We start from the raw sequence: 112,916 nt of genomic DNA, 5'->3' as shown, positions 1-112,916 counted from the left end.
CGATGGCGAGACCAGGAGAGCCCACCCAAAGAACAGTCTCAGGATTGGGGATGCTGGCGACCTGCCGGTTCAGTACGTCCTGGCTGTCGGCGTCGAGGATCAGAATGGATGCGTTCGTCGCCGCATCGCCGGAACTGTTTGCTGCGAGAATGATCGGTATCCCTAGGGACGGGTCGACCAGATCGGCAATGTCCGACGTGCCTGCGGGATGGACTGGATCACGGCCGTAGACGGTTTGACTCACAGGGATGCCGTTCACCGTCTGGATCCCGCCGACGGTGAGCCGCCCCGATTCGGGAAAGGCTGGAGCGATGACAAGCCTGCTCCGGCCGCTGGCGCGAAAGGCGGCGGCGACTTCCTCGCGGATATGGCCGCGCAGGGTCGAATCGATCGTTTTGAACAGAAGGCGGGCATTCGAGAGGGCCGACACAGCGTAGGCGATAGCCCTTGTCGCCTGCCAGATGTCGGAGGCGCGGCTGTTGGTATCGATCGAAGCGATCGCTCCATTCTCCGCGCCGTCGACCTGTCGCTTGATCACAGGTGCAAAGCCTCTCGCGAGAAAGGCGGCCGCGCCGTCGGTAGCACTGGTCAGATCGTCGGCGACTATCCCGACGAGGAGAGATGTGGTCTGCTTCATGTCGGTGAGAATAGCAGAACGGTCGGAACCGAATATCGATATGATCTGACGATTTATGGTGATATGAAATCACCAATGAAGCGCTCTGAAGTACCTTCACTCGACGATCTGCGTGCCTTCCAAACAGTGGCGCGTCTGGGGTCTGTGCGTACTGCGGCGGCCGAACTCGCTCTGACGCATGGTGCAGTCAGCCGTCGCGTCTCCAAACTCTCCGCCGATCTTGGCTTGCGCTTGCTCGAAGCGGACGGGCGCGGGGTGCGTCTGACCTCCGATGGCGCGAAGCTGGCGGAGGCGACCGGCAAGGCGTTCCATTTAATCACTGATGCCTTGGCAGAGATCAGATCCAGCTCGACGCCCATTCCGATCATCTTGTCCTGCGAGCGCTCGCTGGCGATGCGCTGGCTGATCCCGCGCCTGTCTGGGTTTCAGGATCGATACCCGGATGTCGAGGTGCATCTGTCGACCGGCGGCGGAGGGCTCGACTTCGCGCGTGACCGGGTGACGCTTGCGATCCGCCGTCTCGATTTTCCGGTGGACCCGGAATGGACCATCATCAGGCTGATGCCCGAGCGCGTCGGTCCGGTCATGCTGCCATCCCTGCGCAAGCGGTTCGAGAGTGGCGACTATGTGGCGCTCGGATCACGGACGCGACCGGATGCTTGGGAAGCGTGGCTCGACGCGCACATGGACGCGCCGCGTCCTCGAACGACCCGATTGCTGGATCATCATTTCCTGATGGCAGAAGCGGCCCTGGGTGGTCTTGGCGTTGCTCTTGCCCCCCAGGCGATTGCAACGGATGACGTCGCGAATGGGCGATTGGAAGCACCACTCGGCTTTGATTGCGACGGGACGGACTACGGCCTGATCCATCCGAAGTCGATCATTGTTTCAACCGGCCTCTCCGCATTGCGCGATTGGCTGACCGCAGAGTCCGAGACATCGTTCAAGCGGCAGGTGCTTGAGAACAGCTAAACTAAGAAAATAAGGTCGCCTTTGCGCCCGTATCGGCTCAGGCGGGGCGAAAGAGACAGCGCTGCGAAAGGGCGTGCTGGTTTGGCGGTCGACCGGAGGGCCTTGTGCTGAATGACCATGCATTGCCGCACATTCTGCCGGACGCCTGCGATTATGCTCGGCTGATAGGGCAGATTGACAGGAACCAAGGACATGGATTGCTTCCGGCCGAAATACGTGACGTTTGATTGCCACGGCACGCTCATCAATTTCCAAATGGCGGAAGCCGCCAGGCACCTGTTCGGTCATCTTCTGGATGGGCCGCGCATGGACGAATTCATCAGAAACTTCCAGGGCTACCGCCTCGACGAGGTGCTGCAGGACTGGAAGCCGTATGCAGATGTCGTTCACAACGCACTGGAACGCACCTGCCGCCGCAACAGCGTCGCATTCCGTGCCGAAGACGCCGAAACGATCTACAACCGCATCCCGACTTGGGGGCCGCATCCGGACGTTCCCGAGGGATTGGCCAAACTGGCCAAGGAAATTCCGTTGGTCACCCTGACGAACTCCATGGTGGCCCAGATTCCGTCGAACGTGGCAAAGCTCGGTGCGCCCTTTCATGCCGTCTTGACCGCTGAAGAGGCGGGTGCCTACAAGCCGCACTTCAAGGCGTTCGAATACATGTTCGACATGCTGGGCTGCGGCCCGGAGGATATCACGCATGTGTCCTCGTCTTTCCGCCACGACCTGATGTCCGCCTATGATCTGGGGATCAAGAGCAAGGTCTGGGTCAATCGCAGCCACGAGCCGGCCAACCCCTTTTACGAATACACCGAAATCCGTGACGTGACGCAGCTACCGGGCGTTTTCGGACTCTGAGGGCGAGGATAGGCCGGAGACCCGCAGAGCACTGCGTCCATTTCGAGGGCGGCCAGCGATGCAGTCTGACATACCGCGAGAAATGGAACTGCGGGGCGTCATCGCTGGAGCGCTCCATCTGTCGAAGCATGAAGAACAACCGTCCCCAACAGGCGAGGATCTTTCGAATTGGGCGCTTATGGTGATCTGGTCCCCGATGAGGAAGCTGGTCAACTCGATGGCTCCATGACGGCAGGATGCGACCATCTGCCTTACGCGGCAGCTTCAACCGAAGCCTATTTTCGCGCTGCCGCCGCAAGCCTGGCGATGCGGCCGGGCGCTTCCGAACCGGACATGTCGGCGGCACTGCTGAAGCGCCATTACGGATTGACGGGATCGATCGCGACATTGTCCTCCGAGGTTGAGCGCACCATTGAGGTCAACCTGTCGGACGGCCGCCGGTTGATCCTGAAGACGTCGGCAACAGCGGAGGCGGTCGACAGCTTTCGTTTTCAAACCGCCGCCATGGCCGGATTGCAAGGGTTCACGGGCTTCGTTGCACCCGAAGTGCTCCGCACGACCAGCGGCGCGTTGATGTTTGAGCAAGAGGGGATGTTCGAGCAAGAGGGGACATGCGGGTACTTGCAGACCCGGATCGAGGGCATTCCGCTGCACCAGGCGACGCCAACTCCCGACCTGCTTTTTCGAACCGGCAGCGCTCTCGCCCGGCTGGACCTGGCTCTTGAGCTGGTCAGTGTGCCCGCGGCTCACCGTCCCGTTCTTTGGCATGTCGGTTGCTGGTCGAGGTTGATGGAACTGGAGCAATACCTGCCATCCGGGAGCATTGCCGAGAGCGTACGCGTCGCGATGGCGGAGTATGCGGAGTTCGTTGAGCCACAAATCTCTGATGTGGCGTGGCAGGTAACGCATAATGATCCCAGCCCATTCAACATGATGGTGACTGGCCAGGGAATGGGTTTTATCGATTTCGGCGATGGCTGCTGGAGCCCCAGGATCCAGGACCTGGCGATCGCAGCAAGTCACGTCGTAGGGGATTCGACACTTCCTTTGGGTGGAGCCGAGCATCTTATTGCCGGCTATGCCTCTGTCATTGCACTTTCGGCACTGGAAGCAAAATTGCTCGTCGGACTGATGCGGGCGCGACAAAGCGCGTTGATCCTGGTCAACTACTGGCGGTCCCACCTTTTTCCGGCCGATGCCCAATACATCAAAAAGAATGTCTCGCGTGCCGAGCACGGACTTTCCATCCTGGCGCCTCTTGGTGTCGCATCGGGCGAGGCAGCCGTCCTGGCGGCAATGTCGTCGTTTCAGCCGTAACGCATCTCGGTTCGCTCGACCGGCACGGTAGCCAAAAGACGAACCGCGAATTGATCAAGGTACTCTTTCAGATAGGCAGCAGCACATGTCCACAGATCTCATGCCTAATCGCTACAGGCCCGGCGAATCCGATCTTCCGAGGCGCGAGTCCGAGCTCATTGCTCGCCGTGACGAAGTACTTGGGGCCTCCTATCGGCTTCAGTACCGCCGGCCCGTGCACTTCGTTCGCGGCGAAGGCATGTGGCTCTACGACCCTGACGGGCGTGCCTATCTTGATTTCTACAACAACGTGCCGTCGCTCGGCCATTGCCACCCAGAAGTAAACGCCGCAATGGCTGAACAGGCGGGCCGGATAAGCGCCAACACGCGCTATCTCGAGCCAAAACTTATCGACTATGCCGAGCGACTGGTCGACACTTTCCCAAGCGAGCTCGACCGGGTGGTTTTTACCTGCACGGGGAGTGAATCCAACGATCTGGCCCTGCGTATCGCGCGATTTGCGAGCGGCAATGAAGGCGTGATCGTCTCGACCTACGCCTATCACGGCACCAGCGCGGCTGTCGCTGCGGTTTCCCCGAACCTGGGCGACGCCGTCAAGCTCAGCCCATTCGTGCGCATGGTCTCCCTGCCGGGGCCGGAGGGTGTGCCGGAAGCCCAGGCTGCGGACTTTTTCGAGGCGCAAGTACGCGCGGCCATCGTAGATCTGAACCGTCGTGGCATCGGCGTTGCGGCCCTGCTCATCGACAGTGTTTTTTCCAGCGATGGCGTATGGGTCGATCCCCCCGGCTTCATCGCCGGTGGAGTTGCGGCGGTGCGGGAGGCAGGTGGTCTCGTCATCGCCGACGAAGTTCAGCCGGGTTTTGGGCGAACCGGCGCTCATATGTGGGGCTTTGAACGGCACGGGATCGTTCCCAATCTCGCTACCCTCGGCAAGCCGATGGGCAACGGATTTCCAATTGGCGCGGTCGTTGGTCGCAAAGCACCGATGGAGCAATTTGGCGCAACCGCTCGCTACTCCAACACGTTCGCCGGAAATACGGTTGGCATAGCGACCGCCGACGCCGTGCTGGCGATCCTGCAGCGCGACCAGATCCCCCAGAAAGCGCTTGCCATGAGCCAGCGCCTCCGAGCCGGGCTGGAGAAAATCGCACAGCAGCCATATGGAGTTCGCGCTATCCGAAACGCCGGTCTGTTCTTTGGCATCGACATCGGGCGTGAGGGTGCCCCGGCGGCAAGCCGGCGGGCAATGGCGCTGGATGTCGTGAACGCACTGCGCGACGACGGCGTCCTTGTCAGCACGACAGGGGCCAACGAGGATTCGCTCAAAGTGCGCCCGCCGCTCGTTTGCCAGGCCGAGCATGTCGACCTCTTCCTTGCAGCCATGGAGCGGGCGCTCATCAAGGTCGCAGGCTAGACCGCATGCCTGCGACCAGGTGGCCAGGTCCTGGTTCCCAGCTGCGGTAACCGACCGGGATCGTCACGCCAAGATCGGCGAGGCTTCCGCGTTCTTAACTCGAACGCTGTCGATCTCAACGCAGCCGATAGCGAGAGCGATCGACACGGCGATGACGGCTGCAATTGCAAGATTGCGTCTCATGCGCTCGCTCCGTCCGCGTTCAGAACTTGTCGACATCGATGATGGCCGTGGCGAAGGCATCAGGCGCCTCCTGCGGCAGGTCATGCCCGATGCCGCCGGTGATCAGCCGATGCTCGTACTTGCCGGAGAATTTCTTCGCATAGGCGTCGGGATCGGGATGTGGAGCACCATTCGCGTCGCCCTCCAGCGTGATCGTTGGCACGTCGATCTCCGGGCGCTTGGCAAGCTTTTCCTCCAGTTCGTCATAGCGGCGCTCGCCTTCAGCAAGGCCGAGCCGCCAACGGTAGTTGTGGACGACGATGTCGACGTGGTCGGGGTTTTTGAACGCAGCGGCGCTTCTGGCGAAGGTCGCGTCGTCGAAGTTCCAGCGCGGCGAGGCGAGCCGCCAGATCAGTTTGGCGAAGTCGTCCGTGTATTGCGCATAGCCGGCACGGCCACGATCGGTCGCGAAATAGAACTGATACCACCATTGCAGTTCGGCTTGTGGCGGTAGCGGCGCCTTGTTGGCCGCCTGGCTGCCGATTAGATAGCCGCTGACCGAAACCATGGCCTTGCAGCGCTCCGGCCAGAGCGCGGCAAGGATATTTGCCGTCCTCGCGCCCCAGTCGTAGCCGGCGACGATCGCTTTTTCGACGCCCAGGGCATCCATCAGGTCGATGATATCGACCGCCAGCGCAGCCTGCTGGCCGTTGCGAAGAGTGGCATCCGATAGGAACCGCGTCGTGCCGTAGCCGCGCAGATAGGGCATGATGACCCGATAGCCGGCTCCTGCAAGCAGCGGCGCGACATCGACATAGCTGTAGATGTCGTAGGGCCAGCCGTGCAGCAGTATGACGGGTGGCCCATCCGCCGGGCCGTCCTCGGCATACCCGACGGTGAGCAGACCAGCCTCGATCTGCTTCAGCGATGCGAATGAGTTTCGCGATCCTGTCCCGCCGGCTAATGTCGTCTGCGTCCCGCCCTGAGCAGTGGAGGTTCGGACCGCTCCTAACTGAGCCAACGCCACGGTCGCGGTCGCGATGCCGAACAGGCGTCGGCGATGATGGTCGACGACTTCCGGAATTTTGATTGCGTTCATGGGACTACTACCTTGTTCATGTTTCCAGGGCAGTCGCGGCAGTGCCGAAACCGAGGGACTAGATCAGGTTGATTTCGACTTCGATGTTGCCGCGCGTGGCCTTCGAGTAGGGACAGGTCTGATGAGCAGCATCGACAACGGCCCGGGCGTCGTTGCGATCCATCCCTGGCAGGCTCACATTGAGCCGGGCGCTGAGAAAGAAGGCGCCGTCGCCGCTGTTGAGATCAACCTCCGCATCGATCGAAAGGTCTGCTGGCAGCACGACGTTCATTTTGCGCGCGGCGATCGCCATCGCGCCCTCGAAACATGCCGACCAACCGGCAGCAAAAAGCTGTTCGGGATTGGTGCCGCTGCCCGCGCCGCCGGGCGTCGAGAGCCTGATGTCCAGCCTGCCGTCGGAACTGCGTGAGCCGCCCTCCCGGCCGCCCGTTGTGTGCACCTTCGCTGTGTAGAGTCGTTTTGCTTGGGTAGTCATGGCATGCATCCTGTATGACATCGGATCTTCGATCAGCGCAGCGATCTGAAAGCGGCACGGACCTCCTGCGTGAAGATTTCCGGCTGTTCCCAGGCAGCGAAATGCCCGCCGGCCTTGGCCTCATGGAAATAGATGAGGTTGTGGTAGCAGCGCTCGGCCCAGCTTCGCGGCGCGCAGTAGATTTCGCCGGGGAATACCGTCACGGCGACCGGAAGATCGGCAATGTCCACGGCATTGAAATTGTTGGAGTGGTCTTCCCAGTAGATCTGCGCCGCGGAGGTTCCGGATTCAGTGAGCCAGTAGAGCGAGATGTCGTCGAGCATCTCGTCCTTGGTCAGAACCCGCTCGGGGTCGCCACCGCTATAGGTCCACTGCGCGAACTTTTCGTAGATCCAGGCGGCAAGACCCACAGGTGAATCCACCAGGGAGTAGCCGATGGTCTGTGGCCGCGTCACCATCATGGCGGCATACCCGGAACTGTCCTTGCAGAAGGTGTCGAGCGCATCGAATGCCGCACTTTCCTTCTCGGTCAGTCCGCTCGGCGTCGGCCCGCCGGCCGCCAGCACCGATGCAATTTCCGGCGGCACGGTCCCCGGCATGTTGACGTGTATGCCAATGAGCCCAGGCACCTTCTGCAGCGCCATGCGATGGGAGATGACCGAACCGCAGTCGCCACCCTGCGAGACGTAGCGGTCGTAACCCAGCCGCCTCATCAGCACGCCCCAGGCACGGCCGATATGGTCTGAGCCCCAGCCAGCCTCCGTCGGTTTCCCGGAGAAGCCGAAGCCAGGTATCGACGGTACGACGAGATGGAATGCGTCTTCCGCCGCGCCGCCATGGGCCGTGGGATCTGTCAGCGGACCGACGACCTTCATGAATTCCAAGATCGAGCCGGGCCAGCCATGCGTCATGATCATCGGCATACCATTCTCATGGCGGGACCGGACGTGGATGAAGTGGATAGCGAGGCCGTCGATTTCGGTGACGAACATAGGCAGAGCGTTGAGCTTCGCCTGGACCTTCCGCCAGTTGTAATCGGTCATCCAGTATCGAAGGAGATCCTGGAGCTTTGCGAGCTGCACGCCTTGGGACTGATCCGTAACTGTTTCCCGCAAGGGCCAGCGCGTCGTTGCCAGACGTCGGCGGAGATCGACGATTGCCTCCTCCGGAATGCCGGCGCGGAAGGGACGGACGGCTTCACTATCGACGCTCGCGCGCGCCATTGCTGGAAGCAGGCTCAAGGCGCCTGTGGCCGCTGATGCGGCAAGCAGGCTTCGTCGCGTGAGCGATGGCGATGATGCGGGCATGGTCGTTTTCCTTGGGTCCGTCGGCAGAGAGGTTCTTGCTGCTTTCGACACATAGAAGGAGATCGCCCGAAGCGCCCGTTATGCATTATGATGCAACGTTAGCGCTCGTCGGCGAATGCAGGCTTGCAGCGAAGCCCCCACTTTTGTTGTTCTCATAGGTGAGTGGTCGCCTGCATGAGCAGGCTGCGAAGGGAGTGTCATGACAGGGCCTGCAACCGACACGATATCATTTGGTCCCTTTACGCTTGCCGTCCGCGAACGGCTGCTCTTGCGGCAAGGCACCACCGTCGATCTGGGCGGGCGCGCTTTCGATATCCTGGCTACTTTGGCTGCCCGCTCCAACGAGGTGATCAGCAAGAGGGATTTATTGGCGAACGTCTGGCCCGACGTCACCGTCGAGGAGGGTAGTCTGCGGTTTCACATGGCCAATCTCAGAAAGGCGTTGGGCGACGGCAAGGACGGCGCGCGCTACATCGCTACCTTGAAGGGCCGGGGCTATTGCTTCGTGGCGCCGGTCTCGCGATCGGGTGGTCGCAACGATGCGCGAAGCGAGGCTGCCGCCAGCTACCCGCAGGCCAACCTCCCGAGCCGACTAGCTCGCATGGTTGGGCGAACCGATGACACGGCCGCGCTTTCCGCGGAGCTGGCGGCCGCGCGCTTCGTTACGATCGTCGGCACGGGTGGGGTCGGCAAGACCACCGTTGCAGTGGCGGCCGGGCATCACGTCGTCGATGCGTTTGCCGGCGCTGTGCATTTCGTCGATCTTGGCGCGCTGAATGATCCCAACCTGGTTGCGCCGACTGTAGCCTCGATGCTGGGCCTGTCGCTTCAGTCTGACGACGCCACGTCCGCTCTCATCACATACCTGGCTGACAAGAGAATCCTCCTGATCCTGGATACCTGCGAGCATGTCATAGACGCGGCGGCAGACCTGGCCGCCCGTATCTTCGCTTCCGCGCCGCAGGCCCACATCCTGGCGACGAGCCGGGAGGCTCTCCAGGTCGAAGGCGAGCACGTCTACAAGCTGGCGCCGCTTGCTTACCCGCCGGACGATCTGGAACCCACCGCGGCAGTCGCGCAGGCGTTCCCTGCGACCGAGCTGTTCTTGGAGCGCGCAGCAGCGAGCGGTTCTCGTCTTGACCTCGACGATTCGGATGCGGGGGTCGTGGCGCACATCTGCCGGAAGCTTGATGGCGTACCACTTGCCATCGAACTGGCAGCAGGACGGGTTGCGAGCTACGGCCTGCAGAAGACCGCGATACTTCTCGATGAACGCCTGGCCCTCATGTGGCCGGGGCAGCGCAGCGCACCGCCGCGCCAGAAGACACTTCAGGCTACTCTGGACTGGAGCTTCGGGCTTCTGTCCGAATTCGAGCGCCTGGTGCTTCGCCGGCTTGCCGTTTTCGTCGGTCATTTTTCGATCGATGCCGCGCTGACAATAGTAACGAGCCCGACCGTGGACGATGCGCTCGTATTCAGCGCCATCGATAGCCTCGTGGCGAAGTCGATGGTCGCGGCGAGGCCAGCCGGTGCAACGATGCGCTATCGACTGCTCGATACGACGCGGGCTTATGCCCTTCAGTTCGAGGTCCAGGATGCGGAACTCACGGAACTGGCCGCCCGGCACGCGACGTACTGTCTGCGATGGCTGGAGGATACGGGGAATGAGTGGCCTACGTTGTCGAGCGCGTCGCAACGATCACTGCACCTCGCGGGCCTTGCCAATGTGCGTGGGGCTCTGGATTGGTGTTTCGGATCCAACGGGGATGCCAGGCTCGGCATTCGTCTTGCCGCCGCCGCTGCTCCGCTTTTCCTGTCGATGTCCTTGCTCACCGAGTGCCATCGCTGGAGCTCCCGGGCAATTTTCGCTCTCGACGACTCCATGCGCAGCGGACGCGAGGAGATGCACCTTCAGGCGGCCCTTGGAGTTTCCCTGATGTTCACGCACGGGGGAAGGGACGCAGCGCGCGTGGCGCTGAACAGAAGCTTCTCCATTGCCGAGCAGCGCAGCGATGCGCTCGACCAGATTCAGGTTCTCGGGCCGCTGCAGATGTTCCATTTGCGTACGGGAGATTTCAGGACCGCGCTCCGCTACGCGGAGCGTTGCACCGTCATTGCCGACGCGCTGGAAGACTCCGTCTCCACGACATTGGCGCATTCGTTGATGGGAATATCGCTTCACCTCAATGGAGAACTAGCTCGCGCCCAGACCTCGCTTGCGGCAGCATTGCGATACGGGCCGCGTTCCGGTCGGACCACGACCAACTATCTCGGCTTCGACGGGAAAATCCTGGCCGGCGCGATCCTGGCAAGAACGCTTTGGCTGCAAGGCCATCCGGATCGGGCGGTGGAACGCGCGCTGCTGACGATCAAGGACGCCGAGATCCTGAACCATCCGCTGACGCTTTCGATCGCTCTTGTCTGGGCCGTTTCCGTGTTCCTTTGGGTCGGCGATCTCGACCGCGCGGACGAGCATATAGACCGTCTCTGCTTGCGTGCGGAACCCCACTCGCTCGGACCGTATCTGGCGCTAGGACGAGGCTTCAAGGGAGAACTGGCCATTCGTCGAGGCGATGCGGAAAAGGGAATCGAGAGCCTGCAAGGCAGTCTCGCGGAGCTCCACGCAGCACCCTACGAACTGCTCACCACTCCGCTCAACGTCGCGCTCGTTCAAGGCCTTGCCGCCACGGGCCGGCTCGCGGAGGCCCTCGCACTGCTCGACGACACGATCCTGTCGGTCGAGGCAAACGGAGATCTCTGCTATATGCCGGAGTTGCTGCGCGTGAAGGGCTGCCTTGTTTTGGCGTCAGTGCAATCTGGCGACGAGGCTGAAACCTACTTCAGCCGGTCACTCGAAATGAGCCAGGGTTGGGGCGCGTGGGGGTGGGAGCTGCGCGCCGCGGTCGACCTGGCTACCCTTCTGATCGATCGCAGACAACACGAAACCGCCCGGGCGCATCTCCAGCCGCGGTTCGAGCGCTTCGTTGAGGGTTTGGATACTGCTGATCTGAAGTCAGCTGCACGTCTGCTCGCGACGCACAGTAGTCTGGCTCGGCAATCGCGACGGACCTCATCGAGCGGAATGGCGGCCCTACCATTATATTGTGTCATGAGCAGAAAAGCGGTGTGAAGTGACATTGATGGTTACGCTTTGAAAAAAGAATGAAATGAGTCACATATCATAGAGGCCGGCAGTGTCAGTCCGTCCAATCTCGTGGTTTAAAATCTGTGTGTAAATGATTGAAAAATATAGAAAATTCGCCATAGCGCCGATGATGGACTGGACGGACCGGCATTGCCGGTTCCTGCATCGCCAGTTGACGCGCCGGGCCTTGCTCTACACCGAGATGGTCGTCGCCGACGCGGTCATCCATGGCAAGCGCGAGCGCTTGCTCGGCTTCGATGGTACGGAACATCCGGTCGCGTTGCAGCTCGGCGGCTCCGATCCGCAGAAGCTTGCCGAGGCGGCCCGCATCGGCGAAGTCTTCGGCTATGACGAGATCAACCTCAATGTCGGCTGCCCGTCCGATCGCGTCCAGTCGGGTACGTTCGGCGCCTGCCTGATGAAGGCGCCTGACCTGGTCGCCGATTGTGTCGCGGCGATGAAGGCGTCTGTCGGCATTCCCGTCACAGTCAAATGCCGCATCGGCGTCGACGAGCAGGATCCCGAGCCGGCGCTCGATGCGCTGGCGGACGGGGTTTTCGCGGCCGGCGCCGACGCGCTGTGGGTGCATGCCCGCAAGGCGTGGCTGGAAGGGCTGAGCCCGAAGGAAAACCGCGACATCCCGCCGCTCGACTACAACAGGGTGTATCGGCTAAAAACCAAAAAACCAAACAAATTCATCGGCATCAACGGCGGAATTCAATCCCTTGAAGAGGCGCTTGACCACATTGATCATGTCGACGGCGCCATGCTCGGCCGCGCCGCCTATCATACGCCGGGCATTCTGGCAGGCGTCGATGCGGCGTTTTACGGCGACAGGTCCAAAACGTTCGATTTTGCCGCGCTGATCGATGCGATGGCGGATTATGCGGCACGCCATATCGAGCGGGGCGGGCGGCTTGGCCATGTCACCCGTCACATGGTCGGCCTGTTCCACGGCCTGCCTGGCGCGCGCCGCTACCGGCAGATCCTTTCGACCGATGCGACAAGGCCCGGCGCCGGACCGGATGTGCTGAAGGCGGCTTTCGCTGCAGTCGATTTTAGCGGGACGGACGCCGAAGCAGCCTGACTGTCCAGTCGCGCAAGATCATGTGGAGGGCGTCGCGTTGAAGGTACGCCAAACAACGCTGAGCGAGAACAAATGACGATTCTGTTGGGCGTTCGTTTCGAAAGACTGCCCAAGGTCGCTCGCAATCAACCTGTAGCGGCCACCTGAACGGGCAAGTAGCGCCAGAAACGGACATTAGCGAAAGCGATTCCAGGGCAGCTTTGGAAGAGCGGACATTGGACGTCCTCATGTCCATTCATCAGCTTCGGCTCCGAGAATACCCATGTGCGATCTAAAATTTGCGTGCGGGGTGATAGAGGCGGACCCAGCAACTCCAGCCATGTGTATTCGAAATACAGGTTGGCAATCTTTCCGTCGCAGCCAACGAACTGGATATCGACCGATCCACCCGCCCCGGGCGAGGGCCCAAGTCCACGCGGGAGCAAGCGAGAGGACACGAGTCCGACCGTGCGCTGCCGGAGGTTCCTCGTTAGCTCGGGAATGCCTGTTGTGCTATCGTCCTAAAGTCTCTCGGGCCGCCGAGGGTCTCGCATGATCTTCCCGTTCGAGGGAGAGAGCATCTGTGACGGAATTTGCAACGAAACTGAAGTTGGCCGCCAAGCTTGCCGCGAAAGGCAGCGTTTCGCGTCGCGACTTTGTTCAGCTGGCGTTCGCCGCCGGCCTTACCGCCACGGCCGCCAATGCGATGTTCGTCCAGGCGGTGCGCGCCGAGCCCAAGAAGGGCGGCACCTTGAAGATCGGAATCGGCGATGCCGCCGCCACCGATTCACTGGACCCGGGTAGTACCAGCGTCAACCCGTTCACCGGCACCGCGCTATTCGGAACCTTGTCGAATGGCCTAACCGAGATCGATTCCAAGGGCAACGTGGTCCCCGACCTCGCCGAGAGCTTTGAGCCGTCAGACGGCGCCAAGAAGTGGGTGTTCAAACTGAGGAAAGGAGCCACCTTTCACAATGGCAAGACGGTTACCGCCGACGATGTCGTGGCCTCTGTCAGGCACCATAACGTCAAGGGCACGAAATCGGTGATGAAATCGCTCTTGGCTTCGGTCAAGAATGTCGTCGCCGACGGTGCCGAGACGGTGGTGTTCGAACTCGACGGCGGCAATGCCGACTTCCCCTACATCATGTCGGACATCCCGGTCATGCCGGCGAAAGAGGGCGGCGTCGACTGGGAGTCGGGCATCCGCACCGGCCCCTACATGCTCGAGAAATTCGAGCCCGGCGTCATCGCCACCTTCAACAAGAACCCGAGCTACTTCAAATCCGACAAGGGCTGGTTCGACCGTGTCGAATGCCTGGCGATCAACGATGTGAAGGCGCGCACCAACGCGCTCAACACCGGCGAGGTCCACTACATGGATCGCTGCGATCTGAAGACGCTCGACATCCTGAGGCAGAACCCCGATCTCGTGATCTCGGAGACGACGGGCTACGGCCACTACGTTTATGTCATGAACGTCCAGAAGGCGCCCTTCGACAATCCCGATGTGCGCAATGCGATCAAGTACTCGCTCAATCGCGACGAGATCGTGCGGAAGGTGTTTCTCGGCCACGGCGCCGTCGGCAACGACAATCCGGTCGCACCGACCGTCAAGTTCGCGATCGATCCGCAGCCGAAGCATGTCTACGACCCCGATATAGTCAAGAGCCTTCTCAAGAAGGCGGGGGCCGAGAACACCCAGTTCGACCTGTCGGTCGCGGATGCCGGGTTCACGGGTGCGACCGACTCGGCTCTCCTGTGGCAGGAGCATGCCCGGGCGGCCGGGCTCAACCTGAATGTGATCAGGGAGCCCAATGAAGGCTACTGGGACAATGTCTGGTTCAAGAAGCCGTTCTACGCCTCTTACTGGGCCGGCCGGCCGACGTGCGACTGGATGTTCACCATCGCCTATGCGGCGGAAGCGGTGTGGAACGAAACGTCTTGGAAAAATCCGCGCTTTAATGAGCTGCTCGTCGCCGCCCGCTCGGAGACCGACGATACCAAGCGTGCCGGCATGTATGCCGAAATGCAGCAATTGCTGCATGACGACGGCGGGCTCATTAATGTCGTCTTCAACTCCTATGTCGATGCCCACACCAAGGCTCTCGCCCATGGCGAGGTGGCGTCGAACTGGCCGATGGACGGGCTTAAGATCGCCGAACGCTGGTGGTTCGCCTAGGCCGTCTACTCATAAACTGGGATGGCGGACTGGACGCGTCTAATGTCTCCTTGCCCCCACCAGCGGCTCCCGAGCGGACATCGCAGCAGGTCCGCGTTGGACCACAAGCGGAAATCCCGGGCGCGCGTCCAGGGTCGATCAATTGCCTCTGATTTTGGACAGTGCGTCCTTTGCGTGAATGCCAATTAGAGCTTCATTCTGGAGTGCCACGAGCGCAGGTATCGCAGCTCGTGCCGGAGGCCCGATCTTTCCCAGCGCCTCGATGGCATCCCGGCGGAGATATTCAACCTTAAGCGCTTCAACCAGAGCCGGAACGGCTTGTGCTGCCGCTGGTCCAAACCAGCCCAGTCGCTCTGCCGCATATTGCTGGGAAAAGGGATTGCCGGTCTCAAGCTCTGTTTCCAGGCTCGTAACGGTGATGGCCAGCGGCAGCGCAGCGATACGGAGACCATCATACAGGCGCTCCCGCACGCCTGCGTGTTCATAATCCCATTGGAACGAGAAGATATAGGTGTCGGGAAGATTTTCGAGCCCTTTCTGGTCTGCACCCGGTCGGAACTTCAGGAGCATTTGCCTGGCTTCTTCCCGGCGCCCGAGCTGCGCCAGCACGGAACTGAGTGGTAGAAAGAGCGCAGTTGCGTCTGGGTTTCGCCTGACGCCGTCTCCGAACACCTCAGCCGCTTGTTTCAGATCGCCCATTGCAAAAAGCGCCAATCCACGAGCGAGAACGTAGTGGCTTGGATAGGTCGGGTTGAGCCGCATGGCGGTCGCGACGAAATTCAGCGCCTCGGCAGGTTCGCCTGAGATCGTCAGCGCCCAAGCCATTGCGATGTGTGCTTCGGGGTCGTTGGGATCCAATGCAATCGCTCGACCGGCATTCCTGCGTGCATCTTTGGCCAGACCTTGATAAACGTTCCGCAATGCCTCGACCGTATAAGACAGTGACGTTGGATATTTCTTGGCCAGCTCTACGTAATCGTGAGCTCCCCACCAGAAATATGGTTCGTCCCTACCGAGTTCTTTACCCCAGAGTGAGTCAACGACGCGGAAGTAGGCCAGCGCCAGGGCGGCATAAGCTCGCCCATAGTCGGGATCAAGCTCGGTTGCTTTTTTCAAGGAAGTGATGGCGGCAGCTGTGTCCTTTGCGTTGTAACGGAGATAAAGGCTCCAACCCTCTTCGAAAGCTTCCTTGGCTGCGATATTGTCCGGCTTGGCGCGGGCAATTTCCGTTTTTTCGGTGGTGGTGAGATTGACCTTCAACGCTTCGACGATCTTTGCGACAAAAATGTCCTGGGCCGCAAAAATATCGGCGACGTTTCCATCGAACCTGTCCGCCCACACATGCCCGCCGGTGAGGGCATCGATGAGCTGGGCGTTGACTCGCACCTGCTCGCCGGCTCGCCGTACGCTTCCCTCGAGAACGTAACGCACGCCAAGTTCTTCGGCGACCTGGCTGATTTTTACCGGCTTGCCGCGGTAAACGAATGTCGAGTTTCGCGCGATCACGAAAAGGCCGGAAAGCTTGGAAAGGTCGGTGATCAAGTCATCGGTCATGCCGTCGGCGAAGTGCTCCTGGCCGGCGTCGCTCGAGATGTTGGTGAATGGCAATACAGCGATCGATGGCTTGTCAGGTAGCGGGAGCGCCATTCTTTCCCTGGAGGCCACCTCGACCGGCGGTCCTGAACCGTCCCCAACGACCTTCCAAAGTGCTACACCTCCGGCGATCAGGATCAGCGCCGTCGCCGCGACCGCCGGCCGGCGCCATTCGATATAGCGCTTGCGTTTTGCTGGAACTGTTCCGGATGCGGCGCGTGCCCGCGGGCCTGCCCGATACAGACGAATAGGTTTTTCGATGTTCTTGAGCTTTTGTTCACCCAAGAATTCGAACTCAAAATCCAGCTTTCTCTCGACCTGATCGAACGCCGTTCCTGAAATAAGGACGCCCCCGGGTTCGGCCAATCCTTCCAGTCTCGCTGCGACATTCACGCCGTCGCCATAGATATCCTGCCCTTCGACAATCACATCGCCAAGGTTTACGCCAATGCGGAATTCGAGTTGTTTTTCCTTCGGCAGTTCGGCGTTGCACTCCGCCATCGTCCGCTGGATTTCGACGGCGCAACCGACCGCGTCGACCACGCTGGAGAATTCTATGAGCGCGCCGTCGCCCATGAGCTTCACGATGCGCCCCTTATGAGCGGCGATCTTCGGATCGATCAGGTTCTCGCGGGTGCTCTTCAGGCGCGCGAGGGTATCCGCCTCATCGGCTTCCATAAGGCGGCTGTAGCCAACGATGTCAGCGGCAAGTATCGCCGCAAGCCTGCGCTCCATGGTAGTTTCCGGCGCTGGGCAACTGTTTCCATGATAAAAGAGTATCGCTTCGGAGCCTAGTCCTGCTCTCGTCGGCTTTGGGTCACGATTTGCCTTGAAGTTCCCAGATCGAGAGTTTGCAAAGTGTCGGAGATGCTCGCTACGCTGACCGACTGTCCCAACGAGAGCGCACTATTGGCAGCTCACTGAGCGGCGGCGCAGCCGCCTGACTTTTCAATCGCGCAAGATCATGCGGTCGCCGCGCACGTCGAAACCGGACAGTGAGCCGATGAAATTCATGCCGAGCAGGCTCTGACCGAGCATGCCGGGCGCGGCGATCATGACCGGCATGTCCTTGCGCACGATCCCGCCGATCGCCAATTCGTCGGTTCTCACGACGGCGGCGCGCGCCATGCCGTTGGCGGTGGAAACCGGGATGGTGAAATTGAGAGCGGCTGGATTGAAGCCCGCCGCTTGCGCGTCCTGCGCGGTCAGCACGGTGCTGGTTGCGCCGGTATCGACCACGGCCCGGACCGGCGTGCCGTTGACCATGATTCGTGCTTCGAAATGGCCATTGCCGGCCTTGTCCAGGGTCACCGTGGCGTGGCCGTCCTCAAGGCCCAACGCCAGCGGACTGCCGGGAACAAGGCCGGCCGTTACCCGGCTGGCGAAATCCTGCAATTCATAACGATACTGGTAGCCGGCGATCAGTGCGAGCACGATGACGGCCCAGGCGCCCATGCTGCGGGCCATCGTGCCCAAGGGTCTGCCTGATCTGAGCAGGCCGGCGGCGATGAGTGCAACCAGTGCGCCAAGCCAGATCAGCCGGCTGAAATCGTAATTCTCGACGCCGAATGTGCTGCCGGCGGAATCATTGAGCATGAGCAGGACAACGCCTACCCCGATCAGGATCATCAAAACCCAGAAAACCCGGTTCATATGTGGCTCACGAGAGAGCGTCGCGTTCGCGCGCGAGGCGGGTGCGGCGGGTTTCGCGGCGCGGTCTGCGTTCAACCGTTTCCAGCCGGGCCGGCAGCTCGGCCATGACGCGCCGGCGGATTTCAGGGGTCATCTCGATCCAGGCGCCGATTTCCTCGCGCGTGCGGCCGCAACCGAAGCAGAAGCCGGTTTTCATATCGATCGAACAGACCAGGACGCATGGGGATTCGATGGCCGTCATGTTTATCTCTCAGGATTCCCAAGGAATCCCTCGTCTCGCCTCCACATGGTGTAACGGCAACGCCAATGCAAGCCCTCCGGAATGCGCCGCCGGCAGCCGCGTTCGCGTCAATGCAGGCAGTTGTGCCGGCCGAGCAAGGCGGCTATGCCGCTCACCAACTCCGGGAACGATCATCGACGACATGACCAGCGCGCTGCCCTTCGACGATTTTCGCAATCTTCTGGCGACCCTGCCGCAGGCCGACGCGGCAGCCGAAGCCCGCGTCCGTGCGCTGTTTGCCACGGCCGACAAACCCAAGGGTTCGCTCGGCCGCATCGAGGACATCGCGGCCTGGCTGGCCGCCTGGAGCGGCCGCGCGCCGCCGGCAGTGAACCGGCCTCTGGTGGCGATCTTCGCCGGCAATCACGGCGTCGCTCGCCACGGCATTTCGCCACGGCCCGTCGCTGCCACGGCGAACGCCGTCGAGCTTTGCGCGGCCGGGGGTGCGGCGATCAACCAGATCTGCATCGCCAATAATCTCGGGCTGAAAGTGTTCGATCTTGCGCTGCACATTCCAACCGCCGACATCACCGAGGAGACGGCACTTGACGAACGCGGCTGTGCCGCCACCATGGCCTTCGGCATGGAGGCGATCGCCGGCGGCGCCGATCTGCTTTGCCTTGGCGACCTCGGCGTCGGCAATTCCACCGTCGCCGCGGCCTTGCTTGCCGCACTGTTCGGCGGCAGTGGCGCAGATTGGGTCGGATCCGGATCGGGCGCCGATGCATCGATGCGGGTGCGCAAGGCGGAAGTGGTCGATGCCGCGCTAGCCTTCCACGGCACAGGTCTCAGGGACCCGCTGGAAGCGTTGCGCCGGGTTGGCGGCCGTGAGTTCGCAGCGATTGCCGGCGCCATCCTCGCCGCCCGGACGCAGAAGATCCCCGTCCTGCTCGATGGGTTGGTGGCGACAGCCGCTGCGGCGGCGCTGCATGCCGCCGACGCCACTGCGCTCGATCATTGCCTGCTTGCCAGCCTGTCGCCAGAGCCTGCGCATGCTCGGGCCGCCGAGCGGCTCGGCTTGCGCCCGCTGCTTGATCTCGGCGTCAGCCACGGCGAGGGGGCAGGGGCGGCACTTGCGGCCGGCCTGGTCAAAGCCGCTGCGCTCACCGCCTCGGGCATGGCAGCGGCGCTGCATTAAAGCGCGTCGCGTTCGACCCGCCTCATGCGACGCGCTTCAGGTTGTTGTTTTGCGGCGACATGCATTAAGCGTCTATCGCCGGCGCGCAGCAACGGCCCTGGTCGGCAGCGCCGGCAATTCCTCCATCACCCGGCTCAACGGAAAGATGGCGATCGCCTCGGTGCCTTCGCGCAGTTTGGAATGGAGTTCGAACTCGCCGCCATGCATGGCGAGCAGGCTTTGGACGATCGGCAGGCCAAGCCCGGTGCCTTGCTCGGCGCTCTTGATGGCGATGGAGCCCTGGCCGAAGGCGGACAGCACGACCGGAATCTCGTCTTCCGGAATGCCGGGCCCATTGTCTTTGACGGAGAGGTATTGGCCGCCGCCCGCCGTCCAGCCGACGCGCACGCGGATCTCGCCGCCAGTTCCGGTGAACTTGATGGCGTTCGACAAAAGATTGAGCGCGATCTGGCGCACCGCGCGTTCGTCAGCGAACAGGCGCGGCAAGGCGTTTTCGAAATCCTGGACGATGCGGATGTCCTTGTTGCGCGCCTTCAGCTCCATCATGTGACAGCAATCCTCGACGACGGAAAGCAGCATCATCGGCTCTTCGTTGAGCTGGTAGCGGCCCGCTTCGATGCGCGACAGGTCGAGGATTTCGTTGATCAGGTCGAGCAGGTGCTGGCCAGAGTCATGGACGTCGCGAGCATAGTCGCGATAGGTCGGATTGCTCATCGGTCCGAGCACTTCGTTCGCCATCACCTCGGAGAAACCGAGAATGGCGTTGAGCGGCGTCCGCAACTCATGACTCATCGAGGCCAAAAACCGCGACTTTGCCAGGTTGGCGTCCTCCGCCCGTCGGCGCGCTTCGTCCGACATCGATTTCGCCGTGTCCAATTCGGCAATCAGCGCGTCCTTTTCGGAGCGGAACGAGAGCAGCATCAAGGACGAGCGATTGAGGCGGCGCGCCACATAGGCGAAGAAGGGCAGCGAGACAACCAGCAACCCGGCCATGATCAACTCGACCGGCATCCACTGCCTGGCGCCGGCATAGGCATAGGCGGCCACCGGAACGGCGAAAGTCGCCAGCAACGCACCGCGCAACGATGACGCTGTGATCGCCGTCGCCGCCATGGCAAGCAGCAGCACCACCGCCTTGATCAACTGGAACTGGTCGACCTGGCAAGCGTCGCAACCGAGCCAGGCAAACCAGGCCCAGCCCAGGCCGCAAAGGAAATGGCCTATCAGGAAATCACGGTGCGTTTGCAGCGGGTTGAGTTCGGCAGCTTCCGTTCGGTCGACGCGCCTCGCCATGAACACGACGATGGCGTAGCAGTTGAGTATAAGAAGCGCCCAGACGCCAATTGCCTTTCCGACGCCAGCGAACAGACCGGTCGCGGCGGTCGCCAGGACGAGAAGCGGAACTATGATCGCGCCGCCTATCATCGCACGGGCGTGCAGTTTCAACAGCTCGCGGTCGAAATCAGGATTTCCGGCCTGCTGCGAAAGACGGTCGCGCGTCTTGCGCACCGCGCGCGCCACATCGCTGTTGCGATGGGGTTTCCGGCGGTCCACAATAAACTTGTCCGCTGTGGTCGAACGTTGCGAGGGCATGGAGACTTCAATTTATGCGGGCAGCGCTTTCAAATTGTTAAGCTACGTTCGAATGATTAACCAACGGTTTGCCATATGAGCCGTTCGTGGTCGCGGCGGCCGGGACTGCGATACGTCCCGCCGCAGCCGCGAAGCCTTTGGCGCCGGCTGGTGGACTATGCACTGGCCGTGCTTGTCCTCGGTCTGCTGATCCTTCTGGCGGCGCGCCTTGATCGGATCGAGACGCGCAAGGCCGAGGGTGCCGCCGTCGTCAATGACGGCGATACGATCACGCTCGGTACCGAGCGCATCCGCATGCGCGGCATTGATGCGCCAGAATATTCGCAGATCTGCCGCAAGGACGGCGCCGGCTATCCCTGCGGCAAGCTGGCGCGGCAGTCGCTGGTACGTCTGATAGCAGGCAAACCCGTCTCCTGCACCGGCTGGCAGCGCGACCGATACCGCCGGCTGCTCGGCGATTGCAACGCCGGCGGCAGGGATCTCAACCGCGCCCAGGTCGAGGCTGGCTGGGCAGTTGCCTATGGCGATTTTGAAACCGAGGAGGCCGCTGCCCGATCAGGCAAGGCCGGCATCTGGGCCGGCACTTTCGACGAGCCGCACGATTGGCGCGAGAGCCACGATCACGAAGTGGTCGAAAGAAAGCACGGCCGCTTGGCTTCGATCGGCGATGGCTTGCGAGAAATTTTTCGCTTCTGGTGATGGTCAACCCTATAGTTGTTGCAACAGACCTGATCAGAGCGATGTGCGTTCATTCGGACGCACAAGGCATGCGCTGAGGTTTTTTAATCTTCGCATCGTGCGTTCCGGAAATCGATTCCGGTTGCCGGGCCGGTGCGAAAGGAGGATGGGATGAAACTCTTCGACGGCGGCCGGGCGCCCAATCCACGGCGGGTTCGCGTCTTCCTCGCTGAAAAGGGGCTTGAGGTTCCGCTGGTGCCCGTCGACATGGGCGCACTGGAGCACAGAGAGCAGCCGGTCAGTTCGCGCAACCCGCTGCAGCGCCTGCCGGTGCTCGAACTCGACGACGGCACCGTCATCACCGAATCCGTCGCCATCTGCCGCTATTTCGAGGAACTGCACCCGGAACCGGCGTTGTTCGGCCGCGGCGCGCTCGGCAAGGCGCTGGTCGAGATGTGGCAAAGACGGATGGAGCTCAACTTGCTCAACTGCGTCAGCGCCGCGTTCCGCCACGTCCATCCGGCGATGAAGGAATGGGAAATTCCGCAAATCCCCGAATGGGGCGAGGCCAACAAGCTGAAAGCCGTTGAATTCCTGAAACTCCTCGACGACGAACTGGCGAACCGCGAATTCGTCGCCGGCGACGCCTATTCGATCGCCGACATCACCGGGCTGATTGCCATCGACTTCATGAAGCCGGCGCGCATCAAGGTGCCGGAAGACTGTGTCAACGTGCTGCGCTGGCATCAGGCGATCTCCAGCCGGCCGAGCGCCGCGGCCTGAGGATGAGCCCCAGGCATGATCGAGACCTGGAAAACTTCGCGGCGAGGGTGCGCGCCTGCCGAATCTGCGTCGAAAACCCGGTCGGCCAGCCGCTGCCGCATGAGCCGCGCCCTGTGCTCAGGCCGTCGTCGAGCGCCCGTATCCTGATTGCCAGCCAGGCACCGGGCACCAAGGTGCATATGTCAGGCACGCCGTTCACCGACGCCTCCGGCGATCGGTTGCGGGACTGGCTGGGCGTCAGCAGCGAAGAATTCTACGACACGACAAAATTCGCCATCGTGCCGATGGGCTTTTGCTTTCCCGGCCAGGATGCCAAGGGCGGCGACCTGCCGCCGCGCCGCGAATGTGCAGCGGCCTGGCGTGCGCCGCTGATGGCGCTGATGCCGCATATCGACCTGGTGCTGACGATCGGCCTCTATGCGCAATCCTGGCACATGGGCGCCGCGCGCCGGCCCTCGCTGACGGAGACGGTGATGGATTGGCGCACCATCTGGGATGCGCCCACCATCCCGAAAGTGCTGCCGCTACCGCATCCGTCGTGGCGCAACACCGGCTGGCTGAAGCGCAATCCGTGGTTTGAAATGGATTTGCTGCCGTTTCTGAGATCGGAAATCCGCTATCGCCTCGGCTGACGCGTAAGCAAGAAATCACTCGCTTTTGCGCCATCTGACAGAATTTCTTTCTTGTGAATGGCCCAAATAAGAAGGACTATAGCCAATCTATTCCTGATCTATCCCCGTGGGAGCACCCAAATGGACCGCCTTGACAGAAAAATCCTCCGCCTCTTGCAGGAGGACGCGACGCTCGCGGTCGCCGATGTCGCCAAGAAAGTCGGACTGTCGACCACGCCCTGCTGGCGGCGCATCCAGAAGCTCGAGGAGGAAGGCGTCATCAAGCGGCGCGTCGCCATCCTTGATCATGAAAAGGTCAATGTGCGCGTCACCGTGTTCGTGTCGATCCGCACCAATTCGCACAGCCATGAGTGGCTGCGCCGCTTTTCGGAGGTCATCCAGGAATTTCCGGAAGTGGTCGAGTTCTACCGGATGAGCGGCGACGTCGACTATCTCTTGCGCGTGGTGGTGCCCGACATCGCTGCTTACGACGCCTTCTACAAGCGGCTGATCGCCAAGATCGAGATCCGCGACGTCTCGTCGTCGTTTGCCATGGAGCAGATCAAATACACGACCGAAATGCCGCTCGACTACATGGTCCTGGACAAGGAATCGGGCGCCAACGCGGCCTGAGGAGTTTTCGCTTAGTTCTTCTTTTTGTTGAGGAAACTCCACGGCGAGTTTGCCGGTAGCGTGATCGTGTCCGGCACGAGATCGACATCCGTCACCTCCGCCTTGCGTACGGTGTAACCCGACTGGATCACGCTGACACCGTCGAGGATGAACAGCTGACTTTTCTCCATGCCCGGCTCAAGCGCGCCGGTCACGGCAACCGGCTGATAGGCTTGCGACATTCTGTAGGGGCGGGCGGGCGTGACGAGGACGATCTGATTGGGCGGCGGCGTCGGCATGTGGCTGCACGCCCCTGTCCACGGCACCAGCAGGAACTGATAGACGAGATCGCCGTCCCGATCGAGCGGCAGCGCATATCCCGCCAGTTGGACGGCCTTGTCTCGCAAATTGAGGGACAGCGTCTCGCCACGGTCAGGCATTTTTGCCGCGACCATCGGCAATCCGACACTTTCGGCAGCGGGCTGGGTCGCCGGGCGCAGGTCCTTCCAGAATATGCGCGCGGTTTCGGCGGAAGCGCTGCCCGCCACTATGGAACTCAGCACGGCCGCCAGCGCCGCTGTCGATTTGAAACGATTGCTCACCGTGTGCTCTCCATTTGACAGGAGTAAAGCTGTCGTCGCCGACAGCGTCAACGTTCGAGCCGCATCACATGCCGGCGCGAGCCGGCCATGCCGATCTCGTGAAATCCGCGGGCCACGAACATCTCTCGAAAGCCCATGAAACGGTAACTCGGTGATGCCTGATCGACCGGATAGGCCTCGATGGTCCTGGCGCCTTTGGCGAAGGCGTGATCGATGGCCGCGTCGAGCAGGGCGCTTGCCAGTCCAAGGCCGCGCGACGCCCTCGGCACATAGAAGCAGACGATCGACCATACACCCGCCTCGCTGTCGTCCTGCGCCTGCGACAGCTTGCGATAGGTCTCGCGTGGCGCCACGGAGCACCAGCCGACGGTGTTGCCTTCGGCATGGGCAACGATACCGACCGGCGTGCCGGCTTCGATGAGCGCCATCATGGCCCGTCTCCGCTCATCGTTGGACGCGTGCTCGCGGTTTTCGAGGTGGCGCCAGGCCATGCACCAGCAATATTTCGGGCCGCCCGCCTGCTCGAACAGGTTTTCGAAATCGGCGCGCGTGGATCGCGTCACCTCAGTAAAGCGGATTTGGCTCCGGTCAGCCTTTCCTGGCGAGCCGCTCGAGCGTCTTGGCATCGGAAAGCTCCCGTGCAGCGTCCTTGCCGATCCAGCGCGCCGTCTTGCCGGTCGATCCGGCAAGCTTCTGTGCCAGGGCAAGGGCAGCGCCGTGCAAATTCATCGACCGCTTGCCGATAGAGCGAAGCGCCCAGTTCACTGCCTTCTTCACAAAATTACGGGCATCGCTGGCGTGCGCTTCGATGATCGGCAGGAAGTCGAGGAAGGTCGTCTCTGGCTCCTTCTTCCGGTGGACGACCGACCAGGCCATCATGGCAAAGGCCGTGCGTCGAACGAACTCGCGTTCGTCGGCCGCGAACTCTTCTATCAGCTCCTTCCAGCAATCCGTATCGACAAAGAGATCGGAGACGCCGTCGACGATATCCCACGAGTCGAAAGTCGCCGCCCATCGTCTTGCATCCGCAGCAGAAAACCGCTTCGGATCGGCTGTGACGGAAGCGATGAACTGCGCTTCCATGATGCCCGACTCCCATAGTTCGAAGGCACGCTCATGGTTGCGCTTGATTTTCTTGGCAATCTGCCTCTGCACGCCATGCGAGATTCCGAGCGCACGTTCGATCTTGATGCCGTAGCGCAGCATGCCAAGGCGGTTCTCCTGCGAGCCGATCGAGCGCAGATGGGCGACAATCTCCTCGGCGCTGGATTGAGGCGAAAGCTCGGCCACGACAAAACCTACTTCTCCAATCGCGCCAGCAGCGAAGACGTGTCCCAGCGTTTGCCGCCCATGCCCTGCACATCCTTGTAGAACTGGTCGACAAGTGCCGTCACCGGCAGCTTGGCGCCGTTGCGGTCGGCCTCCGCCAGGCAGATGCCGAGATCCTTGCGCATCCAGTCGACGGCGAAGCCGAAATCATATTTGCCGGCATTCATCGTCTTGTGGCGGTTCTCCATCTGCCATGAGCCGGCCGCGCCCTTGGAGATCACCTCGATGACCTTTTCGATGTCGAGCCCAGCCTTCTTTCCGAAATGAATACCTTCGGCCAGCCCTTGGACAAGGCCGGCGATGCAGATCTGGTTGATCATCTTGGTGAGTTGGCCCGAGCCGGCCGGGCCCATCAGCCCGACCATGCGGGCATAGGCATCGATGACAGGCTTCGCCTGCTCGAAGGCTTTCTGTTCGCCGCCGACCATGACGGTCAGGATGCCGTTTTCGGCGCCGGCCTGACCGCCGGAGACCGGTGCGTCGAGGAACGAGAAACCGCGAACTTGCGCCTTCTCCGCCAGTTCGCGCGCGACTTCAGCCGAGGCCGTGGTGTTGTCGATGAAGATGGCTCCCTTCTTCATCGACTGGAACGCACCCTCGGCTCCAATCGTCACCGCGCGCAAATCATCGTCATTGCCAACGCAGCAAAAGACAAAGTCCTTGCCGTCGGCGGCCTCAACCGGCGTGTTGGCAACACTGCCGCCATACTGGGCAACCCATTGCTCGGCCTTTGCTTTGGTGCGGTTGTAGACGGTAACGTCGTGGCCGCCCTTGTTCCTGAGATGTCCGGCCATTGGATAGCCCATGACGCCAAGACCGAGAAATGCCACCGATGCCATGTTTTCGAATCCCTTCAATCCTGTTTTCCGGCCTTCTTAGCGGATCAGGCAAAGCGATGGGAGTCAGCGTTGCAGATGGATCGTAATGCGCCGTTCGATCCATTCGACTACGTGGCGCAGCGTTTCGACAATGATCAGATAGATGATCGCCGCCCAGACATAGGACTGGAAGTCGAAAGTCCGCGAATAGGTGAGCTTCGTGATGCCCATCAGATCATAGACGGTGATGAGGGCTACGATGGCCGAGCCCTTGATCATCAGGATGATCTCGTTGCCGTAGGGGCGCAGCGCCACGATCAATGCCTGTGGCAGGATGATCTTGCGCAGTGTTTGCAATTTGTGCAGGCCAAGCGAGGCAGCGCCTTCCCACTGGCCCCTGGGCACGCTCTCGATTGCGCCGCGCAGGATCTCAGCCTGATAGGCTGCTGTATTGAGTGTGAACGAGAAAATGGCGCAGTACCAAGCTTCGCGAAAAAAGCCCCACAGGCCGACAGCTTCAAGTGCCGGTCGAAACGAACCCACTCCATAGTAGATAAGAAAGACTTGGGTCAAAAGCGGAGTGCCGCGGAAGAAGTAGACGTAAGCGTAGGCAAAGCTGGACAGGGTCCGGTTCCTGGACATCCGCGCGTACGCGACAGGAACTGAAAGAACGGCTCCCAATACGATCGACACAGCGACAAGCGTGAGGGTCACTCCCAGGCCAGAGATGTAGCCCGGGGCGTATTTTTGGAAGAGTTCGGAATTCCAAGCCTCGACCAAGTATACAATCATGCCGATGCCGAGCACGATCCAGAGACCGACCAACGCATATCCCAATACACGTTGCCGGGACCAGCCGCGCGGGATTGCCGGCGGTTTTTCGACCTTGGTCGCCACGTCGGCCGCTGCCGCACTCATCGTTGCACCTGTTGTCGGCCAACCCTGCGTTCAATGGCATTGATGCCGAAAGACGATATGATGGCGAGGAGCAGATAGATAAGGGCCGCAAATCCATAGAAAAGGAAGGCGTGCTTGGTCACGCGGGCAGCAACACCGGTCTGCCGCAGAATATCGGCAAGGCCAATCGCCGAAACTAACGCAGTGTCCTTGAGCAAGATAAGCCACAGATTGGCAAGACCCGGCAGGGCGATGCGGATAAGCTGCGGCAGCACCACCAGTCGCATCGTCTGCCCGCCCGACAGGCCAACCGAATAGCCGCCCTCATACTGTCCCTTCGGGATGGCGCGGAATGCCGAGAGGAAGACCTCGCTGGCGTAGGACGAGAAGACGACGCCGAGCGCGATCATGCCGGAAACAAAAGCATTCACTTCGACCGCGGCGGTCGGGTCATACAGGCGCATCAATTGCTGGATGCCGATTTGCGCGCCGTAAAAGATCATGAACAGGGTCAGCAGCTCAGGCAATCCACGAAAGATCGTGGTGTAGATATTGCCGGCCAGCCGCAGCGACGGTTCGTTGGATTGCTTGGCCAGTGCGACCAGAAAGCCGATCATCAGACCGACAGGCAGGGTCGCGGCTGCAAGCAAAACGGTGATGAAGACACCATAGGCGATGTCGTCGAGCCAGCCTTCGGGTCCCCAACTGAGCAGCGTCCAAACGCTTTGCATCCGCCTGCCTGTTCTCCTCTATGCTTTTTTTGAGAGCGCGGCGTCAGCCCTGGCGCGCCGCGCCTTGCGCAAACGGCGGGGATGTCCCGCCGTTCGCCGTCAACCCGGAAGGATCAGGACTCGCCGCCGTAGACGTCGTACTTGAAGTACTTGTCGTTGATTTCCTTGTACTTTCCGTTGGCGCGGATGGCGTCGATCGCCTTATTGAACTGATTGACCAACGCGGTATCGCCCTTGCGTACCGCGATGCCGGCGCCCGGACCATGGATCTCGATGTCGGGCGTGATCGCGCCGATCAGCTTGCAGCAGGCGCCGTCCGGCGTGGCAAGCCAGCCTTCGATGACGGTGATGTCGTCGTTGACCGCATCGACGCGGCCATTGGCGAGATCGAGCTGGTATTCCTGCGCGGTCGGGTACGGCTTGATTGTGCTGTCGGCATAAGTCTTGGTTGAATAATTGAAGTGGGTGGTGGACGCCTGCACGCCGATCGTCTTGCCGGCCAGGTCCTCTTTGGTCACGCCTTTGATATCGCTGTCCTTGGGCGCGGCGATGGCCGGCGGCGTGTTGTAGTATTTGTTGGTGAAGTCGACCTTCTCGGCACGCTCCGGCGTAATCGACATCGAGGCGACGATGGCGTCGAACTTGCCGGCCTGAAGCGCCGGGATGATGCCGTCCCAATCCTGCGCGACGAAAGTGCACGTCACCTTCATCTCGTCGCAAAGCGCCTTGGCGATATCGATGTCGAAGCCCACGAGCTGGCCATCAGCGGTCAGGTTGTTGAACGGCGGATAGGCTCCCTCCGAGCCGATCCTCAAGGTTTTCTCTTGAGCCTGGGCAACGCCCAATGTCAGCAGCGCCGCCGATGCGGCGAGCGCTATACGCAGTGCAGTACGCATGATAGTCCTCTCTGTATGTCCCCGGCCGTCGTTCCGAGCGGCTCTGTGGGCGGTTCTGTTGACCGCCCACTGGCGCGATACTCCCATTCTTTCCCAAGAAAAAGCAACTGTAAAACCGTTGCTTGCGCGTTTCGCATTGCCGGACAATGCTGACGTTGCGGCAGGTATAACAACGGGGAAACAGGGGGCGGCTGATCCTTCTTCGGCAGTACCCTCAGCGCGTCAAACCTGTCGCGCGCTCGATGAAGTCGGCTATCGATCTGGTGTCGTCGAGATCGAAGACGGGCAGGCTTTCGTCGGCTATGGTGAAGTCGGCGGCGATGGCGACGATGTGCGGATCATTTGCCGAAAGCGGTGCCTGGTCCTTGGCCTCCAGCCGCCGCGTCTCGATCTTGCTGTGCGCCTCGCGCTTGTAGCCTTCGACCAGCACGATGTCGGAGGCGCCGAGCCGCGACAGGATCGCATCCAGCGTCGGCTCCTCCTCGCCACGTAATTCGTGCATCAGCGCCCAGCGCCTGTCCGACACGATGGCGACTTCAGTGGCCCCGGCCTGCCTATGGCGAAAACTGTCCGCCCCCGGTTTGTCGATGTCGAAAGCATGATGGGCGTGTTTTACCGTCGAGACTTTCCAGCCACGCCGGACGAGTTCGGCGACCAGCTTTTCGGTCAGTGTCGTCTTGCCGGAATTCTTCCAGCCGGTGATACCGAAGACGCGTCTCATCATGGCTTCATGCTCTGCAACAGACCCTCGACACGGACAAGGTCACTCGTGGCGAATGGCAAGCCTATATGCCGTCCGGCGCCATATCAGGTCCAGCGCTTTCGGCGGCTGTCTTGCGCCGGCCGACGATCCGTTCGCGGTAAAGTGCGTAGAGGCCGGAGCAGACGATGATGCTGGCGCCGAGGATCATCGGCAGGTCAGGAACGTCGCCGAAGATGAACAGGCCAAGCAGGATCGACCAGAGCAGGGCCGTGTAGCGGAACGGCGCGATGAACGAGATGTCGCCCACCCGCATCGCCATGATGATGAACTGGTAACCGATGACCACGAGCACTGCCGCCAATGCCAGGAACGCCGTGCTTTCCCCCGTCATCGGTGTCCATCCGCCCATCGGCAAAAGCAGCGCCGCGCCGAGCACGGTCATGGCGACTGCCGTGGTGGTCGACACCAGCAATGTCGGAATGGCTTGCGGTATCCGCTTGGTGGCGAGGTCACGCACCGCACAACAGGCGACACAGGCCAGTGCCAGCAGCGAATAGATGCTGAACCCCTCGAAGCCGGGCCGCACGATGATCAGCACGCCGGCAAAGCCGATGGCGATGGCCAGCCAGCGCCGCCAGCCGACGCCTTCCTTGAACACAAGTGCTGCGCCCATCGTCACCGCCAGCGGCAGCGCCTGCAGCACGGCCGAGACATTGGCAATCGGCAGATGGGCAAGGGCGATGAGAAACGACGCGGTAGCGCCGGCTTCGCCGATCACGCGTATCGCCACCATCGGCTGCAGCATCGAGCCGGGCAGGGCAAGCGCACCGCGTTGCCAGGCAAGCAGGCCTACGAAAAGCGAAGCGAAGGCGCCGCGGATCAGCATGACCTGCGCCATGTTCATGGATTCCGACGCGACTTTGGTGATCGCGTCGTTGAGGGTGAAACCACTCATCGCCACCACCATGAACAGTGCACCGCGAAGATTTGGGGAAAAAAGCAAAGGCGTTACCACTGTGGTCCTGCATCAAGCCTCTACCAGCCGGCGGCAAGACAGCAACGTCAAAGGGCTGGTCCACGGCCTTCGGCGGCTCGTTACAACCTCCTCGCAAGAGCGGCAGGATTTATTTCGGCGGTGCGACCAGGAAGATCAGCCGCCGGTGACGCTCATGTGCCGCGATACCGACGGACGGTTGGTGCGGCGGTCGATGATGAAATCATGGCCCTTTGGCTTGCGGCCAATGGCTTCGTCGATGGCGTCGGCGACCAGTTCGTTGCCTTCGGATGCACGCAACGGTGCGCGCAGGTCGGCGGCATCTTCCTGGCCGAGGCACATATAGAGCGTGCCGGTGCAGGTCAGCCGGACGCGGTTGCAGCTTTCGCAAAAATTATGCGTCATCGGCGTGATGAAGCCGAGCCTGCCACCGGTCTCGGCGACGTGGACGTAGCGGGCCGGGCCACCGGTCTTGTAGGGGATGTCGGTCAGCGTGAACTGCCGCTCGAGTGCTGCGCGCAGCAGCGACAGCGGCAGATACTGGTCGGTGCGGTCGGCGTCGATCTCGCCCATCGGCATGGTTTCGATGACCGTCAACTCCATGCCGCGGCCGTGCGCCCAGCGCAGCATCTCGGGCATTTCGGCGTCATTGAAATCCTTCAGCGCCACCGCATTGAGCTTCACCTTCAGTCCCGCTGCCTGCGCGGCGTCAATGCCGTCCATGACCTTGTCGAGATTGCCCCAGCGGGTAATCTGGCGGAATTTTTCCGGGTCCAGCGTGTCCAGCGAGACGTTGATGCGCTTGACCCCGCAATCGGCGAGCTCAGCGGCAAAGCGCGAAAGCTGCGAGCCGTTGGTGGTCAGCGTCAATTCTTCCAGAGCGCCGCTTTCGAGATGACGCGAAATCTGACGCACAAGATGCATGATGTTCTTGCGCACCAGCGGCTCGCCGCCGGTAAGACGCAGTTTCCTGACGCCCTTTTCGATGAAAACCGTGCATAGCCGGTCGAGTTCTTCCAGGGACAGCAAATCCTTCTTGGGAAGGAAAGCCATGTCCTCGGCCATGCAATAGGTGCAGCGGAAGTCGCAGCGGTCGGTGACCGAAACGCGCAGATAGCTGATCGTGCGACCAAAAGGATCGATCATGTCCATGCTGGTGCGTTTCCCGTGGTTGCGAACGGCATCGTTATATATGGCTATGTGATACGATCCAACCTGCCATTCAAGACAAGAAGTTTCGATCCTGGGCAACATCGCGCCGACAGATCGTGTCGGAAGTTTCGAAGCGGCCTTTTCCCGCTGCGCGAAGCGGCGTAGGGAAAGGACAGATGATGCGGAACTTATCACCATGACGGCGCCGAAGGAACTCAGGGTCTCGAAGGACCGCAGGCTGCTAACCGTGACGTTCCCTGGCCATCAGCCGTTCGAGCTGCCGGCGGAGCTGCTGCGGGTGGCCTCGCCATCGGCCGAAGTGCAGGGCCATTCGCCCGAACAGCGCGTGACCGTTCCCGGCAAGCGCAAGGTTGCGATCCTGAAGATCGAACCGGTCGGCAACTATGCCGTCCGCATCACCTTCGACGATTTCCACGATACCGGCATCTTCACCTGGAACTACCTGCATACGCTGGGTCATGAGAAGGACGCACGCTGGGCCGCCTATCTCGCCGAGCTGGAAGAGAAGGGGCTAAGCCGCGATCGGTAGCTCCGGCCCGTCGTCAAAGCGTCACCGATTTGGAGTAGCGGCTGCGGATGCTCGGAGGCGAAAAAATGTCCGTCATCACCACGGTCGAACAGCTCGAAGCGCTCTATGGGCTGCCCGGCGAGACATCGCTGGTCAAGGAACTCGACCATGTCATTCCCGAATACGCCGCCTTCATCGAGGCCTCGCCTTTTGCCGCGCTCGCGACCAGCGGGCCGGAAGGGCTGGATTGCTCGCCGCGCGGCGATCTCGCCGGCTTCGTCCGCATCCATGATCCGAAAACCCTGATGATGCCGGACCGGCGCGGCAACAACCGTGCCGATTCGCTAAAAAACATCATTCGCGATCCGCGCGTCGGCCTGTTGTTCCTGGTCCCAGGCTGCGGCACCACGCTGCGCGTCAACGGCCGCGCCCACATCACCACGGATGCCGCGCTGTGTGCCTCGTTCAGCGTCGACGGCCGACCGGCGCGTTCGGTCACGGTCATCGATGTCAATTCGGTCTATTTCCAGTGCGCTCGCGCCGTCCATCGGTCGGAACTGTGGAACCCGGCGAGGCATGTCGACCCGAAGTCGCTGCCGACACCCGGAAAGATCCTGGAAATCACCAGCCGGAAAGGCATCGACGGCGAGGTTTACGACAGGGAATGGCCGGAGCGCGCGAAAAAGTCGATGTGGTGAGCGGGTCACGCTTCCTTGAGCACGTCGGCAATCTTGCGCATCTGCTCGCCGATCATGTCGCATTGCTCCGGCGTCGACTGGCTCATCGCTTTCTCGATCAGCGCCATATGGACCTTCAGCGCCTGCATCAGCAGTTCCGTGCCGGCTTCGGTCAGGGTCAGGCGCAGCACGCGCTTGTCCTTCTGATCGCCTTCGCGGCGCAGCAGGCCGCGTGTCTCGAGTTGCGGCAGCAGCATGGTGATGTTGGAGCGGCCGACCAGCAGCCGGCGGGCGAGATCGTGCTGCGACATGCCGGGATGGCGGTAAAGGTTCATCAGCACGTCGAGCTGCGCCGGCTTCAGGTCCAGCGGCGCTAGCTTCACTGCCAGCGTGCGTTCCAGCGCATGGCAGGCGCGCGCCACCGCGACCCAGTTGCGAAAACGCGGGTTGTCCCAGGGCAGCTCTTGTTTAATGTTCATGTTTGAACTATTATGTTCATGCTTGAACGAATGGATGGATTGCCACTATGGCATCATTTGGATTGAAGGTCATCCGGGGCGTGTTTGCCGCCGCCGAACATGTGGCTCCCCGCCTGACCGGTCGCGCGGCATTCGAACTGTTCTGCCGCACGCCGAACGCCAAAATCCTCAGCGACGGCGAGCGGCGCGCCGTCGACCGCGCCGCCGGCTTCATGGCCGAGGCGCGCCATCATCGGCTGAAGACCAAAAACGGCTGCGTCATGGTGCATGAATTCAGGCCAGAGCCGGGCAGGCGGGCCGCCGGCACGGTGCTCGTCATCCATGGCTGGCGTTCGCGCACCGAATATATGCGCACGCTGATCGAAGCCTATCGAGACGCCGGCTACAAGGTTGTCTCGCTCGACCTGCCGGGCCACGGCCAGTCGCAGGGCCGCCGGCTCACATTGGTCAGCGCTGTAGAGGCCGCCCGACTCGCTGGCGAATGGTTCGGCCCGTTCGTGGCGGTCGTCGGCCATTCCTTCGGCGGTGCCGTGGCCGCCAATGCCGTCGTCGGTTCGGTCAAGGACGTTCCGCCGCTGGCGGCCGAGCGGCTGGTGCTGATCGCGGCACCGAGCTCGCTGCCGGCGATCTTCAACGATTTCAGCCGCATGCTCAGTGTCGGCCCACGCTCCCAGGCCGCCATGGCCGACCGGGTCGAACGCATCGCCGGCCGGCCGCTGCACGAATTCACCGGCGACCGCCAGCTTGCCGGCACGCCGGTGCCAACGCTGGTCATCCATGCGCCGAACGACCGCGAAGTGTCCGCCGACCATGCAAGGCTCTATGCCGGCGCCGGCGACCATGTGCGGCTTTACTGGGCCGACGGGCTCGGCCACCGCCGCATCCTCGCCGACAAGGGCGTGGTCGAGCGTGCGGTCGGCTTCGTTGCCGAACACCGGGAGCCGGTATCGCTGCATTAAACAGCGACGGCTTCGACCTGCGTGTAGAGATCGACCGCTTCGAGGAAGAGCGCTTCCTTGCAGCCGAATGCTGCTTAGAGGCTGGTTGAGCTGGCTCCCATCGCCGCGGCGCCATCGCCCGACCTGAGCGCTATTTGCTGGAACCGGAGCGGACCCAATTCGCTTCGGTTGCCACCGTTGTGAAACTGTTCTGCAACAGACCTCCTGAAATTTATGAAAGCTTAACGAAATCAGTATGAATCGGTGTAGTCGCGCCCTACATCCATGATGCGGTGGGCGAGACCGTCAAGCGATGCGGAACGGAGCCGGTTGCAGCCGGAGCGGGTGATCCCATGAAATTCCTCGGAAACAAAGCAACCGTGATGCCGCTTGCGGCGGTCGCGGCAATGCTGGCCTTCGGCGTGCCGCAGGCAGACGCGCAAGGGTTTTTCGAGAGGCTCTTCGGCGGTGGTGTCAGGCATTCGCCGCGAGCTGATTTCCCCCTGCCGCCATCAAGGCAGAGGCCGAAATACAAGCCATATGCAGCAGCGCCTGCTGCCTCTCGGATCCGCGGCCCGTCCTATTACACCTACAAGAGCGATCCGCTCGTGCGCGTCGACTTCTCGACGCTGACGGCAGCGCCGGAGCCGGCAATGCCACAAGACGCCGCATTCCAGCCTTCTTCCGCCACCGGCGCGGCCTTCCGCGAAGCGATTGCCGGACTGAACGATTACGAGCTCTACGCCGAGAAAGACATCGCCAAGGCGCTCGTCGCCTATTACGCGGCCAATCCGGATTTCATCTGGGTGACGGGAGCCAATGCCAACAGCCGCGCGCAAGATGCGGTGCGGGTGCTTGGCGAGGCGACGAGCTATGGCCTCACGCCGGCCGACTATACGGTTGAAGTGCCTGCCGCCGGCGCATCGACCGGCAGCGCCGATGCGCGGTTGAAGGAACTTGTCCGCTTCGAGATGGCGCTGTCAGCGCGCGTCTTGCGCTATGTCCACGACGCGCAAAGCGGCCGCGTCGATCCCAATCGCATCACCGGCTACTATGATTTCCCGGTCAAGCCGCTCGACATGGAAGGCGTGCTGAAAACGCTGACACGCACCCAGCAAGTGCGCACCTATCTCGAATCGCGGCATCCGCAGAACGCCGAATATCAGGCGCTGCGCGTCGAACTGGAATCACTCCAGGCCAGCGCCGACGACGAGATCGTCGTCGATCCCAAGCTGTTGCTGAAGCCGGGGGAGACCAGCCCCGAACTACCGAAGCTTCTGACGAAGATAGCGCGCAATCTCGACGACGAGACGGGCGGCGCCTATGGCGAGATATTGGCCAGGCTCGCCACCAGCGAGGTCTATGCCCCGGAACTGGTGCCGGTCATCAAGGCGGTGCAGAAAAAGGCTGGCATGAAGGGCGACGGCGTCATCGGTCCGCGCACCGTCGCGGCGCTGGTCGGGACGTCCAAGGCCGACAAGATTCAAAAGGTGCATGTCGCGCTGGAAGAGTTGCGCTGGCTGCCATCCGATCTCGGCAGCCCGCGTGTCTTCATCAACCAGCCGGCCTTTACGGCGAGCTACATCGAGAATGGCGAGGAGAAGCTGAAGACCCGCGTCGTCATCGGCAAGACCACCAACCAGACTTCCTTCTTCTACGATCAGCTCGAGCAGGTCGACTTCCACCCCTATTGGGGCGTGCCGCAGTCGATCCTCGTCAACGAGATGCTGCCCCGGCTGCGCAGGGATCCCGGCTATCTCGACCGCGCCGGCTACGAAGTGGTCAACTCGCGAGGCAAACGCATTCCCTCCTCCTCGGTCAATTGGGGCGCCTATGGCGCGAAGATACCTTATGGCGTGCGCCAGCTGCCGAGCGAGGCCAATGCGCTGGGCGAACTGAAGATCCTGTTCCCCAACAAGCACGCCATCTACATGCACGACACGCCGCAAAAGACGTTTTTCGAGCGTGACATGCGCGCGCTCAGCCATGGCTGCGTTCGCCTGCAGGATCCGCGCGGCATGGCGGCGGCCGTGCTCGGCACCTCGGTCGATGACATCGCGGAGAAGCTGAAGCACGGACATGCGACGGAGAAGGTAGCGCGCAGGATCCCGGTCTATGTCGCCTATTTCACCGCCTGGCCTGATATGTCCGGCAAAGTCGAATATTTCAGCGACGTCTACGACCGCGACACGCGGCTGCAGCAGGCGCTCGACAGCACGCAAGCAGTGCGCTCGCCGGCGATCTGAGGACGCTAACGCGGGGGAGAGCGGGCGCCGGAACCCGGCCGCGCCGCCATCAGTGTCGCCGACCTGGGCACCTATTGCCTGGAGTGGCGATCTATTTGGGCTCGGCTGTTACCGGATCGTAGGTGATTTCGACCTTCGCCTTGTCGGTCGTGTAATAAGTAACGGTGTAGGCACCGCTGTCCCAGGCGACCTCGTCGACATAGCGAAAGTCGTCGCGCTGCTCGACCTTGGCGATTATTTCCGACAGTTTCCTGGCATTCTGCGGCGGCAACGGACTTCCGTCTGCGGCAAGGGCCGGTTCACCGAAAAAGAGAACTACGACGCCTGTCGCCAAAACAAGTCTGAACATGGCTTTCCCTCACTTCTCGCAAAAGTAGAAACTCGCGGCCATGCAGGTTTGTTCCGGGCAGGTTTGTTTCGGGTTCCGGAACGGACACCCGCGAAATTGGCAGACGCATCTTGTTGTCGTTGCTCATGCTAATGCGTCTGCAACTCACCTTCGTCGGGGAAGAGGTGGGCCAAGGCCGTGTCGAACGTGAGTTCCAGAGCGTCACCCGGTTCAAAGACCTTGTCTTCATTGAAGGCCGCAATGAGTTCGCTGTTATCGCGAAGGGTCAGGTCGACGACCGTCTCGCTGCCCAATCGCTCGGCATGTGCCACGATGCCATGCAGCAAGGCTTTTCCAGATTGCACCGGCCGCAGGTACTGCGGACGGACACCCAGGATGGCCTTGCCGTCTTTCCGGAAGGCGCGCCTTCTGGTCGCTACCCTGATCGGCTCCAGGGATTGGTTGCCAACCATTGCCGCCTCGCCATCGAGGGCGAGGACGTCGACGTTCAGGAAATTCATCGACGGGGCTCCCAGAAAGCCGGCTACGAACCTGTTGGCCGGTTCGTGATAGAGCTCCATCGGCGCTCCGATCTGCATGACTTGACCGTCCTTCAGCACGACGATCCTGTCAGCCAGCGTCATCGCCTCGACCTGGTCATGGGTGACGTAGATCATCGTTGTGCCCAGTTGCCTGCGCAGCCGGCCGATTTCCATGCGCATGTCCATGCGCAGCGCGGCGTCGAGGTTGGAGAGCGGCTCGTCAAACAGGAATACAGCCGGTTTCCGCGTGATTGCGCGCCCGATGGCGACGCGCTGGCGCTGGCCGCCCGAAAGCTGACTTGGCCGGCGGTCGAGCAAATGTTCCATTTGCAGGATGCGTGCGGCCTCGGCCACCTTCTGCTGCTTTTCCTGCCTGGAAGCGCCCGCGATCGTAAGACCGAACGCGATGTTCTCGCGCACGGTCATGTGCGGAAAGATGGCATAGCTCTGGAACACCATCGCAACACCGCGTTGCTTGGGCTGGAACTGGTTGACCACCCGGCCCCCGATCTCGAGGGTGCCTTCGGTTATGTCCTCGAGTCCGGCGATCATGCGCAGCAAGGTGGACTTCCCGCAGCCCGACGGTCCAACAAAGACGATGAACTCGCCATCGTTGATGTGGATATCGACGCCTTTGATGATTTCGACGCGACCGAAGGATTTCTTGACGCCCTTGAGCGAGACCTCAGCCATGAGCGATGGCTCCCGTTTCCTGATTCATGTGCCGCAATTCGGGGTCTCCGATCGATTGGTCGGCCTTGAGGAATGGGGCTGACCGGCCGTCCCAGATCCACTGGCGTTTGAGCGCGAGAGCCATTCAGTCAGCCCTTCACGCCGGTCGAGGCGATCGACGCGATGAAGGCGCGCTGCAGCAACAGGTAGAAGACCAGCACCGGAACGGTGATAAGGGTGAGATAAGCCATGACTTCGCCCCAGGCGACGTTGAGTTGAAAGAAGTAGCCGAGGCCGACCATGACCGGGCGATAGCCTTCCTGCTGCACGACGATGAGCGGCCACAGATATTGGTTGTACATGACGAGGAATTTCAGGATGGCGGCAGTCGCCAGTACCGGCCCTGAAAGCGGCATGACGACGCGATAGTAGACCTGCCACCAATTCGCGCCCTCCACCCGGCTTGCCTCGATCAGTTCGCCCGGCAGCCCTTTGAAATACTGCACGAACAGGAAGATCGTCAGTCCGTCGGCGATCCACGGGATGATCTGCACCCGGTAACTATTGAGCCAGCCCCAATGCAGCCCATCAAGCCCGATCCAGGGCAGTTTCGAGACCAGGAGCAGGAGCGGGATAGCGATGGTCTCGAAAGGGATGATCAGCGTCGCGATGACGATCGAGAGCAGGACATCGCGCCCCTTCCACCGCAGGAAAGCAAAGGAGAATGCGGCCAGCGAACAGATCAGCAGCGAGAGAAGGACGGTCACCCCGGTGACCAGAACCGAGTTCAGGACGAACAGGCCGACAGGCGCCCGCCGGAACGCTCCGAAATAGTTGTCGAGGCTGATGTCCCCGACGGGCAGGAAGGCACGCAGGCTGGAGGTGTCTGCGAGGAGTTGACTGTCCGGCTTGAAGCTCGAGTTGATCATGAACACGAGCGGAAAGATGAAGATCAGCGCGATCAGGCACAGCACCAGATAGCGGACGAACAGCCTGAGGCCGTAATTGTCGGGATCGAAGGCCATCCTAACGCTCCCGTGTCAGCCAGCGCTGGATGAGTGAGATCGCCAGCACGATCGCGAACAGGATGACCGAGATGGTCGAGCCGCCGGAGATGTCCTGCTTGCCGTAGCCGCGCTCGACCGCCTGGAAGACGAAGGTCTGGGTGCTGTCGAGCGGACCGCCATTGGTCATCACGTCGATCTGGGCGAAAAGCGCGAAGCCCTGCATGGTGATCACGACAAGCACAAGCACGGCGGTGTTGCGCAGGCCCGGCCAGGTGACATAGCGGAAGGTCTGCCATCTCGAAGCCCCCTCGATGGCGGCGGCCTCGTAGAGCGTGGGGCTGATCGTCTGCAACCCCGCCAGCCAGATGACCATATGGAAGCCGACGGCCTGCCAGATCGACATGGCCATGACTGCGGGCAGCGCCGTTGAGGGATTGCCCAGCCAATCGACGGGCTGGAAGAGGCCGAAGGTGAGGGCCTGGAGGATGCTGTTCAACAGCCCGTTCTGGCCGTCATAGATGAACCGCCAGAGGAGCGAGACCACGACGATGGAGACCACCACCGGCATGAAGTAGATCGTCCGGAACAGGTTGATGCCCCTGACCTTGTGGTTGATCAGCAAAGCAAGCATCAGCGCGAGGCTGCCCTGTACCGGCGCCACGACCAGGACGAACAGGAAGGTGTTTACCAGCGCCTTCATGAACACAACGTCGCTGGCGATGACGATCATGACGTTTTCGCCGGACTGCCAGCGAAACCACTCGCGCATGCCGCGATACTGAGGATAGTCGTCGCTACGGGTGATCTCGCGCAGGCGCGGATACTGGATTTCGCCGGCCTCGTTTCGGATCGTTTCGCCAGCATCGTTGCGCTCTGGCTCGAGGGTCACCACCGCAAGGCCCAGGAGCTGCTGATAGTTTTCCAACCCGACGAACTGGGTGGGATTCGGCGACAGCAGCCGCTGATTTGTCAATGACAGACCGATCGCGAAGAAAAACGGCAGGACGATGAATGTAAAGATGAGTGCGAAGCCCGGCAGGGCGAATGTCCAGCCCGCCCGGTTCGACAGGGTTAGTTTCGACGCCATTTGCGGTATCCGCCCAGCAAGCCACAGAGGGTGGAGTCCGCGGCTGGCGAGGACCCCGGCGCGACAGAACTAGCGGTGACCGTAGCCACCATTGCTTTCGATGTCGGCGTCGATCTCGTCGACCGCCGCGTCAAGCGTGTCGGCCACGTCGGCGCCATTGGCGATATCGGCCAGTGCCTTGGTGAAGACCTTGGCCTGGACCACGTAGCCCGGGGTGACCGGGCGCACCAGGGCTTGTGCTTTGGAGAGGTCGAAGAACACCGCGAGCGGGCCGCCATCCTTGTAGTTCTCCGTCATCTGCGCCGCCGAGGGCGTCGGCGGGATCAGGCCGATGCCGTCGGAGAAGGCGGCCAGGTACTTGTCCTGCGCGGCGAACTTGATGAACTCGGCAGCGCCTTCCGGATGTTTTGACTTGGCTGACACGCCGAATTGCCAGGATCCCGCGCCGATCTTGTTGCCGGCGCCGAAATCGGGGGCTGGAAGGAAGACAACGTCATCCACGGCTTCCATCGTTGCCACCGCGCGCCAGTTGCCGTTCCACTGGAAGGCGAACTTGCCGCCGATGAAACCGGTCTGCTGATCGGCCGGGTCCTCGCTGGTGCCAGGCGCATAGCCTCCGGTAAACAGCGCTTGCCACCACTTGCCGAACGCCTGCGCAGCCTCGCCGTTCAGCGCGCCTTCCGCGGTCTTGTAGGTCGAACGGTCGACAATGTCGCCGCCGAAGCTCTGGAGGAACGGCGAGAAGGCGTAGGAATACCACTCGGCCTGGTCGTTCATGCCGAGATCAAGGGCGAATTCATACTTGCCGGAGGCCTTGGCAGCGTCGAGCGCGGCCATGAATTCCTCGCGCGACCAAGGCTTGTCGAGGGTCGGGGTGCGCAAGCCCAATTCATCCAGCGTCGATTGGCGTGCAAAAAGCGCCACCGCCGCCTCCCACAGACCGACCGAATAGAGCTTGCCATCCCACACGCCTTTGGCGCCGGGCAGGAAGTCGGCGAACTCGCTCTCGTCGATCGGCAGCGGCTGCAGATAGCCGGCCCAGGCCCAATTGGACATGACGGGCCCGTCCACATCCAGAATGTCGGGCAGGTTGCCCGCCAGGGCCGCCGCCGCGACGGAATCATTGTAGCTCTTCTCGGGGAAGCTCTCGATGGTCACCGTCCAGTCGGACTGGCTGGTGTTGAAATCGGAAATAATCTGGTTGAGGATTCGCGACTCCACCTCATTGCCGGCGCCGTGATACCACATGGTCAACTTGGTCTGCGCCAGCGCGGGCGCACACAGACAGGTCGACGCGATCACCACACCGGCAAGGTGTTTTGTCAGTTTCATCTGATATTCCTCCCTTTTGACTTTAAGGACGCTGGCTGGATCCAAGGCGAGGCCGCCAGGACAGCGGGCCGGGAAGCCAGCGCTCAGTTTCGGGTCGGCCGCTACGGGCCCTTGATGGGGTCCAGCAATGTTCGCGGAAGCCGGACGCATTTGCAATTGCGCAGTTTCACCTGGTCGGAGCAGCAGGTCGACGGCGATTTCCCCTCGTCAGTTCTCGGGCCACTGAGATAGCAGTTCACCTAGGACGATTTTATCGTCCGTCAACTTTCTCCCGGCCGCGTTCAATGTGCAGCTTGAGCGATTCCAAGGGTAACGAGCGCCTTGTGATGTGTCCCCGGCTGCCTGGCGAGTCGTATGACCAAGTCATGGCAAACCTGGCGATGAGGCGGAAGTTCGAAGCGTAGGCGGCTCCGAAGCGGATGGTAGCTTTGTACCGGAAGCGGGTATTGGTGGGCGATGCAGGGATTGAACCTGCGACCCCACCCGTGTGAAGGGTGTGCTCTCCCGCTGAGCTAATCGCCCGCTCGTTGCCCGAAGGCCAAGCGCGCCGCGATATAAGGGAGGCCGGCCGGGGAAGTCAAGGCGATGTGCTGGCGTTCCGACGAAGACCGAATGCAACCACGCCGGGAACGGTCCGGTCGCCGTCGCGCTCAGTGCCCGGCAGCGGCAATCAGGCGTTCGGCCAGACCAAGCGTCAGCGCATCGAAATGCGAGATCACCGCCGACGGTTCGAATTCGCGCACATGGCGGTCGGTGTAGCCGAAATCCACCGCCACCACGGGAATGCCGGCCGCCTTCGCCGTATCGATGTCGGTCTGCGAATCACCGACCATCAGCGCGCGGTGCGGATCGCCGCCGGCGAGCACGATGGTTTCGGTCAGATGGCGCGGGTCGGGCTTGCGGAACGCAAACGTGTCCTGACCGCAAATCGCCGCGAAATGCTTCGCCAGGCCGAGCGCCTCGATCAGCGCCACCGAGTTGGCTTCGTATTTGTTCGTGCAGACGGCCAGGAGATAGCCAGCCGCCTCGAATCGCGCGATCGTCTCGACGACGCCGGGGTAGGGGAGCGATTTGCCCGGGATGTTGTCGGTGTAGTGATCGAGGAACAGCTTTAGCAATCGGTCGTGTTCCTCTACCACCAGCGATCTCTGCTGCGCGGCGTGCGCGCGCTCGATCATCACCCGGCCGCCATGGCCGACGAAGCGCTTGAAGCCGGCCTCGTCGACGGCTGCGAGTTCGCTGGCGGCAAGGCTGTGGTTGAGGCTGTCGAGCAGGTCCGGCGCTGTGTCGACCAGCGTCCCGTCGAGGTCGAACACGATGATCGGTCGGGTCATGGCATGTCCTGTGACGATTGCGCTGCCGGCAGGCGATAGCCGCTGCAGCCCATCCAGGCAAGCCGTGCCAACTCATCCACAGGGCGTCAATCCACAGGGCAAAGTCTTTGACCGGACGGGCAAAGATGCTAGGAGCGCCGAAACAAGCGAAATCCGGGGCAAAGCATGGATGCGAGGCAACTGAAGGTCGAGGCCGCGCGGGCGGCACTTGCCCATGTCAGCGATGGCATGCGGCTTGGCATCGGCACCGGCTCGACGGCCGACGAGTTCGTGCGGCTGCTCGCCGAAAAGGTCGCCACCGGCCTTACCATTATCGGCGTGCCGACCTCGGAGCGCACCGCTATCCTCTGCGGCGAGCTTGGCGTGCCACTGTCGACGCTGGAAGAAACGCCCGAGCTCGACCTTACCATCGACGGCGCCGACGAGATCGATCCGGAGCTGACATTGATCAAGGGCGGCGGCGGTGCGCTGCTTCGCGAAAAGATCGTGGCGGCGGCTTCCGCCCGCATGATCGTCATCGCCGACCGTTCGAAGATGGTCGAGACGCTCGGCCGTTTTCCACTGCCGATCGAGGTCAACCCGTTCGGCCTGCGTGCCACGGAAATCGCCGTCGCCGCGGCAGCCGGAAGGCTCGGCCTTTCCGGCCCCGTCACATTGAGGATGACGGGAAGCCAGCCTTTTGTTACAGACGGCGGCCATTTTATCCTCGATGCATCTTTTGGCCGCATTCCGGATACAAGAGCGCTTTCGAATGCTCTCCATGCCATTCCGGGCGTGGTCGAGCATGGTCTTTTCATCGGGCTGGCATCAGCGGCAATCATAGCCGGCGACGGCGTCCAAACCGTCCATGCCGCCCGAAAACCAGGGAGTTCTATCGATCATGATGTTGCATAACCGGGTTCGCCGTTTTTCTGCAATTCTGGCAGCTTCAGCCGTCTTTGCGTTTTCATCGCCGGCGTTCTCGCAGGACGTCAGCGAAGGGCATCTTAAGGCAGCCCGCGCCGCAGTCGCGGCGATCGACGCGACGGACCCGTTCGACAACATCCTGCCGCAGGCCGCCGCCGCGCTTCAGCAGCAGCTTATCCAAAAGAACCCGGACATGCAGGAGCTGATCGGCAGAACGGTTAGCGAAAAGGCTCTGGCGCTGGCCTCGCGCCGCGCCGATCTCGAGAAGGAAGCGGCCCTGGCCTATGCCAAGGTATTTTCCGAAAAAGAGCTTACCGAAATCGCCGCTTTCTACAATTCCGATACCGGCAAGAAACTGCTCGACAGCGGCCAGGCCGTGACGCGTGAGCTGCTCAAGGCCGCCGAGATATGGCAGAACGGCCTCGCTCGCGATCTCGCCCAGCAGGTCGGCGAAACGCTGGCCGCGGCGGCAAAGGCCACAGCACCGTCAAATGCCGCGGCTCCTGCTGATGGCACGCAGCCGGAAGCACCGAAGAACTGAGCCTGTTTCCGGCGGCGTCATCGCTGCTGGACCGGAAAGCCCGCCTCCGTTGCGCGTCCGACAGGATGCGCGGCGTCCGGGCTTTTCTTTTGGCGGTTTGCAGCCTACCTGTCTCAGACATTTTGAAGGGCAAGGAGCCGCGCCATGGCCGTCTATGACTACGATCTTTTCGTCATCGGCGGCGGCTCCGGCGGGGTGAGGGCGGCGCGCGTGGCGGCGGCACTCGGCAAGCGCGTCGGCATCGCCGAGGAATACCGCTATGGCGGCACCTGCGTCATCCGCGGCTGCGTGCCGAAAAAGCTCTATGTCTATGCCTCGCAATTTCCCGAGCACTTTGCCGACGCCGCCGGTTATGGCTGGACCGTGCCGCAGGCGAGCTTCGACTGGCAGACACTGGTTGCCAACAAGGATCGCGAGATCAGCCGGCTGGAAGCTATCTACAGGAAAAATGTCCAAGGCGCCGGCGGCGAGACGTTTCAGTCACGCGCCATGCTGGTCGATCCGCATGCGGTGCATCTTCTCGGCGAGGACCGCACCGTCACCGCCGATCAGATTCTCATCGCCACCGGCGGCCGCCCGGCACCGCACCCGGCTCTGCCCGGCCATGAGCATTGTATCTTTTCCAACGAGGCCTTCGATCTCAAGGAATTGCCTGACGCGATCATGATCGAGGGCGGCGGCTATATTGCCGTCGAATTCGCCAACATCTTTCACGGCCTCGGCGTCGACACAACGCTGGTCTATCGCGGCAAGGAGATCCTCTCTCGCTTCGACATGGATCTCAGGCGCATGCTGCACGAGACGATGGAAAAGAAGGGGATAAAAATCCTCTGCCATGCCGTGTCCGAATGGGTCAGGAAGCGTCCCGACGGGCGCCTCGACGCTGTCGTCACCGGTGGCAAGGTGCTGACGGTCGATCAGGTCATGCTCGCCATCGGCCGTCTGCCCAATACCGAAAACATGGGGATTGAGGGCGTCGGCATCGAGATGACCAGGACCGGCGCTATCCATGTGGACCAATATTCGCGCACCAGCATCGACAACATCTGGGCGATCGGCGACGTCACCAACCGCGTGCAACTGACGCCGGTGGCGATCCATGAGGCGATGTGTTTCGTCGAGACCGCCTTCAAGGGCAACCCGACCTCGCCCGACCATGAAACGATCGCCACAGCGGTGTTCTCGCAGCCCGAGATCGGCACGGTCGGCCTGTCGGAAGACGAGGCCATAAAGCGTTTTTCCGACGTTGAGGTCTACCGCGCCAGCTTCCGGCCGATGCGCAACACGCTGTCGGGCCGCGACGAAAAGATGCTGATGAAGCTGGTGGTCGACGGCGCCTCGAAAAAGGTGCTCGGCGCCCATATCCTCGGGCCTGATGCCGGCGAGATGGCGCAGCTTCTCGGCATTCCGCTGAAGGCCGGGCTGACCAAGGATGACTTCGATCGCACGATGGCCGTGCACCCGACTGCGGCGGAAGAACTCGTCACCATGTACAAGCCGACCTACCGGGTGAGGGACGGCGAGCGCGCCTGACGTTTTTCCCACACCCTCGCCAACGGAGCACTCGATGCTCGCAAGCAATGGCGCCGCACCACCCGACCACAGATCACCAATCCGATGCGACACTGTGCAACGATATTCTGTTCGCCGCTATTTCTGCCTGATGCGGCGAGGGAAGCGCAGCCATCTTTCCTCGACCGGCCTTGTTTCCTCGACTGGCCTGGGGTGCGCGAGGATGGTGGTGAGCTCGACCGGCAGGCTCGGCGCCAGCGGCTTTTTGGTCGCGACGCCGTCCGCGATGGCAACGATGCTGTGGTAGAATTCGGTGCCTGAAAGCGACCTTGGCGGCACGGCCTCGTGCATGATCGAGATCACCGTGGCATCTGGACAATTGTCCTTGATCGCTTGATGGAAAGCGATCTTCCCTTCCGGATCGAGCGCTCCGGTCGCTTCATCGAGGAACAGCAGCCCCGGCTGCTGCAGCACGATACGAGCGACAACCAGCTTCTGTTTCTGGCCGCCCGAAAGCACCTGGTCCCAGCTCATTCCGTCGCGGCTCTCATCGCCCATGTGTTCGATGAAATCGCCAAGGCCGGCTTTATGCAGGGCCGATGCAACCTGCGTGTCGGTGTGATCGCGCTCTGAACCGGGCAGGCAGACCAGTTGCTTCAGCGAGACCTGCTGCAGCTTGACCTCCTGGGCGGCATAGAAACTTTCGACCCCTTCCGGAAAGACGATGGAGCCGCGGCCATAGGGCCACAGGCCGTTGATCGCCTTGATCAGCGATGTCTTGCCGCAGCCGGATTCGCCCTTCAGGAACGTCCACTCGCCACGCCGGAAGCGCAAATTCGCGGCACTCAGGAAGGGCGTGGCGTCCTCGCCCTGATGGGTCAGCTCGAGTTTCTGGATGGTCAGGCCGAAAACCGGGTTCTGACGGTCGTAGCGGAAATCGGAACAGCCGGTGAGACTATAGAATTCCTGCGGGTGTTGGACGTTTTCGATCGCGTTGGCGAGTTCGGTCACGCGTAGGCTGTTGGCGCGCAGCGCCGCAATGGAAGGCATGACATGGATGAACCACGAACATTGATTGATGAGTGAGTTGACCATCTCGGAGCCCGTTATGTAGCCCTTGAGGTCGAAACGGTTGTGGATATAGGGCACCAGGCCCGGCGCGTAGGCGACAATGCGGGCGCCGATGAAAGTGTAGACCAGCTCGAAAGAACGATAGCTGGTGTTGACGATGTTCAGCCTTGCCCAGGTGCGGTCGATGTCGACATAAAGCCGTTCGTGCATCGTCTTTTGCACATTCTCGCCCTGGGAGGCGGCGACATGGAAACTGCGGCGCAGGAACGTGGTCAGCTCGCCGCGATAACTGCCTTCGGATTGCTGCATCCGGATGTTGATCCGTTCCAGCAACCTGCCGAGCTTCACCGCGATCCAGGTGTTCAGCGGCACGTAAATGGCGACCGCCAGGAAAGCCAGGACCGCGCTGCCATAGCTGCCGAGGAACTCCAGCCCTTTCACCTCTGCCGAGGTTTCAAGCAGTTTCCGGCCGACGAAATAAAGCGATGTGGCGACAGCCATCACCCCGATGGCGAGGCCGATGGCTCCGCCGGTCATGTCCTTGATCGATTCCTGGACACGCTGGTCGATGTTGTCGGGGGCAGCAGCGCCGGAGGAACCGTGCTGAGCATGGAAATGCGTGTGATTGGTGTCGAGAAGCGCTGCGTTGAAGCGGCTGTCCAGCCAAGCGCGCCATTTGCGATGCAGCGTCGCGGAAACAAAAGTGCGGATGCCGGTAAAGCCCGCGTCTTTGAGCACGACCAGAAGGATGAGCACGCCGGCATTGGTGAGCAGCGATGCGAGCGGCGTGGTGTTCGCGGCGTCGTGGTAGAAGGCGATCGAGTTGACCAGTTCCCCGGATGCTTCGGCGAACCAGACGCCAGCCTTGCTGGAGAGCGCGGTAAACAGGGCGATGACCAGCGTCAGCGTCCAGGCCTCCACCCAGCGGTCCGAGAACCAGTAGGCCCGCATCAGTCCCCAGAAGCTGCGCATCGAGGAAACCGGTGTCAGGAGCGGCGACCTTGCGGCACCGCGGAGCCATTTTTCCGATATTGAATGTCGCCCTGGTCTACCGACCCGAATCACAATCCCGCCCAACCCTCTTTTAGTTTTGTTACAGACAGTAACACCAATTGATCATTTTCCATTATCTTTTCTCGGGCTGTCGAGGATTGAACCCCTGGCCGTTGCCATTAAGCAACAGCGGCAACGCCTTGCGAGGTCGCCCTCGACGCAGATTATCCGTCTAATATCAATGAGTTGCTGATTCACGTGTGCAAGCGTCAGCATCTTCCCCAAGGGAAAGCTTTTGCACAGTTTTGTTATGGGAAGAGCGTGATCGATCGGCCGATTTTTATGCTGCGGAAGACGAATCGACGCAAAGCGCGCCGTCATCTTTGTTGCCATATCGACCTGGCGGCAGCCGGAAAGTGACCGGAGGGCGTTGGCCCGGAGGGCGTTGGCTGCTGTGGCGATGTCGCCAAACGCGCCTATGGAAGGACGTCTATCAGTTCGCTTTCTTCAACTCGCCCCGCGCCTTCGCCGCCGCAACCTGGCGAATGGCGTCGGTGAGCGTGTCAACGTCTTGCGCGCCCATCACCGCATACTTGCCCTCAAGCAGAAAGCACGGCACGCCCGTGATGCCCATGCTCGATGCGGTGGCGATTTCGGTGCGCACCGCCTCGACATCTGCGTCCGTCGGCAAAAGCGTCTCGACGACGGACGCATCCATACCGGCCTCGCGGGCGGCGTTGATCAGCACGACATGGTCGCCGAGATTGGCGCCTTCCTCGAAATTCAACTGGAACAGACGTCGAACCAGCCGGTTCTGCATGACCTCGCCGGCGGCACCAGCCCAACGGATGAGGCGGTGCGCGTCCAGCGTGTTGGGCGCAACCTTTATGGCGGCGAAGGCGAAATTCATGCCCTCGGCTTCGCCCAATGGCTCGATGCGGGCGTGGATCTCGCTGACGCGTTCGTCACTGCCGAATTTGGCCATCATGTATTCGCGGCGATCCTTGCCTTCGGGCGGGATGGTTGGGTCGAGCTGGAACGGCCGCCAGCGAATATGCACCTCGACCTCGTTTGCCGCGGCGATCGCCTTGTCGAGCCGCTTCTGGCCGATGAAGCACCAGGGGCAGACGACGTCGGAGACCACATCGACGGTAATCGACTTCGCGTCGCTCATCTTGATCTCCTGTTCCGAAGAGGTCACTTCGGCTTGCGCCACCATGTCGGCAGTCGATAACCGGATATGGGGGTCTTTCGCGGATGTTCCAGATAGCTCCAGTAGGCGAGCCATTGCTGCGTGTTGTGCTGCATCGGAACCATGTAGTGGCCGGAGATCAACAACCTGTCGAGGACCCGGACGGCGGCAACATAATCTTCGCGGCTGCGGGCGTCGACAATCGCCTCAAGTGCTGCATCAATCGCCGGATCGGCGACGCCGGCAAGGTTGAACGACCCTTCGGCATTGGCGGCAGCCGATCCCCAGCGCCCGAACTGCTCGATGCCCGGCGACAGCGAGTTCTCGAAGCCGCTGGCGCCGATCAGCACCTCGAAATTGAAACGTTGCTTACGTGACTGGATCTGGTCGCCGTCAAGGCTGCGGATGGTGACATCGATGCCGATCTTCGCAAGCGTGCGCTGGTAGATGGCGGCAAGGCGCTCCTCGTTCTGGGAGGCGGTCAGGATCTCGAAGCCGAAGGGTTTCTCCTCGGGATCGAGCATCACTCCATCCTGCAAGGCATAGCCCGCGCCTTTGAATCTGTCGAAGGCGGCTTTCAGCACCTTGCGGTCCTGGCCCGAGCCGTCGGTGACAGGTGGCCGCCAGGTGCCGTCCATGACATCGGCTGGCACACGACCCGGGTAGGGCGCCAGGAGCGCCTTTTCCCTGTCGTCGGCCGGATGGCCGAGTGCCGACAACTCGGAATTCTGCCAATAGCTCATGGTGCGCATGTACTTGCCGCCAAACAAGTTCTTGTTGGCCCATTCGAAGTCGTAGAGCATGCCGAGCGCGCGTCGAACCAGCGGATTGGAAAACTTCTGCAGCCGCGTGTTGAACAGGAACCCCGTCACCACTGGCGGGATGCCGGTGTCGAACGTTTCGGCGATCACGTCGCCCTTGTGGAAGGCCGGGAAGTCGAGATCGCGCTCGCGCTTGACCGGATCGCTGTCGTCAGCGATGGCGCAGATGCCTTTCTTGAAAGCTTCCAGCTTGGCGTTGGCGTTGAGGAAATATTCGATGGTGATCTGGTCGTAATTGTCGAAACCGCGCTTGGCGGGGATGTCCTTGCCCCAATAATTCGGGTTGCGCTTGAACACGATGCGCTGGCCAGGCGCCACATGCGCCACGGTGTAGGGGCCGCTGCCGATCACCGGTTTCAGCGTGGTCCTGTCGAAGGTCGCCTTGTCGAAAGCGTGCTTCGGCACGATCGGCGTCATCGCGATAACCAACGGAGTCTCGCGATTAGCCTTGTCGTTGAATGTAAAGCGCACGCTGCGGTCGCCGGTCTTTTCCAGTTTGGCGACCATGCTCATGCGGGCGCTGTAGGGTGGCCGGCCTTTCTCGGTAAAGACGTCGTAGGTGAACAGCACGTCTTCCGCAGTCACCGGTTGACCATCAGACCATTTGGCCCTCGGATCGAGGTGGAATTCGATGCTCTTGCGCTCCGGATCCATGTCGGCGGTGTCGGCAAGCAGGCCGTAAAGACTGAAGGCCTCATCGTCGTTGCGCTGCATCAACGGCTCGAAGACGAGATTGCCGAAAATCCTGTCGATCATGCCGCGTGCCGTCGTGCGCAGGCTCTTCAGGATGAACGGGTTGAGATTGTCGAAGCTGCCAACGACGCAATAGGTGATGCTGCCGCCCTTCGGCGCATCGGGATTGACGTAGTTGAAATGCGCATAGTCGGCCGGCAGCGCCGGCTCGCCCTGCATGGCGATCGCGTGTTTCGGCTCCGACAAGGCCGGCTGGGGCGAAAGGGTGATAATCGCGGCGATCAGCCAAACAAGAACGCGGCCCATGACCGTCTCCTTACCGGGTCGGCTTGATGATTCGGAGCGCACCCTAACATGAGCCGACCGCCTCCCGGCTAATCGCGAGCTCAAGAATTGCGGGTATCGGGCTGGATTCGGCACCGCTTGCAGTGTAACACGCCGTTCGAAGTCATTCTGTTGCCTCATTTCGGCAACAGTTAGCTGGACCACACGGCGCGAAGAAGCCGGTCCCGGGATCATTTGAGAGGAAGTGCACGATATGACGAGCCTGAACAGCAACGCGTACCGCCTGTCGGTCATGGCCGCTGGAGTGGTCGGCTTTTTGGGCGCACAGCTTCCCGCTGCTCTTGCGCAGCAGCAACAGCAGATTCCGCAGGGCTGGTTCAAAGCCTGCACCAAGCAGGAAGACGTCGACATCTGCAATGTCCAGAACATCACCACCGCCGGCAACGGCCAGCTCGTCACCGGCGTCAGCCTGATCGAATTGAAGGGCAAGGTAAACCGCAAGGTGTTCCAGGTGACGGTTCCGAGCGGTCGCCTGATTCCTCCCGGCATAGGCCTCCAGATCGACACCGCGAAGGCGCAGAAGCTCGACTATGTGATCTGCTTCCCCGACCGCTGCGTGGCGGAAGTGCCGCTGACCGATCAGCTCATCAGTTCCTTCAAGAAGGGTTCGAACCTGACGCTGACCTCAGTCAATTTCCAGAACCAGCCGAACCCGATCAAGGTCGCTCTGACCGGCTTCAGCGGCGCCTTCGACGGGCCGCCGCTGCAGCAGTCGGACATCGAGGATCGGCAGAAGAAGCTTCAGGATTTCGTTGCCAAGAACAACCAGGACTTCGCCAAGAAGCTCAAGGAAGAACAGGACAAGGCAAAGACCGCCAACTGATTCCTGGGGCAAACAAGACAATTTCTCAAGCCAACAAAAAGCGGGGTCATGCCCCGCTTTTTTGTTCCGTCCGGCCATTTCTTGATCCGATCCCACGAGGCCCGCAATCGCGTCAGGTCCCCGCGCTTTTCGTCAGCTCAATGTCTTGACTGGCGTCTCGGCTCGTAGCGTCCGTCCGGCCTCTTGTCGAACATCTCGCCGATCTCCGGATGCCGCACCGGTTCGCCAGACCGATCCTCGAGCAGGTTCTGCTCAGACACGTAGGCGATGTATTCCGTTTCCGAATTCTCGGCGAGCAAGTGGTAGAAGGGCTGGTCCTTGCGCGGCCGCACATCCGCCGGGATCGCCTCGTACCATTCGTCGGTGTTGGCGAATTGCGGGTCGACATCGAAAATGATGCCGCGGAACGGAAACAGCCGGTGGCGGACCACCTGTCCGATCGAAAATTTGGCTGTTTTCATCATGGTACTCACCACTAAGTCCTAGAGTGCCGCGTCCTTGGAATGCGCAAAGACTCCCTAAGACCTTGAATTTACGCGTTACGCTTCAAAAAATCGAGCCCGACTTATGGCTGATACCTGACCTATTTGACGCAGACGCCGCATGATTTCAATGCCGAACGCTTGACGCCACGCCAAGCTACGGGCCAGCCCGCCCTGTGCTAGCGCCGGATCTGTTTCCTTAAGCCGCCGGCGAGCGCTGCAAAACCACTGCCGGGCCGCAGCCCCTCGCGCATGAAAAAGGCGCGGAGCGGCGCGAATCCGCCGAGCACGCCAAGGCCAGCACTGCGCGCCATCTGTGCCGGCAGCATCTGCGAGAGCAGCGATTTGTTGAGCAGGTTGACCGCATTGCTGCGCGCCAGGATGTCGGGCCGGCGCTTGAAATCATAGGCTGCGAGGGCCTTGACGGCGCCCGGGTCGTCCCTGTTTTTGCAAGTAATTCCAATCAGATCATCGATATCCCTGATACCAAGGTTGAGACCTTGCGCGCCGATCGGCGGAAACACATGGGCGGCTTCGCTGACAAGTGCCACCCGGTTGCGCGCGAAGCACCGCGGCGTCACGCCGGAAAGCTGGTAGACCTGCCGCCCGGGTTCGACGGAAACCCGGCCCAGCATCGATTGCATCCGCTGTTCGACCCGCATCGAAAGCGCCGCGTCGTCCAGTGCGGCGAGTTCCTTCGCCGTTTCCGGCTCTACCACCCAGACAAGGCTGGACCGGTTGCCGGCCAGGGGAACCTGAGTGAACGGGCCGGTCTCGGTGTGGAACTCGGTCGACGTGAAAGAGTGGTCGCTGCGATGGCCGAAATTGAGAACCAATGCCGCCTGCGGATAGGACCGCGCCGACGTCGAGATGCCGGCAGCCTCGCGGGCCGGCGACAAACGGCCATCGGCAGCGACGGCCAGCGATGCCGTGATCTCGCTGCCGTCAGGCAGGATCGCATGCGCATGGTCGCCGTCCAGGCGCCAGGTCTCCACCATCGCTTTTCGCCATTCGATGCCGGAATGGGCGGCAACAACACTGGCAAGCGCGGGGTTGAGCGCACTATTGGGTAAATTCAGCCCGAACTGCTGCTCGCCGATTTCGCTGGCGCGGAAAATGACCACCGGGCTGCGGATCAGCCGGCTGGTTGCATCGACGATGCGCATCACCTTCAGCGGTGCGGCCTGGGACCTCACCGCATCGAGGACGCCCAACCGCTCGAGGATCTTCAGGGCCGGGTTCATCAGGGCCGTCGTGCGGCCGTCCTGGCCATTTGCCTCGGGTCCGACGAGCGTCACGGGAAAGCCGGCGTCTGCGAAACCAAGCGCTGCAATCAGCCCTGCCGGGCCACTGCCGGCCACCAGTATCCGTGCTGTTTCCCGACGGTCCAATTCGGCTTCCCGGTTGCGATGCGAGGCGGTCGGTCCGACCTGAGGAGCATATAGATCAGATCATGCGGCTTGATCAACGCGGCGATTCGGCCCATTCGACTGCCATGACCGCCGAAGACCATGATTTCAGTCATCTCGACCGTTTCGGCCGCGCAGCGGCGCGCGTCTCGCGCAATCCTCGACCGGCGGTGAACATCGTTTTGGGCGCAGCCGTCGTCCTGGCATGGCTGTTGCTTGGCGCCATGGCCATACGTGGCGCCGAAAGCCGGGTTCCGGGTGTGGATGCACCCGGCGACACGATGCTCAGGCACCTGCCGGGGCTGCCGCTGCCGGATCTTCTCGAGCGCTTCTTCAGCCTTTGTCTTGCACCTGCGCCGCTCGACGGCGGCGTCGGCGCGCAGGCCGGAGCGCTCATCGTCATGTGGTTCCTGATGGCGGTCGCCACCATGCTGCCTTCGGCGGCGCCGATGATCCGCACCTATTGCGAGATTGCCGATACCGCGCGGATCAAGGGCGAAGCGGTCGTCCATCCGCTGATCCTGGTCGCCGGTTACCTCAGCGTGTGGTTGGCTGCGTCGGCAGTGTTTGCGGCGCTGACGCTCATCGTTCACGCCTTCGCCTCATCTGTGCAGATGCTCGATCCGGTGGTCGGAGCGACAGGAGCGGCTGCGCTTCTGGTTGCTGGCCTCTATCAGTTCAGCGGCCTGAAGGAAGCCTGCCTGACAAACTGCAAAAGCCCGTTCTCGATCCTGTTTTCGAACTGGAGCGCGAGGCCCAGCCGCATTTTCCGGCTCGGCATGGAGCAGGGCGTCTGGTGCCTCGGCTGCTGCTGGGCGCTGATGCTGGTGATGTTCGCCGTCGGTGTGATGAACGTGTTCTGGTTGGCGTTGATCGGCCTGTTCACCTTGATCGAAAAACAGACGGCGGGCAGGCTGCCAACCCGGGTCGCCGGTGCGATACTGCTTGTCTGGGCAACCGCCCTGCTAGTAGTCTCGGCATAGGGAGAGAATTCTATGGCGGATCAAGGCTGGGCAATGAAAGGAGAGTTGGTGCTCTCCTGCAATTGCACGGTTTTTTGTCCTTGCGTGCTCTCTCTCGGCAGTCATCCGCCGACCGAGGGCTATTGTCAGACCTGGGCGGGGTTCCGCATCGATGCCGGCCATTTCGGCGAGGTCGAGCTGTCCGGCCTCAATCTTGGGCTGGTCATGGAAATCCCCGGCTATATGAGCCGCGGCAACTGGACCGCCGGACTGTTCATCGACAAGCGCGCCTCAGTCTACGCGGTAAAGGCGCTGACCAGGATTTTCACCGGCAAGGCTGGCGGGACCACCTCGCTGCTCTCCATCCTGGTCGGAAAGTTCCTCGGCGTCGAGCGGGCGCCGATCACCTATGAGACGCGCGACAGGACCCGAATCTTCCAGATCCCGAAGATCATCGATGGAGCCGTAACGCCGATTTCCGGCAAGGACCGCGACAAGGATACGGTGATCAGCAATTCGGAGTACTGGATCGCACCGGAAATCATCGTCGCCAGGTCCGACAAGAGCAAGATGCGGGCCTTCGGCCGCAACTGGAATTTTGCCGGCCGCTCGGCCGAAATCTGCAAGCTGGACTGGCGGGGCCCGTGAGCAAAAAAACAACGGCCAGAAAAATCACGGCCGGAAAAATCACGGCCAGGAAAATCGCCGACAAGATTCCGAGGCCGAAGAAGAAAGTCACATGGCCGCAGGCGCGCGCGTTTTCGGTGCATCTGCTGACCGCATCAGGCTCGTTCCTGGCGTTCCTGTCGCTGGTGGCGGCGAGCGAGCAGCGCTGGACGGCGATGTTCTGGTGGCTGGGGCTGGCGCTGTTCGTCGACGGCATCGACGGGCCGATCGCAAGGAAGCTCGAGGTCAAGGAAATCCTGCCGACGTGGTCGGGCGAACTCCTCGACAACATCATCGATTACGTCACCTATGTGCTGATACCGGCCTTCGCGCTTTACCAGCGCGGCTTCATGGGCGAGGGCCTGTCGTTCCTGTCGGCGGCGATCATCGTCGTGTCGAGCGCGATCTACTATGCCGACACCGGGATGAAGACCAAGGAGAATTTCTTCAAGGGGTTTCCCGTGGTCTGGAACATGGTGGTGTTCACGCTGTTCGTCATCGAGCCGGGACAATGGGTTTCCTTCGCCGTGGTCGTGGTGGCCGGCATCCTGACCTTTGTGCCGATCAATTTCATCCACCCGGTGCGGGTGGCGCGGCTGCGGCCGATCAACCTTGGCATGACGCTGCTATGGTGCGCTTTCGGAGCGCTGGCGCTGGCGCAGGCAGCTCTTGCCGCCTTCTACGACCAGATCGGCGTCCTGGGCGAGCAGGTGAGTGTCTTCACCAAAATCGGCATCACGGTCACCGGACTTTACCTCGCATGCATCGGCGGTATCATGCAGCTCTTTCCAACGCTCGGCGCCAAGAAAACCTGATCCCATAGAGTCTGGTCCCAAGAGAGCCTCATCAATGTCCAAAGCAATACGCATCCACACCCATGGCGGTCCGGAGGTCCTGACCTATGAGGACGCCGATCCGGGCCAACCCGGCTCGGGGCAAATCTTGGTCAGGCACACGGCGATCGGCCTCAATTTCATCGACGTCTATCATCGCTCCGGCCTTTACCCGCCGCCAGGCGGTTTCCCGCTGATACCCGGCGGCGAGGCGGCCGGGGTGGTGGTGGAAGTGGGCGCGGACGTCGACTGGCTGAAGCCGGGCGATCGCATCGCCTACGCCGTGACGACTGGCGCCTACGCCAAACAACGCGTGATCGCCGCCGATCGCGTCGTCAAGGTGCCGGACGGCATCAGCGACGAACAGGCGGCCGCCATGATGCTGAAAGGGATGACGGCGGAATATCTGCTGCGCCGTACCTTCGAGGTGAAGGGGGGCGACACGATCCTGTTTCACGCGGCGGCCGGCGGCGTCGGGCTGATCCTCGGCCAATGGGCCAAGCATCTCGGCGCAACCGTGATCGGCACCGCCAGCTCCGCCGACAAGATCGAGCTCGCCAAGGCGCATGGCTTCGACCACGTCATCAACTACCGCGAGCAGGACTTCGTCGCCGGCGTCCTCGCTATCACCGGCGGCAAGAAGTGCGACGTCGTCTATGATTCGGTCGGCAACGACACCTTTCCGGCTTCGCTCGACTGCCTGAAGCCGCTCGGCATGTTCGCCAGCTTCGGCCAATCGTCGGGACCGGTCCCGCCGTTCAGCATGTCCTTGCTGGCGCAGAAAGGTTCGCTGTTTGCAACCCGTCCAACACTGTTCGTCTACAACGCCAGGCGCGAAGACCTGGAGGCGTCCGCCGCCGCGCTGTTCGAAATCGTGCTCAGCGGCGCGGTCAAGATCAAGATCAATCAGCGCTACGCGCTCCAGGACGCCGGCAGGGCGCATTCCGACCTCGAAGGCCGCAGGACGACCGGGACAACCATTTTTGTCCCCTGAGCCTTGCCATCGCTTGGAGCGACCTGCGTCCACTTGGACGCACAAAAGCACGCTCTGACATTTTGAATCTGCGCATCGTGCTTTCCGAAAATCGATTTCGATTTTCGGGCCGATGCGTTAGGTTTCCGCTGAAATTCTTGAAGCTCTTTCAAGACGGGTGCCGCTTTGCGACGACAGCAGGCCACGCATACCATGCCTGCGGGAACACAGAACATATCTGGCAAACCAGATGGGAGGCACTGTGAGTGCAAATCAGGACGACGCCAACCTGCTTGAGGTTCGTGGCCTTACCAAGACGTTCGGCACACTGACAGCGTGCGACCATATCGATCTCATCGTCGCAAAAGGCGAAATCCATGCGTTGCTCGGCGAGAACGGCGCCGGCAAGTCGACGCTCGTCAAAATGCTGTTCGGAACGCTGGAGCCCAATTCGGGCGAGATTTTCTGGAACGGCCAGGCGGTCACGATCACCAATCCCGGCTTTGCGAAGAAGCTTGGTATCGGCATGGTGTTCCAGCATTTTTCGCTGTTCGAGGCACTGACGGCGGCCGAGAACATCGCGCTGTCGCTGGACGACGGTTCGCCGATCAGCACGATCGCCGCGAAGGCGAGGGCGCTTTCCTATAGCTACGGCCTGCCGCTCGATCCGCAATCGCTGGTCGGCGACCTCTCGGTCGGTGAGCGCCAGCGTATCGAGATCATCCGCTGTCTGCTGCAGACGCCGCAGCTCATCATCCTCGACGAGCCGACCTCGGTGCTGACGCCGCAGGAAGCCGACAAGCTGTTCGAGACGCTCGAACGGCTGCGCTCGGAAGGAAAGTCCATCCTCTACATTTCGCACCGGCTGGAAGAGGTCAAGCGTATCTGCGACCGCGCTACCGTGCTGCGCCACGGCAAGGTCGTTGGCCATTGCAATCCGCGCAAGGAAACCGCGGCATCGCTGGCGCGCATGATGGTCGGCAACGACGTGCAGGCCGTGGTGCGCGCGCCGGCCCAGGGTATCGAGACTGCGCAGCCGCTGCTTGAAATCCGCGCGCTCAGCCGCAAGCCCGCAACGCCGTTCTCGATCCCGCTCAGAAACATCAACCTGGCCGTACGCGCCGGCGAAGTGATCGGCATTGCAGGCGTCGCCGGCAACGGCCAGGGCGAGTTCTTCGAATCCGTTTCCGGTGAGGTGCCGCAGCAGGATGCCGCCTCGGTGCGTATCCGCGGCAAGGACGCCGGCCACCTCAGCATCACCGGCAGACGGCTGATGGGCTCTGCCTTCGTGCCGGAAGAGCGGCTCGGCCACGGTGCAGCACCGCGCATGAAGCTTTCGGAAAACCTGCTGCTGTCGCGCCATGCCACCGACGGCAAGGTTTTTGTCGGCGCCGGCGGAATGGTCAAAAGCGATGCGATCTATGCAGCTGCCCAACGCATCATCAAGGCGATGGATGTGCGCAAGAGCGCTGCGGACCCGGAGGCGGCAGCGCTTTCAGGCGGCAACCTGCAGAAATTCATCGTCGGCCGCGAACTCGACCGCAGGCCAAGCGTCATGGTCGTCAATCAGCCGACCTGGGGCGTCGACGCCGGTGCGGCCGCCCATATCAGGCAGACGCTTATCGAATTGGCGCGCAGCGGCTCGGCAGTGCTGGTCATCAGCCAGGATCTCGACGAATTGTTCGAGATATCCGACGCGATCGCGGTGATGCACAATGGCGAGTTGTCGAAGCCTTTGCCGATCGCCGAGGCGACGTTCGAAAAGATCGGACTGCTGATGGGCGGGGCCGAGCCGGGCCACGCCGAACACGCTCTGGAGACGTCATGATGCGCCTCGAACTCGTCAAACGGCCGCAGCGCTCGATGCTGTTCTCGGCGCTGTCGCCCTTCATTGCATTCGTGCTGACGATCATTGCCGGCGCCATCCTGTTCGCGCTGCTTGGCGTCAATCCCTTGAAGGCGTTCCAAATCTACTTCCTCGAGCCTGTCAGTCAGGTCTGGCAGCTGCATGAGCTGGCGATCAAGGCGGCACCGCTCATCCTGATCGGGGTCGGCCTGTCGGTTTGCTACAGAGCCAACATCTGGAACATCGGCGCGGAAGGCCAGTTCATCCTGGGCGGCATCGTCGGATCGAGCATTCCGGTGCTGTTTCCGCAGTTTGAAGGGCCGCTGGTGCTGCCGCTGATGCTGCTGTTCGGCATGGTCGGCGGTGCCGCCTACGCCGCCATTCCCGCCCTGCTCAAGGCGCGCTTCAACACCAACGAGATCCTGACCAGCCTGATGCTGGTCTATGTCGCGCAGCTGTTCCTCGACTGGCTGGTGCGCGGGCCGTGGCGCGATCCGAAGGGTTTCAATTTCCCGCAGACGATACAGTTCAACGACTCGGCGATATTGCCGGAACTGATGCCGGCCTCCGGCCGCGCCAATTGGGGTTTCGTGTTCGCGCTGGTCGCGGCGGTGCTGATCTGGATCCTGATGAGCCGCATGCTGAAAGGCTTTGAGGTCCGCGTGCTCGGCTCAAGCCCCAGGGCAGGGCGCTTCGCCGGCTTCGGCATCCACCGGATGGTGTTCTTCGCCTTCATGCTGTCGGGGGCACTGGCCGGACTTGCCGGCATCTCGGAAGTCTCCGGCGCCATCGGCCAGCTGCAGCCGGTGATTTCGCCCGGCTACGGCTTTGCCGCCATCATCGTTGCGTTCCTCGGCCGGCTCAATCCATTAGGCATTGTCGCGGCGGGCCTGGTGCTGGCGCTGACCTATCTTGGCGGCGAGGCGGTGCAAAGCGCGCTCGGCATCTCCGACAAGGTGGCGCGCGTGTTCCAGGGCATGCTCCTGTTCTTCGTGCTCGGCTGCGACACGCTCATTCACTACCGCATTCGTCTGATCGGCCTGGCTGCGCCGACGCTTGAAGCCGCGCCGAAGCTGGAGGAGGCCCGCTGATGGACATCACCGTCAACATTCTTTTGACCATCGCAACCGCGGCGACGCCTTTGCTGATCGCGGCGATCGGCGAGCTGGTGGTCGAACGTTCCGGCGTGCTCAATCTCGGCGTCGAAGGCATGATGATCATGGGGGCGGTCGGCGGTTTCGGCGCCGGCTATCTCACCGGATCGCCATGGATCGGGTTGTTGGCGGCGATCGCCCTGGGTGCGGTGTTTTCACTGCTGTTCGCCGTCATGACCTTGTCGCTGGCCACTAACCAGGTGGCGACCGGCCTGTCGCTGACACTGCTCGGCCTAGGGCTTTCCGGCATGATGGGCACCAGCTTTGTCGGCCAGCCCGGCGCGAGGCTGCCAAACCTCGACATTCCCGGCCTGACGGCGATGCCCGTCATCGGCAGGTTGTTGTTCGGCCAGGACCCGATATTCTACATCTCGATTGCATTGACCGCCGCCGTCATGTGGTTCCTGTTCAAGACCCGCACCGGGCTGACGCTGCGCTCGATCGGCGACAGCCACACATCGGCCCATGCACTTGGCATCAAGGTCATCCGCTACCGCTATCTGGCAGTGATCTTCGGCGGCGCCTGTGCGGGCCTTGCCGGGGGCCACCTGTCGCTGGTCTATACGCCGCAATGGGTGGAGAACATGACCGCCGGGCGCGGCTGGATTGCGCTGGCGCTGGTCGTGTTCGCATCATGGCGGCCATGGCGCGTGCTGGCGGGCGCCTATATCTTCGGCGCGGTCTGGATCGGCCAGCTTCATGCACAGGCTTTCGGCATTCCGGTTCCCTCGCAACTGCTTTCTTCGTTGCCCTATCTGGCAACCATCGTGGTTCTCGTTCTAATCTCGCGCAACAAGCGTTTGACGATGATGAACACACCGGCTTCCTTGGGGCAGCCATTCGTTCCGGATCGCTGACGATAAAAAAGACAAACGGGAAGCTCCAAGGCTTAACTCAGAGAGGTAACACGATGAAAAAACTGCTTATTGCGCTGATGACCGCGGCGGCGGCATTGTCGCTGGCGGCGACCGCCGAAGCGCAGGAAAAGCTGAAAGCCTGTTGGGTCTATACCGGCCCGATCGGTGATTTCGGCTATTCGTACCAGCATGACCAGGGCCGCCTGGACGTGGAGAAGGCGCTCGGCGACAAGGTCGAGACCGCTTATCTGGAGAACGTCTCCGAGGGTCCCGATGCCGATCGTGCCTTCGAGCGCCTGGCGCGCGAAGGGTGCAAGATCATTTTCGGTACGTCCTTCGGCTTCATGGACCCCGAAGTGAAGGTCGCCAAGAAATTCCCCGACGTGATGTTCGAACACGCGACCGGCTACAAGACATCAGAAAATCTCGGCATCTACAACGCACGCTTCTACGAAGGCCGCTACATCCTCGGCCAGATCGCCGCCAAGCAATCGAAGTCGGGCGTCGCCGGCTACATCGTTTCGTTCCCGATTCCCGAAGTGGTGATGGGTATCAATTCCTTCATGCTCGGCGCCCAGTCGATCAAGCCGGATTTCAAGGCGAAGATCGTCTGGATCAATTCATGGTTCGATCCGGGCAAGGAAGCCGATGCCGCCAAGGCTCTGTTCGACCAGGGCGCCGACATCATCGTCCAGCACACCGACTCGACCGCTGCCCTGCAAGTCGCCGAAGAGCGCGGACTGCAGGGCTTCGGCCAGTCTTCGGACATGATCAAGTTCGCCCCCAAGGCGCAGTTGACCTCGATCGTCGACGATTGGGGCCCGTACTATATCGGCCGGGTGAAGGCCGCGCTCGACGGCACATGGAAACCCGGCAATGTCTGGCTGGGCATCAAGGACGGCGCCGTTAAAATGGCCCCTTACACCAACATGCCCGACGACGTGAAGGCGATGGCGGAAGCCACCGAGAAGAAGATCGTCGAAGGATGGAACCCGTTCACCGGCCCGATCGCCAAGCAGGACGGCACGCCGTGGCTGAAGGAAGGCGAAGTCGCCGACGACCCGACGCTGCTCGGCATGAACTTCTACGTCAAGGGCGTCGACGACAAGCTGCCGCAGTAAGCGCAAGATGGGCCAAAATCTTGACAGGAAGGGCGCCGCGCGGCGCCCTTTCGTTTAGCAAGAGCCCGAAATAGGGATCGATTTCGGGAAGGGTCATGCGCAAAATCAGGTGTTATGTTATGCGGCGTCCTTTGCCGCCCGAAAGGACGCGGCGCCGTAGGGCGAGATGCGGTCAGACCGCTGAGCCGTAAAGATCGTAGGCGTCGGCACGGTCGATCTTGACGGTGACGACATCGCCGGCGCGCAACGGACGCCGCGACTGGATATGCACCGAGCCGTCGATTTCGGGTGCGTCGTATCTGGTGCGGCCCTTCGCCGAGGTGCCATGCGCCTCGTCGATCAGCACTGGCAGACGCTTGCCGACCTTCCTGGCGAGTTGCGTTGCCGAGATCTTCTGCTGGCGCTGCATGAAACGGTGCCAGCGCGCCTCCTTGATCTCCTGCGGTACCTGTTCGAGGCCGAGGTCGTTGGAGCGGGCGCCCCTGACCGGCTCGTATTTGAAGCAGCCGGCGCGGTCGATCCTGGCTTCGTCCAGCCAGTCGAGCAGCATCTCGAAATCGTCGTCCGTCTCGCCGGGGAAGCCGACGATGAAGGTGGAGCGGATCGCCAGATCCGGACAGATTTCGCGCCAGCCGCGAATGCGGTCGAGCGTCTTTTCGCCATGGGCGGGCCGACGCATGTTCTTCAGCACTCGCGGCGAGGCGTGCTGGAAAGGAATGTCGAGGTAGGGAAGGATCGTTCCTTCGGCCATCAGCGGGATGACATCGGCGACATGCGGGTAGGGATAGACGTAGTGCATGCGTACCCAGACGCCGAGCTTGCCGAGTTCCTCCGACAGATCGAGGAATTTGGCCCGCACTTCGCGATCGCCGAACATGCTGGTCTGGTATTTGATGTCGATGCCGTAGGCGCTGGTGTCCTGCGAGATCACCAGGATTTCCTTGACGCCGGCCTTGGCCAGTTTCTCGGCCTCGCGCAGCACGTCGGCCGCCGGCCGCGAAACGAGATCGCCGCGCAACGCCGGGATGATGCAGAACGTGCAGCGGTTGTTGCAGCCCTCCGAAATCTTGAGATAGGCATAGTGGCGCGGCGTGAGCTTGACGCCTTGCGGCGGCAACAGATCGACATAGGGATCGTGGCTCGGGGGCGCGGCCTCATGCACTGCGGCCATCACGCTCTCGTAGGCCTGCGGACCGGTGATGGCGAGAACGTTGGGATGTTTTTCGCGGATGACGTCCGGTTCGGCGCCGAGACAGCCGGTGACGATGACCCTGCCGTTCTCCGAAAGGGCGGAGCCGATGGCATTGAGCGATTCATCGCGAGCCGAATCGAGAAAGCCGCAGGTGTTGACGACGACAAGATCGGCGCCGTCATGCTTGCGCGCGATCTCATAGCCCTCGGCGCGCAGGCGGGTGATGATGCGCTCCGAGTCCACGAGGGCTTTGGGGCATCCAAGGCTGACGAAACTGACGCGAGGGGCAGACATTTGCGGTTTCCAATGGACGCGGGCCGGAAACCCTTAGGCCCGGCCCGGAAGTCTCGATGCATGTTGATCTTTTGAACTTTCGCAGAAGCTCAATTCGCACGGCGCAATAGCATAGTTCCGCAATCAGGCAAACCGAGGAATGGCTTGGCGCCTCGGGCGGGCCTGCACTGCTAAGACCGGCACTGCTCAGGTTTCAATGACCGCCCGGCCCGAACCAGGGCGCCAGGAACGCAAACTGTTCGGGCCACTGCTGCACAGCACCATCCAGAAGCATCTTCACGGCGACATAGAAAATGATCACCAGGCCGATATAGGCGATCCAGCGGTACTTATGCAGGAGGCGAGCGACAAACGAAGCGGCGAAGCCCATCAGCGCAATCGACAGCGCCAAGCCGATGATCAGGACCGTCGGATGGTCCATCGCCGCGCCGGCGACTGCAAGGACGTTGTCGAGAGACATCGAAACGTCGGCAATGACGATCTGCCAGGCTGCCTGAGCGAAGGTCTTGCGCGGCCCCTTGCCGCCAATCGTCCCGCTTTTGTCATAATCGACATTCGACAACGCTTCCGTCGCGTCATGTTCCTGCTCGTAGCTGACACGCAACTCGCGCCACATCTTCCAGCACACCCAAAGCAGCAGCAGGCCGCCGGCTATGAGGAGAATGGGGCCGATGGTGAGAAGCCACTGGGTGATCAGAGCGAAGAAGATGCGAAGCACGGTGGCCGCCGCAATGCCGACGAGAATCGCCTTCTTGCGCTGATCCGACGGCAGGCCCGCCGCAGCAAGGCCGATGACGATGGCATTGTCGCCGGCAAGCACAAGGTCGATGGCAATGACCTGGAGCAGGGCCGCGAGGCCGGCGGCGGTAAAAATTTCCATCAGCTGGAATTTCCTTGCTTGGTCGCCAATCGTTCGTGCCCGGACGCCCTAACGTGTATGGTTCCCGTGCGTCAAGGCTCCATGGCGATAAAGACGGCAAACTGCCTATCGCGGGCGACATCTCCAGCAGCCGGTGAAAGCTGCCAATCGAACGCCCCGGTCGTCAGGACGCATTGCACCGCAGACGTCCGCTCACAGTGCAGGCCTCAAACGAGGGTGGAGCGCAGAGGACAGGGTTGAAGCGCGCCGCCAGCGCAATAGATTTCGGGGACCGAAGGGTACGATGCCTAAAGCGTTCCTCACAGGAGAGGCTCGTGATGTCCGACGACAACACACCCGTCCTTTCCGGGGCGCCAATCCTTTCCGGGGCAATCGGGGAGTACCGCGAGTTCGTTCCTGCGGCCGCACTCGAAGGGCATTTCCAGTGTGCCTGGTCCAATACATTGCGAGCTGATGCGGCATTGCGACCGGACGCGGGGAGCCTGTCGGCCGTGGTCCCCGACGGCTGCGTCGACATCACCTGGATCGACGGCGATCTGGTCGTGGCGGGCCCCGACGTGGCCGTTGCCCTCTCTACTCTGACACCTGGCTCTACGGTGATCGGCGCCCGCTTCCGACCGGGTGCGGCAAGCCGATGGCTCGGCCTGCCGATGTCGGAAATCGTCGGCGGCCGGGTGGCGCTCAGCCACTTCTGGGGAGCGCTTGCGCGCGAAATCGCCGAAAAAATTGGCGAGGCGTCCTCGACGATAGAGCGGATGCGGGCGATGCAAGCGGCACTCTGCAGGCTTGCGCCGGATGTCGAGCCGCCGCCTGCGGACATGGGATTTGCCTTCAACGCGCTGAAAACCGAATCCGCCGGTCCGGGCATGGCGGTGATCCTCGACCGGCTCGACGTCAGCCCGCGAACGCTTCGCCGCCGCTGCCAGGAGGCTTTCGGCTATGGCCCGAAGACGCTCGACCGCATCCTCCGCTTCCAGCGGTTCCTGAACCTGGCGTGGCAGTCCACCGAGCCGCGCCTGGCCGGTCTGGCGTTCGAGGCGGGCTATTCCGACCAGGCGCATCTGACGCGCGAGGTGCGGCGCCTGTCGGGCTTCTCGCCGGCGACGGTTCTGCGGCAGCTCGGCGCCTGAGCTGGCCGTTTCGTTCAATACGCCACCGCCAACGCGGCCTAGTCTGCCTTCGTTGAAAGGAGGCAGATATGACGATCTACAAATCCCGCATCATCACCGTGTCCATCGACCGGGACTGGCGCGAAGTCTATGACTTCGCCTCCATCCCTGAGAATTTCCAGCGCTGGGCGGCAGGCCTCGGCAGGCGCTTCGAAAGATCGGGCGAGGAATGGACCGCGGAGGACCCCGACGGCCGGCCCATCCGCATCCGCTTCTCCCGGCCGAACGAATACGGCGTCCTCGATCACATCGTCTTTGCCGATGACAAGGAAACCCGCAATGCGGTGCGCGTGGTTCCTAACGGGACCGGCGCGGAGGTCATGTTCGTGCTGTTGAGGACGCCGGACATGACGGAGGAGATATTCGCTGCCGACGCCGAGGCCGTGCAGCGCGACCTCAACAGCCTGAAGGCAATGCTCGAGCGCTGAGCATCCAAAAACCGCGAAAGGAGAAGATCATGGCCAAATCCAGCAACGACAAGCGCATCGATTATGTCGAATTTTCCGTCGGCGACATCGCGCGCTCGCGCGACTTCTATGGAAAGGCGTTCGGCTGGTCCTTCAAGGACTACGGGCCGACCTATTGCGAGTTCAACGACGGCCGCCTGACCGGCGGCTTCGCTCTGGGTAGCCAGGGCAAGGCGGCAGGCGGACCGCTGGTGATCCTTTATGCCGACAAGCTCGACGAGACCCAGCGCCATGTCGAGGAGGCCGGCGGAAAGATCGTCAAGCCCGCCTATTCCTTCCCGGGCGGCCGCCGCTTCCATTTCTCCGATTCGGACGGCTACGAGCTGGCCGTGTGGTCGGACAAGTGAAGAAGGTGAGGGGCGCCGAGCCGAGTCCGGCGCCTCTTCGCATGGTTTGGGGGCGAATGGTTTAGGCGGGCCGCGCTCGGCGCCAGGAGCGGGGATTGAACACTGACCGGGCGAGCCACCAACGATCCGATTGCGCGGCTGGTGTCCCTGCGCTGAACCCCTTGGAGATGCCTGCCGCTGCTGTTGTAACAAATTGATCTCGCATCGTATAAGGCTGGCCCGAGGACCATCGCATACCGCACGGCGCATGACGGAACCGACACGAACGACAATACGGCAAAGGCTGTATGCTTTTTTGATTGCAGGCCTGGGCGGGCTGGCCGCATCGGCAATCTCGTTTTCAATGACGCTCTACGAAGCTGCCCATCCGCCAAAGGTGCCGGTTGTGCAGGCAGGCCAGCAAATCGATGCCGGTCGCTGGTTTGTGACCTTGCGAACGGCACGTGTCGGAACCGTGCCGCCGACAGGCGTTCCCCCATCGCGGCCCGTGCAGCTTGTGATGGTGGACATGGATGTGGTGAACCGTTCCGCCACCCCCAACAACGTGCTCCATCGCGTCGTCACGCTCAGCGCGCCGGCGCAAAAGCTGCCGATGCCAACGGGTTATCTCGATCGTGACAAGTATCTGGCGGGATATTTCAATCCCAACATGCCGGAACGCCTGACCATGGCCTGGGAGTGGCCGGCCGGTGTGCCCGTGCCCGACAAGGTGACGATCACCGTCACCGGCCAGGTCTACAAGCTGCGCGACAATGTCTACGGCGCAAGCGGGTGGTTCGACCGTGATCCGGTTGCGACGGTCGACCTGCCGGTGGAGAAGGCGCCATGATGCGCATGCTGCGTTCGGCGCTGGCGCTGCTGTTGGCTGCCGCCGTGCTCTACGGCATGCAGCACACGCGCCCGCTGTACAGCGACATTACATCGCCGATAGTCGCTTCGGGCGGCATGAACAAGCGTGTGGAGGCCCGCGCCTTCGCGCTTTCGCTGGACAGCGCCAGGGTGGCGCGTGTGCTCAACGTCGAGACCTTCGGCAAGTCAAAGACCTACACGAGTTCCGGCGTATGGGTTGTCGTCGAAGGCGAGGCCGAGGCGAAATTCAAAACCCTGGGTCTCACATCGGGCGAGTGGCTGAGCCGCAGCGGCATCCGTTATGTCCTGACCGACCGCTTGTGGGCGACGATCGAAATGATGCCGGGCGATGTCTACCAGCCCGGGCTGCCACGCCGGGTCCTTCTGGTCTTCGAAGTGCCGGAGGATGCCGTCGCCGGCGGCACCGTCGTGGTCGCACCCACAAAATTGCTGCCGCTCGACGACGAGATCCGCATCGCCACGAATGTTTCCGGCAAGGACATCGAGCCGGCTATCATCATACGCCGCAACGAAGAAAGGCCGCCATGGACAGTTCTCCCGCAAAGGTGACGTCAACGCGGCGAGGCTACTGGCTGAGCATGATGGCGCTGGTGGTCGCACTGCCTGCCGCGCTGGCCGTGCAGACGTGGGGAAGCATCAAGGACTGGCCCTCCCAACATCTGCGCCAGCCGCTATCTGCGAGCCTGAGACAGCCGATCGATTATGCCGGCGCCAGCTGGACCGTGACACGCTTCACCAGACTGGCAGGCAGCGCGGGCAGCGCCGTCGTGCTTGCCGAATTCGAAGCTCTCGCTGCTGACCCGAAAGCGCTCGGCTCGGTACCTTGCGAGGTGCGGCTTTCCGATGGCAGCAGTCGCGAATGGCGGCCAACCCTGTTTGCCGATCCGGTGGTCAGGAAGCGGTATCCGGAGGCCGAGCAACGGTCCCTGTGCGGCGGCATGGCATTCGCGACGACGGAGCCCGGCAAACCGGCACGGATGGCTGCCAGCTTTTCGATCCCACCTGCGGCGAGCAGCCTCACGCTGTCGATTGCCCTCTACTCGGCGTTGCCGAGTTATCTCAGCGTCAGCGAGCCGCGGTCCTGACGCCATTCGCTGCGCCAGCCATGGCGACCGCGGTCTCGAGCACGGCTGCAAGCAGCGCGACCCGGACCGGGTCGAGCAGGATTCCTCCGTCGAGTTCGCTTGGGCTGCCGATGAACAGGCTGATGGCATCGGCGAAGATCTGCCAGGTCCCGAGATCGTGCGCTCCGATCAGCCTCGTCAGGCCATACCATGTCCAGGCGCCGGCCCAGGAGATGGCCTGATAGGCGATGACGAAGGTGACAAGCGTGGCCAGGCCGGCACTGAGCGTCAGCTTGACGCAAGTCCAGACCGGCGAATAGCGGCTGCGGTAACCGCCAACGAAGTGAGACGCGAAATCCTTCAGCCACTTCTGCCAGGAGGTCGCTCGGGGTGGCGCAGGACCGGGAGCGGCCGGCGCGGAAAGTTCATAGCCGTTGATGATCGCCGCCATCACCAGCCAGACCATCGGCAGCAATGCGAAGAAGAAAAGACTCTGAAGCTGCTCGCCGAAGGGAAGCGGCCGGAATTCCACTGGAACGAACTGGCCGGCCGCGACCGCCTGACTTACCGGCGCAAGCAAATCGAGGCTGAGTTGTTGCAGAGCGGCGCCTGCGCCAAGCCAGCGGATGAACTGGTCCTTCCATACGCCGAGCGCGTAGAGGCCGATGAAGACCCAGGTTGCGTCCGTCGCCACGATCAGCAGCCGCCAGTAGGGGTGAGACGCCCGCGCATTCAGTCGCTTGGCGGCAAAACGCACCAGCCAGCATATGACGATCGACAGTGCCACGCCGCTCGACTGAAGAATGGCGAAGATGTCGACGCTCTTGCCGAAATCGGCCTGGGCGAGCGCCATGCGCGAATATTCGCGAACCGTATCGCCAAGAAAACCCCAGGCGGCATAATAGGCGAAGAACGGCAGGATCGCAGCGGCGGTAATCGCCAAGACCGGCTCGCGCTTTGTTTCGTCCACTCCCTTTTTGGCTTTTTGCCTCAGTGCCGCCACCGCCGGCATATGCGGCCGAAGCACCACGAACATCATGACGAGCACCGTCAGCTTGGCGAGGACCACCAGCGACAGCATGACCATTCCGCCCAGCGGGAATTGGAGGCCGATCGTCACGGCGCCCTGAAGCAGCAGACCACGAGCGATCATACCCAGGCAGCCGACAAGCAATAGCTGCGGCCAGCACTGGACAAGGAACCTCGCGGTTAAGGCAAGCGGCCGATATATGTCCCCAATTGCCGTGGTCATCGCGTCGGCTTCGTGCTCCGATCCTGGATTTTGTTTCACCAAACGGTCCGCCTTCAGACCGTCGCGATCAAATTGAAACCACCTGGGGTTGAATACGATATCCTTTGGAATCACAGGGAAATCGAACCTGGCTCCTAACCGCATCGCAGCGTTGAGTTATTGCTATGCCCCGTGCGCAGTCAATAGCTTGTGCTTTTCGAAGATCGCCAGTTTCTGCGGATAAGTGATCCGCACCTTGGCGTTGCACCCGTCGCATCTGAAGTGGGCGATCGTTTTCAGCGCAGAGCCCTTCCTTACCGCCGGATGCGAGCAATCCGGACAAGCGAATGTGAGGGCAACATCAGACAGGTTTTCGGCCAAACCCATTTCCATCTCCTTCGCAAGCGCTGTGGCTACACTCTGGCGAGACTCAAAAGGCAATTACGATGCCAATCCGGCTGTGCCAAAGCGGGACTGGAACGATTCGTCAGGGAAACCCGCCAAGCTAGCGCGCCTGTTCTGCGCCCTTTGAACGACGAAGCGACCTGACCCCCTCCAGCAGTTCGCGCTCACTAGTCGTAATGTTTCGGAAGATTGCGACAATCATCACCGCCAAGGCTTCGGCATCCCGGCTCAAAGGGTCGATGTGTTCATCTGCGCAAACCTGATCGTACACGCGTTCACAAATAGCCAGATCGTGAGGGCTGAGGCGGGTGCGATTGAAACGCCGGTGCGGCATTGCGAACCTTCGAGGCTCGCTGCCCGTGCAAAAGAAGCGGGCCTTTGCACAAACGCGAACCGTCGGGTGGTTGTTCCCGGCTGCAAGCTTCTGTTGCACCGACCACCGGCAGGATCCGCATCTCGCCTCCACGCAATTACGCAACGTGCGTCGTGGGATGGCGTATAAATCCGTCTGTGGTCGTCATTTGACGACTGTTCAAAGCGGTATCCGTTGAGCATTCTCAGCGCCAAGCGCGGGGGCGGAGATGTTTTTCAAACAGAATCCACAGAATTCAATGGATCATCTAACAGACGATCCCATTATCCGCTGCGATATCGCAGATCGGGTATTAAAGGCCGCCGAGAGCGATGGGAATCTGCCGATTGCGTGGCGCGTGTACAGATCGCCGCAAGTTGCAGAAAAAACCCGTCAAACCCGCGCGTCTCCTGGTCCAATGCATGTTGCCCAAAAGCATGCCCTCGGGGCCGGACACGAGGGTGCGCAGCCGAGCGGCCGGCGCCGCTTGGGGGGCGTGGGGTAAGGACGCTCGACGGCGCCGGCCAGGCGGATTGGGGGTCCGCCGCCGTTGGATAGTACCGATTTTGGCAAATCAAGTAATTCCGTTATCGCGGAATGTCACGAGCCGGTCGACAACGCTCAGTCCTTTGCATCGTCATCGTCTTGCACAGAGCCATCGTTTTCATCTGCCTGGCTTTCAAACCCGGCCAACTGCCGGTCGGCCACTTCTTTGGCGAGGCCCACCAGGGCGTCGACCTCTTGCATCTGGTCCACATGACCGCCATTGGCGACATGTTTGCGGATCCTCTTCAGTTGGTCGGAGGTTCGTCGCAACGTTTGCGCGATTGACAGCTTCTTGGCCACGCCTGCATCTCCTGCATCCCAACCAACCATCCAGACGAGCAAGCGTTCCGGCTGGAAGGCTTTTGCGGCAAAAAAGTCGATACTCCATCGACCGGCTCGATACAGCCCTCGCAACTGCGACAGGCGGTCGTGGCATCAAAGGTGCGCCGCAATGGGTCAACATGTCTGGCACCGCAATTGCATGGGCATTGATGGGGGGCGAGTGGGGGGCCCCGCCGCTTCGCAAATGGAGCGGCGGGGCTTTTTTGCGTTCTTCATTGGCAAGTGCTCAATGATGCAGCAACTCGCCAAAGATGATGCCTCTGGTGTGCTTGTTGGTTCTAATCCTGGAAGTCCGCGCCTTCCATTGAGCAAGTTCGAGTGGCCCGGCAGCTCTACTGGGGGACTGTCAGCAGGCCGCCGGGCCAAGACCAGCGGGCTTAAGAGGAGGCGCTGTGCTGGCAGAGCAAAATCTGCGCTCAAGACAACGCAATAGCATCATTCGAACGAACACTTCCGTCCATCCAGATCTCGTTGTTTTTGATGCCGGCTTCGACGCAGGGCAGGTGAGGGGCGGGCGCCGCTGACCTCTTAGTCGTCTGCGACGCCAAGGCCCGCTTTCCTTAGCGAGCCGAGGAAAAACTCGACATCTTGCGAACGGGCCAACCGCGCTGAAACCACCTGGCGCATGTTGTTCACCAAATCAGGTTGATTTTGGTTCAGCCATGCGACCTCGCGATCAGCCGCGATTTTGTAGCCTCCCTCGCCGAAAACGGCAGCGGCAAGCAGATGATAGATCGGATTCGACGGAAATGGCGATTTGTTGATCCACATGGCTGCCTGCGTATAATCCCCGCTGAAATACGAGCAAAGAGCCAGATCCACGTCATAGTAGCCTGACCCCGGGTTCTTCTGACGCGCCTCCGCTATCAACTGGCAACCGTCATGCCAATTTCCAGAAACCGCCAGGCGCTCCCCATATTCGCCCATAAACTCGGTGTCGTTCGGGTTGATGGTCAAAGTCTGCTTGCCCACTTTCAATGCCGCATCGATCTCCTTGTGGAAATAGAGCGCAACCATTTCCGCCTGGCGTCCCCGGATGTTGACAGGATCAAGCCCCACAGATCGCCTTGCCGCCGCCAAGGCGCGATCGAGCGCAGCGGCGGACTCTGCCGGGTCGCCTGAAAACTCGAATCGGTAGTCATCTATGTAGATCAGCGAGAGAAGACCCCAGGCGGTGGCGTAGGTCGGAAAGCGGACCACCGCCTTCTCAAGGCACGCGCGTACCGATGACCGGCTTTCTGCATCGACACCGACCCGATATGCATAGAAAGAAAGCGTGCAAGAGTAGGCGGCCCAATCGTCGGGCGGATTGACGACGTGGAGATTGGCGTCTGCCTGGAAGATGACGCCATATGCCTGGGCCAGGCTCGATGACGCATTGCGCGCGATGTCGGTCTGGACCTCCATAAGCTGCGCCACTTTCAGCCCGCCATCATAGCTTTCTGCCCACAGAACCGAGTTGTCCGCCCGGTTGAGCAGCCGGACCCGAAGCCGGAAGGCATTGGTCGACAGGTTCACGCTTCCGGCCAGGACAAATCGTGCCGGCGAGATCGATGGATCCTCCCCCTTTGCGGCCGACTCCACGACCACGATATCCTTGAACTTGGAAAGCTGGCTGACGACTTCCTGCCTCAATCCACTGGCGATCGCCCTGGAGGCTTCCGTTCCTGAAAGGTCGTCAAACGTCTCGACCAGCAGTCGCGGGATCTCAGGCGAAGTCGGGCGAACGTCGCTCCTCGCCAATCCCAATGCCAGAACAGCCAATGCCGCGACGATTGCCGCAAGAGCCACCGTCAGCCATGATGCCTTCATCCATCGAGCAGGGGGCGGGACTTTCTCTGCCCGATTGAGCGGCAAGGCCGGCTCAATGGTCTCGAGGGGCGATCGCACCGAGAACGTTGGAACGTAACCGCCTTTCGCGATCGTGATGAGAATAGGATCGTCCTGTCCGGCAGTCAGGTAGTAACGCTCGAGCCCGCGCCGGAGGTGGCCAGCCTCGATGCGGACGATCGGATCCGTCTGCGGGTCGAAAGACATATCGCGTCCGAACACTTCGACTGCGATCGAATAGGCCTTGATACGATCACCGCGACCCGCCAGCGTCTCCTCCACCACATGGCTGAGGAAGCGGCGCTCGCGACCGGTTGCATCGAAGTCCGCGCTGTTGAGGATCCGGGCAAGCTGGGCACGACAATCCTCTGGGGCGAGCCGATGCTCCCTCCCTACGGCTGGTTCGGCCCGGATCACCTTGGTTCCCTCACCTGACGTTCTGGGGGTGACCACTCCCAGTTATATTTCATTTTCGCCGGTTACCCTCGCTGCGCAATTTATATCCGCGAGCCTGTTCTTGCAATACTCCCAGTAGTCTGAACGGATAACGCTGGGACGACGGCGACGGTTCGCGCAATGCGCCGGCGGATGACGACGGATCAAAGAGTTAGGCGGCCTCGCCGGCAGCGCAGTTTGAACTTGCGATTTTACAGGCTTGGTGCCGACCAAGCTCGCTATGGATGTTGAGAAATTACCCTGTCGCCCACGTAACTTACATTCCGCAGCCGCCTCCATGCGATAGGTTACGGTGGTCCAGGGAAAACACGAATCTGCGCCATGAGGATGGACGACGAACCGGCTGATAAAAAAAGAGCGGTCTCGGCGGCGGTGCGTCGGTTCCCGCAATTTGAATTGGCGATCCATCGGCTGATGGGCCGAAGTGAGGGTTTTCAGGATATTTGCGAGGAACTTGCTGAGGCGGAACTCGCACTCTTGAGGATCGACAAGGTCCCGCCGGCATTGCGCGAGTCCAGACGAGCCGAATGGCAGGAACTGGTGGATCGGTTGGTTGGGGAGGTCGGAGCGGTGCTGCACGCGGATGCCGCCCGGAAACCGCATTTCACGCCTTGGCCGCCACGCCAGAACTAAGTTGAGGTCGGCTTGGAATCTCTGTCTGGCGATCGACCTCTACGAACTACAGCAGCCGTGTTTCCGGCCCTGTTTGTCGTCACGGTAAGCCCCGATAGCGGACCCGACGGCTTCGGATTCCGCGCGGGAAATACCCTGCTGTTCCCGAAGTATGCCCGGCACTGTCCGTCCGTGGCGTGCACGAACAAATGAACCGTCGACATGAAAACGATCGGAATCCGATATCCATTAGCAGAGCAGCGCGAATACAGATATGTTGTCACTGCGGGCGCGATCGCATCGGACATGAAGTAAAAGAAAGACGGAATTAGAGGGGACGTCGATATGGGAACCATCCGAGCTCTCGTGTTGGTTTCGGCTGGAACAGCGGCAGCGCTGTTTGCGGTGCCAGCGATCGCTGCTGACGCTGCGACGCAGCTTCCTGAGGCCGCACCCGTGCCTGCTGAAGCCGCGCCAGCCTGGACCTTCACCGCAGAGCCCTATTTCTGGATGGCAGGCATGAAGGGCAGGGTCGGCGTCAGGGGCCTGTCGCCGGTCGATATCGACGTCGATTTCGGCCAGATCTTTGACCACATCGATTGGTCTCCCCCGCCGGTCATGCTTGCCGGTGAGGCGCGCAATGGCCGCTACGCTCTGTTCACCGACTTCATCTACCTGGGCCTCGAGGCCGACGGCACGTCGCCCGGCCCGTTGGCTCTTTTTTCGGCCGAAGCGAACATGAACACGGTGGTGTGGACCTTCGGCGGCTCCTATCGGGTCTTCGACAATGGCACCGCGACCTTGGACGTTCTGGCCGGCGGACGGCTTTGGCACCTCGATGCGGATCTGACCGTTACTGGCCCTCTCGCCGTAAGAGAGGCCAGCGGCAGCCAGACCTGGGTCGACCCCATTATTGGCGTGGCCGGCGACGTTGCTCTCGGCAACGGATTCGGACTCCATGGCGAGGCCGATATCGGTGGCTTCGACCTTGGCGCCGACCTCGATTGGCAAGTGCAGGGCACGCTTCAATACCGGTACAGTGATTCGGTCACGCTGGAAGCGGGCTATCGCTACCTTGCCGTGGACTACGACGACGACGGATTTGTGTTTGACATAGCAATGCAGGGACCAATCATCGGCGCCAGATTTCGGTTCTGATTGGATCTGAGCCTGGGATGACTTCGAACGGGAGAAGAGTTTGGGAAACTGTTTCGTGAGTCTGTCCAAAGTCAGGCGGATCAGTAACGTTTTGTTGGCGTCGGCGTTGGTTGGCCTGCTGTGGGGGTGCGCCTCCCGTCCGACGAATGTGCTGCTGCCCGTGGCCGATACCTCTCCTTCCTCAAGCAAGGTGGAGATGCTGGTCACAACGACACGCAGTCGTTCCTCCAATCCGGCACAAATGTATACGGGCGAGCGCGGACTGGCCCCCTCGTTCGCGGAAATTACGGTGTCGATCCCCCCGGCGTCGGTCCGCAAGGTTGGAGAGGTCGCATGGCCCAAGAAGCTGCCATCAAACCCCGCGACTGATTTCGCAGTGGTGAAGGCCGAAGAGATAACACGGGATGGCGCGAAGGAGTGGCTCCGCGCCTCTGTCAGGAAGAGTCCAGACCACAGCGTATTGGTCTTCATCCACGGCTTCAACAACCGCTTCGAAGACTCCCTCTATCGCTTTGCGCAGATCGCCCACGATACGGGCACCGACAGCGTTCCGATCCTGGTCACATGGCCCTCCCGAGGCAGTGCGCTGGCCTATGGCTACGATCGTGAAAGCACCAACTACACGCGAAACGCGCTCGAACTGCTGTTCCAATATCTTGCACGCGATCCCGAAATAAAGGAAGTTTCGATCCTCGCCCATTCGATGGGCAACTGGCTTGCGTTGGAAGGCTTGCGCCAGATGGCCATCCGCAATGGCGGCCTTCCGGCGAAGTTCAAAAACGTCATGCTGGCCGCGCCAGACGTCGACGTCGACGTGTTTCGCACTCAGATTGCCGACATGGGCAAACAGCACCCGCAGTTCACCCTCTTTGTCTCGCAGGACGATCGCGCGCTCAAAGTTTCGCGACGGGTCTGGGGCGATATCCCGCGGCTCGGATCGATTGATCCGGAACAAGCTCCATACAAGGAAGATCTCGCCAGCAACAACATAATCGTCATCGATCTGACGAAAGTCAAATCCGGCGATCCTTTGCATCACGGCAAGTTCGCCTCGTCACCGCAGGTCGTTCAACTGATTGGGGCGCGTATGGCCGGCGGCCAGACGTTGACCGACAACAGGATAGGCCTGGGCGATACCATCATTCACGCAACGACCGGTGTGGCGGCAGCGGCGGGCAGCGCGGCAGGGTTGGTGATTGCGGCACCTGTTGCAGCGGTCGATCAAAACAGCAGGGAAAATTTGGGCAATCACATCGGCGCCTTGACGGGTTCCCAGGCCAACCAGAAATCGAGTGCTGGCAAGGAATGCGTTGGCTCCGCCACAAAAGGTTGCAAGAAGTAGGCCCTCGGTTGGCCTGCGCGGAGTAATTTCGAGGTTGGCGCACGACTCCTCAAACGCTCAGCTGCGGCTTTGTTGTTGCCCTGTTACGTGCTTGCCCACGTAAATTACATTCCGCCCCGGATTTTTGGGCCTACCATCCATGCAGAGCGAAAGAAGTAGTCGTCGAGGTATCACACTCGAAGGGCTCTGATGCGAGTTGCTGTCGTCCTGGACCGAACCATGGATGCGACGGCAGGGGGCGCAGGAAAGCGTATGATATTGCTCAGGGAGCCTCTGCTACATTTTGCTGTCATCGGTGCGATCCTGTTTGGCGGCTATTCCTGGCTGAACGACAGGCAAACCGAAGCGACAGCCGCCGAGCCGATCCGGATCGGTGAAGGCGACGTGCGCTGGCTCAAGCAGACTTGGTCGAGCCAATGGCTGCGTGAGCCAACCGCCGATGAGCTCAAGGGTCTCGTCGACGATCTGCTGAATGAGAAAGTGATGGCGCGCGAAGCGCAGGAGATAGGCCTCGACAAGGACGACACCATCATCCGCCGCCGCCTGGCGCAAAAGCTGAAATTCCTTGTTGAGGACACCGCCCAGCTTGCCGAGCCGACCGAAGCGGAACTGCGGCAGTTCCATGCGGCCAACCCTGCACCCTTCGAGACGCCCGGAAAACTCTCGTTCCGGCAGGTCTATTTCAACCCGGAGCATCGCAAGGATGCCGCGGCGGACGCGACCGCCGCGCTGGGTGCGCTGTCAGCGAATACAGAGGACGGTTCGACCGCGGGCGACCGGCTGCTGTTCGGCGACAGCTTCGCCGATACCGACGAGTTGGCACTGTCCGGAATGTTCGGTGCCGATTTTGCGCGCGCGGTGTTTGCACTCGAAGCCGGCGGATGGCAGGGGCCGATGAAATCCGGCTATGGCTTTCATCTGGTGCTCGTCACGCAGCGTACAGCGACCACCCTGAAGCCCTTCGAGACGGTCAGGGATGCGGTCCTTTCTGAGTGGCGCTCTGCGAAGCAGACCGAGGTCAGCCGCGATTATCTGATCGCGCTGCGCAACAAGTATGGCGTCGAGCTGGACGACACCACGAAAGCGGTATTGGGGCCCGAGCCCGCACCGAAAGTGGCCACGCAATGAACCCGCTGACCAAATGGTCTGCACTCGTCCGAGGTGCCCGCGCCGCGACGGGGTGCGTTCGGCTGGTCGTGCTGACAGCGGCCATCGCCATGCTGTTCTCGCAGGTTGCCTCGGCGCACGAGGTGCGCCCAGCCTACCTCAGCGTGCAGGAAGAGGCGCCGAACGAGTTCAGCGTGCTGTTCAAGACACCGATGCAGGGTGACGCGCGTCTGGCGCTGTCGGCAGCATTCTCGGGCAAAGTCGAGAACCTCACGCCGGTCGTCTCGCGCCCGACCGGCGACGCAATGGTGCAGACCTGGCAGATGCGCGCGGTCGAGCCGTTGGAAGGCCAGGTGGTATCGATTGACGGCCTGCAAAACACGATGACCGATGCGCTCGTGCGCGTTGAGTTCGCCAGCGGCGACGTGTGGATCGAGCGGCTGACGCCCGGCGCCCCGGAAGCGACGGTTCCTGCAACTCCAAGCCGCTGGTTTACGGCCGCCACCTATTTCAAACTTGGCGTCGAGCACATTCTGTCAGGCTTCGATCATCTGCTTTTCGTGCTTGCCCTGCTCATCATCACCGAGGGCTCGTGGCGGCTCGTCAAGACGGTCACCGCCTTTACCGTTGCGCACAGCATCACGCTGGCGCTGGCGACGCTCGGCTTTATTAGCGTACCCTCGCCGCCGGTCGAGGCGGTGATTGCGTTGTCGATCGCGTTCGTCGCAGTCGAGATCGTCCACGTACGGCAGGGGCGCAGAAGTTTAGCCGCTCGAGCACCCTGGCTGGTAGCATTTGCTTTCGGGCTTCTCCATGGCTTCGGTTTTGCCGGCGCCCTTAGCGAGATTGGACTGCCGGCGGGACAGATTCCCGTTGCGCTACTGTTCTTCAACCTCGGAGTGGAAGTCGGACAGCTTCTTTTTGTCGGAGCCGTACTTGCGCTTGTCACACTGATCCAGGTCCGCAGGCGATCGCTGCCGGCCTGGCTGGATCTCGTGCCGCCATACGCTATCGGCACGATTGCAATGTTCTGGGTGATCGAACGTGTGGCGACCTTTTGAGATTGTCGGGAAGGGCGGCATATGAACACCTCGCGCAGGGATCGGCGAACCGGGCTGACAAGCGCAGCACTGGCATCGCTGATGTGCATGACTGCCGCGGCGTTCCTACTGACCGCGACGCCGGCGCATGCCTGTGTGCTCTGTATGCCCTATCCCAAGGTGACGAATACCGACCAGGTCGTCGGGAGCGGCACGGCGGTCTTCGCGCGCGAGAATCCGGCAAGACCTTTCTCCTACGCAGTGCTGGAAACATTCAAGGGACGCTACGACGGCAGCGCCATCCCTCTGTTCCTCGATTCGACGACGGCCCGCGCCCTCCAGCTGTATCCGGCTCTCCAGGTTATTCTTGTCCAGAACGGCCCCGGCGGGGCCTGGAGGGCGCTTGGCATGGCGGGGCGCGAGTATCAAAGTGTAATGCGCCAGGTGGCGCAATGGGACAAGAGCTCGAAGACGCTGGCCGAACGCGCGGTGTTCTTCGCCGCTTACCTCCGGCACGAAGATCGCAGGCTCGCCGAACTGGCCTTCCTCGAGGTCGCGCGCGCGCCCTACGCAACGCTGCGCGATCTCAAAACAAGAGTTGCGCGTGACGACATCTATCGAATCGTCAACGACTTGTTTCATGTCGAATGGCATGGGCTCTACATCCTCATGCTCGGCATGTCGGACCGCCCGGAAGACATCGCCTTCGTTCGCGGAAAACTGAGGACCGCGGCGGAGTATGGGCTGACGATCAACCTCGGTGCCTACGCCACTGCACTCATCGAGATGACGGGCGCGGACGGGGTGACCCAGCTCGCGGAAGAATACTTCGTCGAGCCGGGCCGAAGTCATGCAGAGCTGCTCGAAATCGTGAGAGCATTGTCGGTGCAGGGGACGGGCGGGGCAGTCGAACTGCGATCCGCGATCATCGAAGCTTACGGTCGGCTGCTCGCGCCTCACCCCGAGCTTGCCGGGAATGTCGCAAATGACCTGTCCGATTGGAAAGTGGTTCGTTTCGTGCCCAGGCTGCGTGAAATTCTGAATGCGGGCGTTGGCCTGGACGACGCATCGCATTTCGCGATCGCTATGTACCTTTCAAGCGCTGATGAAGGCGGGAGTTCCAAGGCCGTGTTCACGCGGTCCAGTGGTCCCCGATGAGCAGTTTTCCAGGGAATGATTGGCTTGGCATGCACCAAACAGTTGGAGGAGGACTATGATGAGACCGCTCGGACTTTTGCAGTTTGTTTCAGTCGCCGTTCTTGTAGCTGCAAGCCTGACAGGCGCGCTGCCCGCTGCAGCGCAGGATACCCTGCTGGATTCCGGTTCCTTGGACAAGGGAACCGCCGACCAGCTCTATCCGGCCAAACGGGCCTATTCTCCCTGGGCTGGCCGAAACTTCCCGACGAGGCCGCTGTTCGGCGACACCCACACCCACACATCTTTCTCCTTCGATGCCGGCGCCTTCGGTGCGCGCCTCGGACCGCGCGATGCCTATCGCTTCGGCAAAGGTGAGGAGATCATGGCCTCCTCGGGACAACTCACCAAGCTGTCTCGACCGCTCGATTTCCTGGTCGTCACCGACCATTCCGACAATATGGGCTTCTTCAACGACCTGTTGGCCGGCAAGCCTGATATCGTGGCGGACCCCAAGGGACGACGGTGGTACGACATGATCCAGTCCGGCCAGGGCGCCGCTGCCGCGATCGAGCTCATCACTGCCTTCGGGGCAGGGCAACTCACCGGGCCGCTACTTTATTCGCCCGACTCCGCCCCCTATCGCTCGGCATGGCAGGAGACCATTGACGCGGCGGAGGAGGCGAACGATCCAGGCCGCTTCACTGCTGTGATCGGCTACGAATGGACCTCCAACACGAGCGGCAACAACCTGCATCGCAACGTCATTTTCCGCGACAATGGCGATCTCGCCCGCCAGATCGTACCTTTCACCGTGCTCGCACCGGGCAGCGACAATCCCCGCGACCTGTGGAAGTGGATGGCGGCCTATGAGGAGAAAACCGGCGGCGACGTGCTCGCCATCGCCCATAACGGCAACCTTTCCAATGGCCGCATGTTCCCGATCATCGAGCCGGGCGTCGACAAGCCAATAGACCGCGAATATGCGGAGACGCGCGCCAAATGGGAGCGTCTTTACGAGGCGACACAGATCAAGGGCGACGGCGAAACGCACCCCTTCCTGTCACCAAATGACGAATTCGCCAGCTTCGAGCGCTGGGACAAGGGCAATCTCGACCTGACCGTCGTAAAGACGCCCGATATGCTGGAGTTCGAGTATGCGCGCTCGGCGCTGAAGAATGGGCTCAAGCTGGAGCAGGAACTCGGGGTGAACCCCTACAAGTTCGGCATGGTCGGCTCGACCGACGCGCATACCGGCCTTGCCGCTGTCGAGGAGGACAATTTCTTCGGCAAGACATCCAGCAGCGAGCCGGGGCCGGCCCGCGCCACACACCCGTTCGTCAAGACCGAGAAGGCGACCATTATGGGCTGGGAGCAGACCGCTTCCGGCTACGCGGCGGTCTGGGCGACCGAGAACACCCGCGAGGCGATCTTCGACGCGATGGCACGCCGGGAGACTTATGCCACGACCGGATCGCGGATGCTGGTTCGCCTGTTTGGCGGCTTCGATTTCGTCGCCGCGGATGCCGATACCCGTAGTCCGGCGCTGGCCGGCTATACCAAGGGCGTGCCGATGGGCGGCGATCTCACAGCCGCGCCGGAAGGCAAGGCGCCGACCTTCCTGGTTGCAGCGCTGAAGGATCCGATCGGCGCAAACCTCGATCGCTACCAGATCGTCAAGGGATGGCTCGATGCTGCGGGCGAAGTGCAGGAAAAGGTCTATGACGTTGCGTGGTCGGGCGACCGCAAGCCGGGCGCTGACGGCAAGGTGCCTTCGGTCGGGAGCACTGTCGATGTCGCCGACGCCACCTGGACCAACACGATAGGCGCGCCGGAACTGGTCGCCGTCTGGGTTGATCCCGAGTTCGATCCGGCCCAGCGGGCGTTCTATTACGGCCGCGTGCTGGAAATCCCGACGCCGCGCTGGACGGCCTACGACGCCAATTATTTCGGCGTAAAAATGCCGCCGGAAGCGACGATGGAGATGCAGGAGCGCGCGTACACCTCGCCGATCTGGTACAATCCGGCTGGCTAAAGGAAACGCCGGATTTTGCTTGGCTGGTGTTGGGGCAGGCGGATCGTGCGCCGCCTGCCAAGACAAGAAGGCTCAAACACGGCTTTGGTTCAAATGATGGCTTGGCTTCGAGAGCAGCTTTCGCGCCAGGCGACCTTGTTAATCTTGCGGACATTGTCATCCGTGACCGACGCTGTGATCTCCGCGAAGGCTGACGTCATCCCGCGTCCCGCCGAACATCTTGCCTGGCCCTGGAGGCTCTCGCCGCCAGTTGTCGCGACGGCTCTCGCCCTGAATTCTTTGCTGATAGAGCGGACTTTCGGCGTGCAGAGCGCACACATTTGCGGGGATCCAACTCCACCGCGTGCCGGGCGATGGCCAGGGCACGACCGACCGCCGACGACGAGGCGGAGGCAGCCGGAAAGCGTGAATCGGACTTCGTCGATGGTGATTTGAGCCAGCAGGGCCCAGGCAGTCGCATAGTTAGGAAATCGCCCGACCATCCAAGGCAAACGCGTGCTCCAGCGCTGGCCTTGGGAACGAGGCCCACCGGTATGCCGTCCGCGATCCGGTGGACTTGGGCACGACAGTCTTTCCGCGCAGGGGATTGAACTTCCTTACTGCAGAGGCATCCGCCCGGATCACCGTACCCTCGCGTGTTGAGGTTTTCGACCGCGCGCCTCGTTTTTTCGTCAATTACGGGTTGGTCCACGTAATTTACATACTGCGGCTGGCACGGCACGAATGCCGAGCCTAAGTTGCTTTGAATAACGTGGCGCAATGCCAGCGAGTATCGGCCAAAAGGCAAGAAAAGCATTTTCAGCGCAGCGCGTCGGTTCCCGATCCGTCGGTTGATGGACCGGACGCTTCTGTTCCCGAAAAAATGAGAAGACCGGCCGCCCCGCGGCCTGAACCGCTGTGAAGGATGAAAAGCCATGAAACACTACCTGAAATTGGCCGGCTCTACTGCGACCGCTGCACGCACGATGAGACTGCTTTGCGCCACCGCCGCGGCGGTACTGATCGGCATGAGCACCGCTTCCGCCGAAGCGCCGAAGATGAAAATGACGACGCCGATACCGGATTCCATCGTCACGCCGGAAAGTGTGGACACCAGGATTGGCAAACTGAATTTTTTCGATGGCTTCCCGGATGACGCCACTTCGGAGAAGATCTACGACAATCTCGATTTCATGCGCGGCGTCGATGCTTTTCTCAACGCCATGCCTGGTGCATCCGTCGAAGCTATGCGGGTTGGATTTGCCAGCCAGGGAGCCGACAACAACCAGACCATCCTGGTGTTCGAAAACCTGGCCGACTCGCATTCGCTGTTCCTGACGGCCAACACCGAAAGCATCTACAATCTCATGTGGCTGGACACCAAGGCTGGCCCGCTGGTCATCGAGACACCGCCCAATATCCTGGGCATGATCGACAACCATTGGTTCCAATATGTCGGCGATGTCGGCAATGCCGGACCGGACAAGGGCAAGGGCGGAAAATACCTGCTTTTGCCGCCGGGTTACCAAGGCGAGATACCCGAAGGCTATTTCGTGTTTAAGACGTCAACCTACGGAAACCTGTTCTTCTGGCGCGGCTTCCTCGAGAACGGCAGTACCGCCACTGCTGTCGAAAACACCAGGAAATTCGCCAAGGTTTATCCTCTTTCGGAAGCTGACAACCCGCCGCCGATGAAGATCATCAATTCTTCCGGCAAGGAGTTCAACACCATCCATGCCAATGATTTTCATTTCTACGAGGAAGTGAACGACCTCGTCCAATACGAGCCGGAGGAGTCCTATCACCCGGAAGTGTTGGGACAACTCGCCGCCATCGGCATCGTAAAAGGCAAACCCTTCGCGCCGGACGAGCGGATGAAAAAGATCCTCACCGAAGCCGTAGCCGTCGGCAACGCGACGGCGCGCACCATCACCTTCAAGACCCGCATGAAGGATGCCTACTACTACCCGGACAGTGCCTGGTTCACCGGTTTTGTCGGCGGCAGCTACGAGTTTCTTCTGCAGCCCGGCGTGCGCTATCTGGATGCCCGTGTCCTGTTCCACTACTATGCGACGGGCATCACGCCGGCCATGGCGATAAAGCGCGTCGGCATCGGTTCGCAGTATGCAGGCGCCACGACCGACAAGGACGGCAAGCCGTTCGATGGCGGCAAGACCTATAAGGTGCATCTACCGCCAAACATTCCGGCAAAGAATTTCTGGTCGTTCGTCTTGTATGACAATCAGACGCGTTCGATGCTGCAGACGGACCAGCAATTCCCTAGCATCGGCAGCGACAAGAAAGACATTGTGATCAACGCGGACTCCTCGGTCGATGTCTGGTTCGGCCCGACGGCGCCGGAAGGCCATGAGGCCAACTGGATCCAGACAGTTCCCGGCAAGGGCTGGAACGTTCTTCTTCGCCTCTATGGTCCGCTGCAGCCATGGTTCGACAAGACCTGGAAGCCGGGCGAGATCGAACTCGTCCCGTGACAAGTGGATACGGTTGGCCATGGGGCGCGGATCCCATGGTCCCGCTGGCGCTCTTCTCATTCAACGTCGGCGTCGAACTTGGCCAGCTGATATTTATTGCCGTCGTGCTGGTCGCCATCCATCTAGTCCAGCGCGTTTATGAATTGCCGCGGCAGGCGGTTGTCGCCTCAGCCTATGTCATCGGGACGATCGCAGCGTTCTGGAGCATTGACCGCTTTGATTCAATGTTCATGTAGCGGGCGTGGAGCGACCCCATGGGTACAATGAAATCCGAGCAGCGATCCGATCCGCAGGAAGGCTCTGACCCGTGGGTGGATGCTCGCCCCGCTTCATGCCTTTCTCAGAAAGGTCAGGCCGAGTTCGGATGACGTGGACAGACCGCGCAGCTCTATGGCGTGTCCCTCACCGCCTCCAAGGGGGCCTTGCTCTTTTTCAGGGTTTGGGTTGCCTGATGAGCAGCCGCCGCAGTCTCCCCGCCACCCTCGACGTGAACGGTGGGAACCGCGATCTTGATACCGTTTTCCGCGAATGCCGCCTTGATCATCATGAGTGCGCGCCGCTTGATGCCGAATTGGGTCCCGGGCTTCGTCATCAACTTCATCCTCAGAACGATCGCATAGTCCCCGAAACTGTCGATGCCCTGCATCTTGAGCGGTTCGATCGTGTCGGTCGCAAATTCAGGATCGGCTGCCAGTTCCTGGCCGATCTTCTTGATGAGCTTGCGCGCCAGATCCACGTCGGAATCGTAGGTAACGTTGATCATCATCTTGTCGAGCACCCAATCCCTGCTCATGTTCTGGACCGCCCCGAGCTCACCGAATGGGACGGTGTAGACGGGGCCGCGATGATGCCGCAGACGCACCGAACGCAGGCTGAAGGATTCGACCGTGCCTTTGTAGCTGCCGCTCTGGATGTATTCACCGACCCGGAAGGCGTCGTCCATCATGTAGAAGACGCCGCTCAGCACATCTTTGACCAGGGTCTGCGAGCCGAAGCCGATGGCGACGCCGAAAATTCCGGCACCCGCAATCAGCGGCGCAATCTGCACGCCGAGCCCAGCGAGGACGGTCAGAATGGTGACGGCGACTATGAACACGGCAAGGGCGTTGCGAAAAATCGGCAACAGCGTGCGAAGCCGGCCGCTGCGAGCCAGTTCATCGGCGCTGCTCCCATCCGTCGGCGCGAGGTTCATCCGATATTCGATCAATGCCTTCGACAGTTGCCAAAGCATGTCGGCGATGAGCAAAATGATGATGCCGTTGAGCAGCCCGGCTATCAGGAAGCCGCCGGTCTCGCTGCCGGCGAAAGTTGCGGCCCTGAGCCGCCAGATATAGGCGAGCCATGCGACCGCCGCGGCAATGACCGCCGCCCTGGCGCCCCTGACAATGAGCACGTTGAATACGACGCCCATCGCGCCGCTGCGCTTCGACCTGCCGGCGAAGGCCTGTGCCGCGGCGCCGACCCCGCGCAAGGCTGTCGGCAGCACCAGGGCGAAAATCCCAAGCCACAGGACGCCGAGCAGGCCGGCGACCCAAGCCCCCCAGAGCACGATCAGGAACAAGGTGAGAAACGATTGCTTGACCAGAGAACCTCGCACGTCGGGCCGGTGCCAGACGACGTCGATTGCGGTTGCCAGAATGCCAAGCCCGAACAGGAAGGCGGCGAGCTCTGCAGCCTCGGGAGAGAAGCCCAGGCCAGGCATGAGGCTGGCAATCGCCCAGCCGAACAACAGGAACCCGGCCACAAGGCTGACTCGCCACCGCCAGAAACGGGTCGAAGCTTCGCTTTCGAAAAGCGGAGTCGGCCTGTCCGAGGGAGCGCTCGTCGCACCGCCGAACGCAAACAGCAATCGGGCTGCCGCGCGAACGATACGGAACGCTATGAACGCAAGAAGCAGGGTCAGAATGATCCTGCGGAGCAGGGGTGGCCATCCGAGTGCCAAGAACGAACCGGCGCTGGCGAGCGCAAAAGTCAGCAGGGCGACAGTCTCGAAGAGGATCGCTTGTCCGGCGTCTTCCTGAGCAACCGCGCTCCTCGTCCTGGCGAGCGCTCGTCGCACCGCCCACTCGGCTCCGAAACCGACCGCGATCAAGACCGCCAGGATGCCCATGACCAGCCCTGGCCTGCCGGAGTTCACGTCACGCGAGACAATTTTGGCGGCGCGCGACAGTTCTTCCGGCAGGCGCGGGATCGCGGCGCCGAGCGCACCGATACGGGCACGAATACCCGCCTCCAAGCTCAAGATGTCCTCGGAAATGGACAGGCCGGGCTCGTCCGTGGCCGCTGGAATCTTTCCCTCGAGCCACGCCTTTAGTTGCGGATCGGACAAAAGCTCGAGGAACTGCTTTGCCTTTTCGGGCGGAAGGTTTGGGGAGGGCTGTTGAGCTAGCGAAGTTCCCTGCAAGAGCGCTAGCAAGAGCACGACGATAACTGGCAAGAACCCGAGCCGTAGCTTGTAATTCATGAGTGCCTCGAGTTTTGAATGCCGCAGCTGCACATATTGGCTCCTCGCCCTTTTATGGGCAACTGTTCTGGCTGCATGCTACGTCTCCGGGCAGAGTGGCTGCAAGCTAAGGGCGAAGTCAAAATCCATCAGACTCCTTGTGCCACTAAAACCGGACAACGAGTCCCAGAATCGGACCTTGCTGCGACATCGAGGAAACCGTCGTCGTTGCTGTAGTCGACGCCCAATGCCCGGTACCCGATGACCGATGAGACGCGATCGCTGAAACGATAGCCGATCGCCACGGCGACATCCAGTCAATGTCGGCTTCGCCGGCGCCGACGAGCCCCACCGGCCAGAATAGACCTCGGGCCTGACCGAATAGTTTCCGCGACGACCGGCCGTGGCATCCACCCAGGCTGCGCCGTCGCTTCACTGAAGGAGACGTCGGTGTCGACCGTCCACACCCTACTGTCGCGGAATGCCTCATTTGCGGATCGCAAATTCGGCATTTGGCAGGCGTCGCTTGCCGCCGAATATCACTGCTCCCTGCCAGGAGTTTTGCCGTTTGCTGCCATAGCGCCATCCCTTATGCGCTAGAATGCGCATAGTCTTTTTGATGGTGCCAGTATCGGTATGTAAGTTACGCAGTCGGACTGTTGCTTGGTGAAGCTGTATCCGCCGATGGCCGAGGATTGACACGCTTGTGGCAGCGGTCCTCAAAGAACCCGCAATGTCTTCCCGATCCGACCCAAGGCCATTGCGCGGTATATCGGCGCCGGGAATTGGATCTCCCTACTGCCATTTGTCCCATCGAGCTAGCCGTATCCTGGATAGCCCGCTTTCGATGCAACCGAGCGGATTCCGTCCGTAGGTTACCGTTAATTACCTTCCGCCCCGAGCGGCAATAGGCAAACCTCACGAAGGACGACTTTGTCGAAGGCATGGTTGAAGCGTCCTGCCACGAGTTTCGTCTCGTCGACAGAACGCGGAGCATGTTTTTCTCGCCAAGGAACCGAAAACCCGGCTCATTTTGGAAAAGCGGTACAATCAAAGGAGGACGTCAGATGAGTGACAAGCAGGCGAATCCAGACCGACAACCGAACCGGCGCGACATTTTGCTGACCGGAGGATCTGTGCTCGCCATTTCAGCTGTCGCATCCGGAATAGCCACGAGCGCGAAAGCTCAAGCAGCCGGTGCAAAACCCAACATCCTCGTCATTTTCGGCGATGACGTCGGTTATTGGAACCTCAGCGCCTACAACCGGGGCATGATGGGCTATCGCACGCCGAACATCGATCGGATCGCCAAAGAGGGCGCGATCTTCACCGACCACTACGCCCAGCAGTCCTGCACAGCCGGGCGCGCCGCATTCATTACCGGCCAATCCTGCTTCCGCACCGGCCTGCTGAAGGTAGGCCTGCCGGGTGCCAAGGAAGGGCTGTCGGAGAAGGACCCGACACTTGCGGAACTGCTCAAGCCGCAGGGCTATGTTACCGGGCAATTCGGCAAGAACCATCTCGGCGACCGCAACGAGCATCTGCCCACCGTTCACGGCTTCGATGAGTTTTTCGGCAATCTCTATCACCTCAATGCCGAGGACGAGCCTGAGCATCCCGACTACCCGAAGAACCCCGAGTTCAAGGCCAAGTTCGGTCCACGCGGCGTGATGAAATGCAAGGCCAGTGCAACCGACGATCCTACCGAGGATCCGCGGTTCGGGCGGGTGGGTAAACAGGAGATCGAGGACACCGGTCCGCTGACGAAGAAGCGCATGGAAACTGTAGACGAAGAGTTCCTCGGCAGCGCGCTCAATTTCATCGACCGCTCGAACGCCGACGGGAAGCCGTTCTTCTGCTGGTTCAATTCGACCCGGACCCACATCTACACGTTTCTCAAGGAGGCTTCGAAGGGCAAGACCGGCTTGGGCATCTATGCGGACGCCATGGTGGAGATGGACGGCATGGTTGGCCAGCTTCTGGGCAAGCTCGATGACCTCGGCATCGCCGACAACACCATCGTCCTTTGGACGACCGACAACGGCGCGGAGGTTTTCTCGTGGCCGGACGGCGGCACCACGCCCTTCAAAGGCGAGAAGAACACAAACTGGGAAGGTGGCTACCGCGTGCCGTGCATGATGCGCTGGCCGGGCGTCATCAAGCCCGGAACCGAAATCAATCACATAACGTCACACGAAGATTTCGTGCCGACGCTGGTCGCAGCCGCAGGCGAACCAGACGTGACGGCCAAGCTGTTGAACGGATACGAAGCTGCTGGCAAGACGTTCAAGGTGCATCTGGACGGCTACAACCAACGCGACGTGTTAGCCGGCGAAGGCGAAGGCAAGCGCCACGAATACTTCTACTGGACCGATGACGGCAATCTCGCCGGCTTGCGTTACGAACGTTGGAAGATGGTCTTCCTCGAGCAGCGCGAGGAGGGGCTGGCCGTGTGGGAGAACCCGCTGATTCCGCTGCGGTTCCCGAAGCTCTTCGACATCAAGGGTGACCCGTTCGAACGGGCGCAGACGGATGCCGGGGAATACGCCAGATGGCGTGTCGAGCACGCCTTCGCGCTCGTGCCGGCGCAGGCTTATGTCGCCAAACACCTGCAGACCTATGTCGAGTTCCCGCCTCGGCAGAGGCCCGGCAGCTTCGCACTCGACCAGGTCCTGGCGAAACTGCAGGAGGGTGGCAGAAACTGAGTCTTCGCTCTAATGGGCCGCGCTCGCACTATCGGCAGGCGCGGCCTCCAGGCCAACGCGGAAGCAGGTCAATGGCAGTCGCAAACAACAATCCTTCGACCGAGACCATTGCTCAGAGGGCAAAGAACGAATTGCGCGAGTACGCGCTCCTGTCCTTGTATCTATTCGTCTGCTTTGGTGCGCTCATTCTCTACAAGGCAGCGATCCTTGGCGAGGAGGGCATCAGCTATCTGCCATCAGGGCTGGCGGCCATCAAGGCACTGATCCTGGCGAAGTTCATAATGCTCGGGCAGATGATCCGCTTGGGAGACCGGCGTGGAGGAGGCAGAATCGCCTACGTTATAGCCTACAAGGCCTTGCTCTATCTGATCCTGCTTCTCGTTCTCTCGGTCCTCGAGGAAGTCGTCGTCGGTTTGATTCATGGGCGATCGGTCGCCGCCTCGCTCGCTGAGTTCGGAGGCGCCAAGCTGCCTCAGACGCTGGCGACAAGCCTGATCATGCTGCTGATATTGATCCCCTATTTGGCGTCCAGGGAACTGAATGTCGCCCTCGGCGAAGGCAGGCTCTGGACGCTGCTGTTCGAACACCGTTCCGCTCAAATTTCAGAAAGCAAAGGTGTCAAGCCATGACCGTTCTCGCTCGCGCCGCCAGGCGCTATTTGCTGCCCCTTTTTCTGTTGATGGCGATTGCGCCTTCCGCGCAAGGCGCGGAAGTACTCGCGTCATGGAACGAAGGCGAGGCGAAACAATCCATCGTGCGGTTCGTCGAAAGCGTGACCAAGGAAGGGTCGGCGGATTTCGTGCCTGTCCCCGAACGCATCGCGGTGTTCGACAATGACGGGACGCTGTGGGGCGAACAGCCCATGTATTTTCAGCTTCTGTTCGCGCTCGACCGGGTCAAGGCGCTCGCTCCCCAACATCCCGAATGGAACACGCAGGAGCCCTTTGCCTCGCTGTTGAAGGGCGATGTGAAAGCGGCGCTAGCTGGCGGAGAACACGCGATCCTGGATATCGTGATGGCCGCGCATTCCGGCATGACGACCGACGAGTTCGAACAGATCGTCCGCGACTGGTTTGCGAGCGCAAAGCATCCGAAGACAGGCAAACCCTACACGGAGATGATCTACCAGCCGATGTTGGAGCTGCTGGACTATTTGCGCGCCAACGGTTTCAAGACATTCATAGCCTCGGGCGGCGGCATCGAGTTCGTGCGAGTATTCAGCGAGCAGGTTTATGGCATTCCGCCCGAGCAGGTAATCGGCAGCAGCGGCAAAATGAAATTCGAGTTGAAAGGGGACCAGATGGTTCTCAACAAGCTGCCGGAAGTTGATTTCATTGACGACAAGGCGGGCAAGCCGGTGGCCATCCAAAAGCATATTGGGCGGCGGCCGATCGCGGCCTTCGGCAATTCCGACGGCGATCTGCAGATGCTGCAATGGACCTGCGCCGGACCAGCCCCGCGCTTCTGCCTGTATGTCCATCATACAGACGCGGAGCGCGAATGGGCCTATGACCGGCAGTCAAGCATCGGCCGTCTGGACAAGGGTCTCGACGCCGCAGCCGATTCTGGTTGGACGGTTGTCGATATGAAGAAGGATTGGAACCGGGTGTTCGCCTTCGAGAAGTAAGGAGTCGGAGCAAGACGATGCGTCAAGTTGTGGAACGCCGGGCTCAATCTACACAGGTCGAAGAGCCATTCCTGAACATGGTCTGGATTCCTGGCGGTACATTCCTCATGGGATCGGACAAGCACTATCCCGAGGAGGCGCCGGCGCATAGGGTGACAGTGGGCGGCTTCTGGATGGACGCCTGCACCGTCACCAACCGCGAGTTTGCCCGCTTCGTCGATGCAACTGGTTACGTCACCTCGGCCGAACGTCCCGTAAATCCCGACGATTATCCCGGAACGAAGCCGGACATGCTGGCGCCATCGTCCGTGGTGTTCAGCAAGGCCAAACAGCGTGTCGATCTTCGCGATCACTACAATTGGTGGGTCTACGTGCGCGGCGCCAATTGGCGCCATCCGCGCGGGCCGGCGAGTTCGATCAAGCGGCTGGCCGACCATCCGGTCGTGCATGTGAACTTTGAGGATGCCGAAGCCTACGCATCGTGGGCGGGCAAGGAATTGCCCACCGAGGCCGAGTGGGAATTCGCGGCGCGTGGCGGGCTCGACGCGGCCGAATTTGTCTGGGGCGATGAAATGACGCCTGATGGACGACACATGGCCAACACCTGGCAGGGCGAATTCCCGTGGCGGAATCTCTGCGAGGACGGCTACGAGGGGACGTCACCCGTCGCCTCCTTTGCCGCCAATGGCTACGGCCTCTACGACATGGCTGGCAATGTCTGGCAGTGGACCACGGACTGGTACCAGGAACACGGCAAGATCGACAGCCCGTGCTGCACGGTTGACAACCCCCGCGGTGCCAAACGGGACGACAGCCTCGATCCACGGCAGCCGCAGATCAGAATCCCGCGCAAGGTGATGAAAGGCGGATCGCATCTTTGCGCGCCCAACTATTGCCGGCGCTACCGCCCGGCCGCGCGGATGGCGCAGCCCGTCGACACGTCGACGTGCCATTTAGGTTTCCGCTGCATTGCACGCAGAACGTGACAAACACTGCCAAAAACGCCCGGCGCAAAGCCTGCCGGGACAGAGACAGACAGGGAGGATCGAAGCATGACGGGCAATGAGATGTTGAAGGTCGGCGCGGCGGCGCTGGCGCTGCTGCTTGCCGGGTTTGGTTCGGCGCATCCTGTCCTTGCACAAGAACAGGTCGCGGCGGCTGACGCATCCGGCGATGCGGCGGCCTCGCCGGAGCCGTTGAGCGCCGACGAGATGGAGGTCCTGGTTGCGCGGATTGCGCTCTATCCGGACGAGCTGATCGCAGTGATCACTGCGGCAGCGCTCTATCCGCTTGAGATCGTCGAGGCGGCGCGCTTCCTCGACCGCTACGAGAAGGACAAGAGCCTGAAGCCGAAGGAGAGCTGGGACGGCTCCGTGGTGTCGCTGCTCAACTATCCGGACATCGTCAAGATGATGAGCGACGACCTCGAATGGACGCAGACGCTCGGCGACGCCATCGCCTACCAGCAGAAGGACGTGCTGGTTGCCATCCAGCAGCTGCGCGACGAGGCGGTCGCCAAGGGCGTGATCAAGACCGACGACAAGATCCAGGTGGTCAAGGAGAACGACAACATCGTCATCAAATCGGCGAGCCCCGAAGTGATCTACGTCCCGCAATATCCGCCGCAGATGCTTTATGAGCCCAACTATGTGTGGGAGCCGATCCGCTATTATCCCGACCCCTATCCCTATTACTGGTATCCCGGAGCGACCTTTTTCGCCGGGGCGGTGACCGGCGCCATCTGGGCCGCCGCCGTCGATTGGAACGACTGGGGCGTATGGGGCGGTCGCTGGAACGGCAACGACATCAACATCGACTGCAACAATTGCTTCAACAACCGCGACTTCAACGGCAAGATCAACATCAACGACGTCGACTGGAAGAACATCGATCGCAGCAAGATCAACATCGACCGCGACCAGTTCAACAAGTTCGACCAGACCAACATCAGGAACCGGATCGAAAAGAATGGCGACAACGCCATCCGCGACCGCGCCCGCGACATCAAGAAGAACGACAAGCTCGCCAACAGGGCGCCGGGCAAGACGGCCGCAACGAGAGACATCCGCAAGAGCACGCTCGACGGGCTGAAGGCGAAGCCCGCCAACGCCATCCGCCCCGCCAAGCCCGCCAACATCCAGACACCTGCGGACAGGCCTACCGCCAACCGCCCGGCGGCGAAGCCGGCCAAGGTGAACCGTCCGGCTGGCAAGCCAAAACCTGCGGCAAGGGTCGATAACCGGCCGAAGAAACCGTCGGGGCTTGGCAACGTCGATCGCGGCAAGGCGACCAAGGTCAGCTCCAACCGTGGCCACAAGTCGATGGGCGGCGGCCAGCGCGGCGGTGGCGGCCACAAGCAGATCAAGCGCGGCGGCGGCGGACGCGGGCGTTAACGGAACGGGAGGACAGGATTATGACACAGATGTTCAGCACCACCCGTCACACGGGAGTTTTGCATACGATCCTTCTCCGCTCTGTCTGCGCGGTGGCGCTTGCAGTGGGCATCGCCGTCTCGCAGCCAGCCGCTGCACAGGATGCGCCGGATGCGCCGGAGATCACCGCCTTTGCGGCCGCCGCCGAGCCGCCTGTCTTCGATACGCCCGAGGCAGCGGTCGAAGCAATCAAGCAGGCGCTCAACGACGCCGGCAACGGTGCGGTTGCGGCCCTACTCGGCCTCGATGCGGAAAAGCTGAAGGCCGACGAGAACGCCGACGAGACGCTGGCGGCGATCAAGGAGGGTGTGGCCAAGCAGCTTGTCCTCGATGGCGAGGGCGACCGCCGCACGCTGCAGATCGGCGACAAGCTGTGGCCGCTGCCGTTTCCGCTCGTCAAGGGCGAGGACGGCAAGTGGGCTTTCGACACCTATGCCGGGCTCGAAGAGATCGTGAACCGGTATGTCGGCGAGAACGAGCTCACCGCGATCGAGACGATGCGCGCCTATGTCGATGCGCAGGAGGACTATGCGGCTCAGGACCGCGACGCGGACGGCGTCGAGGAGTTCGCGCAGAAGCTTATCAGTACTGAAGGCATGACCGACGGGCTCTACTGGCCGACCGACGACATCAACGGTGAGAGCCCGGCTGGCGCCAATATCGATCAGGCCGAACTTCAGGACGCGGCCAAGGGCGAAGGCTATTTCGGCTACAAATACAAGATCCTGACCGGCCAGGGCGATCAGATCGCCGGCGGCGCCTACGACTACGTCATCAACGGCAACATGATCGCCGGCTTCGGCCTTATCGCCTGGCCGGCCAAATATGGCGAGACAGGCGCAAAAACCTTCGCCGTCAACCAGCACGGCGTCGTCTACGAGGCGGATCTCGGGCCAGCCACCGAGCAGATCGTCAAATACATCGACCGCTTCAATCCGGACGATACCTGGCAGGTCGTGGGCGACTGAGAGAAATGGATCAAAAGCCGGGTTATTTTCGAGTCGATCGGCAAAACCCTGCGCTGTGGCAGAAGAGGTGGTATCGAATTGAGCTTCGCATTCATGGCCAGACCCGGCCACCAGTCCGTCGTCAGGCCGCGCGCCTACACCATGATCCGCAGGCCTTCGCGGCCAACGGCATCAATTTCGCCCAGCCGACGGTGCAGGTCGGGAACGACGAGAAGCAGGCGGCTGCCGCCGCGGCCAACGTCTTCGGCCAGTTGGAGGCGCAGCTCAGGCGCGCCCGGAATGGTCGTGAACGGCATACGTCCAGGCGCTTGGCCTTCGCCAGCCGCTCCCTTCACCGCCGTCGCAAAAATTCCAGCTTCAGCCGGTTGATCTGCTCCGCGGTCCATCCCCGAACGTCAGTCACTTCGATCCAGGCATCGATGTAATGCTCCGGCGCATAGACATGCCCGTACCCCATCGGGGCCGTTGTGGCCATCGCCATGTCGACGGTGAGTTGGAGAAGCGTCACCACCGGATACCATTTGAGCTCGGGAGACACGTCGGAACCGCGCGGCCCCGCCATCCATTCCGGCTGTCGGTACAGGGACGGGTAGTCGAAGAACGTCACCGGGTCGCTCGCATATTGAAGATAGACGATCCGCATCGGTCCCCAATGTGCGTACGGGATCGCCAGGCCGTTCTCCTGGCTCGTGAACCGCACATACGACCCGTCCCTGAAGCGTGGCAGCCAGGCCGGCGATCCTCGCTCACGATCGTCGGTGACGGAACGCCAGATCCTGCTCGGAAACGGCGGGCCGCTCCAAAGTGCCCCCTGATACGGGTCGCCTATCACTTCGAACAACTCGGCGGATAGCTCGGAGCTCAAGGCGCCAAGGCTCAGCCCATGCAAATAGAGCCTGGGGCGGCTTTCCTCGGGAGCTTGGCCCAATGGCTGTAGATTTCCGCAAAAAGGGTACGAGCGGCCTCGGCGCCATAGCCGGGCTCGACCAGGAGGGACAGCCAGCTTGTGAGATACGAATACTGCATGGCGACGCTCGCGACGTCGCCGCCGTGGAGATATTCGACGGTGTCCATTGCAGCAGGGTCTATCCAACCGGTGCCTGTCGGCATCACCACGATCAGCACCGAGCGATCGAATCCGCCGACGCGCTTGAGCTCCTCGAGGGCCGCAGCGGCAATGCCGATCACGTATGACACGCGTTTCGGCACGATCCGGCCAAGCATTCGCGAGATGAACAGGAACGTGACCTGAAACAATCGCGCCAAGAGGATCAAGAGCACGAAGGTCAGCAACGCGATCAGACCGATCTTCAGGGGGTGCGCAGTGTCTACCGGCTCGAGCCTCATGAGCCGCCGGATCGAATTTTGCCATTCCGAAGCCTGCCAGAGAAACGCGACGGCAACCAGGATGCAGATGGCCGCAGCGACGAGTTTGATGGCCCGCACGATGCGGCCGGTGGGCTTGGGCAACTCCAGATAGTCGGCCAGCCAGCGCCCGAACACGCCAAGCCCATATCCGGCCGCGAAAGAACATCCCGATAGAATGCCTTGCGTCACAAACGTGCGTGGAAGCAGCGTAGGGGTGAGCGAGGCCGCCAAGAAGAGTGTTCCGATCAGCAGGCCAGCGGCTGAGAAGGAACGCCAGAACCTGAAGATCCAGAACAGACTCATTGGAGCGGCCACGTGCGATCGCTGGAGTGCTTCGAGGCAGCTTGCCGTGCAAGATGCGTCGGCGCAACCCGCAACTGCGCGGAACCACGGCGACGCCACGAACTCGATACCAATCTGGAGCAGTCTTTGTTCTGGAGCAGTCTTTCCAAACTTTAGGGGTGCGGTCGCTCGCCGTTCACCGCGCGTGTCAAAGGAGACTGAGCAGCGCGGCACGATGGCCGAGCTTCATCGTTTGTGGAGGTTAGAAACGGAGTTTGGAACAGAAAGGCCACAACTCACAAAGCGCAAGGATAACAAACGCTTACTGTATATCTGGCGATTCCGCGATGTGCGATGCTTGCCAGCGATGTGCGCGGAGGTGCGCTTGGATTACGCTACGGCCCCTTCCGGCCATCCTCTGTTAGGAGTGTTGCGCAGAACGACAATTGGATGGAAACAGGTGGACAAACGGCCATGGCGGCATCACCTGACGACGCTGCTGCTGCTGCGCGCGGGCTATGCCTACGTGCCTTACAAGCTCGCTGGAGAGCGTGATCGAGCAGAACAAGGAAGTTATTACCTGTCGCTTCGGCGGACGCAGGGGACGATCCGGATGGATGCGCCGGACTGGAACCCATGGCTGGAGTTCTTCCTGCGGCCTTGCAGAGCCAAAAACAGTACCTCGAGAAGAAGATGGAGCGCGAGCAAGTCATGCTCGCTGCGCTGCCGGAGTCATCGGTCCCGATCCTCGAACTGGCGGGTGAGCATGGCCGGGCTACGGTGGCCGAGACCGCGAGGGTCAGCGGCGCGAGCCGCAACACGATCAAGGACCATCTGAAGGCGCTGGTCGAGCAGGGCCATCTGACTAGGCATTGCTCAGGTGCCTGGACACCAGAACGCCAGGCTCGAAGCAGCAAGTATGCAAATTGGTGAAAATTGCCGGAACCGGCTTAGCTTCGAGAATCGCCAACGCCTCATCGGATGTCCGTGCCTGTCGGAGTCGCGCCCGAACCTGAGATGCCCGAAGCAGCCGGCATATTTGGGAAAGGGCAGGGAGGAAGGCGGACGTGGCAGAGGCCGGCCAAAGTATAGTGTAAATGAGGTCGACGGGATCGTCGTCCGGGCCGTCGAAATCGATAGGCTGAGCCAAACGTGTCAAAGACGCGGCAGGCGAAGAGATCATACCGAGCAGAGCGTGGGGGATCGCGACGCCACGACCGATGCCCGTCGAGCCGAGACACTCTCGGTCGAAAAGACCACGGATAACCATCTGGCTGATTGCTTTCCCTTCGTCACAAGATCAAGCGAAATGTCTTGTTCTGACAGGATGGGGGAGATCATCAGGGTCAACCTCCGTGTCGATCCAGACGCGATCGCAAATGAGCGTTCAGCCGCACTGGTCAAGCAGGACAGAGTTCTCAGTGGACTGAGGAGTGGAGATGAGGCTGGCTGTCCCGGACGCGAACTCTCTCGCGTCCGGGCTAATGGCCCGTTTTGAGGCGTTTAGGCTCCCGCCGGAAATTGAGGCTGAAAATATTCATAGCAATTCAGAGGTAGTGGAAGATTTTTGAAAATCAAGCAAAACAGGTACGGGCCTGACTAACAGAAATAATGCTTTTAAATGCCAGTTATTTTCGTTTGACGAACAGAACAGTCTCCTGCTTGCTAGCTGGGCGCGAACACGCCGTGTCAGAAAGTGAAAATCGAATTTTTAGACGGACTTCCAGATCTTCAGCCGTCGCAATTTTTATTTCAACCAGGAGATGCCGTGATGAAAAAACTCGTCCTCGCAGTTGCCTTGACAGTGGGCAGTTCGCTTTGCGCCATGGCGGCGAATGAGGTCACCAAAGCTCCGCCAGCCGCTCCTTACGAACAGGTCAGCAAGCTTGTGAAACTGCCCGACTTCCTGCCGGGCATGGGCCAACTTTTCGTCGATCCGACGACATTGCCTGCCGGACCATTCCTTGCCTATGACCACGATGGCGAGCTTGTCAGCACGATCTACATGCTGCCGATCAAAGACCTCAATCCGGACAAGCGTTTTGACGACCTCGCTTCACCCGGCGGCAATGTCGACCATGTGGACGTCTACTACAATGCCGGCCATCCGGGGGTAGAAGAGCCGCATGTCCATGTCGTGCTGTGGCATGTTTCGGCGGCTGACGAGGCACAGGTCGCCAAATGACACTGACGCGTCGTGAGATACTGGGCGCTGGCGGCGGGCTCGCCGCCGCCCTTTCCCTCTCTTCTCTGGCCGTGTTGGGTGGCGAGATGATCGAAGTCAAGATGCAAGGGCGCGACGACGGTTCACACGTCTGGTTCGACCCGATAGGCATTCTGATCAAACCAGGACAGACGATCCGCTGGACCAATCTCAATCCCGGCAATTCGCACACGACGACGGCATACAATCCCACAAACTTCGAGCGGCCGCTCCGCATGCCCAAAGCGGCAAAATCTTGGGATTCTGACTATCTACTGCCCGACGAAAGCTTTTCGGTTACTTTCACCGAGCAGGGGGTCTATGATTATTACTGCATTCCGCATGAGCATGCTGGAATGGTCGGTCGTATCGTCGTCGGCGAGCCCGAGGCGCATGACTGGACGGAGCTAACCGGAGCGAAGGGAGACCTACCGGAAGAGGCCGTCAAGGCCTTTCCGATGGTCGAAGACATCATGACGAAAGGGATCGTGCGGCGCGCCTAGGCATGCGTGCAGGATGCGTGACACCAGCAACAGGAGAACCCAAACGACGATGCGAATGGGAGCCCGAGTTTCCTGTTTGTCGTCAATGATCGATAGGGGCGACCATCATGACCGGCAGCGCGTTTCCATACGATAATGAAACACGAGCGAAGCGCGACGAGCGTCAGGTAGATATGCCTCTCGGTGCTCGGGCCGCAGCCCAACAACGTGAGCGTGCCACACATCGGCTTGCCGCCTTAGGCGAGATGACTGGCGGTATTGCCCATGATTTCAGAAACCTCCTGGCAGTCATCGGATCCGGCCTGAGGCTTGCCGAAATAAGAGCCGAGGAGCCCGAAAGCGTGAGGACCTACATTGCTGCAGCGCGGCAGGGAATCGATCGAGGTATCGAACTGACGTCACTGGTACTGGCCTTCGCAAAACATCAGGAACTCGAAATCCACGCTGGCAATTTGAATGAATTCCTCAGGTCTTTTGAGCCTTTCCTGAGATATGGCGCAGGCCCCGATGTCCGCGTCAAGCTGGAGCTTGGTTCCGATATCCCGAACTGCTTGATCGACCCGGCGCTGTTCGACTCTGCAGTGCTTAATCTCGTAATGAACGCACGAGATGCGATGCCAAGTGGCGGGGAGATCCGCGTCACCACTGAGCGACTGGTGCAGACGGCCCCGACGCCTGACCTGCCCGGGCCCGAAACCTACGCATGCGTTCGCGTCAAGGACGATGGTTGCGGCATGGCTCCGGAAGTCTTGCGAAAGGTGTTTGATCCTTTCTTCACGACGAAGGGTGAGAAGGGCACCGGGATAGGGATGTTGCAAGTGCAGGCATTGGCGCAAATGGTTGGTGGTCGGATCCGGATAAAGAGTGAGCGAGGGATTGGAACAACGGTCGACCTTCTGTTCCCGTCAATCCAAGCGGACCTTTAGACGCCCAACAACTCCTACAATTTGATGTCGGCGCTCGCGACGGAATGCAATCCTGCCAGGGCAGGACCTACCACGCTCTCGTCCGCACTTGCGGATTGCACCGCGTAAACCGGATAGGAGAACTGCGGCATTTCAGGCACAAGGTGCAGCCGGCCGGCCTCCATGTGAGGCCGCACAGAACTCATCCTGAAATATCCGGAGCCGCCAGTCGCAAGAACATAGCTCAGTGCGAGCGGACCGAGATCGAAAGAAAGATCCGGAGCAGCACTCGGGAAATTCATCCCGTGGTGAAGTTCAAAATCCGGCCCCCAATCCATATAAACATAATCGGATTCGTCCAGGAGGCGCGCTTCGGAATTGGTCGTCACGAGGACGAGTTTTTCCTCCAGAAGCAGATCGATCTTCAAACCCGGTCTGTGGGGGGGCGCGTACATGATAGCCAAGTCGACCATTCCTGACGCGACCTGATTGATCAAATCCTTCGGCACATCGACGTGTACTCGAAGTGCAATGTCCTGAAGCGACCCGCGCATCCATCGGACCCAATCGAGCAGAAGAGGTTGCGCTAGGCTGACTTCGCTGCCGACCGTCAGAACAGCTCGACGTCCCGGGGGCACGGCAACCTGGTGAAGGGTGCGTTGCCATAGTTGGACGAACATCGGGGCGTGGCGCAGAAATTGCTCACCGGCCGGGGTGAGAGAAGCTCCGCCTTTGTGGCGAACAAAAAGCGCGCGGCCCAATTGCTGCTCGAGGTTGCGAATCCGTGCGCTTACGGTCGTCTGGGCGACATTCAAGCGCTCCGATGCCCGAATGAAACTCCCTGTCGAAACGATCTCGATGAAAGTCCGGGCGAGTTCAATGTCCATAAAACATACAGCATAAAAATTGCGTTTAAATGTCAATCAATTTCGTTTGCTAGATAGCTGGTCAGAGCAATAGGCTTCGAGATTATCCACCCAGCTCTGCGCTGAATCTGCGCAGCGCCGGTGGGAGGGAGCGCAAGCAAATGACCGACAGGAGTTCGACCATGTCCCCAGTGCAGCAGGAACTTATCGTCACCAGTGGTTTGCGCACGGTTGCACCCGCCCGGCACCATTCAAAGGTCGTGAAATTCATCAGCGAGGTCGCCAAGGCGGCGGCCAACGATGCACCGACCTCGGTTGAGATCTTCTCTGACAGCGGCCACTGGTATTGTCGGGTTCGCCGCGGCCATGAAAAGACCCGGCCGATGGGTCCCTATACCAAACAACAGGCCGAGCGGATCCAAGAAGCTCGGAGAATGTCGATCGCAGAAAGAGGAACCTCTCGGATCATGTTCGATTAAGCGAGGATCTCACGATCACGCCGGCCTGACGGCAAGATCCACTGGCACGCGGGACGATTCCGAGGGTGAGCCCCATCAGTAGAACATCCCTTCTGTCCGCATGCTGGTTTGTGAGCGCGTCGTGCGCTTAAGACAGGAGAAAGGAATACGAAACGAATCGTTTTGACCTCGGCCGTGTTGGCGCTTTCCTCCGGCCTTTCCTTTGCCCAGACGACGAGCGGAACTTCGGGCGAGACCTCCACGACCACAACCACGACCACGCTTTATCTGCCGGGCTTTCTAACCCGGCCAGTTGCCGGTGGGCCATTTCTTTAGCGAGACCCACCACCAGGGGCATCGACCTTTTGCATCTGGTCCGCGTCACCGCCATTGGCGACACGTTTCCGGATCGTCTTATCGCAATGCCCCTTGGGCGGCTAATAGCCTGTACTTTTCGAAGATCGCTAGCTTCTGCGGATAGGTGATCCGTACCTTGGCGTTGCACCCGTCGCATCTGAAGTGCGCGATCGTTCTTAGCGCAGAGCCCTTCCTTACCGCCGGATGCGAGCAATCCGGACAATCGAATGTGAGCGCAACATCAGACAAGTCTTGGGCTAAACCCATTTCCATCTCCTTCGCAAGCGCTGTGGCTACACTCTGGCGGGACTCAATGGGGCAATGCAGATGCGAATGCCAACGCGGGACTAGAACAATTCGTCAGGGAAAGCCGCCCAGCTAGTGCGCCTTCTCTGCGCCCTTTGAGAGACGAAGAGACCTCAATTCATCCAGCAGTTCGCGCTCCTTGGTAGTAATGTTTCGGAAGATTGCGACAATCGCCACCGCTAAGGCCTCGGCATCCCGGCTTGAAGAGTCCATGTGTTCATCTGCGCAAACCTGATCGAACACGCGTTCGCAAATAGCCAGATCATGAGGGCTGAGGCAGGTGCGATTGAAACGCCGACGCAGCATCTGTGCGAACCTTTCAGGGCCTGTTGCCAGTGTTTGCGGCGGATTTTTTTTGTCGATGAACCGCTGAGGCGTGATTGGAATAAGTTTACTCGCTGACCGATAATTGGTCTTTCAATAGTCCCAAAATCAGGGCGCACTCGCGAGCTCTATACTGTCCAGCAATCATAAGTTGGCGGTAATCCCGCAATTTTTGTTCTGGGACATGAAATCCTCGCCGAAATTCCGCCGCCTCTTTCGGAGTTCGTGTGCAACCGAGTCTACTGGCGGTGACTTTCAAACTCGCCAGTGAGCATCCGACCTTGGCTGCAATATCTTTCAAAGGTTCGTTATTAAAATATCCATCAAGAATTATCTTGCGACGAGCTTCTGTTTTGAGGTTTGCGTTCATTTCGTTGCCTCCTCAACTACGCTTTCACCGTGCCAGACTCTATACGCACCACGTTGAAGAGTGTCGTTATCGTCGCATCCAGAAACTTATCTCGGAATGCATTTCTTGCTGTAACCCAGTGTGATAGCCCTCTGTGGACTCGCGTTCAGCTGGTCTTGCCAGATGGCTGTGATACACCACATGATTGCGGTGGCGATGGGCATACCGGAATCGGATACGGCACTACGCGATGGACGCTAAGAGGCAGGACAAGGCGCTTGCGAGGCAGGCGCTTGAGCGCGATCGACGTCGTTGGCCGCGCGAAGCTCAGCCTTACAATGAGGCTGCCCCGTCACTTGCGCCGGCGCTCGAACCTTTGCCCTTTTCGACGCTCGAACTGGCGCCAGAAGATCAATTCGTCGCTTGGCAGGCGCATATGGCTCCGCTTGTCGAGATCAAGTTGCCGGATGACAAATCGCTCGACGATGGCTTTCCCGCCGACCACACGGCTTGGAACCTCGGCGGCATGCTGATCGTTCAACAGCGCGCACCGGCACATAGTTATATGCGTTCTGCTGCGAAGCTTCGGTCCAGCTCGATCGATCACTGGTATATCGCTTTGCCGCATACTGGCCGGTCGTGGACGGAGGTCGATCGCCGCGTAGCGGAAAACCAGCCGGGCAAATTGGAGATTAGATCGCTTGGCTACCCGTTTCGGGGGAGGGCAACGGAATCCCAAAGTCTCTTTCTCTATTTGCCGCGTGATTTGTTCGCCGATGCGGCGGCAACCCTGGACGCAAAGAATAATTCAATTCTGTCCGGCAACTTTGCCAACCTTTTGCTCGACTACCTCAAGAACATCGAAGCAAGACTGCGCAGTCTCACGGTTGACGATCTGCCCCGCATCGTGCACGCAACACGCAGCATGATCATTGCCTGCCTCTCGCCCCCGGCGGAACATGCCGCGGCCACCGAACAATTGGTGAGTGTCGCGCTGATGGAGCGAGCCCGTCGATACGTCCACAACAATCTGGATGCGGCTCATCTGACGCCGGATTCAATGTGCCGGGCGCTCGGCGTCTCGCGCTCTCGTCTTTATCAGTTGTTCGAACCGAGCGGTGGTGTTCTCCACTACATACAAAGTCGCCGACTTCTGGCAGCCCATGTTGCGCTTAGCAATCCGGCGGACAGCCGGCGCATTGTTAATATTGCCGAAGCCGTCGGGTTTAGTTCAGCGGCTAATTTCAGCCGAGCTTTTAGCAAGGAATTCGGCTACAGCCCCCGCGAAGTCCGAAGCTCCGTGGTGTTACCGCGCCCCGCCCACTCTGTTTCGCATGCCGGACACGAGGAGGCCTCTTCCTTTGAACATTGGCTCAAAGCGCTCGGAAGCTGAGTACAGGATCGGGAAGCTCATGGACCAGAATATTTTCGTGTCGCGTCCACCGCGCCATCAATTATAGCCAATTCCCGATTTATCGACCAACTGTTCATCGATGTCGCCGCGCATCACAGCGGAGCATACATTGCAACTACGCAGCATAAGACACTTGTTGAGACCGCGAGTCGTATGTTTGCCAAGTCAAGAAACAAAGAGATAGAGCGGTTCTGCGGTTCCTTGAAATGACGAACCGCTCTAGCCCGGATTATCTCACCAGCAAAGGGCTGCGTAGGCTGGCGGCGATCCCGGACAGCAATTAGCCGGTCGGGAACGGTGCAAGAGCGCCGCGCCGGGCAAGATATGTACGCCGGGATAAGTATTAGGATGCAAAGCTAACGACAGATCGGCTTCGTGCGTAGATGCTTGCAATGCTTGGCGGGGGCTCGGCGGCTTGGCGGGGGCTCGGCACAGGTGGCAGGCATCATGTTGGGGAGATGTCGTGCTGCCTGTGCCGATAGCCGCCGCTGCGCGGTCAAAGGTGGCGTCATTGAGTAAGCGTGCCAAGGTCGTTGGCGGCCGGCTGGAGTTTCTTCCGCCGCAGATCCCGACTCGGGTCGAGCGGCCGCCTGAAGGTGAGGGCTGGGTCCACGAGGCCAATCTCGACGGCTATCGAACCCAGATCATCATCGATAATGGCGGTGTGCGTCTTTACAACAAGAACGGCCGCGACTGGACCACGAAATACTGGCCCATCGCACTAGCCGTCGATCTGCCATGCCGGACTGCCATTCTCGACGGCGAAGTCATTGTTCCCGGCGAGCAGAGCGCTTTCGATTGCCCTGCGCTGGAAGCGGCGATCTGGAACGAGCCGAGCCGGCTGGTGTTCGTCGCGTTCGATATCCTCCATCTCGACGGCCACGATCTAGGCTCCTTGCCGCTGCTGCAGCGCAAGCAGGCGCTGTGGCAACTGATTGAGCCTGGCCTCGGCAAGATCCAATACAGTGAGCATTTCGAGGGCAGCGCGCTGGCGCTCTTCCGCACCGTCGAGAAGATCGGGCTCAATGGAATTATCTCGAAGCGCGCCGACAGCCGCTACAGGAGCGGACTGTCGAGCACATGGCTGAAGGCCAAAAAATTTGAAAAAGCCGACTCCCGAGTTGGGGGTCGTTTATGAGCCAGGCACGGCTCCAATGCCCTGATCGCTGCTCACGGGCGTCCTCACCGATTTGAGGCCTACGCGGGCGGACGCGACGCGCATACCAATCTGGCGGAACAAATCATGATCATTCTCATTGTGGTGATCATCAAGGGAGATTGATCATGGGTGACCGGCACAACCCAAAAATCGAGGCACCGGCAAATGTCGAAAAGGACCCGGAAGATTGGATCAGCGGAGATGATCCCATGACCCCCGCACAAGCCTCCTATTTGAAAACTTTGGCCGAACAGGCCGACGACCCTGACGCCTATGCTGACGGCCTCAGCAAGGCGGAAGCCTCTAAACGCATCGATGCACTCCGGGAGAAGTTAGGCCTGTAGTGCCCGCTCGTGGCTGTTGGCCTCCGGCGACGGGGCCGTTCCATCGAACCCGACAGCGGCTCTGTCCAGTTTGTTACCGTGGTCTGACCCCGGGGATGAGTTGCATTGCGTTCTGCAACCGCTCGCTGGATAGTCCTGGCGATGTTGCAGACCTTGATGACTCATTGGCCCCAGGTCCTCGCGATCATTTCGGTGGTGATGGCGGCCATCGGCATCGTCCACGCCATAATGACGAAGGAAGACGTCCGCGCCGCCACAGGTTGGGTCGGCGTGATGTTCCTGTCGCCATTCCTCGGCGCGATCATCTACGCCGTTGCCGGCATAAACCGCATTCGTCGTGCAACGATCAGCGCCATGCGGCCCCCTTCCAGCGAGGCGGCTTCCGCAAAACATGAGCGCAACTTTGCCGCCGAGGAATTGATTGCCGAGCGGTACGGCCAACGCTTCACCGGCCTGAAGACATTGGGCGACAGGGTGGCCCGGCGTGCCCTGACCTCGGGAAACGCGATTGCGATATTGGAGACAGGTGACGAGGCCTATGCCGCAATGTGCCGAGCGATTGATGGCGCTCAACGCGCTATCCTGCTCGAGACCTACATCTTCGACAATGACGATGTCGGGCGGCTTTTCGTGGAATCTCTCGCCGGAGCCGTCCAGCGGGGTGTCAGCGTTCGCGTGCTGATCGATGCCGTCGGGGCGCGTTACTCCGTCCCCAGCATTCTTGGGCGCCTGCGAGAGGCAGGAATCACAGCAGACCTCTTCAACGGCAACATTGTCATGGGCCTGCGTCTTCCCTACGCCAACCTCAGAACGCACCGGAAAATCCTGGTCGTCGACGGCACGATTGCGTTCACCGGAGGGATGAACATCCGAAAGGGATTCTCAGCCGAGTTCGCCGGCTCCTCCAGCGCGAGGGACACGCATTTTCAGGTCACCGGGCCGGTCGTGGCCGACCTTTTTTCGGTTGCCGCCGAAGATTGGCGCTTCGTGAGCGGCGAGCTCCTGAAAGGCGACACCTGGCAAGTGGCCACGCTTCCCGCGGCTCCCGGTCAACCAATGCTGGCGCGGGCGGTTGCATCCGGGCCGGATGCCAGCATCGAAACGAACCACAACTTGCTGATCGGGGCATTTTCCGTCGCCCGCAAATCGATCCGCATCATGTCGCCCTATTTCCTGCCGGATCGGGAACTGATCAGCGCGCTGACGACCGCAGCCAGGCGAGGCGTCGAGATCGACATCGTGGTACCGGCGATGAACAATCTTTTCCTTATCGACCGGGCGATGACGGCGCAATTCGATCAGGTCCTGAAGCACTATTGCCGCGTATGGCGCACGCAGGGCTCGTTCGATCATTCGAAGCTGCTGTCGGTCGATGGAGTTTGGGCTTTTATAGGATCCTCCAATCTTGACGCCCGGTCCCTGCGGCTGAATTTTGAGATTGATGTAGAGGTTCTTGATGCAGGCTTTGCCGCGGAGATTGAAGCGCGGATCGGATCGGCAATCGCCTCCGCCACGTCTGTAACGATCGAAACCTTGAGAGCCCGGCCATTCATCGTCCGCCTGTTCGACCGAGTGTTGTGGCTGGGATCGCCCTACCTTTAGAGGCTTTCTCGTTCTGCCCGGGGCAATTCGGGCGACGCAGCCATCGCTCCTTTCGAGCGCCGCATCTCGTCAGGGCAGGAAGCAGCGATTGCAGATCCTGTTTGAGTGAGACAAAGCTAAGTCTTGAAGGTGGTGAGGACGAGCAGCAGACTCATGCAAAGAACTGGACATAGCTTTCCTGCAAGTGTGCTCAAATCCATTCGCGACAGAAAAAAGCAGAAGGCGAAGGCTGCGCCGTCCGAAGGGGCACGCCCCGCGGGGACTCTGGTCGCATCTTACAACGTTCACAAATGCGTGGGCGTCGACAGAAAGTTCGATCCCGAACGAATCGGTCGCGTCATCCGGGAAATCGGCCCGGATGTCATTGCGTTGCAGGAAGCGGACAATCGCTTTGGAGATCGTGCCGGCCTTCTGGATCTGCTGCGTCTCGAATTGGAAACAGGCCTGGTGCCGGTGCCGGTGTCCGGAAACGGCAAAGGACACGGCTGGCACGGCAACGTTCTGCTTTTCAAACGGGGCATCGTTCGCAATGTCCATCAGATAAAGCTCCCGGGGCTGGAGCCGCGCGGAGCCCTGGTTGCCGAAATCGATCTGGACGAGAAACGAACTCTGCGCATTATCGCAGCCCATCTCGGCTTGCTGCGCCGATCGCGCTCCGAACAGGCCCGTGTCGTGCTCGAAATCATGAACAGACCGGACGAAAAACCAACACTGCTGCTCGGCGATTTGAACGAATGGCGACTCGGAAACCGTTCCGCGCTGAATACGCTGCACACGACTTTCGGTCCCGCGCCACCGGCGGTCCCCACCTTTCCATCGAGTCTGCCGCTGCTGTCGCTCGACCGGATCATGGCAAACCGACACGGAATGATCTCATCCGTCGAAGCCCATGACACGCCGCTTTCGCGGGTCGCCTCCGATCATCTGCCGCTTATAGGATTCGTTCGCCTGTGATGTAGCTGCCGAGCCCCATGAATGGAGATCGGTTCAAAGGGAAGCTCTAGCCGGACTGACGGAGCGGGGCGGCCCAGCGGCTTTGGTTGCGGAGGAGGTCGCTGGGCCTGGCGAGCCTTCGGGGGCGTGCTCCACTTGGCTGATGAATACGTGAGTTAAAGCTAATGCAATCGAAACCTCGGTTGCGGGCTCCAGCGGCACGCCGTCAATTCGCACGGGGCGGGCGGTTTGCTCCAGTCCGGAAATTCCGATTTGGAGGCCGCCATTGCACAGCTGCCCTGCGACATGCGAGTTTGTCAACCAAATGGCTCATCATGGGAGTCTCGTCATGTCCATTCGCCGGATTGCGTTGACCTCGGCAGCGGTCACGCTTGCCTTCACAACCCTCGCCCAGGCCAGGCCGGACACCCGCGCCATGACCTGCCAACAGACGCAGGCGCTAATCCAGAGCCATGGCTCGGCGGTGCTGACCACCGGCCCGAACACCTATGCCCTCTACGTCCGCCGGTACAGCAATGCGTGCGACTGGTCGGAAATCCCAGCGGTAGGGTTTGTGCCGACGCTCGATGGCCAGTGCTTGGTTCATCGATGCAGAGAGCCGCTCTACACTCCTCCCGGCTGACGGTGACGAGCATAGCTATTCTGCTGCGCCTTTCGGCAGGTAGCCCTTTTCGCGCAGATACGTGGTCAGGATCTTCTCGACCATCGATGACACAGACCGCATGTACTCGTGTCGGCCTCGCCTGGCAAAGCCGATCATCACGAAACCAATGGAGTTCCATCCAGTGCGAACCGCAACGATGGTCATTGCCAATCCCGCAACGACGCAAAGCATCACGGCTACTTGGAGCAGCCAACTCCCAAAGAACTCAGGAGTCATGTTCCCCTCCCACCGCGGGTAAGCAAATGATCTCCCCAAGCCGTACTCAGCATCGCGCGGCAGGGCAGAGCGTCAAGCCTGATCGCGTAAGCTACCCCGGCAGCAAGCCGGCCCGCTCAAAGATCCGGGTGGCGCCGTCGGCGGTGATGAACGCCGCGACGGTCGGGCCTTTTTTGCCAGGAAACTCGATTTGAACAAAGCCAGCCTGACCTTCCGTAGTCGAGAGGCCATATTGCGGGTGCCCATGCACGAAAAAATCGCTGGCAGCGAACCGGACATCAAACATCGCCAGTAGCGTGTCTGCTTCAGGAACGTCCACGAGTTCGACGGCAACGTCGATATCAGCGGGCTTAACGACATCCTTTGACCGGCGCCGACCAGACCGCCGGGAGCCGAAAATCCAGGCTCGGCCTATTCTCTGTTGAGATCTAAGGAAAGCCAGTAGTCCTTCGAACTCCAAGTCTGTCAAATGCAGATCGAAGGCTCCCGTGTTCCTGGGCGGTAGGTCATAGCTCACTTCGCTTCGCCGGCCTCATGTGGCGGGCCCTTCTCTACTGGAAGAAGTAACTCTGGCAAATCGATGAATTACTTAGATAAATCAACGGCAGATGGCGGAGGGAGAGGACCTGAAATCCAACCTTCTCCGCGGATCCGCGATCACCTTCGTAGTCGGGGTGTTCGGCTGATGCTGTTCAGTCGACGTGTTCAATCTGTGGACCTGGGTCCACCGGCGGAGCCGGCGCGCAATCCTCCCCCTTGCATTCCTCGACAGGGTTATCGGCTGGTGGAAGGCAGTTTTGGCCCTCGCAATGAACTGCCGGCTCTGGCGCTTCAACATGGTTAGGTGGTACAAGCTGATCCTCAGCGCGAACGGCCGGCATTGCTGCGCTGATCATGCCCGTGCACAAAATCGCAATCCCAAGCAATTTCATTTTCGCCTCCGTGCCTGGCAGCGAGCTGTACCCTACACTTTCAGCTGCGGCTGCATCCTCTCACCCGCGAACGACGTTAACACTGGGTTTCAGTGGCCGGAAGGACGGGCCGGATGACCAGCCTGTCACATGTTGAACGCAGGCCTGATAGGCGGCTGCGGTCGATGTCGTGGGGTCGGGCGCCTCGATGTCGGCGAGGGACGCTTGGATTGGCCGGATCGGCCTAATCGGGGCCGTAGGTGTGGTTGGCGCGATTCCGCGCTGGCGCAGCGCGACGACATCTTGGCAAGTAGTGGATGAATCCAGCGTCTGGTGCCCTCGCTTTGCCGCTGCGATGATTTTGTCGGGGTCGGCTTTCAGGCCAAGCGCCAAGATACGTTCATTAGAGCATGGCGCCAAGATACGTCATCAGAGCATGACGACTTTCTCTTGGGCTGCCAAGCCAACGAGCGCCGGCGTCAGCAGGAGCTGGGCGGCCTAACGCAGGTACCCGCATGGTTAGCTCCCAGGATAGGCAGCTTACCCCTCGCATGTCCTAACGCGCTGGTAGAGAGGCCAAAGGTGCCCCGCTATGGATCAATCCGTCTGGCACCGCAATTGCACGGTCAGCAATGCCGGGTGCCCCAATCCCCGGCACTCATGGGGCCCGTCGCTTCGCAAATGGAACGGCGAGCCCCTTTTGCGTGTCACCCATGCGCCTAAGTGCGCCATTCTCGCGGACAATGCGAACCGCAGCATAGCCCTCAAAGGGACTCAACTGACTTTAGGAGCCTTGCTCGCGACCGGGAATCCGCCCAATAGCAATTTTAAGGCGTCGAGTGCCTCGTCATCCAGCAAATTTGTCAAAGCCGCTCCGTCTGCGACCAAAGTCCGAACGCTCACGACTCCGAACTTGCTACCACTGGGTCGCGACGATCTGAACTGCCACATTCGCGATATTCGCGTTCCCCTGCGAGCGACCTTCAGTCGCGAAGGGCAGTCGCGTTCTGGTTCGCGTGTGAACCATAAGGCCCGGCGAGACGTTTCTGTGCGAGTCCCAAACCATTGACGGCACGACCGTGGAGGAACCCAAGCATCAGCCTGTGCTGCAGAAACAAGACACCCCCGGTGCCTTGGCGAACTTTCCTTACGACCGAATGACTGTCGAACGATTTCGGAAGGCCTTTCCGCGAGCGAGGTGGAGCGACGAGCGCAGGAGCTGGTTTGTACCAGGCAAGACGGCAGCCCGCCGGGTCGATCGCTGGCTGGCGCGTGAGGCCGAGTTGCTGGCGATCCACGGCGACAGCAAGGGGCGGGACGCCTTCGCTTTCGATCCGATCTCCAGTCCCTATCTTGAGATTGCCGAGGATCTGCGCATTCGGACACCGTATTCGATGACCGTCCTTCGGGAACTACGCAAAATTCCCTGGGCAAGTTGGGACGATGAACTCCGGGCGTGGCGCGTGCCGTTTCGGTCCTATGAGGAACTGCGGCGCCGGTGGCCGACAATCGAAGAGGCTGCCCGGCGTAGCGAACCCGAGGAAAGGAAGCGACGACGCGAGGCGGAGAGCGACTCGGAAGCTCAAAGAACCAGGCGGTTGCGATATGCGGAACGCCGACGCCATCGCTATCCGCTGCCATCTGAAGACTCGCCTCCGATGGGCCGCCCCGTCGCCACAGAGCAGTACGGTGTTGTCGTCTTTACCGATGTGTCAGGTGAGCTCGTCGAGCCGTCAGTATTGGCCGCCTTCTATCCACACGCGAGGCGGACGGACATCGACTACGCTTGGGGAACGTGGCGCTCGGCGACGCTGACGGAACTCATCAGGACATGGCCCGCTCGTCGTGAGGCCGGCGAAATGGAGCGTTCCCGGGGCTGGTGGCAGCCGACGCTTACCGAACTTAGAGTTGCTCGTCGAAACGCGCGCGTCGTCGAGCGTCGAAGGCGAAACCGCGATCTCAGTCCAACGTCATGAAACAGGACCGCGACCCGATCGGCCCGCTCTCTCCGCCGGAGGCGCGGCTTTCATTCGTTTGGCGATGCGGCGGTCCGCTGGCGGGGGGGGCCGAGGTTGAAAATCTGTGGTGATCTGTCCGAGTACAGCGATGGGCTGCCTGAGAAAGCCGGCGGTTACCTTTCGGATGCCCTGAGGCTCCGCGCCGCCTCATCGAGTGCCAGCGGATCGTCACCGAGGCGATCTATGAGGTCTTGAGCTTGATCGCCGGTGATGCCTGTTCTCATCGCCAGCGCTTCCGCTGCCTCAACATCCGATTGACCAGCGGCGCGCTTGCCCTGTTTCCCTCGGCTTTGGGCCTGCGCGGGAGCAGGTACGTCGGCGCCGGATATTGCCTGTGGACGAGCACCAAGCGAACGGTCTTCGTTCTCGATTTCCAAGGTCGCCTGATTCCAATGACGCTCGTGCAGACCGTGCGTCTGGCCTTCTCGTTCCCAGATCTCATATGCGCGGCGCCGAATGCGTTCGTGTTTGTCGTCTGACATGGACGTTCCTCCTTATGGGTTCTCACCCAACGCGAAGGAGCGTCGGAACGATCCGACCCTAGACGCTGATTTCGGGAAAAGAGAGACCCGGAAGGCTAGCTACCGGAAGACCGTGCCTGCCGCGTTTGCGACGCCGCGATGCGCCCGGAGCAAATCCTCATGCGCTGCTCGGGAGCCAACACCACGAAGGAACGTGACAGGCTCTCCGATCGTTGAAGGCTTTTGATCGAGCCATATCATGCCATCGACCTCGATACGAAAAATGGCATACGATCCCGACAGCAGAATCCTCTCGGTGTGGTTCGTCGCCAGCGGCAAACGGTACGAGTTTGAGGACGTGCCGCCGGAGATCTTCGCCGCGTTCAAAGCCGCCTTTGCCAAGGGCCGCTTCTTCAACGAACACATCCGCAATCACTTCCGTTACCGTCTGGTTGGACCCGCGGTTGACTGAGCAGCATCAGCGGACGATCTCTCTTTGGCAGGGATGCGGCTCATTCGTCTCGGCCGTCCGGCCAGCCTTGCGAGGGCAAGGTCGGACATCGGAACGAAAGGCGGATTCGCGAATTCTACTGCTAGATAATCGGAATCGTCGCCCATGAGGCTCGCGACCCTCCACCTTGAAACTGCGAGATACGGCGATG

At 61.0% G+C, this 112,916-nt stretch carries 107 protein-coding genes, 1 tRNA gene and 2 pseudogenes (1 of these 110 running past the window's edge); 62 read left to right on the top strand and 48 right to left on the bottom strand.

Translation table 11 applies throughout. From position 1 onward, the window contains the following. Window positions 1–637, bottom strand: partial view of a four-carbon acid sugar kinase family protein gene (locus AC0L28_RS15290; protein WP_473478402.1) — the 5' portion only. The gene continues 515 nt to the left of window position 1, outside the view; the window shows 637 of its 1,152 coding nt (coding positions 1–637); it begins with the start codon at window positions 635–637; its stop codon lies beyond the left edge, outside the window. Here AC0L28_RS15290 and AC0L28_RS15285 point away from each other — a divergent pair. From AC0L28_RS15285 to AC0L28_RS15270, 4 genes are all read left to right on the top strand, one after another. Next, window positions 524–1,609, top strand: coding sequence for a LysR family transcriptional regulator (locus AC0L28_RS15285; protein WP_473478606.1), 1,086 nt, complete (start codon window positions 524–526; stop codon window positions 1,607–1,609). The two genes, AC0L28_RS15290 and AC0L28_RS15285, sit on opposite strands and share 114 nt — an antisense overlap. A gap of 192 nt (window positions 1,610–1,801) precedes the next feature. After that, complete coding sequence (locus AC0L28_RS15280; protein ID WP_473478604.1) at window positions 1,802–2,470, top strand: haloacid dehalogenase type II; 669 nt, start codon at window positions 1,802–1,804, stop codon at window positions 2,468–2,470. 168 nt (window positions 2,471–2,638) lie between these two features. Beyond that, on the top strand, window positions 2,639–3,787 hold the full coding sequence (locus tag AC0L28_RS15275; RefSeq protein WP_473478399.1) for a phosphotransferase enzyme family protein: 1,149 nt from the start codon (window positions 2,639–2,641) through the stop codon (window positions 3,785–3,787). A gap of 85 nt (window positions 3,788–3,872) precedes the next feature. Further along, window positions 3,873–5,201, top strand: a complete 1,329-nt coding sequence (locus AC0L28_RS15270) for an aspartate aminotransferase family protein (RefSeq protein ID WP_473478396.1) — start codon at window positions 3,873–3,875, stop codon at window positions 5,199–5,201. Between the two features lie 202 nt (window positions 5,202–5,403). Here AC0L28_RS15270 and AC0L28_RS15265 read toward each other — a convergent pair whose 3' ends face one another. The 3 genes from AC0L28_RS15265 to AC0L28_RS15255 are packed head-to-tail and all read right to left on the bottom strand — an operon-like array spanning window position 5,404 to window position 8,244. Next, window positions 5,404–6,462: an alpha/beta fold hydrolase gene (locus AC0L28_RS15265; protein WP_473478392.1), complete on the bottom strand. Its 1,059-nt coding sequence runs from the start codon at window positions 6,460–6,462 to the stop codon at window positions 5,404–5,406. 58 nt (window positions 6,463–6,520) lie between these two features. Next, window positions 6,521–6,937 carry an organic hydroperoxide resistance protein gene (locus AC0L28_RS15260; RefSeq protein WP_023801884.1) on the bottom strand — a complete coding sequence of 139 codons (417 nt, stop codon included), beginning with the start codon at window positions 6,935–6,937 and terminating at the stop codon, window positions 6,521–6,523. Between the two features lie 32 nt (window positions 6,938–6,969). After that, window positions 6,970–8,244, bottom strand: coding sequence for an epoxide hydrolase family protein (locus tag AC0L28_RS15255; RefSeq protein WP_128172507.1), 1,275 nt, complete (start codon window positions 8,242–8,244; stop codon window positions 6,970–6,972). Between the two features lie 199 nt (window positions 8,245–8,443). Between AC0L28_RS15255 and AC0L28_RS15250 the strand changes: the two genes are divergently transcribed. The 3 genes from AC0L28_RS15250 to AC0L28_RS15240 all read left to right on the top strand — a co-directional run bounded on the left by AC0L28_RS15250 (window position 8,444) and on the right by AC0L28_RS15240 (window position 14,637). Then, complete coding sequence (locus tag AC0L28_RS15250; RefSeq protein WP_473478389.1) at window positions 8,444–11,374, top strand: ATP-binding protein; 2,931 nt, start codon at window positions 8,444–8,446, stop codon at window positions 11,372–11,374. Between the two features lie 106 nt (window positions 11,375–11,480). Then, on the top strand, window positions 11,481–12,476 hold the full coding sequence (dusA, locus tag AC0L28_RS15245) for a tRNA dihydrouridine(20/20a) synthase DusA (protein WP_473478387.1): 996 nt from the start codon (window positions 11,481–11,483) through the stop codon (window positions 12,474–12,476). A 562-nt stretch (window positions 12,477–13,038) separates the two neighbouring features. Next, on the top strand, window positions 13,039–14,637 hold the full coding sequence (locus tag AC0L28_RS15240) for an ABC transporter substrate-binding protein (protein WP_287227978.1): 1,599 nt from the start codon (window positions 13,039–13,041) through the stop codon (window positions 14,635–14,637). A 138-nt stretch (window positions 14,638–14,775) separates the two neighbouring features. Here the strand turns inward: AC0L28_RS15240 and AC0L28_RS15235 are convergent, their stop codons facing one another. The 3 genes from AC0L28_RS15235 to AC0L28_RS15225 all read right to left on the bottom strand — a co-directional run bounded on the left by AC0L28_RS15235 (window position 14,776) and on the right by AC0L28_RS15225 (window position 18,124). Then, complete coding sequence (locus AC0L28_RS15235; RefSeq protein ID WP_473478384.1) at window positions 14,776–16,965, bottom strand: adenylate/guanylate cyclase domain-containing protein; 2,190 nt, start codon at window positions 16,963–16,965, stop codon at window positions 14,776–14,778. Between the two features lie 213 nt (window positions 16,966–17,178). After that, window positions 17,179–17,883, bottom strand: a complete 705-nt coding sequence (locus AC0L28_RS15230; RefSeq protein ID WP_091590936.1) for a TIGR02281 family clan AA aspartic protease — start codon at window positions 17,881–17,883, stop codon at window positions 17,179–17,181. Window positions 17,884–17,890: 7 nt separating this feature from the next. Continuing rightward, window positions 17,891–18,124 (bottom strand): DUF1289 domain-containing protein, encoded by a 234-nt coding sequence (locus AC0L28_RS15225; protein ID WP_473478382.1) that lies wholly within the window; start codon window positions 18,122–18,124, stop codon window positions 17,891–17,893. A gap of 181 nt (window positions 18,125–18,305) precedes the next feature. On the opposite strand from AC0L28_RS15225, the gene AC0L28_RS15220 reads away from it, so the two are divergent. Beyond that, window positions 18,306–19,301, top strand: coding sequence for a nicotinate-nucleotide--dimethylbenzimidazole phosphoribosyltransferase (locus tag AC0L28_RS15220; RefSeq protein ID WP_128172513.1), 996 nt, complete (start codon window positions 18,306–18,308; stop codon window positions 19,299–19,301). 72 nt (window positions 19,302–19,373) lie between these two features. Here AC0L28_RS15220 and AC0L28_RS15215 read toward each other — a convergent pair whose 3' ends face one another. Continuing rightward, window positions 19,374–20,894 carry a sensor histidine kinase gene (locus AC0L28_RS15215; protein WP_473478380.1) on the bottom strand — a complete coding sequence of 507 codons (1,521 nt, stop codon included), beginning with the start codon at window positions 20,892–20,894 and terminating at the stop codon, window positions 19,374–19,376. Window positions 20,895–20,969: 75 nt separating this feature from the next. Here AC0L28_RS15215 and AC0L28_RS15210 point away from each other — a divergent pair, with 75 nt between their 5' ends. The 4 genes from AC0L28_RS15210 to AC0L28_RS15195 all read left to right on the top strand — a co-directional run bounded on the left by AC0L28_RS15210 (window position 20,970) and on the right by AC0L28_RS15195 (window position 23,599). Beyond that, window positions 20,970–21,593, top strand: a complete 624-nt coding sequence (locus AC0L28_RS15210) for a thermonuclease family protein (RefSeq protein ID WP_473478378.1) — start codon at window positions 20,970–20,972, stop codon at window positions 21,591–21,593. Window positions 21,594–21,743: 150 nt separating this feature from the next. Beyond that, a complete protein-coding gene (locus tag AC0L28_RS15205; protein WP_473478375.1) occupies window positions 21,744–22,355 on the top strand; it encodes a glutathione S-transferase in 612 nt (203 codons plus the stop codon). Then, window positions 22,295–22,987 (top strand): uracil-DNA glycosylase family protein, encoded by a 693-nt coding sequence (locus AC0L28_RS15200; RefSeq protein ID WP_031256005.1) that lies wholly within the window; start codon window positions 22,295–22,297, stop codon window positions 22,985–22,987. Before AC0L28_RS15205 ends, AC0L28_RS15200 begins: the two co-directional genes overlap by 61 nt. 120 nt (window positions 22,988–23,107) lie before the next feature. Then, complete coding sequence (locus tag AC0L28_RS15195) at window positions 23,108–23,599, top strand: Lrp/AsnC family transcriptional regulator (protein ID WP_006333679.1); 492 nt, start codon at window positions 23,108–23,110, stop codon at window positions 23,597–23,599. Between the two features lie 11 nt (window positions 23,600–23,610). Here the strand turns inward: AC0L28_RS15195 and AC0L28_RS15190 are convergent, their stop codons facing one another. From AC0L28_RS15190 to moaA, 10 genes are all read right to left on the bottom strand, one after another. Further along, window positions 23,611–24,180, bottom strand: coding sequence for a DUF3299 domain-containing protein (locus tag AC0L28_RS15190; RefSeq protein WP_023801870.1), 570 nt, complete (start codon window positions 24,178–24,180; stop codon window positions 23,611–23,613). 47 nt (window positions 24,181–24,227) lie between these two features. Beyond that, entirely contained in the window at window positions 24,228–24,806 is a 579-nt protein-coding gene (locus AC0L28_RS15185; protein ID WP_473478371.1) for a GNAT family N-acetyltransferase, read from the bottom strand. Then, window positions 24,769–25,470, bottom strand: a complete 702-nt coding sequence (locus AC0L28_RS15180; protein WP_473478369.1) for a DNA alkylation repair protein — start codon at window positions 25,468–25,470, stop codon at window positions 24,769–24,771. Before AC0L28_RS15180 ends, AC0L28_RS15185 begins: the two co-directional genes overlap by 38 nt. A gap of 8 nt (window positions 25,471–25,478) precedes the next feature. Then, window positions 25,479–26,348: an NAD(P)-dependent oxidoreductase gene (locus tag AC0L28_RS15175; RefSeq protein ID WP_473478601.1), complete on the bottom strand. Its 870-nt coding sequence runs from the start codon at window positions 26,346–26,348 to the stop codon at window positions 25,479–25,481. A 63-nt stretch (window positions 26,349–26,411) separates the two neighbouring features. Then, entirely contained in the window at window positions 26,412–27,245 is an 834-nt protein-coding gene (locus AC0L28_RS15170; RefSeq protein ID WP_287241947.1) for an ABC transporter permease, read from the bottom strand. Continuing rightward, the gene (locus AC0L28_RS15165) at window positions 27,242–27,955 is read right to left on the bottom strand and encodes an ABC transporter permease (RefSeq protein WP_023801867.1); all 714 of its coding nucleotides are present in this window, start codon (window positions 27,953–27,955) and stop codon (window positions 27,242–27,244) included. The genes AC0L28_RS15170 and AC0L28_RS15165 overlap by 4 nt, the downstream gene beginning before the upstream one ends. Before the next feature lie 113 nt (window positions 27,956–28,068). Continuing rightward, a complete protein-coding gene (locus AC0L28_RS15160; RefSeq protein ID WP_027151758.1) occupies window positions 28,069–28,851 on the bottom strand; it encodes an ABC transporter substrate-binding protein in 783 nt (260 codons plus the stop codon). 214 nt (window positions 28,852–29,065) lie between these two features. Continuing rightward, the gene (gene mobB / locus AC0L28_RS15155) at window positions 29,066–29,575 is read right to left on the bottom strand and encodes a molybdopterin-guanine dinucleotide biosynthesis protein B (RefSeq protein ID WP_473478366.1); all 510 of its coding nucleotides are present in this window, start codon (window positions 29,573–29,575) and stop codon (window positions 29,066–29,068) included. Between the two features lie 61 nt (window positions 29,576–29,636). Beyond that, the gene (locus tag AC0L28_RS15150) at window positions 29,637–30,557 is read right to left on the bottom strand and encodes a DMT family transporter (RefSeq protein ID WP_287241942.1); all 921 of its coding nucleotides are present in this window, start codon (window positions 30,555–30,557) and stop codon (window positions 29,637–29,639) included. Between the two features lie 147 nt (window positions 30,558–30,704). Continuing rightward, on the bottom strand, window positions 30,705–31,700 hold the full coding sequence (moaA, locus tag AC0L28_RS15145; RefSeq protein WP_473478363.1) for a GTP 3',8-cyclase MoaA: 996 nt from the start codon (window positions 31,698–31,700) through the stop codon (window positions 30,705–30,707). Window positions 31,701–31,896: 196 nt separating this feature from the next. Between moaA and AC0L28_RS15140 the strand changes: the two genes are divergently transcribed. After that, window positions 31,897–32,250: a gamma-butyrobetaine hydroxylase family protein gene (locus AC0L28_RS15140; protein ID WP_128169523.1), complete on the top strand. Its 354-nt coding sequence runs from the start codon at window positions 31,897–31,899 to the stop codon at window positions 32,248–32,250. A gap of 65 nt (window positions 32,251–32,315) precedes the next feature. Continuing rightward, window positions 32,316–32,927: a pyridoxamine 5'-phosphate oxidase family protein gene (locus tag AC0L28_RS15135; RefSeq protein WP_473478361.1), complete on the top strand. Its 612-nt coding sequence runs from the start codon at window positions 32,316–32,318 to the stop codon at window positions 32,925–32,927. 5 nt (window positions 32,928–32,932) lie between these two features. Here the strand turns inward: AC0L28_RS15135 and AC0L28_RS15130 are convergent, their stop codons facing one another. Then, window positions 32,933–33,385 (bottom strand): MarR family winged helix-turn-helix transcriptional regulator, encoded by a 453-nt coding sequence (locus tag AC0L28_RS15130; RefSeq protein ID WP_128172525.1) that lies wholly within the window; start codon window positions 33,383–33,385, stop codon window positions 32,933–32,935. Between the two features lie 47 nt (window positions 33,386–33,432). Between AC0L28_RS15130 and AC0L28_RS15125 the strand changes: the two genes are divergently transcribed. Together AC0L28_RS15125 and AC0L28_RS15120 are read left to right on the top strand one after the other, a co-directional pair. Continuing rightward, entirely contained in the window at window positions 33,433–34,344 is a 912-nt protein-coding gene (locus tag AC0L28_RS15125; RefSeq protein WP_287241474.1) for an alpha/beta hydrolase, read from the top strand. 332 nt (window positions 34,345–34,676) lie between these two features. After that, on the top strand, window positions 34,677–36,569 hold the full coding sequence (locus AC0L28_RS15120) for a L,D-transpeptidase family protein (RefSeq protein WP_473478358.1): 1,893 nt from the start codon (window positions 34,677–34,679) through the stop codon (window positions 36,567–36,569). Between the two features lie 91 nt (window positions 36,570–36,660). Here the strand turns inward: AC0L28_RS15120 and AC0L28_RS15115 are convergent, their stop codons facing one another. The 7 genes from AC0L28_RS15115 to AC0L28_RS15085 all read right to left on the bottom strand — a co-directional run bounded on the left by AC0L28_RS15115 (window position 36,661) and on the right by AC0L28_RS15085 (window position 42,871). After that, on the bottom strand, window positions 36,661–36,918 hold the full coding sequence (locus AC0L28_RS15115) for a PepSY domain-containing protein (protein WP_027151749.1): 258 nt from the start codon (window positions 36,916–36,918) through the stop codon (window positions 36,661–36,663). A 128-nt stretch (window positions 36,919–37,046) separates the two neighbouring features. Next, on the bottom strand, window positions 37,047–38,132 hold the full coding sequence (locus AC0L28_RS15110) for an ABC transporter ATP-binding protein (protein ID WP_473478355.1): 1,086 nt from the start codon (window positions 38,130–38,132) through the stop codon (window positions 37,047–37,049). A 128-nt stretch (window positions 38,133–38,260) separates the two neighbouring features. Then, entirely contained in the window at window positions 38,261–39,136 is an 876-nt protein-coding gene (locus AC0L28_RS15105; protein WP_031255993.1) for a carbohydrate ABC transporter permease, read from the bottom strand. Between the two features lies 1 nt (window position 39,137). Beyond that, the gene (locus tag AC0L28_RS15100; RefSeq protein ID WP_473478353.1) at window positions 39,138–40,205 is read right to left on the bottom strand and encodes a carbohydrate ABC transporter permease; all 1,068 of its coding nucleotides are present in this window, start codon (window positions 40,203–40,205) and stop codon (window positions 39,138–39,140) included. A gap of 69 nt (window positions 40,206–40,274) precedes the next feature. After that, window positions 40,275–41,537 carry an ABC transporter substrate-binding protein gene (locus AC0L28_RS15095; protein WP_473478351.1) on the bottom strand — a complete coding sequence of 421 codons (1,263 nt, stop codon included), beginning with the start codon at window positions 41,535–41,537 and terminating at the stop codon, window positions 40,275–40,277. A 447-nt stretch (window positions 41,538–41,984) separates the two neighbouring features. Beyond that, a tRNA-Val gene (locus AC0L28_RS15090) sits at window positions 41,985–42,059 on the bottom strand. A 128-nt stretch (window positions 42,060–42,187) separates the two neighbouring features. Continuing rightward, on the bottom strand, window positions 42,188–42,871 hold the full coding sequence (locus AC0L28_RS15085) for a phosphoglycolate phosphatase (protein ID WP_023801851.1): 684 nt from the start codon (window positions 42,869–42,871) through the stop codon (window positions 42,188–42,190). A 165-nt stretch (window positions 42,872–43,036) separates the two neighbouring features. Here AC0L28_RS15085 and rpiA point away from each other — a divergent pair, with 165 nt between their 5' ends. The 3 genes from rpiA (at window position 43,037) to gor (ending at window position 45,851) form a co-directional block, all read left to right on the top strand. Beyond that, window positions 43,037–43,765 (top strand): ribose-5-phosphate isomerase RpiA, encoded by a 729-nt coding sequence (rpiA, locus tag AC0L28_RS15080; RefSeq protein ID WP_023801850.1) that lies wholly within the window; start codon window positions 43,037–43,039, stop codon window positions 43,763–43,765. Next, on the top strand, window positions 43,752–44,318 hold the full coding sequence (locus tag AC0L28_RS15075) for a DUF2059 domain-containing protein (protein WP_023801849.1): 567 nt from the start codon (window positions 43,752–43,754) through the stop codon (window positions 44,316–44,318). The genes rpiA and AC0L28_RS15075 overlap by 14 nt, the downstream gene beginning before the upstream one ends. Window positions 44,319–44,462: 144 nt before the next feature. Next, window positions 44,463–45,851, top strand: a complete 1,389-nt coding sequence (gor, locus tag AC0L28_RS15070) for a glutathione-disulfide reductase (protein WP_128169533.1) — start codon at window positions 44,463–44,465, stop codon at window positions 45,849–45,851. 117 nt (window positions 45,852–45,968) lie between these two features. Here gor and AC0L28_RS15065 read toward each other — a convergent pair whose 3' ends face one another. The 3 genes from AC0L28_RS15065 to AC0L28_RS15055 form a co-directional block, all read right to left on the bottom strand. Continuing rightward, complete coding sequence (locus AC0L28_RS15065; protein WP_473478346.1) at window positions 45,969–47,873, bottom strand: ABC transporter ATP-binding protein/permease; 1,905 nt, start codon at window positions 47,871–47,873, stop codon at window positions 45,969–45,971. Window positions 47,874–48,387: 514 nt separating this feature from the next. Next, a complete protein-coding gene (locus tag AC0L28_RS15060) occupies window positions 48,388–49,068 on the bottom strand; it encodes a DsbA family oxidoreductase (RefSeq protein ID WP_473478344.1) in 681 nt (226 codons plus the stop codon). A 23-nt stretch (window positions 49,069–49,091) separates the two neighbouring features. Next, a complete protein-coding gene (locus AC0L28_RS15055) occupies window positions 49,092–50,906 on the bottom strand; it encodes an extracellular solute-binding protein (RefSeq protein WP_473478341.1) in 1,815 nt (604 codons plus the stop codon). 232 nt (window positions 50,907–51,138) lie between these two features. On the opposite strand from AC0L28_RS15055, the gene AC0L28_RS15050 reads away from it, so the two are divergent. Further along, entirely contained in the window at window positions 51,139–51,768 is a 630-nt protein-coding gene (locus AC0L28_RS15050; RefSeq protein ID WP_023801844.1) for an invasion associated locus B family protein, read from the top strand. 137 nt (window positions 51,769–51,905) lie between these two features. Here the strand turns inward: AC0L28_RS15050 and hspQ are convergent, their stop codons facing one another. Then, the gene (gene hspQ / locus AC0L28_RS15045) at window positions 51,906–52,229 is read right to left on the bottom strand and encodes a heat shock protein HspQ (RefSeq protein WP_023801843.1); all 324 of its coding nucleotides are present in this window, start codon (window positions 52,227–52,229) and stop codon (window positions 51,906–51,908) included. Window positions 52,230–52,429: 200 nt separating this feature from the next. After that, the gene (locus AC0L28_RS15040; RefSeq protein ID WP_473478338.1) at window positions 52,430–53,641 is read right to left on the bottom strand and encodes a UbiH/UbiF family hydroxylase; all 1,212 of its coding nucleotides are present in this window, start codon (window positions 53,639–53,641) and stop codon (window positions 52,430–52,432) included. Between the two features lie 62 nt (window positions 53,642–53,703). On the opposite strand from AC0L28_RS15040, the gene AC0L28_RS15035 reads away from it, so the two are divergent. From AC0L28_RS15035 to AC0L28_RS15000, 8 genes are all read left to right on the top strand, one after another. Then, entirely contained in the window at window positions 53,704–54,642 is a 939-nt protein-coding gene (locus AC0L28_RS15035) for a DUF2182 domain-containing protein (protein WP_473478335.1), read from the top strand. 12 nt (window positions 54,643–54,654) lie between these two features. After that, window positions 54,655–55,269 (top strand): DUF1326 domain-containing protein, encoded by a 615-nt coding sequence (locus AC0L28_RS15030; protein ID WP_473478332.1) that lies wholly within the window; start codon window positions 54,655–54,657, stop codon window positions 55,267–55,269. Next, the gene (gene pcsA, locus AC0L28_RS15025; protein WP_023801839.1) at window positions 55,266–56,102 is read left to right on the top strand and encodes a phosphatidylcholine synthase; all 837 of its coding nucleotides are present in this window, start codon (window positions 55,266–55,268) and stop codon (window positions 56,100–56,102) included. Before AC0L28_RS15030 ends, pcsA begins: the two co-directional genes overlap by 4 nt. A gap of 34 nt (window positions 56,103–56,136) precedes the next feature. Beyond that, window positions 56,137–57,114, top strand: a complete 978-nt coding sequence (locus tag AC0L28_RS15020) for a quinone oxidoreductase family protein (protein ID WP_473478328.1) — start codon at window positions 56,137–56,139, stop codon at window positions 57,112–57,114. Window positions 57,115–57,343: 229 nt separating this feature from the next. Then, complete coding sequence (locus AC0L28_RS15015) at window positions 57,344–58,921, top strand: ABC transporter ATP-binding protein (protein ID WP_473478325.1); 1,578 nt, start codon at window positions 57,344–57,346, stop codon at window positions 58,919–58,921. Then, on the top strand, window positions 58,918–60,030 hold the full coding sequence (locus tag AC0L28_RS15010) for an ABC transporter permease (RefSeq protein WP_473478322.1): 1,113 nt from the start codon (window positions 58,918–58,920) through the stop codon (window positions 60,028–60,030). The genes AC0L28_RS15015 and AC0L28_RS15010 overlap by 4 nt, the downstream gene beginning before the upstream one ends. Beyond that, window positions 60,030–60,950: an ABC transporter permease gene (locus AC0L28_RS15005; protein WP_077377988.1), complete on the top strand. Its 921-nt coding sequence runs from the start codon at window positions 60,030–60,032 to the stop codon at window positions 60,948–60,950. The genes AC0L28_RS15010 and AC0L28_RS15005 overlap by 1 nt, the downstream gene beginning before the upstream one ends. A 53-nt stretch (window positions 60,951–61,003) precedes the next feature. Further along, the gene (locus AC0L28_RS15000) at window positions 61,004–62,071 is read left to right on the top strand and encodes a BMP family ABC transporter substrate-binding protein (protein WP_023801834.1); all 1,068 of its coding nucleotides are present in this window, start codon (window positions 61,004–61,006) and stop codon (window positions 62,069–62,071) included. Between the two features lie 172 nt (window positions 62,072–62,243). On the opposite strand, the gene rimO is transcribed toward AC0L28_RS15000, so the two are convergent. Next, window positions 62,244–63,557 carry a 30S ribosomal protein S12 methylthiotransferase RimO gene (gene rimO / locus AC0L28_RS14995; protein WP_023801833.1) on the bottom strand — a complete coding sequence of 438 codons (1,314 nt, stop codon included), beginning with the start codon at window positions 63,555–63,557 and terminating at the stop codon, window positions 62,244–62,246. Window positions 63,558–63,750: 193 nt separating this feature from the next. Then, on the bottom strand, window positions 63,751–64,437 hold the full coding sequence (locus AC0L28_RS14990; protein WP_023801832.1) for a TerC family protein: 687 nt from the start codon (window positions 64,435–64,437) through the stop codon (window positions 63,751–63,753). A 317-nt stretch (window positions 64,438–64,754) separates the two neighbouring features. Between AC0L28_RS14990 and AC0L28_RS14985 the strand changes: the two genes are divergently transcribed. The 6 genes from AC0L28_RS14985 (at window position 64,755) to AC0L28_RS14960 (ending at window position 68,375) form a co-directional block, all read left to right on the top strand. Then, window positions 64,755–65,567: a DUF6597 domain-containing transcriptional factor gene (locus tag AC0L28_RS14985; RefSeq protein WP_473478317.1), complete on the top strand. Its 813-nt coding sequence runs from the start codon at window positions 64,755–64,757 to the stop codon at window positions 65,565–65,567. Window positions 65,568–65,635: 68 nt separating this feature from the next. Further along, entirely contained in the window at window positions 65,636–66,034 is a 399-nt protein-coding gene (locus AC0L28_RS14980; RefSeq protein ID WP_023801830.1) for a hypothetical protein, read from the top strand. Between the two features lie 29 nt (window positions 66,035–66,063). Continuing rightward, the gene (locus AC0L28_RS14975; RefSeq protein WP_473478314.1) at window positions 66,064–66,420 is read left to right on the top strand and encodes a VOC family protein; all 357 of its coding nucleotides are present in this window, start codon (window positions 66,064–66,066) and stop codon (window positions 66,418–66,420) included. Window positions 66,421–66,715: 295 nt separating this feature from the next. Continuing rightward, window positions 66,716–67,249, top strand: a complete 534-nt coding sequence (locus tag AC0L28_RS14970; RefSeq protein WP_473478312.1) for a hypothetical protein — start codon at window positions 66,716–66,718, stop codon at window positions 67,247–67,249. Further along, entirely contained in the window at window positions 67,246–67,839 is a 594-nt protein-coding gene (locus tag AC0L28_RS14965; RefSeq protein ID WP_236373228.1) for a hypothetical protein, read from the top strand. Before AC0L28_RS14970 ends, AC0L28_RS14965 begins: the two co-directional genes overlap by 4 nt. Then, on the top strand, window positions 67,815–68,375 hold the full coding sequence (locus tag AC0L28_RS14960) for a hypothetical protein (protein WP_473478309.1): 561 nt from the start codon (window positions 67,815–67,817) through the stop codon (window positions 68,373–68,375). The genes AC0L28_RS14965 and AC0L28_RS14960 overlap by 25 nt, the downstream gene beginning before the upstream one ends. On the opposite strand, the gene AC0L28_RS14955 is transcribed toward AC0L28_RS14960, so the two are convergent. The 4 genes from AC0L28_RS14955 to AC0L28_RS14940 form a co-directional block, all read right to left on the bottom strand. After that, window positions 68,356–69,507 carry a hypothetical protein gene (locus AC0L28_RS14955; protein WP_473478307.1) on the bottom strand — a complete coding sequence of 384 codons (1,152 nt, stop codon included), beginning with the start codon at window positions 69,505–69,507 and terminating at the stop codon, window positions 68,356–68,358. The genes AC0L28_RS14960 and AC0L28_RS14955 overlap by 20 nt on opposite strands. Before the next feature lie 261 nt (window positions 69,508–69,768). Further along, on the bottom strand, window positions 69,769–69,972 hold the full coding sequence (locus tag AC0L28_RS14950; RefSeq protein WP_473478305.1) for a hypothetical protein: 204 nt from the start codon (window positions 69,970–69,972) through the stop codon (window positions 69,769–69,771). A 991-nt stretch (window positions 69,973–70,963) separates the two neighbouring features. Further along, window positions 70,964–71,188, bottom strand: coding sequence for a hypothetical protein (locus AC0L28_RS14945; protein ID WP_128172548.1), 225 nt, complete (start codon window positions 71,186–71,188; stop codon window positions 70,964–70,966). Between the two features lie 570 nt (window positions 71,189–71,758). Next, a complete protein-coding gene (locus AC0L28_RS14940; protein ID WP_473478303.1) occupies window positions 71,759–73,513 on the bottom strand; it encodes a hypothetical protein in 1,755 nt (584 codons plus the stop codon). Between the two features lie 324 nt (window positions 73,514–73,837). Here AC0L28_RS14940 and AC0L28_RS14935 point away from each other — a divergent pair, with 324 nt between their 5' ends. From AC0L28_RS14935 to AC0L28_RS14895, 9 genes are all read left to right on the top strand, one after another. Beyond that, a complete protein-coding gene (locus AC0L28_RS14935) occupies window positions 73,838–74,149 on the top strand; it encodes a hypothetical protein (RefSeq protein ID WP_287220809.1) in 312 nt (103 codons plus the stop codon). 324 nt (window positions 74,150–74,473) lie between these two features. Further along, window positions 74,474–75,286: a porin family protein gene (locus tag AC0L28_RS14930; protein WP_473478300.1), complete on the top strand. Its 813-nt coding sequence runs from the start codon at window positions 74,474–74,476 to the stop codon at window positions 75,284–75,286. 61 nt (window positions 75,287–75,347) lie between these two features. Further along, window positions 75,348–76,628 carry an alpha/beta hydrolase gene (locus tag AC0L28_RS14925; RefSeq protein WP_473478599.1) on the top strand — a complete coding sequence of 427 codons (1,281 nt, stop codon included), beginning with the start codon at window positions 75,348–75,350 and terminating at the stop codon, window positions 76,626–76,628. Between the two features lie 219 nt (window positions 76,629–76,847). Further along, on the top strand, window positions 76,848–77,756 hold the full coding sequence (locus AC0L28_RS14920; protein ID WP_287220811.1) for a peptidylprolyl isomerase: 909 nt from the start codon (window positions 76,848–76,850) through the stop codon (window positions 77,754–77,756). Continuing rightward, on the top strand, window positions 77,753–78,796 hold the full coding sequence (locus tag AC0L28_RS14915) for a HupE/UreJ family protein (protein ID WP_473478298.1): 1,044 nt from the start codon (window positions 77,753–77,755) through the stop codon (window positions 78,794–78,796). Before AC0L28_RS14920 ends, AC0L28_RS14915 begins: the two co-directional genes overlap by 4 nt. 21 nt (window positions 78,797–78,817) lie before the next feature. Further along, window positions 78,818–79,933, top strand: coding sequence for a hypothetical protein (locus AC0L28_RS14910; protein ID WP_473478295.1), 1,116 nt, complete (start codon window positions 78,818–78,820; stop codon window positions 79,931–79,933). 58 nt (window positions 79,934–79,991) lie between these two features. Further along, entirely contained in the window at window positions 79,992–81,944 is a 1,953-nt protein-coding gene (locus tag AC0L28_RS14905; RefSeq protein ID WP_473478597.1) for a DUF3604 domain-containing protein, read from the top strand. Between the two features lie 914 nt (window positions 81,945–82,858). Beyond that, the gene (locus tag AC0L28_RS14900) at window positions 82,859–84,415 is read left to right on the top strand and encodes a DUF1254 domain-containing protein (protein WP_473478293.1); all 1,557 of its coding nucleotides are present in this window, start codon (window positions 82,859–82,861) and stop codon (window positions 84,413–84,415) included. 35 nt (window positions 84,416–84,450) lie between these two features. Beyond that, window positions 84,451–84,651, top strand: coding sequence for a HupE/UreJ family protein (locus AC0L28_RS14895; RefSeq protein ID WP_287174805.1), 201 nt, complete (start codon window positions 84,451–84,453; stop codon window positions 84,649–84,651). 152 nt (window positions 84,652–84,803) lie between these two features. Here AC0L28_RS14895 and AC0L28_RS14890 read toward each other — a convergent pair whose 3' ends face one another. Next, window positions 84,804–86,879 (bottom strand): mechanosensitive ion channel domain-containing protein, encoded by a 2,076-nt coding sequence (locus tag AC0L28_RS14890; protein ID WP_473478290.1) that lies wholly within the window; start codon window positions 86,877–86,879, stop codon window positions 84,804–84,806. 145 nt (window positions 86,880–87,024) lie between these two features. Beyond that, a pseudogene (locus AC0L28_RS14885) lies at window positions 87,025–87,290 on the bottom strand (hypothetical protein); the annotation flags it as partial. Between the two features lie 635 nt (window positions 87,291–87,925). On the opposite strand from AC0L28_RS14885, the gene AC0L28_RS14880 reads away from it, so the two are divergent. From AC0L28_RS14880 to AC0L28_RS14855, 6 genes are all read left to right on the top strand, one after another. Continuing rightward, the gene (locus AC0L28_RS14880) at window positions 87,926–89,563 is read left to right on the top strand and encodes an arylsulfatase (RefSeq protein WP_287174801.1); all 1,638 of its coding nucleotides are present in this window, start codon (window positions 87,926–87,928) and stop codon (window positions 89,561–89,563) included. Between the two features lie 71 nt (window positions 89,564–89,634). Next, window positions 89,635–90,192, top strand: a complete 558-nt coding sequence (locus AC0L28_RS14875; protein WP_287227924.1) for a hypothetical protein — start codon at window positions 89,635–89,637, stop codon at window positions 90,190–90,192. After that, the gene (locus AC0L28_RS14870) at window positions 90,189–91,190 is read left to right on the top strand and encodes an HAD family hydrolase (protein WP_128245059.1); all 1,002 of its coding nucleotides are present in this window, start codon (window positions 90,189–90,191) and stop codon (window positions 91,188–91,190) included. The genes AC0L28_RS14875 and AC0L28_RS14870 overlap by 4 nt, the downstream gene beginning before the upstream one ends. A 77-nt stretch (window positions 91,191–91,267) precedes the next feature. Continuing rightward, window positions 91,268–92,176 (top strand): formylglycine-generating enzyme family protein, encoded by a 909-nt coding sequence (locus tag AC0L28_RS14865; protein ID WP_473478286.1) that lies wholly within the window; start codon window positions 91,268–91,270, stop codon window positions 92,174–92,176. A gap of 81 nt (window positions 92,177–92,257) precedes the next feature. After that, window positions 92,258–93,583: a DUF3300 domain-containing protein gene (locus AC0L28_RS14860; protein ID WP_473478594.1), complete on the top strand. Its 1,326-nt coding sequence runs from the start codon at window positions 92,258–92,260 to the stop codon at window positions 93,581–93,583. A 20-nt stretch (window positions 93,584–93,603) separates the two neighbouring features. After that, window positions 93,604–94,590: a DUF2950 domain-containing protein gene (locus tag AC0L28_RS14855; protein WP_288141888.1), complete on the top strand. Its 987-nt coding sequence runs from the start codon at window positions 93,604–93,606 to the stop codon at window positions 94,588–94,590. Window positions 94,591–94,724: 134 nt separating this feature from the next. On the opposite strand, the gene AC0L28_RS14850 is transcribed toward AC0L28_RS14855, so the two are convergent. Next, the gene (locus AC0L28_RS14850; RefSeq protein WP_473478284.1) at window positions 94,725–94,886 is read right to left on the bottom strand and encodes a hypothetical protein; all 162 of its coding nucleotides are present in this window, start codon (window positions 94,884–94,886) and stop codon (window positions 94,725–94,727) included. 35 nt (window positions 94,887–94,921) lie between these two features. Beyond that, window positions 94,922–96,261 (bottom strand): annotated as a pseudogene (locus AC0L28_RS14845) (alpha/beta hydrolase). A 615-nt stretch (window positions 96,262–96,876) separates the two neighbouring features. Here AC0L28_RS14845 and AC0L28_RS14840 point away from each other — a divergent pair. After that, on the top strand, window positions 96,877–97,173 hold the full coding sequence (locus tag AC0L28_RS14840) for a winged helix-turn-helix domain-containing protein (RefSeq protein ID WP_473478282.1): 297 nt from the start codon (window positions 96,877–96,879) through the stop codon (window positions 97,171–97,173). On the opposite strand, the gene AC0L28_RS14835 is transcribed toward AC0L28_RS14840, so the two are convergent. After that, the gene (locus tag AC0L28_RS14835; protein WP_473478279.1) at window positions 97,106–97,510 is read right to left on the bottom strand and encodes a PTS sugar transporter subunit IIA; all 405 of its coding nucleotides are present in this window, start codon (window positions 97,508–97,510) and stop codon (window positions 97,106–97,108) included. The genes AC0L28_RS14840 and AC0L28_RS14835 overlap by 68 nt on opposite strands. A gap of 501 nt (window positions 97,511–98,011) precedes the next feature. On the opposite strand from AC0L28_RS14835, the gene AC0L28_RS14830 reads away from it, so the two are divergent. The 3 genes from AC0L28_RS14830 (at window position 98,012) to AC0L28_RS14820 (ending at window position 99,872) form a co-directional block, all read left to right on the top strand. After that, window positions 98,012–98,425: a DUF5602 domain-containing protein gene (locus AC0L28_RS14830; RefSeq protein WP_027153955.1), complete on the top strand. Its 414-nt coding sequence runs from the start codon at window positions 98,012–98,014 to the stop codon at window positions 98,423–98,425. Next, window positions 98,422–98,946 carry a plastocyanin/azurin family copper-binding protein gene (locus tag AC0L28_RS14825; protein WP_027153956.1) on the top strand — a complete coding sequence of 175 codons (525 nt, stop codon included), beginning with the start codon at window positions 98,422–98,424 and terminating at the stop codon, window positions 98,944–98,946. Before AC0L28_RS14830 ends, AC0L28_RS14825 begins: the two co-directional genes overlap by 4 nt. Window positions 98,947–99,053: 107 nt before the next feature. Beyond that, a complete protein-coding gene (locus AC0L28_RS14820) occupies window positions 99,054–99,872 on the top strand; it encodes an ATP-binding protein (protein WP_128172559.1) in 819 nt (272 codons plus the stop codon). A 14-nt stretch (window positions 99,873–99,886) separates the two neighbouring features. Here AC0L28_RS14820 and AC0L28_RS14815 read toward each other — a convergent pair whose 3' ends face one another. Then, the gene (locus tag AC0L28_RS14815) at window positions 99,887–100,774 is read right to left on the bottom strand and encodes a LysR family transcriptional regulator (RefSeq protein ID WP_473478276.1); all 888 of its coding nucleotides are present in this window, start codon (window positions 100,772–100,774) and stop codon (window positions 99,887–99,889) included. 104 nt (window positions 100,775–100,878) lie between these two features. Between AC0L28_RS14815 and AC0L28_RS14810 the strand changes: the two genes are divergently transcribed. Further along, the gene (locus tag AC0L28_RS14810; RefSeq protein WP_473478273.1) at window positions 100,879–101,196 is read left to right on the top strand and encodes a hypothetical protein; all 318 of its coding nucleotides are present in this window, start codon (window positions 100,879–100,881) and stop codon (window positions 101,194–101,196) included. A 714-nt stretch (window positions 101,197–101,910) separates the two neighbouring features. Here AC0L28_RS14810 and AC0L28_RS14805 read toward each other — a convergent pair. Together AC0L28_RS14805 and AC0L28_RS14800 are read right to left on the bottom strand one after the other, a co-directional pair. Continuing rightward, on the bottom strand, window positions 101,911–102,144 hold the full coding sequence (locus tag AC0L28_RS14805) for a hypothetical protein (RefSeq protein ID WP_023801795.1): 234 nt from the start codon (window positions 102,142–102,144) through the stop codon (window positions 101,911–101,913). A gap of 85 nt (window positions 102,145–102,229) precedes the next feature. Then, window positions 102,230–102,532: a hypothetical protein gene (locus AC0L28_RS14800; protein ID WP_128172562.1), complete on the bottom strand. Its 303-nt coding sequence runs from the start codon at window positions 102,530–102,532 to the stop codon at window positions 102,230–102,232. Window positions 102,533–102,761: 229 nt separating this feature from the next. Here AC0L28_RS14800 and AC0L28_RS14795 point away from each other — a divergent pair, with 229 nt between their 5' ends. From AC0L28_RS14795 to AC0L28_RS14770, 6 genes are all read left to right on the top strand, one after another. Further along, entirely contained in the window at window positions 102,762–103,904 is a 1,143-nt protein-coding gene (locus AC0L28_RS14795) for a helix-turn-helix domain-containing protein (RefSeq protein ID WP_031255952.1), read from the top strand. Between the two features lie 532 nt (window positions 103,905–104,436). Then, on the top strand, window positions 104,437–105,063 hold the full coding sequence (locus AC0L28_RS14790) for an ATP-dependent DNA ligase (protein ID WP_473478268.1): 627 nt from the start codon (window positions 104,437–104,439) through the stop codon (window positions 105,061–105,063). Window positions 105,064–105,209: 146 nt separating this feature from the next. Next, window positions 105,210–105,428 (top strand): DUF3072 domain-containing protein, encoded by a 219-nt coding sequence (locus tag AC0L28_RS14785; protein ID WP_091591041.1) that lies wholly within the window; start codon window positions 105,210–105,212, stop codon window positions 105,426–105,428. 141 nt (window positions 105,429–105,569) lie between these two features. Further along, window positions 105,570–107,030, top strand: coding sequence for a phospholipase D-like domain-containing protein (locus tag AC0L28_RS14780; RefSeq protein WP_027153962.1), 1,461 nt, complete (start codon window positions 105,570–105,572; stop codon window positions 107,028–107,030). A gap of 153 nt (window positions 107,031–107,183) precedes the next feature. Continuing rightward, window positions 107,184–107,984, top strand: coding sequence for an endonuclease/exonuclease/phosphatase family protein (locus AC0L28_RS14775; RefSeq protein ID WP_027153963.1), 801 nt, complete (start codon window positions 107,184–107,186; stop codon window positions 107,982–107,984). Between the two features lie 328 nt (window positions 107,985–108,312). Beyond that, window positions 108,313–108,606, top strand: a complete 294-nt coding sequence (locus AC0L28_RS14770; RefSeq protein WP_091591761.1) for a hypothetical protein — start codon at window positions 108,313–108,315, stop codon at window positions 108,604–108,606. Window positions 108,607–108,621: 15 nt separating this feature from the next. On the opposite strand, the gene AC0L28_RS14765 is transcribed toward AC0L28_RS14770, so the two are convergent. Then, window positions 108,622–108,864, bottom strand: coding sequence for a hypothetical protein (locus AC0L28_RS14765; RefSeq protein ID WP_473478262.1), 243 nt, complete (start codon window positions 108,862–108,864; stop codon window positions 108,622–108,624). Between the two features lie 91 nt (window positions 108,865–108,955). Continuing rightward, window positions 108,956–109,381 carry a hypothetical protein gene (locus AC0L28_RS14760; protein ID WP_473478260.1) on the bottom strand — a complete coding sequence of 142 codons (426 nt, stop codon included), beginning with the start codon at window positions 109,379–109,381 and terminating at the stop codon, window positions 108,956–108,958. 1,458 nt (window positions 109,382–110,839) lie between these two features. Between AC0L28_RS14760 and AC0L28_RS14755 the strand changes: the two genes are divergently transcribed. Further along, window positions 110,840–111,751, top strand: coding sequence for a hypothetical protein (locus AC0L28_RS14755; protein ID WP_473478592.1), 912 nt, complete (start codon window positions 110,840–110,842; stop codon window positions 111,749–111,751). A 155-nt stretch (window positions 111,752–111,906) separates the two neighbouring features. Here the strand turns inward: AC0L28_RS14755 and AC0L28_RS14750 are convergent, their stop codons facing one another. Continuing rightward, entirely contained in the window at window positions 111,907–112,275 is a 369-nt protein-coding gene (locus AC0L28_RS14750; RefSeq protein WP_128178282.1) for a DUF2934 domain-containing protein, read from the bottom strand. A 238-nt stretch (window positions 112,276–112,513) separates the two neighbouring features. Here AC0L28_RS14750 and AC0L28_RS14745 point away from each other — a divergent pair, with 238 nt between their 5' ends. Next, window positions 112,514–112,726 carry a KTSC domain-containing protein gene (locus tag AC0L28_RS14745; protein ID WP_287347436.1) on the top strand — a complete coding sequence of 71 codons (213 nt, stop codon included), beginning with the start codon at window positions 112,514–112,516 and terminating at the stop codon, window positions 112,724–112,726. Window positions 112,727–112,916 lie beyond the last annotated feature (190 nt).

It is taken from the genome of Mesorhizobium sp. WSM4847 (assembly GCF_055811335.1).
Note: the sequence above shows the minus strand (reverse complement) of the source record. Positions and strands in the feature narration are given on the sequence as shown.

Excerpts from the sequence above, each read along its gene's own strand:
- AC0L28_RS15280 (WP_473478604.1), top strand. The coding sequence starts at position 1,802 with ATGGATTGCTTCCGGCCGAAATACGTGACGTTTGATTGCCACGGCACG.
- AC0L28_RS15270 (WP_473478396.1), top strand. The coding sequence starts at position 3,873 with ATGTCCACAGATCTCATGCCTAATCGCTACAGGCCCGGCGAATCCGAT.
- AC0L28_RS15265 (WP_473478392.1), bottom strand. The coding sequence starts at position 6,462 with ATGAACGCAATCAAAATTCCGGAAGTCGTCGACCATCATCGCCGACGC.
- AC0L28_RS15260 (WP_023801884.1), bottom strand. The coding sequence starts at position 6,937 with ATGACTACCCAAGCAAAACGACTCTACACAGCGAAGGTGCACACAACG.
- AC0L28_RS15255 (WP_128172507.1), bottom strand. The coding sequence starts at position 8,244 with ATGCCCGCATCATCGCCATCGCTCACGCGACGAAGCCTGCTTGCCGCA.
- AC0L28_RS15250 (WP_473478389.1), top strand. The coding sequence starts at position 8,444 with ATGACAGGGCCTGCAACCGACACGATATCATTTGGTCCCTTTACGCTT.
- dusA (WP_473478387.1), top strand. The coding sequence starts at position 11,481 with ATGATTGAAAAATATAGAAAATTCGCCATAGCGCCGATGATGGACTGG.
- AC0L28_RS15235 (WP_473478384.1), bottom strand. The coding sequence starts at position 16,965 with ATGGAGCGCAGGCTTGCGGCGATACTTGCCGCTGACATCGTTGGCTAC.
- AC0L28_RS15230 (WP_091590936.1), bottom strand. The coding sequence starts at position 17,883 with ATGAACCGGGTTTTCTGGGTTTTGATGATCCTGATCGGGGTAGGCGTT.
- AC0L28_RS15225 (WP_473478382.1), bottom strand. The coding sequence starts at position 18,124 with ATGACGGCCATCGAATCCCCATGCGTCCTGGTCTGTTCGATCGATATG.
- AC0L28_RS15220 (WP_128172513.1), top strand. The coding sequence starts at position 18,306 with ATGACCAGCGCGCTGCCCTTCGACGATTTTCGCAATCTTCTGGCGACC.
- AC0L28_RS15215 (WP_473478380.1), bottom strand. The coding sequence starts at position 20,894 with ATGCCCTCGCAACGTTCGACCACAGCGGACAAGTTTATTGTGGACCGC.
- AC0L28_RS15210 (WP_473478378.1), top strand. The coding sequence starts at position 20,970 with ATGAGCCGTTCGTGGTCGCGGCGGCCGGGACTGCGATACGTCCCGCCG.
- AC0L28_RS15205 (WP_473478375.1), top strand. The coding sequence starts at position 21,744 with ATGAAACTCTTCGACGGCGGCCGGGCGCCCAATCCACGGCGGGTTCGC.
- AC0L28_RS15195 (WP_006333679.1), top strand. The coding sequence starts at position 23,108 with ATGGACCGCCTTGACAGAAAAATCCTCCGCCTCTTGCAGGAGGACGCG.
- AC0L28_RS15185 (WP_473478371.1), bottom strand. The coding sequence starts at position 24,806 with ATGCCAAGACGCTCGAGCGGCTCGCCAGGAAAGGCTGACCGGAGCCAA.
- AC0L28_RS15175 (WP_473478601.1), bottom strand. The coding sequence starts at position 26,348 with ATGGCATCGGTGGCATTTCTCGGTCTTGGCGTCATGGGCTATCCAATG.
- AC0L28_RS15170 (WP_287241947.1), bottom strand. The coding sequence starts at position 27,245 with ATGAGTGCGGCAGCGGCCGACGTGGCGACCAAGGTCGAAAAACCGCCG.
- AC0L28_RS15165 (WP_023801867.1), bottom strand. The coding sequence starts at position 27,955 with ATGCAAAGCGTTTGGACGCTGCTCAGTTGGGGACCCGAAGGCTGGCTC.
- AC0L28_RS15160 (WP_027151758.1), bottom strand. The coding sequence starts at position 28,851 with ATGCGTACTGCACTGCGTATAGCGCTCGCCGCATCGGCGGCGCTGCTG.
- mobB (WP_473478366.1), bottom strand. The coding sequence starts at position 29,575 with ATGATGAGACGCGTCTTCGGTATCACCGGCTGGAAGAATTCCGGCAAG.
- moaA (WP_473478363.1), bottom strand. The coding sequence starts at position 31,700 with ATGGACATGATCGATCCTTTTGGTCGCACGATCAGCTATCTGCGCGTT.
- AC0L28_RS15140 (WP_128169523.1), top strand. The coding sequence starts at position 31,897 with ATGACGGCGCCGAAGGAACTCAGGGTCTCGAAGGACCGCAGGCTGCTA.
- AC0L28_RS15135 (WP_473478361.1), top strand. The coding sequence starts at position 32,316 with ATGTCCGTCATCACCACGGTCGAACAGCTCGAAGCGCTCTATGGGCTG.
- AC0L28_RS15130 (WP_128172525.1), bottom strand. The coding sequence starts at position 33,385 with ATGAACATTAAACAAGAGCTGCCCTGGGACAACCCGCGTTTTCGCAAC.
- AC0L28_RS15125 (WP_287241474.1), top strand. The coding sequence starts at position 33,433 with ATGGCATCATTTGGATTGAAGGTCATCCGGGGCGTGTTTGCCGCCGCC.
- AC0L28_RS15120 (WP_473478358.1), top strand. The coding sequence starts at position 34,677 with ATGAAATTCCTCGGAAACAAAGCAACCGTGATGCCGCTTGCGGCGGTC.
- AC0L28_RS15115 (WP_027151749.1), bottom strand. The coding sequence starts at position 36,918 with ATGTTCAGACTTGTTTTGGCGACAGGCGTCGTAGTTCTCTTTTTCGGT.
- AC0L28_RS15110 (WP_473478355.1), bottom strand. The coding sequence starts at position 38,132 with ATGGCTGAGGTCTCGCTCAAGGGCGTCAAGAAATCCTTCGGTCGCGTC.
- AC0L28_RS15105 (WP_031255993.1), bottom strand. The coding sequence starts at position 39,136 with ATGGCCTTCGATCCCGACAATTACGGCCTCAGGCTGTTCGTCCGCTAT.
- AC0L28_RS15100 (WP_473478353.1), bottom strand. The coding sequence starts at position 40,205 with ATGGCGTCGAAACTAACCCTGTCGAACCGGGCGGGCTGGACATTCGCC.
- AC0L28_RS15095 (WP_473478351.1), bottom strand. The coding sequence starts at position 41,537 with ATGAAACTGACAAAACACCTTGCCGGTGTGGTGATCGCGTCGACCTGT.
- AC0L28_RS15085 (WP_023801851.1), bottom strand. The coding sequence starts at position 42,871 with ATGACCCGACCGATCATCGTGTTCGACCTCGACGGGACGCTGGTCGAC.
- rpiA (WP_023801850.1), top strand. The coding sequence starts at position 43,037 with ATGGATGCGAGGCAACTGAAGGTCGAGGCCGCGCGGGCGGCACTTGCC.
- AC0L28_RS15075 (WP_023801849.1), top strand. The coding sequence starts at position 43,752 with ATGATGTTGCATAACCGGGTTCGCCGTTTTTCTGCAATTCTGGCAGCT.
- gor (WP_128169533.1), top strand. The coding sequence starts at position 44,463 with ATGGCCGTCTATGACTACGATCTTTTCGTCATCGGCGGCGGCTCCGGC.
- AC0L28_RS15065 (WP_473478346.1), bottom strand. The coding sequence starts at position 47,873 with ATGCGCAGCTTCTGGGGACTGATGCGGGCCTACTGGTTCTCGGACCGC.
- AC0L28_RS15060 (WP_473478344.1), bottom strand. The coding sequence starts at position 49,068 with ATGAGCGACGCGAAGTCGATTACCGTCGATGTGGTCTCCGACGTCGTC.
- AC0L28_RS15055 (WP_473478341.1), bottom strand. The coding sequence starts at position 50,906 with ATGGGCCGCGTTCTTGTTTGGCTGATCGCCGCGATTATCACCCTTTCG.
- AC0L28_RS15050 (WP_023801844.1), top strand. The coding sequence starts at position 51,139 with ATGACGAGCCTGAACAGCAACGCGTACCGCCTGTCGGTCATGGCCGCT.
- hspQ (WP_023801843.1), bottom strand. The coding sequence starts at position 52,229 with ATGAAAACAGCCAAATTTTCGATCGGACAGGTGGTCCGCCACCGGCTG.
- AC0L28_RS15035 (WP_473478335.1), top strand. The coding sequence starts at position 53,704 with ATGCGGCTTGATCAACGCGGCGATTCGGCCCATTCGACTGCCATGACC.
- AC0L28_RS15030 (WP_473478332.1), top strand. The coding sequence starts at position 54,655 with ATGGCGGATCAAGGCTGGGCAATGAAAGGAGAGTTGGTGCTCTCCTGC.
- AC0L28_RS15020 (WP_473478328.1), top strand. The coding sequence starts at position 56,137 with ATGTCCAAAGCAATACGCATCCACACCCATGGCGGTCCGGAGGTCCTG.
- AC0L28_RS15015 (WP_473478325.1), top strand. The coding sequence starts at position 57,344 with ATGGGAGGCACTGTGAGTGCAAATCAGGACGACGCCAACCTGCTTGAG.
- AC0L28_RS15010 (WP_473478322.1), top strand. The coding sequence starts at position 58,918 with ATGATGCGCCTCGAACTCGTCAAACGGCCGCAGCGCTCGATGCTGTTC.
- AC0L28_RS15005 (WP_077377988.1), top strand. The coding sequence starts at position 60,030 with ATGGACATCACCGTCAACATTCTTTTGACCATCGCAACCGCGGCGACG.
- AC0L28_RS15000 (WP_023801834.1), top strand. The coding sequence starts at position 61,004 with ATGAAAAAACTGCTTATTGCGCTGATGACCGCGGCGGCGGCATTGTCG.
- rimO (WP_023801833.1), bottom strand. The coding sequence starts at position 63,557 with ATGTCTGCCCCTCGCGTCAGTTTCGTCAGCCTTGGATGCCCCAAAGCC.
- AC0L28_RS14990 (WP_023801832.1), bottom strand. The coding sequence starts at position 64,437 with ATGGAAATTTTTACCGCCGCCGGCCTCGCGGCCCTGCTCCAGGTCATT.
- AC0L28_RS14985 (WP_473478317.1), top strand. The coding sequence starts at position 64,755 with ATGTCCGACGACAACACACCCGTCCTTTCCGGGGCGCCAATCCTTTCC.
- AC0L28_RS14980 (WP_023801830.1), top strand. The coding sequence starts at position 65,636 with ATGACGATCTACAAATCCCGCATCATCACCGTGTCCATCGACCGGGAC.
- AC0L28_RS14975 (WP_473478314.1), top strand. The coding sequence starts at position 66,064 with ATGGCCAAATCCAGCAACGACAAGCGCATCGATTATGTCGAATTTTCC.
- AC0L28_RS14965 (WP_236373228.1), top strand. The coding sequence starts at position 67,246 with ATGATGCGCATGCTGCGTTCGGCGCTGGCGCTGCTGTTGGCTGCCGCC.
- AC0L28_RS14960 (WP_473478309.1), top strand. The coding sequence starts at position 67,815 with ATGGACAGTTCTCCCGCAAAGGTGACGTCAACGCGGCGAGGCTACTGG.
- AC0L28_RS14955 (WP_473478307.1), bottom strand. The coding sequence starts at position 69,507 with ATGATCGCTCGTGGTCTGCTGCTTCAGGGCGCCGTGACGATCGGCCTC.
- AC0L28_RS14950 (WP_473478305.1), bottom strand. The coding sequence starts at position 69,972 with ATGGGTTTGGCCGAAAACCTGTCTGATGTTGCCCTCACATTCGCTTGT.
- AC0L28_RS14935 (WP_287220809.1), top strand. The coding sequence starts at position 73,838 with ATGAGGATGGACGACGAACCGGCTGATAAAAAAAGAGCGGTCTCGGCG.
- AC0L28_RS14930 (WP_473478300.1), top strand. The coding sequence starts at position 74,474 with ATGGGAACCATCCGAGCTCTCGTGTTGGTTTCGGCTGGAACAGCGGCA.
- AC0L28_RS14920 (WP_287220811.1), top strand. The coding sequence starts at position 76,848 with ATGGATGCGACGGCAGGGGGCGCAGGAAAGCGTATGATATTGCTCAGG.
- AC0L28_RS14915 (WP_473478298.1), top strand. The coding sequence starts at position 77,753 with ATGAACCCGCTGACCAAATGGTCTGCACTCGTCCGAGGTGCCCGCGCC.
- AC0L28_RS14910 (WP_473478295.1), top strand. The coding sequence starts at position 78,818 with ATGAACACCTCGCGCAGGGATCGGCGAACCGGGCTGACAAGCGCAGCA.
- AC0L28_RS14905 (WP_473478597.1), top strand. The coding sequence starts at position 79,992 with ATGAGACCGCTCGGACTTTTGCAGTTTGTTTCAGTCGCCGTTCTTGTA.
- AC0L28_RS14900 (WP_473478293.1), top strand. The coding sequence starts at position 82,859 with ATGAAACACTACCTGAAATTGGCCGGCTCTACTGCGACCGCTGCACGC.
- AC0L28_RS14895 (WP_287174805.1), top strand. The coding sequence starts at position 84,451 with ATGGTCCCGCTGGCGCTCTTCTCATTCAACGTCGGCGTCGAACTTGGC.
- AC0L28_RS14890 (WP_473478290.1), bottom strand. The coding sequence starts at position 86,879 with ATGAATTACAAGCTACGGCTCGGGTTCTTGCCAGTTATCGTCGTGCTC.
- AC0L28_RS14880 (WP_287174801.1), top strand. The coding sequence starts at position 87,926 with ATGAGTGACAAGCAGGCGAATCCAGACCGACAACCGAACCGGCGCGAC.
- AC0L28_RS14875 (WP_287227924.1), top strand. The coding sequence starts at position 89,635 with ATGGCAGTCGCAAACAACAATCCTTCGACCGAGACCATTGCTCAGAGG.
- AC0L28_RS14870 (WP_128245059.1), top strand. The coding sequence starts at position 90,189 with ATGACCGTTCTCGCTCGCGCCGCCAGGCGCTATTTGCTGCCCCTTTTT.
- AC0L28_RS14865 (WP_473478286.1), top strand. The coding sequence starts at position 91,268 with ATGGTCTGGATTCCTGGCGGTACATTCCTCATGGGATCGGACAAGCAC.
- AC0L28_RS14860 (WP_473478594.1), top strand. The coding sequence starts at position 92,258 with ATGTTGAAGGTCGGCGCGGCGGCGCTGGCGCTGCTGCTTGCCGGGTTT.
- AC0L28_RS14855 (WP_288141888.1), top strand. The coding sequence starts at position 93,604 with ATGACACAGATGTTCAGCACCACCCGTCACACGGGAGTTTTGCATACG.
- AC0L28_RS14850 (WP_473478284.1), bottom strand. The coding sequence starts at position 94,886 with ATGCCGTTCACGACCATTCCGGGCGCGCCTGAGCTGCGCCTCCAACTG.
- AC0L28_RS14840 (WP_473478282.1), top strand. The coding sequence starts at position 96,877 with ATGGCTGGAGTTCTTCCTGCGGCCTTGCAGAGCCAAAAACAGTACCTC.
- AC0L28_RS14835 (WP_473478279.1), bottom strand. The coding sequence starts at position 97,510 with ATGGTTATCCGTGGTCTTTTCGACCGAGAGTGTCTCGGCTCGACGGGC.
- AC0L28_RS14830 (WP_027153955.1), top strand. The coding sequence starts at position 98,012 with ATGAAAAAACTCGTCCTCGCAGTTGCCTTGACAGTGGGCAGTTCGCTT.
- AC0L28_RS14825 (WP_027153956.1), top strand. The coding sequence starts at position 98,422 with ATGACACTGACGCGTCGTGAGATACTGGGCGCTGGCGGCGGGCTCGCC.
- AC0L28_RS14820 (WP_128172559.1), top strand. The coding sequence starts at position 99,054 with ATGACCGGCAGCGCGTTTCCATACGATAATGAAACACGAGCGAAGCGC.
- AC0L28_RS14810 (WP_473478273.1), top strand. The coding sequence starts at position 100,879 with ATGACCGACAGGAGTTCGACCATGTCCCCAGTGCAGCAGGAACTTATC.
- AC0L28_RS14805 (WP_023801795.1), bottom strand. The coding sequence starts at position 102,144 with ATGCTGCGTCGGCGTTTCAATCGCACCTGCCTCAGCCCTCATGATCTG.
- AC0L28_RS14800 (WP_128172562.1), bottom strand. The coding sequence starts at position 102,532 with ATGAACGCAAACCTCAAAACAGAAGCTCGTCGCAAGATAATTCTTGAT.
- AC0L28_RS14795 (WP_031255952.1), top strand. The coding sequence starts at position 102,762 with ATGGACGCTAAGAGGCAGGACAAGGCGCTTGCGAGGCAGGCGCTTGAG.
- AC0L28_RS14785 (WP_091591041.1), top strand. The coding sequence starts at position 105,210 with ATGGGTGACCGGCACAACCCAAAAATCGAGGCACCGGCAAATGTCGAA.
- AC0L28_RS14780 (WP_027153962.1), top strand. The coding sequence starts at position 105,570 with ATGTTGCAGACCTTGATGACTCATTGGCCCCAGGTCCTCGCGATCATT.
- AC0L28_RS14775 (WP_027153963.1), top strand. The coding sequence starts at position 107,184 with ATGCAAAGAACTGGACATAGCTTTCCTGCAAGTGTGCTCAAATCCATT.
- AC0L28_RS14770 (WP_091591761.1), top strand. The coding sequence starts at position 108,313 with ATGTCCATTCGCCGGATTGCGTTGACCTCGGCAGCGGTCACGCTTGCC.
- AC0L28_RS14765 (WP_473478262.1), bottom strand. The coding sequence starts at position 108,864 with ATGACTCCTGAGTTCTTTGGGAGTTGGCTGCTCCAAGTAGCCGTGATG.
- AC0L28_RS14750 (WP_128178282.1), bottom strand. The coding sequence starts at position 112,275 with ATGTCAGACGACAAACACGAACGCATTCGGCGCCGCGCATATGAGATC.
- AC0L28_RS14745 (WP_287347436.1), top strand. The coding sequence starts at position 112,514 with ATGCCATCGACCTCGATACGAAAAATGGCATACGATCCCGACAGCAGA.